Here is a 113,612-nt window from a genome sequence, read left to right as displayed (position 1 = left end):
GCGTACTGCGAGACGTACGGGCTCACGGCCCAGCAGCGGGACGCCGTTCTGCGGCGGGACTGGAACCGGATGATGGAGCTGGGCGGCTCCATCTTCTACGTCTTCAAGCTCGCCATGGTCGACCAGAAGTCCATGCAGTACCTCGGCGGGGTGTTCACCGGCATGACCACCGAGGAGTTCGCGCAGGCGCTGAAAGCGGGAGGGCGGAACTTTGGCTGAGGTGATATGGGGTCTGGCGACCTCGCACGTGCCGTCGATCGGTGCGGCCATGGACCACGGGAAGACGCAAGACCCGTACTGGAAGCCGCTGTTCGACGGATACACACCGGCGCGGGAGTGGATGGCCCGGCACACCCCTGACGTCGCGGTCGTCATCTACAACGACCACGCCAACGCCGTCGACATGAGCGTCACCCCGGCCTTCGCGCTCGGGACGGCCGAGTCGTACCGGGTGGCCGACGAAGGATGGGGCAGCCGCCCGGTGCCCACGGTCACGGGCGCCCCCGAGTTCTCCGACCACCTCGTCAAGAGCCTGATCGACGCCTCTTTCGACCTGACCGTCTACCAGGAACTCGACGTCGACCACGGCCTGACCGTTCCGCTGTCGGTGTACTGCCCCGACCCCGGCGAACGCTGGCCCTGCGCGGTGGTCCCCCTCCTGGTCAACGTCATCCAGTATCCGCAGCCGACCGCCGCGCGGTGCCTGGCCCTCGGCCGCGCGCTCGGCGAGGCCATCCGCTCCTTCCCCGAGGACCTCAAGGTCGCCGTCTTCGGCACCGGCGGCATGTCCCACCAGCTCGCCGGCGCCCGCGCGGGACTGATCAACCAGGACTTCGACCGGATGTTCCTCGACGCGATCGAGCACGACCCCGAGAAACTGGCCGCGCTGACGCGCGAGGAGTACATCCGCGAAGCCGGCTCCGAAGGCATCGAGCTCATCATGTGGCTGATCATGCGCGGCGCGCTGGGACCCCGGATCCGCCGTGTGTACGAGGCCTACCACGTACCGGCGTCCAACACGGCGGCCGGGATGGTGCTGTTCGAGAACCTGAGCCGGTGATACGCCGTCAGCCCAGCTGGGCCGGCGCGCGTGCCGCGGGGGCTACATGGCGCTCGATCCACTGGGCGGGAGCCCCGCCCGGCGGCGCGACGATGGCCTCGTCGATGCCCAGCTCGGCGTACTCGGGCCATGGCCTCGGCAAAGCCGTCGAGCGTACCGCTGGGGTCCATGTAGAGGACGGTCTTGCGGATGGCGGCGTTGGTAATGGTCGCCCGCGAAGGGGCCGTTGTCCTGCGGGTCCCACATCTGCCTGCAGATCCGCAGGGTCTCCGCCAGCCGCTCGAAGCGCTCGGCGACCGGCGGGAACGGCACGCCCAGACCCGTGTGCTCGCGCTCGTACCAGGCCGCGCCGATCCCGAGGAAGGCCGGCCGCCGGAGAGCACGTCGAGAGAGGTGACGATCTTGCCCAGCAGGCCAGGATGACGGTAGGTCACCCCGGTGACCAGCAGCCCCAGTCGTGTCGTCGACGTATGGGCAGCAAGGTGGCCGAGGGTGATGTAGCCCTCCAGCATGGGCTCCGTCGCGCTCAGCCCGTAAGCCTCCATCTGGAAGTAGTGGTCCATGACCGAGAGCCGACTGACGTCCGCCGCCTCCGCCGCCTCACCCGTCGCCGCCGGCTCGGGGCCGAGGGCGGCCGGGCCGTCCGGGTGGTTGAAGCGGGTGATGTGTACGCCCAGCCGCGTGCTCTTCTCCTGTTCGTCGTTCTCTGAGTCGGTGTGCACCGCCGCAGGCGTGCCGTCAGGCGAGGCCGAGCGCGGACGCCTTCCCCGCCCGGACGCATCAGCCGGAGCGGTAGCGGAGCCCGTCGAGCAGGAGGTCGAGCATGCGGCCCGCGCGGTCGCGCAGCCCCTTGTCACTCGTGATCAGCAGGACACCCCCGAGACTGAACCCGACATCGAGCGGGTCCACGTCCGAGCGCAGAACTCCCACTTCGGCCCCGGCGTGCAGCAGTGTGCTGATGGCCGTGCTGATCCGGTCGAGACTCTCGGCGAACGGATCCTCGTCGCCGGAGGCGATGACGGCCTTCAGTGCGTCCGCCATGCCCTGCTTGGTGGCCAGGTAGTCGATGAACAGGTCCATCCACCTCCGCATGGCCTGGTCGGGCGGGAGCTCTGCGAGCAGTTCCGTGACGCTGTCGCAGACCCGGGCGAGTTCATTGCGGTAGGCGGCCTCGAGCAGGGCCTCGCGGGTGGGGAAGTGCCGGTAGAGCGTGCCGATTCCCACGCCGGCGTCCTTGGCGATGGCCTCGAGGGACGCGTCGGTGCCGGTCTCGGAGAACGCGCGCCCCGCGGCTTCGAGCAGGCGTTCCCGGTTGCGTCGCGCGTCAGCACGCAGTCCGCGTGTGGTGGCGGTCACAGCTTTCCTTCCTTCTGGACAATCGGAGGACCCTCCGTTTAAAGTTTCAAGCAACCGGAGGCACCTCCGCTTCGAGCGTAGCAAACAGGGAGCATTGCGAGAATGGCCATGAGGACAGGCATCACCACTCCGTTCACCAGCCGGTCCACGGCTTCCGACGTCATCGCGGGCATCGACCTCACGGGCCGCCGCGCTGTCGTCACCGGGGCGGCGTCGGGCATCGGCGTGGAGACCGCCCGAGCACTGGCCGGCGCCGGCGCGGAGGTCACGCTGGCCGTGCGGGACACCGCCGCCGGCGATCGCACCGCGAAGGACATCCGGGCCACCACCGGCTCCGAAGGCGTACGGGTCGCCGCCCTGGACCTGACCGATCCGGCGTCCGTCCGCGCGTTCACCGCCGCCTGGCACGGCCCGCTGCACATCCTCGTCAACAACGCCGGGGTCATGGCGGCCCCGGAGAGCCGCACACCCCAGGGCTGGGAGTTGCAGTTCGCCACCAACCACCTGGGGCACTTCGCCCTGACCACCGGGCTGCACGAGGCACTCGCGGCGGCCGACGGTGCCCGGGTGGTGTCGGTGAGTTCCAGCGGGCACCTGTTCTCACCCGTCGTCTTCGACGACCTCCACTTCACCGAGCGGCCCTACGACCCGTGGCTGGCGTACGGCCAGTCCAAGACCGCAAACGTGCTGTTCGCGGTCGAGGCCGGCCGGCGATGGGCCGCAGACGGGATCACGGCCAACGCACTGATGCCCGGAGGGATCCAGACCAACCTGGGGCGCTACATGGACGAGGCCCGGATGGGCCTGTTCATGACCCACCTGCAAGCCGTCCTCGGCGAAGGAACGCCCCTGCCCGAGATGTCCTTCAAATCGGTCGAACAGGGCGCCGCGACCTCCGCCCTGCTGGCCACCTCACCCTTGCTCGACGGCATCAGCGGCCGGTACTTCGAGGACTGCAATGAGGCCCCACTGCACCAGCCGGGCACCAACACCGGGGTCGCGCCGCACGCCCTGGATCCGGAGGCGGCCGAGCGACTCTGGCAGGTCTCCGAGCAGCTCCTGGACCGACCCCATCCCGCTCGCCAGCCACGGCTGAGCCCGCGCACGGCCGCAGCAACCCCTTTCGCCCCAGGGCGACGCGCGACCAAGTACTTGAAACTTCAATTGAACCCGAAAACACATAGGAGACACCATGGCAGGCAGCATCCGCAGGCACTGGAAGCGCTGGCTCATCGCCGGTGTGGCCACCGTCGCCGTGCTGTGCACGGCGGGCCCCTACATCTACATCAACTACGTCCAGGACAAGCCACCGGCCGCCCTCTCGCTCGACGACCCGCCAGGCTCGAACTCCTCCGGCAGTTCCTCGGGTTCCGGGGAGGATGTCGAGGGTGCCTGGCGGGTGGGCAGCGGTTCGCAGGCCGGTTACCGGGTCGACGAAGTCCTCTTCGGCCAGAACGTCACGGCGGTGGGCCGTACCGAGAAGGTCACCGGCGAGCTGGAGATCGAAGGCAACCGGGCGGTCAGCGGATCCTTCACCGTCGACCTCGCCTCGGTGAAGAGCGACTCCGACCAGCGCGACGGCCAGTTCCGCGGCCGGGTCATGAACACCGAGCGCTACCCGGAGGCCACGTTCGAGCTCACCGAGCCCGTCGACTTCGGCTCTGCTCCGGCGGTGGGCGAGCAGGTCAGCGCCAAGGCCACAGGCGAGCTGACCGTCCACGGCGAGACCAACACGGTCTCCTTCGAGCTCGACGCCCAGCGCACCGCCGACGGCTTCCGGGTCAACGGCTCCATCCCGGTCACCTTCGCCGACTACGGCGTGGACGCACCCAACTTCGGCGGGATCACGGTGGAGGACGAGGGAAACATCGAGTTCCTCCTCACCTTCGACCGCGCCTGAGCCCACACGGGCAGCCTCGCCCTTTACGCCCGATCTCCCACCAGACACCCGCCGACGCGTTCACCGCCGTCCGCGCATCATTGGAGAACCCCCCATGTCGAACAGCACCAGCCGGCTGCCCCGTAGAGCCATAGCCACCCTCCTGGCTGCGGCGACCGTAGGAGCCGTGGCCGGCGTCGCACCTGCCGCCACGGCCACTGCCTCCGCCTCCACGCCGTCCCACAGCGGCCTGGGCCTCGGCCTCGACGCCTCGTACACGAGCCCCGCCACGCAGGAGCGCAACAAGCGCGTCGCCGTCCACGTCCTCACCCAGCTCTTCGAGGAGGGCAACCTCAAGGTCGCCGACCGGTACATCCGCGAGGACTACATCCAGCACAACGCCGCCGCCCCCAACGGCCGGGAAGCGATCAAGAACTTCATTCGCGACTGGACCGCCCGCTTCCCGGACCACCAGTACAACGTCAAGCGGGTCCTCGCCCAGGGCAACCTGGTCCTGGTGCACTCCAACCCCGTCTACGAGCCCGGCACCCGTGGCACGGCCGTGGTCGACATCTTCCGCTTCGACCCCAAGAGCGGCATGATCGCCGAGCACTGGGACACGGTCCAGGACGTGCCGGCGACCAGCGTCAACGGCAACGACATGTTCGGCACGGTCAGCAACCCGCACACGAACCAGCCCAGCGGTCCCCGCTGGCAGACACACCTCAGCGAGAAGATCGCCACCAGCTACTTCGACACCCTCCTCGTCGACAAGAACCCCGACGCCGTCAAGTACCTCGCGCCGGAGTACTACCAGCACAACCCGACCATCCCCAGCGGCTCGGCCGGCCTGCGTGAGCAGTTCACCAACTTCTTCCGCCAGTTCCCGAACCTGATCGTGGAACGCAAGCGCGTCATCGCCGACAAGGACTACGTCGCCATCCACGCGCACTACCGCCTCAGTCCCGAGGACCGTGGGCAGTCCGTCGTGGACATCTTCCGGGTCAAGAAGCAGAAGAATGGCGAGCTCAAGATCATCGAGCACTGGGACGTCCTACAGGACGTCCCGGCCACCTCCGCCAACGACAACACGATGTTCTGACCTCTCCGGATCCTCGCGATCCCTCGCGATCCCTCGCGGTTCCTCGCGGTTCCTCGCGGTTCCTCGGCTCGTCACCGGTCGGTGACGGGCCACGCATTTCCCGGGTGCGGACAGCAGTCCGATCGGCCCAACCCGAGCCTGGCTCCAACGCAGCCGCCCAAGGGCTTGATTTACGAGTCAACCATGCGCCAGTATGTGTCCGCTGTACGGACTCATGTCCGTACAGCGGTCGAGGCCGGAACGAATCGAGGAGGATTCCATGGCCTTCGCGACGGAGGACAACCTCAGCGACCTGGCGGTGAAGCGGTGGGCCACGGCGCACTCGCCCCGGCTCGCCGAGCTGATGACAGCGTTGGTGCGGCACCTCCACGCGTACGCCCGCGAGGTCGGGCTGACGGAGGAGGAGTGGGCGGCTGCCGTCGAATGGCTCACGGCGACCGGCCGGATCAGTGACGACAAGCGTCAGGAGTTCATCCTCGCCTCCGACGTCCTGGGTCTTAGCACGCTCGTCGTCCAGCTGAACCACCACTTCTCGACGGACGCCACTCCGGCGACGGTGCTCGGTCCGTTCCACATCGACGGCTCTCCGACGGGCCGGTTTCGGAGCCGACATGTTGGACGGCATCCCGGGCACGCCGCTGTTCATCACCGGCCGGGTCCTCGACCTCGACGGCACGCCTCTGCCCGACATCGTCCTGGACGTGTGGCAGGCCGACGCCGACGGCGCCTACGAGGCGCAGCTGCCGGAGATCGACGAGGCCCGGCTGCGCGCGCTGTACCGGACGCGGGCGGACGGCACGTACTGCGTGCGCAATCGCGCCACGCGGCTACGCGATCCCGATGGACGGTCCGGTCGGTGACCTGATCAGCAGGACGGACATCAGTCACTTCCGTCCCGCGCACATCCACCTTGTTTTCGGGCAGGGTGCCCGGTCCTTGAGGGCCGGGGTGAATGCCCGCTCCCGCGTAAGCGAGGCAGGGGAAGCCGAATCGCCGTCAGGGCGATTCGGCGTCGCCGTCCACGGTGCCGAGGAGAACCGCAAACAGGTCGGTGGTGAGGGGGAGTTGAGGGTCCTGCGGCTGGTGGCGGGCGGGTCGGCTGCCGGGAGCGGTCACTCACACAGGTGATGTTGATCGATGATCTGCCCGGTAGGGGAACGTGTGGGCTGGGTTCACGGCATGTCACGTTTCCGGATGTACCCGACGCCCGCGCAGGCAGAGCAGATGCTCACGCACTGCGCGCACGCCAGGTACGTGTGGAACCTCGCCGTCGAGCAGCACTCGCACTGGCGTCGTGGACGGAAAACCGCTCCCGGTTTCGCCGAGCAGTGCCGCCAGCTCACCGAGGCCCGACGCGAGAACGAGTGGCTCGGGGCCGGGAACGCCGATGTCCAGCAGCAGGCGCTGAAGGATTTCGCCAAGGCCAAGAACGCCCGCTTCGTCTCGGGGTTCGGCGAGCCGACTTGGCGCAGGAAGTTCCGGCACGAGGGCTTCCGGGTCATCGGTGCCGACCGCGTCCCCGAGTACAGCGAGGACGGCTCGCCGAAGCTGAACGCGAAGACCGGCAAGCAGGTCATGGGCCGCTCGGTCGTGGTGCAGAAGCTGAACCGGCGGTGGGCGCAGGTGAAGGTGCCCGGCTGCGGGTGGGTGCGTTTCCGGCTCAGCGCCAAGGGCAAGGGCGCCCAACTGCCCGCCGCGAAGACGTTCCGGGTCACCTTCCGCAACGGGCAGTGGCACCTCGCGTTCGCCGTCGTCCCCAGGCCGATCGACGCGCCCGGCACGGGTGAGGTCATCGGCATCGACCGGGGCGTGACCATTACCGCCGCCCTCTCGGACGGCCGGAAGCTGAACTGCCCGCAGCTCACGGTCAAGGAGCGGGCGCAGATCCGTAAGCATCAGCAGCGTGCCGCCCGCGCTCCGAAGGGCAGTGAGAGGAAGACCGCCGAGTACGCGAGGGCCGCCAAGCTCAAGGCCAGGGAGGCGAACCGGCGCAAGGACTGGTGCGAGAAGACCAGCACCATGCTCGCCCGCTCCTACGATGTGGTCCGTTTGGAGAAGCTGAACATCAAGAACATGACCCGCTCGGCGAAGGGAACCCTCGCCGAGCCGGGCAAGAACGTACGGCAGAAGGCCGGGCTCAACCGGGGCATCCTCGCGCAGGGCTGGGGCCTGCTGCGGCAGCGCACCGAGCACAAGGCTCCGGGCCGGGTCGAGGACGTTCCCGCGCCCTTTACGTCTCTGCGGTGCAGTGCCTGCGGGTGGATCGAGAAGAAGTCGCGCAAGAGCCAAGCCGACTTCGTCTGCGTGTCCTGCGGCTTCACCTGCAACGCGGATGAGAACGCAGCGAACAACGTCGCGGCAGGACAGGGCGGGATCCCCCGCCCCCGGCGTACAGCCGGTGCCGGAGGGGTGACAGCGGCCGCCAGCCGTTCGAGCGCCCGTGAACCTCAACCCACCTGGGTTGGAATCCCCCTCTTTTAAGAGGGGGAGGATGTCAATGAAAGGAGCGAGCCCCCTCAGTGGCCGGGCGCATAGAGGCGCGCCAGGCGCCGGAGCCGGACTCTCGGCCGCCTCGCCGCCCAATGCGTCGATCGGGGCGGAGCTCTCCTTCTGTCGCACCGGCTCCCCGTTGAGCCGCTCCAGGAGTCCGACGGCCTTCTGCCGGCCGGAGAGCTGCCTGATACGGGCGCGCAGTCCGTGGTTGAGGCAGGAGCAGGTCACCGATTCACCGTCGGCGACGGCCTTGGAAATCGCCACGCCCAAGTCCGACATTCGGTCAGCCGCTCGTCACTGGCCGCGACGGCCGCCTCGGCCGCGCGCCTTCGCCGACACAGCCGCTGCCGACTCGACAGCCTCCTGCTCGGCCACGTTCCCACTGGTCATCGATGCACCTTCCATGACCGGGAGTTACACCGAACGTCGCACAGTCCCGGCCCGCCCCACCACTGGCGTATCTCTGTCGCCTGTACCCGAACAAGGAAGCCCTGTTCGCGGCGGTGGTCGACCACGTGTCCGTCGTCATGACCGACACGCTGGTCGCTCTCTCGCCGGCGTCGGGTGGGGCCGGTCCGGCGCCCGAGGCGGCGTTGGATGCGGCGCGCGGCGCCTACGCCGCGCTCGTCGCGGACCGGAACATCCTGCGATTCCTCATGCACGCGAACTGTGCCGCCGACGAGCCGCTGGTGGGGCAGGCCGTGCGCCGGTGCTACGCCAAGCAGGTTGACACCGTTCGGCAGCCGCTGGGCGACGACGACGCCGTGCGGCGCTGGTCCGGCGCCGGAATGCTCGACAACGTGGTCACCGTGCTGGGTCTGGCCGACATCGATGAGCCGTGGGCGCACGTCCTCACCGCTCGATGACGGGCGGACGCGGCGCTTAGCGCGGCCTACGGCTCGGCCGACGAGCGCTGCATGGCCATCTCGGCCATCTCGGCCGTCGTCGCGGTCGGCGACGAGCTGGTCGACAAGATCCGCGAGCGCGCCGAGAAGATCAAGATCGGCCCCGGCAACGACCCGACCTCCGAGATGGGCCCGCTGGATCACCGCCGTGCACCGCGACAAGGTGGCCTCCTACGTGGAGGGCGCGGCGGCCGAGGGCGCCGAGGTCGTCCTGGACGGCACCGGTTACACCGTCGACGGCTTCGAGGATGGTCACTGGATCGGCATCTCGCTCCTCGACAAGGTGCCCACGTCCGCGAAGGCCTACCAGGACGAGATCTTCGGCCCGGTCCTGTGCGTGCTGCGCGTCGACACGTACGACGACGGCGTGGCCCTCATCAACAGCTCGCCCTTCGGCAACGGCACCGCGATCTTCACCCGGGACGGCGGCGCGGCCCGCCGCTTCCAGATGGAGATCGAGGCCGGCATGGTCGGCGTGAACGTCCCGATCCCTCCCCGTCGGCTACCACAGCTTCGGCGGCTGGAAGGACTCGCTCTTCGGCGACCACCACATCTACGGCAACGACGGCACGCACTTCTACACCCGCGGCAAGGTCGTCACCACCCGCTGGCCGGACCCGGCGGAGGCCCCGGCGGGCGTGGACCTGGGCTTCCCGCGCAACCACTGAGCCCTGTGGCGAGGGGGCGGCCGTGCACCGGCCGCCCCCTCGCCGTCGCGTCAGCGGGGGCGGCCGGAGGAGCCGACCGTGCCGCCGGCGGAGTCCGTGGTCACCAGTCTTGCCAGGGTTCACACGCCCAGGTCTGACACACCTTTGCCGGCTGGGCGAGCTTGTCCTGGCCGTTGGCGGCGGAGGCGATGCCGGCGCCTGTGGCGATCAGGGCGGCGGTGGCCACGGCTGTGGCCAGGGCCTTGGTGATGAGTCGTTGCATGGCTGCGTTGATTCCTTCGCGTAGTGGGGGATGCGACAGATCATCATCTTGAGGGATCACCGCCCCCAGTCAATGTGAAGTTTCAAGCAATTCTGCCGTGTCGCACGGGGTTTGGAGTCCGGACGCGGCTTGCTGACGCGTGGAGGGGGCGATCAACACCGTCGACGGCGGGGTCGCGATGGCGGAACGCTTCGGGCTCGACCCGGTCGTGGAAGTCGGCGAAGGCGACCGGGCCGTGCCCACCCCACGGCACCCGATCCGCTTCTCCGAGACCCCGGCCGCCTACCGGCAGCCCCCGCCCGAGCTGGACGAACACGGGGCCGAACTGCGCAAGTGGCTGCTGGACTTTCTGGAGGACGACGATGCCTGAGTACCCGACCGCGCTCGGCGCGTCCTCCCTTGACAAGATCACCCTGCTCGGCCAGGACTTCGCGGCCGATGTGATGGGCGAGGTGGGCTTCGGCGAGCTGGCGTTCTGGCTCGCCGCACAGCGCCGACCCACCCCCGGGGAGGCACGGGTGTTCGAGGCCGTGCTCGCCGCGCTGGCCGACCACGGCTTCACCCCGACCGCGATCACGACCAGGCTGACGTACCTGTCGGCGCCCGACTCGGTCCAGGGCGCCCTCGCCGCCGGGCTCCTGGGCGGCGGCTCACGCTTCCTCGGCGTGACCGAGGACTGCCGCAGGTTCCGCAACCCCGTCGCGAACGACATCTTCCTCTCGGTGGACCTCAACAACCGCGCCGTACCGCCGCACCCTGCCGCCGGAGGCGAAGTTTCGGCAAGCGGCTGATCAGGAAGGGACTGATGCCGTACGACGGTAGCGGCCGGGCGCGATGCCCTGTTCCCGGGAGAACGCCCGCGAGAAGGCGAACTCGGACTGGTATCCGACGGCTTGCGCGATGTCGCCGACCGGATTGTCGGTGTCGCGCAGCAGGCGGGCGGCCAGGTCGATCCGCACGCGAGAGAGGTAGGCCAGCGGGGTGAGGCCCACCACCTCCTTGAACTGGCGAGCGAAGGCCGGGCGGGACATCGTGACGGTGCGGGCCAGGCTCTCCACCGTCCAGTCGCGGTGCGGCTCTTCGTGCATCAGTGACAGGGCGGTTCCGATGCGCGGGTCGCGCAGGGCGGTCAGCCAGGACGGTCCCGTCTCGGTGGCGGTGTCGGCCCGTTCGATCCAGGCGCGGATCGCGAGCACGAAGAGCACCTCGGTCAGACGGGTGGCCACTGCCCGGGAGCCGGGCTGCCCGCCCGCCGTCTCGGTGGCGAGGATCCGGACGACATCCTGCAACTGGGGGTCGGCGCTCATGCCGGGCACATGGATGACCTCCGGCAGCGCCGACAGCATCGGATGCCCGTCGGTATTGCCGGCGTAGTGGAACTTGCCGCACACCACCCGCACGACGGGCCCGGCCCCGCCGAGGTCGACCACGCCCTCCGCGCCCGGCGGGTGAGCGGCCTCCAACTCCGCGTACGGGAGGGCCTCTTCGTCGGGGGCCCCGAGCAGCCGGTGCGGCGTGCCGCGCGGCAACAGCACCACGTCCCCGGACACCAGCTGCACCGGTGGCGCCTCGGCGGTCCGCAGCCAGCAGACGCCCTCGGCGATGAGATGGAACCCCGCGGTGCCCAGCCGGTCCACGGCACAGCCCCAGCCGGATCCGGACGACCGCAGCTGGGCGAGCAGTACGCCCCTGAAGCCGGTGGCAGCGAGTACGTCAGCGAGCACGTCCATGCCCCACACTCTAACGCCGGAATGATGCAGAGGATCGAAGGGTGAGACTCTGAGGCAAATTACTGAGCGTCTCCGTCATGGATGCTCTCGGTGCCGATGCCTAGGGTTGCCGACGAACGACGGCGCAGGACGGCGCAGGACAGCCCTGCGCGACCTACGGAAGAGCGCGCGCCGCCTGCTACCGAGGACGGAAGACATGAAACTAGGCATTGCCATGTTCCCCGCGGACTTCGCCGTCCGCCCCGACGAACTGGCGCGTGCGGTCGAGGACCGCGGCTTCGAGTCGCTGTTCCTTCCCGAGCACACCCACATGCCCGCCACCGAGCGCACGCGCGCCGAGGTGGGGGAGCTGCCCGCGCACTTCTCCCACACCCACGATCTGTTCGTCGCTCTCACCTATGCCGCGGCCGCCACCCGGTCCCTGCGGGTGGGCACCGGCATCTGTCTGGCGCCCCAGCGCGACCCGATCGTCACCGCCAAAGCGGTGGCCAGCCTGGACGCCCTGTCGGGCGGACGTGTGCTGTTCGGGGTGGGCGCCGGATGGATCAGCGAGGAGATCGCCCACCACGGCACCGATCCGGGGCGCCGCTGGAGTGTCATGGCCGAGCGGGTCAAGGCGATGCGCCGGATCTGGGAGGACGACGTCGCCGAGTTCCACGGCGAGCACGTGCGCTTCGGACCCCTGTGGTCCTGGCCCAAGCCCCACCGGCCGTCCGGCCCGCCGGTTCTGGTGGGCGGTTCCGGGCCCCTCGTGGCGAGCCGGGTGCTCGACTTCGGCGACGAGTGGATGCCGCACGCCGGCATGCCCGTGGCCGAACTGGCCGAGCGCGTCGCGAAGTTGCGTGCCGCGGGACGTGCGGCCGGACGCGCCGATGACGTGCCGGTGACCGTCTTCGGGGCCGAGCCGGAGCCCGCGCACCTGGCGGAGCTGCGGGACATCGGCGTGAACCGGGCGGTGCTCTACGCGCCCCCGGCCGACGCCGAGGCCGTACACCGCTTCCTGGACCAGGTGACTCCGCTGACCGCCGCGTTCTCCGACTGACCGAACACCACGAGACACTGAAACCGCAGAGGAAATACCCCATGAGCAAGGTCTGGTTCGTCACCGGCGCCTCCCGCGGCTTCGGCCGCCGCTTCGTCGAAGCCGCCTTGTCCCGCGGCGACAAAGTGGCCGCCACCGCACGCGACACCACCACGCTGACCGACCTCGCCACGGCCCACGGGGAGGCAATCCTGCTCCTGAAACTGGACGTGACCGACAAGGCCGCGGTCTTCGCGAGCGTCGAGCGGGCCCACGCACACTTCGGCCGCCTCGACGTGATCGTCAACAACGCGGGCTACGGCCTGTTCGGCGCCGTCGAGGAACTGCCCGAACGGCAACTGCGCGACCAACTGGAAACCAACCTCTTCGGCGCGGCTCCGGCCACGTCGTGCAGATCTCCTCCACCGGCGGTGTGGCGGCCTGGCCGCTGCTCGGCGGCTACCACGCCTCCAAGTGGGCCCTGGAGGGCCTGACCGAATCGCTCGCCCAGGAGGTCTCCGGCCTCGGCATCAAAGTGACACTGGTCGAGCCCGGCGCCTATGCCACCGACTGGGGCGGTCCTTCCGCCGTTCACGTCTCCGCCAACCCCGCCTACGACGGCGTTCGCGAACAACTCGACGCGTTCGTCCAGAGCCTCGACTTCGGCGACCCCACCGCCGCAAGCGAGGCGCTGCTGGAGATCGTCGACTCCGACAAACCCGCCGCTGCGCGTCTTCTTCGGCACCCAGGGCAACCAGATGCTCCCGCAGATCTACGCCGACCGGCTCAAGACCTGGGCCGACTGGGGCGACCTGTCGATCCGGGCGCAGGGCGGACAGGCCGCGTGACCGAGCCGGACCTCTCCGGCCCTCCTTCCCGCACACCAAAGGAATCGGATGTAGCTCCCGCTGAGGGAAGATCGCCGTTCAGGTCGTGAGGTCGTAGTTGTGCTGGTCGGGAGTTGATCACGAGCACGGTGCCGTGCTCGGCCTGCAGCTTCTCGAAGAGTTCCCGCAGCTGGGGTTCGCTGTTGGGCAGCCGCTTGTCGAAGGCTTTGTTTCCCGCCGGGGTGACGGCGGTGGCGTGGTGTTCGCCCTTGCCGACGTCCAGGCCGGGGAAGACGCCGATGTCACTGGTGTCGATCACGTGGGTACTCCGGTCGTGCGTCCCGGCCTCACCTGCGGCACCAGCTGCCGGCATCCACATGACGAAGAGCCTCCCCGGTCTCCCGAGGGAACCGGGGGGCCAGTCATGCCGGGCCCGGAGGCCGGGTATCCCGTTGCGGGGCCGATCAAGAAGGTAAGGGGGAAGCGGGGACCTGACACGAATGCGGTCAGCTCACTGGATCGACTCGGTGCATCAGGTGCCCGAACAGTCCGCCGTCGAGACCGCCTGCCGCTACCTGCCCTGCGGATCCCGGGCAGGCGTGGGCGGCGACTGGTACGACGTGATTCCGCTGTCCGGTGCCCGCGTCGCACTCGTGGTGGGTGACGTGGTCGGCCACGGCCTCCACGCCTCTGCCACCATGGGCCGCCTACGGACGGCCGTCCGTACTCTCGCGGACATCGACCTGATGCCCGACGAACTGCTCACCCACCTCGATGACGTGGTCATCCGGATGCAGCGTGAGCAGGAACGGGGTGCGGACGAGATAAGCGCCACCTGCCAGTACGCGGTCTACGACCCGGTCTCCCGCCTGTGCTCCCTGGCCAGCGCCGGACACGTTCACCGGCCGTCGTCAAGGATGCGCTGGAGCCGCTGCCGCAGGGTGTTGGGGTGGATGTGCAGCCGCGCCGCCGCGGCCGCGGTGTTGCCGAAGGCGTCGAGGTAGCACCGCAGCGTCTCCACCAGGTGCGATCCCTGCTGCTCGTCGACCCGCGCCAGGCGGCCGACCGGACCGTCGAGACGGCCGTGGTCCGCCGCGACCGACCGGGCGGCCTGCAGCAGTACGGCCTCGGCGTGCACCTGGGCGAGGGGTACGGCACGCACGTCACCGCCGGGACGACAGCGCAGGACGTGCGCGGCCAGGTCGGCGTCCTTCCTGGCCAGCGGCACCTCGTCGAGGCTGCGCGCCACCCGGCCCACTCCGGCGACGAGACCGGCCGCCGGGTCGATCCGCTGCAGGAAGTCGTGCGCGACCTCGGTCAGCCAGTGCTCCTCGTCGCCCTGAGCCGAACGGGGCACCGGCACGATCCCGTACACGGCACCGTCCAACACGGCCGTCCTCGCCCGGCCGTGCAGCGCCCCCAGATGCAGGGCGAAGGTGCCGCGTACCCGCTCCAGATCCATCGCGCGGGCCTGCGCGGCGTCCACCGGCAGCAGCACGACGACCGCCAGCCGGTGCCCGGCCTGCTGGGCGACAGCGGCCCCACCGGTGCCGTGCAGCAGGGCCCACACGTCCTCGGTGTACCCGGCGCGCAGTGCGGCCCGGTACTGCGCGATCCGCAGCAGTTGTACGGCGATGGCGTCCACGGCCGGCGCCAGCCGGCGCAGCTCGTCCTCTGTGGGCGGCGCCGCCCCGTGGACCCACAGCACGCCCAGGTACTGCCCGCCGGCGTGGATCGGCACGCCGAGCTTCGGGGCGTTGCCGTGCTCCGGGTAGGCGGGGATGTGCACGGGTTCCTTGCCGTGGCGCAATCGCTCCTCCCCACCCTCCCGTTTCAGGCCGTTGATGGTGCCGTCCGGCAGGCGACGGTGCACGAGCACCCAGCGGTTGGGCTCGTCGGCCTCCTCCTGGCGGCCGGAGAAGGCCACCAGCCGGTACTGCGGGTCGGTCAGGATGACGGGAGCGCCGAGCAGCAGGGCTACGGAGTCGATCACCTCGTCGATCAGAGGCCCGTCCTGCACGGCCAGCGCGTCGGGCACGGGTGAGGCCACCAGGGTGTGGCAGTCGGCCGCGGCGGACAGCCAGGTGATCCGGTCGTCCAGGGCCAGCACCGCGACGCCCGCCGCCACGGCGGCCTCGGTGACCTCCCGCCGTACGGCCGCTCCGCGGACCGCGTCGCCCCGTACGACGACGGCAGTTCCGCCCGCCGCCCCCAACGACCGGACCAGAGCGGGAACGTCGCCCGCGCCGGGGCACAGCAGCACCGCACCCTTCAGGAAGTCCGCCTCGGACTCCAGGACGCGCACCGTGTACACCGCGACGTTCCAGGAGGGGACCGTGACCGGTACCAACGTCTCGCGCCCCAGGAACTCGATCAGGGAGCGCAGGCTCATCGGCGCGGCTTCCGCGGGCCGGCTCCTGGCTGTCGCGGCTTCGTCACTACACATGTTTCATTCCTCAACGCTGACGATCGCCCCGGCCGACGCCGGTCGTGCCGGTCACACCGGCCAGGCTGGCGTCGGCCAGATCGTCCAAGTATTCCTCCGCCTGGGTGCGGTCCTGGCCTCGTGCTTTCGCGAGAGCCGTCCGACCGCGGCCGCCGCAGGCCGAACTTTCGCCGAAGCGGGACAGCGCAGCCTCTACGCAATCCCTGGACCGAGCGAGGAACCGAGAAGCCGACTTCTCCCGGGCTCACCACCTCAGCCGGATCAGCTCACCGTCTCAAACAATCGGAGCGGAAGTAACAACGTGACCGACCTGACCCTCGACGTCTACACCTGCGCCCTGCAGGAGGTGCCCAACGGCGGGGCGTTCTCCCCGACCACCTCGACGATCATCGCCGGACCGACCGAAGCCGTGCTGGTGGACACCCAGTACATGGAAAGCGACGTAGCCGAGCTCATCCGGCGGATCGAGGCTTCGGACGAACGCTGACAACGATCTACATCACCCATACACACGCTGACCACTACTTCGGCCTGGAGCGGCTGCTCGAGCGTTTCCCGCAGGCCCGCGCGGTCGCACTGCCGTCGGTGGCTGCGGCGATCAAGGCAGGCAACGAGGCTCAGCGCAACAGTGGCGGCAGTTCTTCGACGGCCAGGCACTGGACAACACTGTCGTCCCCGACCCCCTCGAGGGCGACACGATCCTGATCGACGGCCAGGAGTCATCGGCAAGACCATCGTCAAGATCGCCAGGGCGCGCCGCCCGCGCACCCGCTACCGGGTGGGTTTCGGGGCCGCCCCCACCATGTTCCTGCGCTGGCTGCCGCCGGACCGCGCCTTCGACTTCGTCATCCGCAGTGCCTTCGGCGTCTGATCCAATCTGGTTCCAGGAGAGATCGGTCCTCTGCGGCCCCGCGCCCCCACCGGTGCGGCAGGTGGTCACGACGGCCGGAGGAGGGCTGCTCTTCAGCGGGGTCTCCCGGCTGATCGACAGCATCCACCGCCATGAGCTACAGGACGATCTACTGACGGCCGTACACCAGCTTTGGTCCCCAGCCACGAAGTCGAAGGCCGACGCAATTGCCGAGCGTCTGCCGTACGGACCTGCCGCCGAAACAGCGCAATGCGGCTGCGGGCGCGCGGGTTCACCGCCAGAGGCGACCCAGAATCTGAGATCCTGCCCGCTTTCGCGTTCGATCTGTTGTGGCTGTCCGGGACGGACACGACCTCTTGGCCGTATCGGCGGCGCAGGGCCGCGCGGGAGTCCGTGTTCACCGCCCGTCGGCTGTCGGCGCCGCGGGTGTTGTGTCCGTCGACCACTGAGGTCGACGTCGTGCGCGAGTGGCTGACGTGGGCGTCGGTCGGGATGGAGGGGGTGGTCTTCAAGAGGCTGGACGACGCCTACCGCCCGTCGGTGAGGGGCTGGCAGAAATACAAGGTCCGCGAGACGAGCGAGGCGATCGTCGGCGCGATCACCGGCTCTCTGGACGTTCCCCGCACGCTGCTGCTCGGCAGGTACGACACCGAAGGCCGCTTTCAGTACGTCGGCCGCACCACCACCCTCGCCCAGGCGGCAGGTGCTGCGGTCGCCGGCCTGCTCGCTGCGGGGCGGCGCGGTCATCCGTGGACAGGCTGGTCGTTCTCCGCCGGGTGGGGCAGCCGGGAGACGCTGAACGTCACGCTGGTGGAACCCCGAACTGGTGGGGGAAGCCGGAGTCGACGTCGCCCGCGACGCCTCCGGCCGGTGGCGCCACCCCGCACGTCGGCACCGCCCACCCCGACCTCTCCCCCACCGACATCGCCCCCCCTGTAGCGCGCCGCTTCTCATCAGGCCGTCCGTGAAGGCGGGGGCCGAGGGCGAGCGCTGGCTGCTACTGGGGGGCGGCGTCCGGTGACGTCCCCGCCCAGGTCGTCGGGCAGGGCGATGCGAGCGGTGACGCGTCTACCGACCGGCTCCCGCTGAACCTCGCAACGAGGCAACGGCAGACCTTGCGAGACGGAACAGCCGCCGAGCTTGTGCGCTCACTGCCCGAACGCTCGGTCGTAGAGGCTCCGCAGCTTCGGGGTGGCCTCGGCATCGCCGTAGCACACCGGGACCTTGCCGTCCTTGGCGTAGACGAGGTAGGTCTGGCCGACAGCGAACTCCTGGCCGAATGACTCCAGTTGTCCTTCGTGGGTGTTGTCGAGCCGGACGGTGGAGGCGTCTTCGCCGCGGTACCAGTGGTCCACTCGGAGAGTGATCTGGTCGCCGTCGACGGAGGTCGCGGTGCCCTCGAAGGCGGTCGTGTACTGGCGCAGGGTGGTGACGTCGAGCTCGGCGCACGCTGTGGCCGGGCCGCCGCCTGTGTCCTGCTGGACGGTCAGGACCAGCGGGGCGGCCACGGCCGGAGGAGTGTCGCGGGTCGCCGTGACTCCCCAGGTGATGCCGGCTCCCACCGTGAGCACAGCGGCGGCCGCTGCGGCCAGCAGCAGGGGGCGGCGGGGGCGGTCCGATGTGCGGGGGGAGGTGCGGACTGTGGTGTCGGCGGTCATGGTGGCCTCCAGGAGACGGTTGATGTCGGGCTGGGGAGCATCAGAGGTCCGCGCCGGGTCGATGGCCCTCATCCGGGCCAGCAGTTCTTCGTCGTTCACCGGTTGCTCCTTCCTTCACCCATCTCATGTCCGGCCTTGTCGTCATTCTTTCGGTCAAGCAGAGCGGCGAGTTTCTTCTTTGCCCTGTGCAGGCGGATGCTGACGGCGTTGGGGGTCAGTCCGGTCACTTCCGCTATCTCGCGCGGGGTCAGCCCCTCCCATGCCCAGAGCAGCACCACCTCACGGTCCAGGGCGCCCAGTGTGCCGAGTGCGGCATGGAGTTCGGGGTGGTCGGCTTCCTCGGGCATTGGCGGCGGTGCGGTACGGGTCAGCCGCTCCACCAGCCGGAGTCGGCGCCCGTCCGCCCGGCGGGCGTTGGACAGGCAGCCGCGTGCGACGCCGTAACACCAGGGCAGCACGCCGTCGAGGTCGGTCACGGGGTCCTTCCCGAGCCCGGGCACGTCCTCGAGGCGGCGCCAGAGCACGAGCATCGTCTCCGCGAGGATGTCGTCTACCGCGTCGGCGTCCGCCCGGCGCAGCAGATACCGGTGCAGCGGCTCCGCCACCGCGCGCGCCAGCGATTCGAAGCGGGCTTCTCGGGCCCGGGCAAGTTCCTGCTCCAGCATGGATTCCACACCCCCACCTGTCCGGCCGGGGACTGTTCCTTTCATCGCCACGGGCACTGTACTTACCCGACCCAAGGGAGGTCCGTCGCGCCGGCCGAGGCGACGGCCGCTTCCCGACTGTCCCGGCCTGCGAGGTCCGGCACGGGTAGGTCGGCCACGACCCTTCGCGCGCGTCCTCCCAGAGTTCGAAGCCGCTGCGGCAGAGATCCTCTACAACGGCGCCCAGCGGGCGCGGGCCTGGCCAGGGGCTGGGTGAGAATAACCGTCGGCCTCATCGCGGCCGCACTCTCCGGCTTCGGGGGTGACGGGCGGCCGCCAGGGGCTGCACCGCGTCCCCGCCCGGACGAAGCCTCAGAAGACCGCCGCCCCGGTAGCGGAACCGTACTCACATGCCCGCCCGGCCCGTGGGCGGCGCTAGATCGCCCCGGTAGGGCGCTGTAAACCGATCGGTTTTCATTTTGTCCACATCGAGTTAACCTCGCGGTATGACCACCGCAGTGAAGTCAAGTACCAGAGAGCGGCTGCTGGAGGCGGCGGCCACGCTCACCTATCGAGACGGTGTCGGCATCGGCGTCGAGGCGCTGTGCAAGGCGGCGGGGGTGTCGAAGCGTTCCCTGTACCAGCTGTTCGAGAGCAAGGACGAACTGCTGGCGGCGAGCCTGGGGGAACGCGCCTCCGCCTTCGCGGCCGGGCTCCTGCCGGCGGCGAACGACGGCCGTTCACCCCGCGAGCGGATCCTGCACGTCTTCGACCAGCTGGAGGAGCAGGCGGGTGCGCCCGACTTCCAAGGCTGTCGGTACCTGGCTGCTCAGGTCGAGCTCAAAGACCAGAGCCACCCTGCGAGCCAGGTGGCCCACCGGGTCAAAGAGAATCTGACCGCCTTCTTCCGTGCCGAGGTCGAACGGGGCGGGGCGGGCGATCCCGATCTGCTGGCCCGGCAGCTCAGCCTGGTCTTCGACGGCGCCAGCGCCCGCGCGGGGATCGGAGCCGACAAGCTGACCGGGCTCGTCACGCCCACCGTGACCACCCTGCTCGATGCGGCAGGCATGCACTGACGCATCCCCTTTCGAGCAGGCGCCGTGACCGTGCCCTCCCCAGGCCGATGACTCCCGCCCCTGATTCCCCGCAATCAAGGGGAGCCCGGTGGCCGTATGGGTGTTGACGGGCGTGCCGCGCGCCAGGAAGGCCGTCGCCTCGTCGACATCAGCGCCCAACAGCAGGTACGCGGTTCCCCAGGGCCTCATCCAGCCGGCCCGGACCAGTTGGCCGCATCACCCTTGGCCTCGGCGGCTGGCCGGCGTAGCCCTACACCTGCATCTGGAGCATTTAGACGTGCCGTAGTAGCCCTTGAGTGCGAAATCGGCGACCGCCGTGCGGATGACACTCTCGCGCCTCCCCTGTGCACTGACCCTATTGCTGCGGATGGCAACCTCAGCCTTGCGCTCGGAAACCGATCGGTTTACGATGATGGAAACCGGTCGGTTTCTCAATGAATCCAAGGGCTGGTCCGGGGTCACGCCCCCTTCGGGCGGCCCTATCCGAATCACCGGTCTGCAGCAGTTCACACAAAGGGAAGCCAGCGAGATGCCCAGCCCAGAGCCACGTCCCACGATTCACATCCCGGGAACCACCAGCCACACCATCGCCCCGCGCGCGGGGCTCGACGGCCGCGAGGGAACCCTGCGTTACCTCAAGGCGGGCACCGGCGCTCCCGTGGTCCTGCTGCACACCGTGCGCACCCAGGCCGAGCACTTCCGCCACCTCATCCCCCTGATCGCGGACCACTACACCGTGTACGCCCTCGACCTGCCGGGGATGGGCTACTCCGAGATCGTGCCCGGCGCGTCGTACGACGAGCCGGGCATGCGCGCGGGCGTCAAGCGGCTCCTGACCGAACTCGACCTCCACGACGTGACCCTGGTCGGGGAGTCCATGGGGGCGGTGCTCGCCCTGACCACAGCGGCCGACCTGCCCGAGCGGGTACGGCGCGTCGTCGCGGTGAACGCATACGACTTCCGCGGCGGTATCGCCCGGTCCAGTCTTCTCGCCCGTGTGGTGGTCGGCGGTGTCCTCACTCCGGGGGTGGGCCCGATGGTCGCCGGGGTGGAGCCCAAGGCCGCCCTCCGCCGGATCCTGCAGGGCGGGCTGGTCGACAAGACCGCGCTGCGGGCGGATTACGTCGACGAGCTCCTCCAGGTGGGCAGCCGCCCCGGCTACCCGACCGTCGCCCGGGCCGTGTACCAAAACCTGCCCAGTCTCATCGCGGCCCGCTCGCGCTACTCCGAGGTCAAGGCACCCGTCCACCTCGTCTACGGGGAGAAGGACTGGTCGCGGCCATCGGACCGGCAAGCCGACAGGGAGCTGCTGCCGGCCGCCGATTTCACGCAGGTGCCGGGAGCAGGCCACTTCATCGCCTTGGAACGGCCCGACCTGCTGGCCGACCTGCTGAACGCGGTGGCGTGACCGCCCCGAGAGCGTCGTAGTCACCCCCGTTCGGGTGTAGTGCGGGACGGGGACCAGGTTCGACCATGTGCCTGACAGCGTCGGGGCATGCAAAGGAGCAGCGCGTGGCAGAGATTCAGATCGAGTTCGACGTTCCGGCGGAGATGCGTGACGGCACCGTGCTGCGCGCGGATGTCTACCGGCCCGGGGGTACGGGGCCGTGGCCGGTGCTGCTGAGCCGGCTGCCGTACGGCAAGCAGACGCCCATGATGGGCGTCATCCTCGATCCCCTGGCGGCGGCCAGGCGCGGCTTCATGGTCGTCCTACAGGACACCCGCGGCCGGTTCGCCTCCGAGGGAGACTGGGAGCCGCTCACGTACGAGGAGAGCGACGGTTACGACACCGTACGGTGGGCCGCTGCCCTTCCCGGAGCGAACGGCTCCGTCGGCATGATCGGCGCCAGCTACTTCGGCAACACGCAGTGGATGGCGGCGCTGTCGAAGCCGCCGGAGCTGAAGGCGATCGCGCCGATGGTCACGTGGTCTGATCCGGACGACGGCCTGTGGACGCGCGGCGGCGCGATCGAACTCGGCATCACCGCGCCCTGGTCCCTCATGATGGGCGCCGACGCGCTGATGCGCCGTCACAGCACCGACCCGGCCACGCTCGGCGGCAGCCTCGGCAGGCTCGTGCAGGATCTCGACGGCCTGGCCGACGGCGGCTACGGCGAACTGCCCGCCGGGCGGTTTCCCGCGTTCGCCCGGCACGACCTGCCCGAGCTGGGCTACGAGCGTTCCCGACGGGAGCCCGAGTGGGCGCGTTCGTCCCGTGTCGCGGGCCGGCACGACGAGGTCGACCTGCCCACCTTCCAGGTCGGCGGCTGGTACGACATCTTCGCCCAGGGCACGCTCGACAACTTCACCGCCATGCGCCGCGCCGGCCGGCCCGCCACGCTGATCATGGGGCCGTGGAGTCACGCCAACCAGCAGCACGTCATCGGCGACGTCAACTTCGGGTTCGGCGCGAACTCCGCCTTCATGGGCATGCGCGGACCCCTGCACGGCCTCCAGCTCGACTGGTTCCAGCGTACGATCGGCGACGGTGAGGCGCTGGAGCCGGACACGGGCAAGGTGTTGCTGTTCGTCATGGGCATCAACCAGTGGCGCGAGGAGACGGAATGGCCCCTGTCGCGGGCCGTGGACACGGACTTCCACCTGCGCGCCGACGGACGCCTGACGCAGGAGCCGCCGTCCACCGCCGAGCAGCCCGAGCAGTTCACCTACGACCCCATGGACCCGGTGCCCACGACCGGCGGCGCGCTCCTGATGTCCGACGAGTTCCGTCCCGGGCCACTCGACCAGACGGCCGTGGAGGGACGCGAGGACGTCCTGGTCTTCACCACCGAACCGCTCACCGAGGACGTCGAGGTGACCGGCCGCGTCCGGGCTGTGCTCTTCGCCGCCACGGACGGACCCTCGACCGACTGGGTGGCACGCCTGTGCGACGTGGACGAGAACGGTGTCTCCCGCAATGTGGCCGACGGCATCGTGCGGGTGCGTGCGGCGACACCGGGCGAGGCGGCCGAGCACGTCGTGGACCTGTGGTCGACCAGCATCGTCTTCCGGGCGGGTCACCGGATACGGGTCCAGGTCACCTCCAGCAACTTCCCCCGCTGGGACCGCAACCTCAACACGGGCGAACCCGAGGAGGATGCGACCACGGCCCGAGTGGCCCGGCAGCAGGTCTTCCATGACCCCGCCCGGCCGTCCCGCATCGTCCTGCCCGTGGTGCCTCCAGCCTGACCGGGAGCGATGGGAGAGCCCGCCGATCCGTTGCTCCGGTGGGCAAGGGCGCCGAAGGAGCCATGTCGGCTCGGTCGAAGGGCGGCAGGCATCCTGCGGCGGAGGCGATGACCTCCCACGGGCGCCTGCCCCTCGGCAAACGCCGCGGTGAAGATTCCTCGGTCAGCAGACCGACCAGGTTCCGCTCGACCGGCCTGCGATGACGCGACCGGACCCGGAGGCGGCGGCCATCCGGTCGAGTACGGCACCGAGGGCCTGGGCCAAGGGGGCATGAGCGGCCCGCCTGCTCGATCTGATGCCAGAGTTGGCCACCGAACTCCAGCTGCTGGTCAAGGCCCGCTACGCCGCCCACGATCCACTTCATCGACGCCCTGCCCAAGACCCCCAGCGGCAAGACCCAGCGCTACCTGCTGCGCAACCGCCGGCGCACCGAACTCGCCGCCCCGGAGCCGCGTTGACCGGCATGGAACCTCTGCTCGTCGAGCAACACGGCACCGTCCGGTGGCTGCTGCTCAACCGCCCCGAGCGGCGCAACGCCCTCGACATCACCCTCATCGAAGCCCTGGACAAACAGATCACCAGCGCTGAGGCCGACCCCGGCACCGCGGTCATCGCCGTGGCAGGCCGGGGACCGAGCTTCTGTGCTGGCGGGGACTTCCACCAGTTCCTGGAGTTGCACGAGCGGGGCGACAACCCGGTCGACTTCCTGGCCGACGTGTCGGCCCGCTTCAGCCGCATCGCGGCCAGCCCGAAACCATGGGTCGCCGTGGTGCATGGTCACGCTGTCGCCGGGGGGCCTCGAACTGGCACTGACCTGCGATGTCGTCGTCGCCGCCGACACCATCCTCATCGGCGACGGTCACCTCAACCGGCGACGGTCACCTCAACCGGCGGCTGGTACCGGCCGGCGGATCAAGCGTCCGGCTTCCCGGTGCGGTCGGACGCGGACTTCGGAGGCGATGATCCTGTGGCCGATGACCATGGTCATGACCCGCCGTCTCGGCCATCGCCGCAGACGAACCGGCCCGGGCCCGGCTCGTGTGCCCAACCCCGCGCGACGAGCCGCTTGAGTTTGCACCGCACGCCCTCGGTCTTCGCCGGAACCACCTCCACCCCCACCAAGGCAGTGATCCCACGGCAGTTCAGTGGCTGGCCGCCAGCAGCACGGCGTTCGGCCAGCCGGTCAGGGCTCGGTCTCCCGGCTCTCGCTCGCCCGGACCGCGGCATTGCTGATCGGCGAGGGCCACGCCGCGGAGGAACCCGAGGTCCGTCTGCCCCTCGACGGGCCGTACGAGGACGGTGTCTTCGTCAGCGGTGACGGCAGCCCGGTGAAACGGCTCCGGTTCCCCGTCGCCGTCGAGGAGAACCCGCTGTTCTGGGAGCGGCCGTTCGAAGCGGTGGGGTCGTCCGCGCCGAGGTGGTCCACCGAAGGCTGACCCCGACCCGGCTCGCCCCCGGCCGTCGCGGCGGTTCATGCGAGAGGCCCTGTTCTCGGTCGGGCTTGTGAGTCGTCGGTCAGTGTGGATACGTCGGCCCAGCCGTGCCACGTCTTGGGCCGCACGGCGTAGACGTGCAGCCGACCTGAACGGGGTCGGCGCCGAAGGAGACCCGGCGCGGCGGGTCCTCGGCGTCCACGAGCATCGGCAGCGCCGGTCCGACCGCGGCGGTACCGCCGATCGCGGCGCTGCCGAATGCGGCGGTGGCCGAGAACGGCCTCGCCGGGACAACCTGCACCAGGCACCACCGTGCAAGGTGCGCTCAACCCCGCGACGGGACCGGCAGGCGTTCGACATTGACATCCTCGTCTTCGTCAACCAGCTCGCCACGGCCTGGGCCGGCAACCGACCTCGTGGACGCGGCCGCCGACCAGGTCCGCGACCCCTCCCCGGCAGCCCGCCGCGCCGCCGTCGTCGCTGCCGTTCAGCGTCTCTTTCCTGCCACCGCAGGCGACGCCGGCGGCGGGGCTGAGAGCTGATCGATCGACATCGGCATCAGCCCGGCCGCATCCCTCGCCTGCGGTGATAGTCGAGGATCTCGGTGATCAGGACCGTCGTAGCCGCACGCCGGGCTCGCAGCAATGCGGCCGGCACGCGGTGGTGGTACTCGAGTTGACCGATTCCGCGAGCTGATGGGCGCAGGCGGGGACGTCCGGTGTGCCGGGTCAGGTCACGGTCGGCAACCATCTGCCAGTCGTCGGCGATCTGGTCGATCAGGGAGTCCAATTCCCGGCGGGGCACGCCGGTCAGGCCGGATCCGGCAGCCAGGCGGTGGCTCCGGGGCCGGGGCCGGGGCCGGGGCCGGGGCCGGGGCCGGGGCCGGGGCCGGGGCCGGGGCCGGGTGGAGCGTGTGGTTCCAGTCGCCGTGGAAGTTGTCGCGGGCCAGCGCAAGAACGGCGACCTGCAAGGGGGCCGGGTTCTGCCCGGTGAGGTAGCGGCGGGTGTCCGGCTCGTACTCGTACTCGCAGTCGACCTTGGTCGTGGCGCTGCCGGATCTCCAGCGGGGTGGGGTAGTCCCAGGTCGGGTGCTTCCGCAGCTGCCGGCGGTTGCAGCAGGTCTCGATGACTCCGTTGCCAATTCGGGGGATTTCCAATTGATCACCCTCCCGATGGTCATCCAGAGGGGCGATCCTGCTGGTCAGGGGCGGTCCGGATGGATCGAAGCGGCCCCTTTTCGAGCTGGGGGTGACGGCGATGTCGATGGGGGCGACTCGTGGCTGTCCCGTCGGGCGAACGCCCTACGGCATCGTGTGGTCGATCGGCGCCATCCGCTCGATCGACAGCCGGGTGAGCCGCATGGCCTCGATGAGTTCCTCGGTCCTCGCGGGGCTCAGCCGGTCGATGGGGATCGAGCAGCTGATCGCGTCGATCGGGGGCGTGGTGAACCGGAGTGAGAATCCGTAGCAGACGACGCCGACGAAGTTCTCCTCGTTGTCGATGGCGTATCCGCGCTCGGCGGTGGCCCGCAGGTCCTTGATCAGAGCGTCGTGGTTGGTGTGGGTGTTCGGTGTGAGGGGCTTCAGCGTGTCGGGGACATGGTCGGCCAGGTCGGTGTCCAGCCGCTCGGCGAGCAGCGCCTTGCCCAGTGCCGTGCTGAAGGCCGGGAGCCGGCGGCCGACCCGGCTGAAGGGGCGGAGGTACTGGCTGGATTCGTGCGTCGCCAGATAGACGATGTCCGTGCGGTCCAGTCGCCCGTAGTGGATGGTCTCGTCGAGCCTGGCGCTCAGGTCGTTGATCAGCGGCTGGACGATGCGCAGATAAGGGTCCGCGTCCAGGTAGGTCGTCCCCGCGAGGAGGGCGCGGATGCCGACGCTGTAGAGCGTGCCGGAGGGATCGGTGCGGACCCAGCCGTGCTCCGTCAGGGTCCGCAGCAGAGCGTAGACGCTGCTGCGCGGGGCGCCGAGGGCCTCGCTGAGTTCTCGCAGCCGGGCGGGCCGGTTCTGCCGCGCGGCCAGGAGCTCGAGCAACTCGACCGTACGGGCTGCCGACTTCACGCCCCGTACGCCACTGACCGCCTCAGGCTCACTCATCGCCAACCCCTTCCGAACGCACTCGAAGAATTCTTGCACCGATGCTTGACGGTTATCAGCCATGTAGCCATGCTCTCCATCACGAGACGACTGTCTACATACAGAGACAGGTGGCATGCATGGAGACGACTCGGGATATCGAGCGCGACCGCGAGACGGCGGATCGGCTGCGCAAAGGGATGGCGCAGGGTGTCCTGTCCTTCCCGCTGACATCCTTCGACGCCGAAGGCGGCCTCGACCTCGACGGCTTCCGCACCCACCTGGCTGCGCAGCTCGCCGCCGGTCCGGGTGCCGTCTTCGTCGCCTGCGGAACCGGTGAGTTCTTCTCGCTGTCCGCCGAGGAGTACCACGCCGTCGTACGCGCCGCCGTCGAGGTGGTGGCGGGACAGGTCCCTGTGGTGGCCGGCGTCGGGTACGGCTGGTCGCTCGGGCTGCAGTTCGCCCGGCTCGCAGAGGGGGCCGGCGCGGACGCCGGGCTGCTCATGCCGCACTACCTCATCTCCGCCCCGCAGCGCGGATATGTGGACCATGTCCGCGCGGTGGCGGGCGGCTCGCCCCTTCCCCTGATCGTCTACCAGCGCGGGCAGGTCAAGCTGAGCACCGCCGCGGCCAGGGAACTGGCCACGGTCGACGGCGTCGTCGGCCTCAAGGACGGGCACGGCGACCTCGACCAGATGCAGCGGCTGCGGCTGGTGGCGCCCGACGACTGGCTGTTCTTCAACGGCGTGGCCACCGCCGAGATGCAGGTACGGGCGTACGCGAGCATCGGCATCCCCGCCTACTCCTCGGCGGTCCACGCCTTCGCACCCGAGATCGCGGGCGCCTTCTACGCGGCGCACCGGGCCGGAGACCACCCAAGAATGGAACACCTGCTGAGGGAGTTCTACCTGCCTCTCGTCGAACTGCGCGACCAGGGCACGGGTTATGCGGTGTCCCTGGTCAAGGCGGCGGCCCGGCTCCGCGGAGCCCCGGTCGGCCCGGTCCGCGCGCCCCTTATGGATCCGGCCCCTGACCACCTGGGGCAACTCGAGGCCCTCCTGCACACCGGCCTGGCACTCGCAACGGACAGGTGAGGAAGTGAGGGACCGTCGTGCTCAGCAGCGCGCCTCGCATCGCCAAGGTGACCGTCACCCCCATCCTCATCAGTGACCCGCCGCTGTTCAACTTCCTTGGTGCGCATCAGCCGTACACACCCGGCAGCATCGTCGGGACAGAGACCTCCGACGGCGTCGTCGCATCGGTGAGACCTACGCCAGCCGCGACCACCCCGACGAGGAGATCGCGGACGTCCACGCCCTGGTGCCAGCCCGCCTGCACGACCAGCCCGCCTGCACGAACGGTTCAACCGGACGCCGCAGTGCCACGACTGCGACGACGTCGCGGCCATGCGGCGCGAGCACCCCGACTGGACGCAGCCACCGCTCCCGCGGTGGTGACCCCGGCCGGCCAGAACCCCACCCATGAAGGAGAACAATGATGTTCCAGGCCCGACTGCGCCAGGGCCGGCACCTCGCCGGCGCGGCTGTCTGCGCCGCCGCTCTTCTCACCCTCACCTCGTGCGGAGGGGTCCAGGGCGGCGGGGGCAGCGGCGAAGACGCCGAGAACTATCCCACCAAGACCGTGGAGTGGACCGCGCCTTCCGACCCGGGCGGCAGCACCGACCTGATATCGCGCGCCGCCGCCAAGGCGTTGGAGGACCCCCTGGGACAGTCCGTTGTGGTGGAGAACAAGCCCGGCGCCAACGGCGCCGTGGGCGGCAAGGAGATCCTGGGCCGCGAGCCCGACGGCTACAACCTGGTCATGCTCTTCCAGTCGCTCATGTCGATCGGCCCGCACACCGTCGTCGACGATGACCCGATCAAGATGTCCGACATGGACGTCATCTCCGGGCTGACCGTGGAGGACTACGTCCTCGTCGTCCCGGCGCAGTCGGACATCGAGACCCTCGACGACCTGCTCGCGAAGAAGTCGGTCAAGTACGGCACCACAGGCGCCGGCACCGGCAGTGAGCTGGCCCAGGCCCTCCTCTTCGGCGACGCCGGCGTCAAAGCCAGCGGCATCCCGTTCGACGGCGGCGCGCCCACAGTGACCGCGCTGCTGGGCAGCCAGGTGGACGTCGGCGCCGTCCACGTGGCCGAGGCCGCTCCCCATCTCACGTCCGAAAAGCTGCGTCCACTGGCGGTTTTCGCCAAGGAGCGCATCGACTTCCTGCCCGACGTGCCCACCGCTGTCGAGTCCGGCCACGACGTCGTCGTGGACCAGCGCCGCTGGGTCGCCGGCCCGGCAGGACTGCCGGACAACGTCGTCTCCGAGCTGCGAGCGGCGCTGAAGAAGGCCTTCAAGGACCCGGAGTACGGCAAGTTCCTGGAGAGCAACTACATCGGCCGTTGGGAGGCCTCGCCGGACGCCGTCGTCAAGCAGGTCGAGACCGCCAAGAAGCGCTACGGCGAGCTCATCGACAAGTTCGGTCTGGACCTGAAGAGCGAGGGCTGAGGCATGAGGACCCAGGCACGACTGGGGGCGCTGGTGCCGCTCGGCATCGGCGCCCTCGCCGCCCTGGCGGCCGTATCGATGGGACTGGGTTCGCCCGCCGACCCCGGCCCCGGGCTGTGGCCCCTGATCGTGAGCCTCACCATGGTGACGCTGTCCGCCTCGCTGCTCCTCAATCCCGGCGCGGACACCGAGCAGGAGCCGTTCAGCAGGCAAACCGCCGTGGTGGCCCTGGGCGCCCTGTCGCTGGTCGCGTACACCCTGCTCATCGAGCAGGTGGGCTTCGAGGTCATGACGGTGCTCCTGCTGGTGCTGTGGATGCGCGGCTTCGGCCGGGACAGCTGGCGGCTCAGCCTGGCCGTGGCGCTGGCCGCGTGTGCAGCGTCTTATTTGCTCTTCATCGTCGCGCTGGGCGTCTCGCTGCCTCATCTCGTCGCGTTCTGATCCCTCAACACCTGTGAGAACCCGATGGACTTCCTCGCTCCCGCTCTGGACGGCTTCGGCGTGGTCTTCGAGCCGCAGAACCTGCTGTACTGCCTGATCGGGGTGACCCTCGGCATGCTGGTCGGCGTGCTGCCCGGCCTCGGCCCGGCCGCCACCATCGCCATCCTGCTGCCAGTCACGTACACCCTCGAACCGGCCTCGGCGATCATCCTGCTCGCCGGCATCTTCTACGGCGCCCAGTACGGCGGCACAGTCACCTCGGTGCTGCTCCGCCTGCCCGGAGAGGCCTCGACGGTGGTGACCGCCATCGACGGCTACGAGATGGCCCGCACGGGCCGCGCCGGATCCGCGCTCGGCATCGCCGCGATCGCCTCCTTCATCGGCGGCACCGTAGGCATCGTCGCACTGACCGTGGCGGCCCCGTTGGTGGCGGGCTGGGCTCTCGCCTTCGGCCCGCCGGAGTACGCCGCGCTCGCGCTGCTCGGCATCCTGATGATCTCCACCCTGAGCACCGGATCCCTGCGCCGCAGCCTCCTTGCGGGCAGCATCGGGCTGCTGCTCGCCACCGTGGGCCGCGACCCGCTCCTGGGCAGCGCTCGCTACACCTTCGGCAGCGACCAACTCGCCGACGGGCTCGACTTCGTCATCCTCGCCATGGGCCTGTTCGGCATCGGCGAGATCCTGCACAGCCTCGAAGGCCTTCGCCAGGGCGCCCCGCCGAAGCCCCGCGTCGGCCGGGCCCGGCCCAGCCGGGCGGAGTTCGTGCAGTCCAGGTGGGCGATCGCCCGGGGGACGGTGGTGGGCTTCTTCCTCGGCATCCTTCCCGGCGGCGGCGCCACGATGGCCTCGATGGTCGCGTACACGGTCGAGAAGCGCTCCTCCAGGACGCCCGAGCGGTTCGGCAAGGGCGCGATCGAGGGGGTCGCGGGCCCGGAGGCGGCCAACAACACCGCCGCCACCTCCTCGTTCATCCCGCTGCTCACCCTCGGCATCCCGGCCAACGCGACCATGGCCGTCATGTTCGGCGCCCTGCTGCTGGCGGGCGTGACCCCGGGCCCGCAGATGATCGACGAACATCCCGAGGTGTTCTGGGGCGTCATCGACTCCATGTACATCGGGAACCTGTTCCTGATCATCCTCAGCATGCCGCTGATCGGGCTGTTCGTCCGCGTGCTGCGCGTCCGGGCCAGCATCCTGGCGCCGCTGACCGTGCTCATCACCATGATCGGCGTCTACACGATCCGCTCCAGCATGTTCGACATGCTCGCCGTGGTCGTGCTCGGCGTCGTCGGCTACCTGATGAAGAAGGTCGGTTTGCCGCCCGGCCCGCTCGTCCTCGCCTTCGTGCTCGGCAACCTGCTGGAGACAGACTTCCGGCGCTCGATGCGGATGTTCGACGGCGACGTGACCGGCTTCCTGGGCCGCCCCGTCTCCGCCACGCTGCTCGCCTTCGTCGTCGTCTTCACGGTCGCCGTACCCCTCCTCAGCCTCCGCAAGAAGCTCCGGCAGCCCGGACCTCCCGACACCCCCGCGACCGTCCCCCACCCCGACACCACGACCACCCCGGAGCGAACCCCGGACCACCCCGGTACGGCGGCCGAACCCGGCGGCCACAGCGAGGAGCCACAGCATCCGGGCTGAGCCCTGGACCGGGCCAGGCTGCTGTAGGGCACCGGGTGGCCGTGGGCAGCGAGCCGCCGGCACGCGACTACGAACACCAGCCCCGCACCTGACGAGTCGCGGGTGTACTGGGCGATGACCGCGGTGATACCGCGTCGGCTGACCGGAGCGACCGCGCCCTCCTGGCACACCGCATGAGGGGCGATCAGCTCACCCTCGGCGCGGTGCCAGCACGACTGGAGGAACGGGAGCGGGAGATCACCGCGCAGGCCGACGCGGCCAAGGAGCGGATCGCGGAGCTTTCCGCGCAGTTGGAGGAGTTCCACCGCACCGCCGAAGAGATCCGGATCACCCGCAAGACGCTGCTGGAGCTGCCCGAGCCGGCCTCGCCCGCGCCGCCACCCCCGAAGCTGCCGGACCATCCGGCCTACCAGCAGATCATGGCGGTGTTCGCCGCGACCGACGCCCCGCTGCGGGCACGGCAGGTGTGCGAGGCGATGGACCTGGAGATCGCGCCCAACAACATCAACAACACCCGCCTGAAACTCAAGCGACTGGCCGAGCGCGGCATCCTGGTCGAGACCGAGCAGGGCTTGTTCGCCCAGCCGCGGCCGTAAGCCGCCCTGCGTCGCCGCGACCAGCCCGCTCACCCTCGACGAAGCGGCACATCAGGCATCAACCCTTGTAGGGGCCGTCGGGAATCTATGTGTTGCTTCCCGGGACCTGGGCTCGTTGACGTGGTATGGGGCGTTTCGATGAGTGCTCGGACACGGTGGGATCGCCGCCGTCGCCTCGGCCGCCGGGGTGTCGAAGGGCTGTGTCAGCCGGGGCATGGCCGATCTTGAGCAGGGTGCCGAACCGGAGGGCCGGGTGCGCCGCGCCGGCGGGGGCCCGCCCGGCTGCGGCCGACAAGGACCCCGGACTGCGTACCGCGCTGCTGGACCTGGTCGACGACAGCACGCAGGGCGACCCGATAGGGCCGCTGACCTGGACCACGAAGTCGCTGCGGAACCTGGCGCGGGAGCTGGCCGCCCGGGGACACGACGTCGGACGGGACACGGTCGCCACTGCTGAAGGAGGCCGGGCCCAGCCTGCGCGGAAACGCCCGCGTCCTGGCGGGCAGCGCGCATCCCGACCGCGACGCCCAGTTCCGGCACCTCAACGCCCAGGTGAGCCGGTTTCTGGACGCGGGCGACCCGGTGATCAGCGTGGACACGAAGAAGAAGGAACAGATCGGACTGTTCGCACAGGCCGGACGGGCGTGGGTCCCGCCGGGCAGTCCGCTCAAGGTCCTCGACCACGACTTCCCCTCCCAGGCCACCGGCACCGCGATCCCCTACGGCATCTACGACGTGGGACGCAACGCCGGCTTCGTCGTGGTCGGCACCGACCACGACACCGCCGCGTTCGCCGTCGCCGCCCTGCGCCGCTGGTGGAACGAGGAAGGCCACGCCGCCTACCCCGACGTGAAGCGCCTGCTGATCACCGCCGACGGCGGCGGCTCCAACAGCTCCCGCGCCAAAGCCTGGAAGGCCAACCTCGCCGTTCTGGCCACCGAGACCGGCCTGGAGATCAGCGTGTGCCACCTGCCGCCGGGAACATCGAAGTGGAACCGGGTCGAGCACCGGCTGTTCTCCTTCATCTCCATGAACTGGCGTGCCCGCCCGCTGACCAGCCTCGACGTCGCGCTGAACCTGATCGCCTCCACCACCACCCGGACCGGACTGCGCGTGACCTCTCGGCTGGACGAGACCAAATACCCCATGGGAATCGAGATCGACGCACAACACGCCGCCGCCCTGAAGATCAACACCGATGGCTTCCACGGCGAGTGGAACTACACCATCCCGCCCCAGCCCGGCGTCCCACCGGTGCCGCTGCAGCCGCCCGGCCGCCGCGCTCACCCCCGCACGGCCCACCTTCGACACGGTCCTGACCACCCACCCCGCCCTCACCGGCATCACCCGCCAGGCCCTGGACCGCCTCGTCGCCGAGCTCCGCGACATGATCGACGCGATGCCGCCGGAACAACGGCACCGGCACCGGAAACCGGCTGTCGAGAACATCATCTGGGCCGCCGTCCTGGACCAGCGCGGCCTGCCCGCCTCGCTTCTCGCCCACCTCTTCCATATCGGCGAGAACCAGATGCGCACCCCCTCATCCAGCAGACCCGCCCCCTGCTCCAACGGCACGGCCACCACAGCGAGCCACTCCCAGTCCGGCTCATCGACCCCACCGAACTGGCCAGATACGTCATGAACGCGACGTCAGGCACGAGTTGACACGACACGCACTACCAATTCATCGACGGGCCCTGGCTGCGGCACCGGGCGATGAGCCCGATCGGATCGAGCCCGGCCCGGTGACGCCGCAGATCGGTCAACGGTCGGGACGCCTTCGCCACCCACGCTGCACGGCCCGACCCAACGAAGCCGCCTCGGCGCGCGTCCGTTGCCCGCCGAGTCGGTACACCGGTGCGCCGGGCATGTCAGGCCAGGGCTTGGCCTCTACCTGCCACGACCTCGGGGCGGAGCAGGTCGGCGAGCATCTCGGCCGGCAACAGGCGTCGTTCCAGGACGAGTTCGGCGACGCCGCGGCCGGTGACGAGGGCTTCCTTGGCGATGTCGGTGGCCGCCGTGTACCCGATGTGCGGGTTCAGGGCCGTGACCAGGCCGATGGAGTTCTCCACGCTCGCGCGCAGCGCCTCGGTGTTGGCGGTGATGCCGTCCACGCAGCGCTCGGCGAGCGTCACGCAGGCGGCCCGCAGATGCGTGATGGACTCCGACAGGGAGTGCAGGATGATCGGCTCGAAGGCGTTGAGCTGGAGCTGTCCGGCCTCGGCGGCCATGGTGATGGCGACGTCGTTGCCGATCACCTCGAAGGCGACCTGGTTGACGACCTCGGGGATCACCGGGTTGACCTTGCCCGGCATGATCGACGAACCGGCCTGCACCGGCGGCAGGTTGATCTCACCGAGGCCCGCACGCGGCCCCGACGACAGCAAGCGCAGGTCGTTGCAGCTCTTGCTCAGCTTCACGGCGATCCGCTTGAGCACGCCGGACATCTGCACGAACGCCCCGCAGTCCTGGGTCGCCTCGACCAGGTTGGCGGCGGTGACCAACGGCAGCCCGGTGATCTCGGCCAGGTGACGGCGAGCCGACTCGGCGTAGCCGGCAGGGGCGTTGAGGCCCGTGCCGATCGCCGTGGCGCCCAGGTTGATCTCATGGATCAACTCGACTGCCTCGGCAAGACGGGACCGGTCCTCGTCAATCATGACGGCGTACGCCGAGAACTCCTGACCGAGCGTCATCGGCACCGCGTCCTGCAACTGCGTACGGCCCATCTTCAGCACGTCCCGGAACTCGACGGCCTTGCGAGCGAAGGCGTCCTGGAGCACGGCCATCGCCTTGAGCAGCCCGCGCACGGCGAAGACGGTCGCGACCTTGACGGCCGTCGGGTAGACGTCGTTCGTCGACTGCCCGAGGTTGACGTCCTCGTTGGGGTGCAGGTGCCGGTACTCGCCCCTGGCATGGCCCAGCAGCTCCAACGCCCGGTTGGCGATAACCTCGTTGGCGTTCATGTTGGTCGACGTGCCCGCGCCGCCCTGGATGACGTCCACCACGAACTGCTCGTGCAGCTTCCCGGCACGGATCTCACGGCAGGCGGCGACGATCGCGGCGGCCTTCTTCGCGTCCAGCAGACCGAGCTCCTCGTTGGCCAGGGCGGCGGCCTCCTTGACTGCGGCGAGGGCGTCGATCAGGTGCGGGTAGGCGGAGATCGGCGTCCCGGTGATCGGGAAGTTCTCCGTGGCACGCAGGGTGTGGACGCCCCAGTACGCGTCGACGGGGACGTCACGGTCGCCGAGGAGGTCGTGCTCGCTGCGGGTGGCGGCGGTCATGGCTGTGCGGACCTTCTCTTGGAGCGGTTTCAGGCATGGCAAACGGGGCGCACCGCAGTCATCGGGGCGTTAGCCGCCACACGAACGTCTCAAGGGGGACGCGGTGTCCCGTAACGGCGGGGGGCTTCCCACGACCACTTCGCGGAAAGCCCCCGCAGTGTCACCGAGGTCGGCAGCGGCTCAGCGCAGGCGGTCCTTGGCCTTGTAGTAGGCGCCGCCGAACGGCAGGAACCAGGGGGTGCCGTTGTAGAAGGGGACGGGGACCTTGGGGAAGCCGAGTCCGCGCAGGGGGTTGGCCTCCGGCTTGCCGTCCATCATCTCGGCGACGGCACGGCCCATGTAGGTGGCCATCTGGACGCCGTGGCCGCAGTAGCCCATGGAGTAGTACAGGCCGTTGACCTCGCCCGCGTGCGGGAGGCGGTCCCAGGAGAAGCCGACCATGCCGCCCCACACGTAGTCGACGCGGACGCCCGCCAACTGCGGGAAGATCTCCGTCATCTCCTGCTTCAGGATGTCGCCGCTCTTGACGTCGGAGGCGGGGTTGGAAGGGGCGAAGCGGGCCCGGCCGCCGAAGGCGAGGCGGTTGTCGGGGGTGAGGCGGAGGTAGTGGCCGACGTTCTTGGAGTCGACCACCAGGCGGGCGTTGGGGATCAGTTCCTTGGCGCGCGCCTCGCCGAGCGGCTCGGTGACGATGATGAAGCTGCCGACGTTGATCAGCCGCTTGCGGAACCAGGGCAGGGCCTTGTCGGTGTAGGCGTCGGTGGCGGCCATGACCTGCTTGGCACGGATGGTGCCGTGCAGGGTCTCGACGAGGAAGCCACCGCCGGGGAGGCGGGTGAGGCCGGTGGCCGCGTTGCGTTCGTGGATCTCCGCGCCGGCGCGTTCGGCGGCCTCGGCCAGGCCGTGGACGTACTTGCCGACGTGCAGGGCGGCGCTGAGCGGGTCGAGCAGGGCACCGTGGTAGTAGTCCGAGCCCAGCTCGGCCTTCAGCTCGCTGCGGGTCAGGAGCTGGGTCTCGTGGTCGAAGTTGTCGGCCAGGTCGCGCTGGGTGGCCTTCATCGACTCGAAGTGCTGGGGCTTGAAGGCGACTCCGAGGCGTCCGGCGCGGTTGAAGTCGCAGTCGATCTTCTCGGTGTGGGTGAGTTCCTCGACCACGTCGACCGCCTCGCGGAACGCGTCGTAGAGCTCGCGGGCGCGCTCCTGGCCGTAGCGCTTGCGGGCCTCGCCGACACCGATGGTGATGCCCTGGGTGCACATGCTGCCGTTGCGCCCGGAGGCGCCCGAGCCGACCTTGTCCTTCTCGACGAGGACGGTCCGGGCGCCCTTGCGGGCGGTGTGGTAGGCGGTGGACAGGCCGGTGAGGCCGCCGCCGATGACCACCACGTCCGCCTCGTCGGGCAGGTCCTTTCCGGACCGGTCGGGCAGGGCGGGGGCGGTGTCGAGCCAGTAGGGGATCTGCTTCATGGCGTGCGTCCTCTGTGTTCTCTGTCCTGTGTCGCCGTGTAGCCGTGTCGTCAGCAGCCGAGCAGCTTCGGCAGACCCGTCATGTCGGTCAGCTCGTCGTAGGGCTGGTAGTCGGCGCTACCGGGGCGGCCGTAGCGGTTGATCCACACGCGGCGCTTCAGGCCGAGGTCACGGGTCGGGATGTGGTCGTACTCCCAGCCCTGGGCGGTGTGGATGACCTGGGACGGCTCGACGCCCATCGTCTTGAAGGCGTGCTCGAAGGTCTGCCGGTCCGGCTTGTACGCGCCGGCCTGCTCGGCTGTGATGACGTAGTCGAAGTCGACGCCGATGTTCTCGACGTTCCGTGCGATGAGGTTGTCGTCGCTGTTGGTGATGATGGCGATCTCGTACTTGGTCTTCAGCGCGCGCAGGGCGTCCGGGACCTCCGGGAAGGGGCCGAAGGTGGGGACGGCCTCGACGAGAGCGTCGCCGTCGGAGGTGCGGTACTCCAGACCGTGCAGGCGCATGGCCATCTGGAGGCTGGAGTGCAGGATCTCGTGGTAGGGGCGGTATGCCTCCAGGACGGCCTGGAAGCGCATGACGCGGAAGTCGTCGAGGAACTCGTCGACGTCCAGGTTGTCCAGGTCCAGCCGGTCGGAGAGGACCTTGAGGGTGGTGGGGCCGAGCTGGAAGTCGACCAGGGTGCCGTAGGCGTCGAAGGTGACGATCTCTCGCATGGTGTTCAACCTCGGTTTCAGGTTCTTACAGGGACGGGGGAGGGTCAGACGATCCGCTCGCCGGGGGTGACGATCGCGTCGAGTGCGGCCAGGTCGGCCGCGTCGGGGAGCCAGTCGGCCGCCGCCGCGTTGGCGGTGACCTGTTCGGGGGTCATGGCGCCGCAGATGACCGAGCCGACGGCGGGCAGGGCGGCGAGTCCGCCCACCGCGACCTGGAGGAGGGTCAGGTCGCGCTCGGTGGCATACGAGGTGAGCGCCTCGACCCGGTCGAGGGCCGCGTCGGTCAGCCAGCCCTGCCGCCAGGACAGGCGGCTGCCGGGCGGGGGCTGCTCGCCGCGCCGGTACTTGCCGCTGAGCAGGCCGTTGGCCAGCGGGTAGTACGGCAGCAGGCCGAGGCCGTGGCGCAGACAGGCCGGGATCAGGTCCTCCTCCACACTGCGGTCGAGCAGGTGGTAGCGGGCCTGGGTGCTGACGAACGCCTCGGACAGGTCCTCGGCCGGAAGGTTGGAGCAACCGATGTGGCCGATCTTGCCCTCGTCGACCAGTTCCCGCAGGGCGGTCACAGTCTCGTCGAGCGGGGTGACGCCGTCCGGCTCGTGGTACTGGTACAGGTCGATACGGTCGGTGCCCAGGCGGCGCAACGACGCCTCCACGGCGTGGCGGATGTAGCCGCGGGCGCCTCGCGGCCCGTACAGGTCGGCATCCCGGCCCATGTCCATGCCGAACTTGGTGGCGAGGACGACCTCGTCGCGGTGGCCCTTGAGGGCGGCCCCGAGGAGGCGTTCACCGTCCCCGCGCGAGCCGCCCTGGTCGCCGAACCCGCCGTACATGTCGGCCGTGTCGAACAGGGTGATGCCCGCGTCGAGGGCAGCGTGCACGACGGCCTTCGTGCCGTCCTCGTCGAGACGGGAGCCGAAGTTGTTGCCGCCGACGCCCACCACCGAGACGGCCGGCCCGCGTTCACCGAGCGTGCGGTACCTCATGTCCGGCTCCCGAATCCGATGCAGACGTTCTTGGTCTGCGTGTAGCTGGCCAGGGCTTCGAGGCCCTTCTCCCGGCCCCAGCCGCTGTGCTTGTAGCCGCCGAAGGGCAGTTCGACGCCGGTGCCGACGCCGGTGGCGTTGACGTAGACCTGGCCGGTCCGGACGCCCTCGGCGAGGCGCATCGCCTTGTCGATGTCGCGGGTCCAGATGTACGAGGCCAGGCCGTAGGGGCTGTCGTTGGCGATCTCCAGAGCCTGGTCCGCGTGGTCGAAGTCGATCACGGTGATGACGGGGCCGAAGATTTCCTCGCGGGCGACACGGGCGTCGTTCGTCAAACCGGTCAGGACGGTCGGCTCCACGTAGTACCCATCCGCCAGCTCCGGGTCGGAGGGTGCGCCACCGCCCACGCGGACCGTCGCGCCTTCCTGCCGTGCCAGATCCAGGTAGCCCAGGACCCGGTCGCGTTGCCGGGCGGCGACCAGCGGGCCGACGTCCGGATCCGTCAGGCCGGGGCCGACGCGCAGAGTGGCGATCTTCTCGACCAGCCGGTCCAGGAACTCCTCGGCGCCGCGCTGGAGGAGCAGCCTCGTCCCAGCCGAGCACATCTGTCCGGCGTTGCTGAACGACGCCCCGAGGATCGCGGTCAGCGCCAGGTCGAAGTCGGCGTCGGCGAAGACGACGATCGGCGACTTGCCGCCCAGCTCGGTGGCCGAGGGCACCACGTTGGCGGCGGCCGCCTGGGCGACCTTGATGCCGGTGGGCACAGAACCGGTGAAGGTGACCTGGTCGATGTCCGGGTGCCCGGCGAGGGCCGCCCCGGTCTCGCCGTCGCCGGGGACGACGTTCAAGACGCCCGGCGGGAGGCCGCATTCCAGGGCGATCCTGCCGATCTCCAGCGGGGTGATCGGTGCCTCGGGAGAGGGCTTGAGCACCACCGTGCAGCCCGCGGCCAGTGCGGGGGCGGAGCCTCGCGCGGTGTTCTGCAGCGGGTAGTTGAAGGGGATGATCTGCCCGGAGACGCCGATCGGCTCGCGGACGGTGTAGTCGATCAGACCGGGGCCGAGGGGAATCGTCGTGCCGCCGAGCTTGTCGGCGACGCCCGCGTAGAACTCGAAGTAGCGGGCGGCGGCCTCGACGTCGGCCTTCGCCTGGCTGAGCGGCTTGCCGACGTCCTGGCTCTCCAGGCGGGCCAGGCGTTCGCCCTGGTAGCGGATGGCCTCGGCGATCCGGTACAGGATCCTGCCCCGGTCGGCGGCGCGCATCCGGGCCCACTCGGGGGAGACGAAGGCCGCGTGTGCCGCCGCCACCGCCTGGTCCACGTCCGCCGCTCCGGCCAGCGCCACCTGGGCGAAGGCCGTGCCGTCCGACGGGTCGAGGACGGTGAAGGTACGGCCGTCGGCGGCGGGAATCTGTTTGCCGTCGACGAGAAGCAACCGCGTGTCGCCGCTCATGGCTGGATTTCTCCCTGCACCTCGCCGAAGATGACGACCTCGTCGCCGGGGCGGACGGTACGGATCCGGCGGACCCAGAGCACGATGCCGTCCTGCGGGGCGCGGACCTCCTCCAGCGTGTTGCCGTAGTGGTCGACGATGTGGGCGATCAGGTCGCCTTCCTTGCACGTCTCCCCCGGCTCGGCGTGTCCCAGGAAGAAGCCGCCGGCGGCGGAACGGGCGAAGGTGCCGGAGGTCGTCGTGTACTTCTCCCGCAGCTCCGTCTCGCCGTCGATCATCTTCAGCTGCCGCATGATGTTGCGGATCGAGCCGATGTGCAGCTCGACGTTGGCCTCGCGGTAGGTGCCGCCACCCGCCTCGATGGTGATGGCGGGCTTGCCCGCCGCAAGAGTGGGGTGGCGGACCGTGCCGCCCCACTTGCCGCCCTTCCAGACCAGCTCGTGCCCGGCCGCGAGGGCGAGGTCGGTGGCCAGTTCCTCGTAGCCGCCCTGAAGGATGACGAGCGGGGCGATCTCACCGAAGGTGCCGCCGGTGTGCAGGTCCACCAGGGCGTCGATGGCCGGGACGACCTGCTCGACGAAGGTGGCCGCCAGACGGAGGGAGTACGAGCCGTCGGCGTCGCCCGGGAAGATGCGGTTGAGGTTCAGGTAGTCGAGGCCGCTGGTGCGGGCCGCCGCCTCGAAGGCCGGGGTGTTCATGCAGGGGATGCCGACGAGCGTGCCGCGCAAGGTGGCCGGGTCGATGTCGGCGAGGACGCGGCGGATGGCCTCCTGGCCGTCGTACTCGTCACCGTGCACGCCCGCGTCCACGCAGAGCACCGGGCCGTCGTGGGCACCGTTGACGACTATCAGCGGTATGCCGAGCTCCACGCCGTAGCTGCTGGTGCCGACCGGGATGAGGCCCTGGGCGCGCTCGCCGGGGGCGACGGACAGCGGACCGATGGAGTACATGAGGGTGGTTCCTTTCGAATGCGGGGCGGGTGCGGGTGTCACAGGCGGGCGGACGCCTCGGCGAGGGTCTCCGCGAGGATGTCGGCGATACGGTCGAGGAGGTGCCGGTCGCTGATCAGCGGGGGCGCGATCTGCACCAGCGGGGCGGAGCGGTTGTAGACGCGGGCCAGGAGGCCGGCCTCGCGAAGTCGGCGTGGGATGAGGTCGACGATCAGATCGGCGCGGGCCTTGTCGCTGAAGCCGCCGCCGTCGAGGTCGCCGACGAGTTCGCAGGCGTAGAAGAAGCCGGCGCCCCGGACGTCACCGACGATTCTCAGGTCTCCGAGGGAAGCCATACGCGTCGCGAGATGGTCCTGCAGACCGCGGACGTTCTCCAGGATCCGGTCCCGCTCCATGATCTCCAGGCTGCGCAGGGCGATGGCCGCGCTCAGCGGGTGCCCGGCGAAGGTGTAGCCGTGGTTGAGGACCGCGCCCGGTTGATTGATGACCTCGACGACGCCGTTGCTCACCAGAGTTGCTCCCATAGGGGCGTATCCGGCGGTGATGCCCTTGGCGACGGTGACGATGTCGGGGCGAGCGCCGTAGCGGTCGCCGCCGAACCACTCCCCCAGCCGCCCGAAGGCGGTGATCACCTCGTCGGCGACGAGGAGGAAGCCGTACCGGTCGGCGAGCGCCCTGAGGCCCGGCCAGTAGCCGTGGGGCGGGGTGATGCAGCCGCCGCGGTTCTGCACCGGCTCGGCGATCAGCATCGCGATGCTCTCCGGGCCCTCGGCCAGGATCGCGGCCTCCAGCTCGGCGAGCAGACGGGAGGTGTACACGTCGTCGTCGACGTACTCGGGGGCGAGGCCGAAGCGGTTGGTGTTGGACACGAACCGGGTCTCGATCGCGCCCGGCCCGTAGGGTTCGCGCAGCCCGGGGTCGTCGGTCAGGGAGAGAGCCCCGATGGTCAGCCCGTGGTAGGCGCCGCGACGGGAGATCGCCTTCACCCGGCCCGGTTCCCCGCGCAGGGCGTGGTAGCGGCGGGCGATCTTCCAGGCGGTCTCCACCGCTTCCGCCCCGCCGCCGGAGAAGAACGTGTGCTCGACATCGACGGGCGCGATCCGCGAGAGCCGCTCGGCGAGTTCGATGGCGGTGGGGTGCGCGGAGGAGGACCACAGCGGGCTGAAGCACAGCTCTCGCAGCTGCTTGTCCGCCGCCTCGGCGAACTCGGGGGCGTAGGAGTAGCCGAGCTGGCAGCAGTACAGGCCGGAGAGACCGTCGATGTAGCGCCTGCCGTCGGCGTCGTCGACGTACGGGCCCTCGCCACGCTGGACGACGAAGAGGTTCTCGCCGTCCTGGCCGAGCGAGCCGTTGGGGGTCATGTTGAGCAGGAGGTGTCTGGCCGCGGTGGCGGACAGTTCACCGGTGGGTGTGCGGGTGCTGGTGGTCATGATGCGGTCTCACTTCCGGCGGGGAGGCCCAGTCCGGGTTCTGTGGGCAGCAGGCCGTCCTGTTTGCCGGAGCCGCTGAGCTTGCGGACCACGCCGACCAGGGCGAGGGCCACGACGGCGACGGCGATGAGGATCGCGCTGACGGCGGTCACCGACGGGTCGACGTTGTACTGGAGGACGTTGAACACCTGCACGGGCAGGGTCACGGTGTCCACGGAGGACAGGAACTGCGAGATGAAGAACTCGTCGAAGCTGGTGATGAAGGAGAAGATGCCGGCGGCGACCATGCCGGGCATGGCCAGCGGGAGGGTGATCCGCCGCCAGACGGTCAGCCGGTTCGCGCCCATGCTGGCGGCCGCGTCCTCCAGCCGTTCGTCGATGCCCTTCAGGGTGGCCATGAGGATCATCACGGCGATCGGTGAGGCCAGCACGGTGTGGCCGAGAGCGATGGCGATCGGGCTGCCGAGCATCGCGGCCGGCTCGAAGAGCAGGAACAGACCGAGGGCGATGACGACCTGGGGGATCACCAGCGGGGCGAGTACCAGGCCGTAGACCGCCGACCGCAGCGGAAGTTCGCTGCGGACGAGGGCGGTGGCCGCGGTCATCCCCAGGATCAGGGAAAAGACCGTGGTCATGGCCGCCACCAGGGCGCTGAGCGACAGCGCGGCGGGCCACTTGCTGCCGTCGGCGAACAGCTGCGTGTACCAGTCGAGGGTCCACGCCTCCGGCGGGAAGGAGCCGAAGGCGTCCTTGCCGAAGGAGGTGACGACGATGACGATGATCGGCAGGGCCAGGAACAAAAGGATCAGCGTGGACAGGACGGCCAGGGTGATGCGTCCGGCCAGCGTGGAACGGAGCTCGATCATGACGCCGTACCCCGGTTCCGAAGGGCCTCGCCCGCCGACTTCAGCAGCCTGAGCAGCAGCAGTCCGGCGAAGGTGAGGAGCAGCAGGATGATGCCGAGCGCCGAGGCGCCGTTCCACTGGTTCTGCTTCATGACCTGCTCGTCGATGAGCGAGGCGACCATGGTCTGCTTCTCGCCGCCCATCAGGGCGGGCGTGAGGTAGTAGCCGAGGCAGAGGATGAAGCACAGCACGCCGGCGTTGACCAGGCCGGGGGCCACCAGGGGCAGGTAGACCCGGCGGAAGATGGTGATCCGGCCCGCGCCCATGCTCGCCGCGGCGGCCATCAGGCGCCGGTCGATGCCCTTCATCACCGCGAACAGCAGCAGCACGGTGTACGGCAGCATCACGGCGGTGGTGCCGATGACGACGCCGATCTCGTTGTAGAGCAACTGGACGGGCGCGCCGGGGACGTGCATGTCCGTCAGGGCGTTGTTCACCACGCCGTTGTCACCGAGCAGGATGATCCAGCCGTAGGTGCGCACCAGCGCGCTGATGAAGTGCGGGACGACCACCACGAGCATCGCCAGGCCGGCCCACAGCGGCTTGAGCCGCGAGATGGCCGAGGCCAGGACGAACCCGACGACCAGCGCGAGCAGGGAGGTCTCGGCGGAGATCCGCAGGGTCGTGAGCAGGATCTCCAGGTTCGCGCCCTGGAAGGCGTCGGCGTACCAGTGGAGGGTGAAGCCGCCCTCCTCGCCCTTCAGGCTCAGCATCAGGGTGCTGAAGATCGGATAGACGAAGAGGATCAGGAGGTAGACGACGACGGGGGTGGCGTTGAGCAGTCCGAAGCGGGTGCGCCGTTCGGACAGCGCGCGGCCCAGGCCGCGCTTGCCCGGGGCGGGTGTGGGTGCGGCGGGCGCCGGGGTGGGCGCCAGTGCGGTTCCGGCCATCGTCATCCCCCGTGTTCCGCGTCCGGGAAGACGCTGACGTTCGCGGGGTCCGCGGTGAGGCCGATGCGCTCGCCGAGGTCGGGGGCTCGGCCGGCGGGCAGTTCCAGCCGTACGAGTTCGGTGGCCGCCTCGCCGAGAGGGCGGACGGTGACGCGTACGAGCGTGCCGACGTAGGTGACGGTCCCGACCGTCCCGGTACAGAATCCGTCGTCGGGGGGACACAGGGCGAGCCGGCCGGGCTGGACCGCGGCACGGACCCGGGCTCCTTCGGGCCCCGCCTGCGGGCGGGCCTTCAGTACACCGCCGGTGTCCAGACGTACCAGGGTGTGGCCGGACGTCTGCTGCTCCACTTGGCCCGGGAGGAAGTTGGCGGCACCGAGGAAATCGGCGACGAACGGAGTGCGCGGACGCTCGAAGAGCTCCTGCGGGGTGTCGAACTGGTCGATCCGGCCGTCCCGCATCACCGCGATGCGGTCGGAGAGGACGAGGGCCTCTTCCTGGTCGTGCGTCACGTAGATGACGGTCAGGCCGAGTTCCTGCTGGATGCGCTTGATCTCGGTCTGGAGCTGGTCGCGCAGCTTCTTGTCGAGGGCGCCGAGCGGCTCGTCCATGAGGATGACCGGCGGCCGGTAGACCAGGGCCCGGCACAGCGCGACGCGCTGCTGCTGGCCGCCGGACAGCTCGCGGGGGCGGCGGCGGGCCATGGCGGACAGCCCGGCCATCTCCAGGGTCTCGCCGACCCGGCGGCGCTGTTCCGCCTTGGACACGCCCCGCAGTTGCAGGGGGAAGGCGACGTTCTCCCAGACGGTCATGTGCGGGAAGAGCAGGTACTGCTGGAAGACGAAGCCCAGGCCGCGCTTCTGCGGGGCGAGGCGGGTCACGTCACGGCCGCCGACGACGATGCTGCCGGAGTCGGGCTCGCAGAACCCGGCGATCATCATCAGGGTGGTGGTCTTGCCGGAGCCGGAGGAGCCGAGGAAGGTGACGAACTCGCCGGCCGCGATCTCCATGGAGACCTCGTCGACGGCCGTCACTCCCCCGTAGGTTTTCCGAAGCCGTGTCACGGACAGGGGCTTGCCGGAACCGGTCAGGTCGGCCGCTGAGGCCAGGGACAGCTCGGGCATCACGTCGATCTCAGGCATGCGTCCACTCCTGCCAGCGCTTGGACACGGCGTCCTGGTTCTTGATCCACCACTCGACGTCCAGGTCGAAGCCGGACTCCAGGTGCTCGGGCGAGCTGGCCAGGTTCGCGGCGGTGGCGGGCTTGAGCTTCTTGTAGGCGGCCGGCACCGACGGGGCCATCGGGTAGATCTCGGCGTAGGCCGCCTGCACCTCGGGCCGCAGGGCGAAGTCGATGAGCTGGTAGGCGGCGTCGAGGTTGGCGGCGCCCTTGGGGATGCCGAGGGCGTTGCTCTGCCGGCGGGCGCCGTTCCACTGGTAGGCGAGCGGGGAGCCGCCCTTGATCAGGGCGTCCAGGCGGCCATGCCACACGCTGGAGGCGTCAACCTCCTTGCGGCCCAGGAGCACGCCGGGCAGAGCGCCGGTGTCCCAGAACTTGCGGACGTGGGGCTTGATCTCGCTGAGGACCTTGAAGGCGCGGTCCACGTCGAGCGGGTAGAGCTTGTCCAGCGCCACGCCGTCGGCGAGGAGGGCGAACTCCAGCTCGGGCAGGTCGGCGTCCAGGGCCTGCAGCGCGCGGTTGCCGGAGAAGGTCTTGGTGTCCCAGAAGTCCGCCCAGGAGGAAGGTTTCTTCCCCCCAAAGGCGTCCGTACGGTACGCCATCACGCTGGCCCAGTAGTTCTTGCCGACCGCGTTGGAGGTCACCAGGGTCTTGGCGATGCCCGCGTTCTTGAAGTTCTTCAGCCGGTCGTAGTCGAGGTCCTCGGTGGCGTCCTGCTGCTTGAAGAGCACGAAGTCGGCCATGGAGTCGTCGATGACGTCGAACTGGGGGCGCCCCTGCTTGATCTGGGCGAGCATCTGGGCGTACTCGACGTTCACCACCTTGACCTGGATGCCGGTCTCCTTGGTGAACGGCTCGTAGATCGCCTGCTGGTTGGCGTCGCCGTACGAGCCGCCGCTGTTGCGGACCACGAGGGTCTTGGAGCTCTTGCCGCCGCTGTCGACGGACCGGCTGGTGCCGGTGCCGCAGGCGCTGAGCGATGTGGCGGCGGCGATGCCTGCGGCCACGCCGCCGACTCCGCGCAGAAACCCTCTGCGGTCTATCCGGACATCTCTCACCGGGTGCCTCCTGGTGGTGCGGTACGTGAGGAAGGGGAGCGTGGGGGTGCGTGCTGGTGGGATCTCGTTCTGGTGGTGCGGGGAGGGGACTTGCTGGGGGGGGTGGGGTCAGTGGCCGCCGGAGTCCTGGGGAGCCGGGGCGGCGATGGCGGCGAGTTCGGCGCCGGGGGCGACGGTCAGTCCGTGCATGCCGTAGAAGATCCGGCCGGTGGCCGGGGTGTGGACCTTGTGCTCCTGGCCGTCGGCCGGGTCGATGACATGGCCGATGACCTGGCCCTCCGTCACGTCGTCGCCGGCGGTGAACTCCGGATACCAGAGGCCGGTTGCCTCGGCGGTGATGCCGGCGGCCCAGACCCATGCGCGGACGGCCGTGTCGTCCTGGGGCTTGGTGTCCAGGACGCCGAGCCGGCCCAGTACCCCATGCAAACCCTCGACGAGACGACGGGCGGTGTCCGCGTCGCGTTCGCCGAGCTGGCCGGTCTCCACGAGGATCGCCGGGATGCCCTGGCGGGCGGCGGCCGCGTGACTGTTGCCGCCGTCCGCGTTCATTCCGAAGATGACGTCCTCGATGCCGAGCGCGCCGGCCATGTCCGCTGTCCGCGCGTCCAGTTCGGGGTCACCAGTGAGGCGGTAACCGACGAAATCCGTCAGGACCTCGTCGATGCCGCCGGAGTGCAGGTCGACGTAGGCGTCGGCACCGTCCACGAGGTTGGTGAACAGCCACGCCGCGAGACGTTCGGTGGGGCTGCCGTCGGGGTCGCCGGGAAAGACGCGGTTGATGTTCACGCCGTCGAGCGGGGAGGCGCCGAGGCGACCCTGGTAGACGGCCGGGGGGTTGGCGACCGGGCAGACGATCACCTGACCGTGCACCTCGCCGGGCTCCAGCAGAGCGGCCAATCGGGTGGCCGCGTCGACCCCCGTGAACTCGCCGCCGTGCACGCCCGCCGTGATCAGAACGCGGGGGCCGGGGTGGGCGCCGTTGACCAGGGTCAGCGGAATGTCCAGGGTGAGGGTGCCGAGGTCGGCGGGGACGGTGCCGCGGGTCTTGGTCCCGGGCTCGGCGCGCAGGACGCCGACGGACAGGGGGGCGGTCATGGTCGTCACGCCTCCGCTCGGTCGAGGGTGGAGATGAAGTCGATGGGCCGGGGCGAGGTGCCGTCCAGCGCGAGGTCGGCGGCGATGTCGCCGAAGGCGGGCGAGAGCTTGAAGCCGTGTCCGGAGAACCCGGCGAGCAGGACGACGTTCTCCGCGCCCGGCAGCGGCCCGACCAGGGGACGGCTGCTCTCGGTGTAGCCCTCCATGTAGACGGAGAGCCGGGTCGGATCGGGGTTCAGGTCCGGCATGTGACGCCTGATCAGTTCCGTGAAGATCTCCAGCTCCTCCGGGGCCACCTCTCGGTCGAGCCGGTTCGGGTCACCGGCCGGGCGGTGCAGGGCGCGGGAGAGACCGAGCTTGACGGAGACGCCGTCCGGGGAGGGCAGGCCGTAGCAGTGGGTGGGCGCCGTGCGGATGAAGGCGGGGCGCTCCTCGCCGAACCAGGCGTCGGTGGTGGGCACGTACCAGGCGCTGATGAGGCGGCGGATGTCCACCTCCCAGGGCAGTTCGGGGAGCAGGTCGTTGACCCAGGGGCCGACCGTGACGACGGCGGTGTCGAAGTGCTCGCTGCCGGCGTCGGTGCGGATCTCGACGCCGCCTGCGACGGGGACGATCTCGCGGACCGTGGTGTAGCGGTGGATGCGGGCGCCGAGCTCCTCGGCGCGGCGGGCGGCGGTCTGGATCGTCAGCTCGGGGCGGATGAAGCCGGCGCGGCGGTCGAGCACGGCCGCGTCGCCGTCCTCGATCCGGAACTGCGGGAAGCGCTTGGCGAGCAGCTCGGCGTCGAGGACCTCGTGGTCGAGGCCGTGCTCGGCGATCGACTCGAGGACCGTGGCCATCTGGTGGTGATCGGTCGGCCCCATGAGCAGGCAGCCGGTCAGGCGGCGCAGCTCACGGCCGGTCTCCTGCTGAAGCTGCTCCCAGAGGGCGTCGGCGTGCTGGAGCAGCGGCACGTACCGGGAGTCCTCGAAGTGGGCGCTGCGGAAGATCCGGGTCTCGCCGCCGGCCGCGCTGCGGTCGTGGCCCGGGGCGAAGCGGTCGTAGCCGACCACCTCGGCTCCACGGGCGGCCAGGCGCCAGGCGGCCTGGCTGCCCATCGTTCCGACGCCGACGACGGCGACGCGCTTCCTGGCAGCTGACACAGGGCTTTCCTTTCGTTTCGCCGCGGCGCATGCTGGGCCCCCGGCGTGAGGCTGATCGATTCGAGGCGGTTTGGACGGGGCCGGGCCCTTCGGCGGGACCACAGCTCGCAATCGTCCGTATCTCGTAGCTCCGGCTCACTTGCGCGGGATCCCTCCCGAAGCCGTGCCACATTGTGGAATGCTGTGCTAGAATCTGGCACGAGAATGACAGCGGTAGAAAGGGGAGTCAAGAGGTGTCCGCAAAGAATTCTGAGGATTAACGGGGGGAAACCGGATGGAAATGAAGAGCGTCACCAGATCGCTGCGGATCTTGGAGGCGGTCGCCCAGCATCAGCCAGTGACCGTGGGCGAGCTGACCAAGATCTTCGGCCTGCCGAAGTCGACCGTGCAGCGCACCCTGGTCACGCTGGCGGAGGCCGGCTGGCTACGGGCCAGCCGGAAGGACACCACGCGCTGGGAGGTCGGCGCCCGGGTGCTGGCCGTACGCCCCGCCGCCCTACAGGGGTCCAGCCTGTTCGCCGCCGCCCGCGAACCCATGGTGCACCTGCGGGACAAGGCCAACGAGACCATCCACCTGTCGGTGCCGGACGCACTCCAGTGCATGGTCGTGGTGGACCGCGTGGACTGCGACCACGCCGTACGAACCTTCCACGCCATCGGCGACACCTCACCCCTGCACGCCACCGCCACCGGGCGCGCGGTCCTCGCCCACCTGCCGAAGCAGGACATCGAGGAGCTCATCACGCAGGGCCTGGAGCGCTACAGCGAGTCGACGCCCGCAGACCCCGAGGACCTGCGCGCCGAGCTGCGGCGGATCCGCACCGACGGTTACGCGGTCAACCGCAACCAATACCGGCCTGGCGTCTGCGCCATCGCCGCGCCCATCCTCGACGAGGACGGCACGCCGCTGGCCACCGTGGCCATCTCCATGCCCGATTCGCGGTACGACGCCGACAAGCTGCCCGAGTGGGGCCGCCTGGTCGCCGACACGGCCGCGGAGATCACGGGGCGCCGTCTCGGCGCCTGAGCACGTCGCGGCGGCCCGACTTCGGCCCCGCATCGCCATGGGCCGGTTCCCACGTACGGGAGCCGGCCCATGGCCCGTTTCACGGCACGCCCTGCGCCCGGCCGGGGGAGAGTGCCGGGCACAGGGCGGCCGCCTCACACGGCGGCGCGGTACGGCGCGTTCAGGGCGCGACCAGCGTCAGACGCCGCGGAGCATCAGAACAGCACGGTCCTTGACGTCGGTCCGACCGCCGGAGACATCAAGATGCGTGCCGCATTGTGGAACGCCATGCTAAAATACGGCATGATCATGCCTGTGGCTCCGGAAGCGAGTCAAGAGGACAGCACGACGAATCCGCAGAACTGAGGGGCCAGGATGGAAATGAAGAGCCTGACCAGGTCGCTGCGCGTCCTGGAGGCCGTGGCGCAGCATCAGCCGGTGACCGTGGGAGAGCTGACGAAGATCTTCGGACTGCCCAAGTCGACCGTGCAGCGCACCCTGGTGACGCTCGACGAGGCGGGCTGGCTGCGGGCGAATCGCAGGGACACCACGCGCTGGGAGGTCGGCGCCCGGGTTCTGGCCGTACGCCCCGCCGCCCTACAGGGGTCCAGCCTGTTCGCCGCCGCCCGCGAGCCCATGTTCCGGCTCCGCGACACACTGAACGAGACCATCCACCTGACGGTGCCGGACGCCCTGCACGGCATCGTCGTGGTGGACCGCGTCGACTGCGACCACGCCGTACGAACCTTCCACGCCATCGGCGACATCTCCCCACTGCACGCCACAGCCACCGGACACGCAGTCCTCGCCCATCTGCCGAAGTCCGAGGTCGACGAGGTCACGGCGGGCGCACTCGAGGGTTACGGCCAGGAGACCATCACCGACCCGGCGGAGCTGCGTGCCGAGCTCCGCCGCGTCAGAGACCGCGGATACGCCGTCAACCACAACCAGTACCGCCCGGGTGTCTGCGCCATCGCGGCACCCGTCCTGGATGAGGACGGCACGCCGCTGGCCAGCGTGGCCGTCTCCATGCCCGACTCACGCTTCGACCCCGGCCGGCTCGCCGAGCTGGGGCGGCTGGTGACCGACACCGCGGCGGAAATCACCGCCCGCCACCTGGGCTGAGAGCAGCGGGCGGCCAGAACGACAGCGCAGCGCTCTCTCCGCCCAGGGAGCGGAGCCGTGGCGGGCAGCGCCGGCCTCCTCGCGGCGTACGGCGCCCTGGGCGCATGGGGCGAGCCTTCCAGTAACCGCCCCTCCGCTCCTCACGGGCGGGCGACGAACCGTTCGGGCAAACGCCCGCCCCCACCGGGCGGAGCAGAGGGCCGCACGTCGTGGCTTACTTGTCAGCCGCGTCCGCCGCCCAGGCCATGCAGCGGCCCACCGGACCAGCGGCCGACCCTTGCGCCATGCGACGCATGCGCAGCCTGCCTGCGCACAGTGAGAGACCCGCGCCCGCCGCCAGGTGGCGGAAAAGCCGCTGCCCCGTGCCCGGTGGCGTGGAAACCGGGCACGGGGCAGCCCGTCGCGGTGCGCGATGCGGGGTAGTCAGGGCATGACCACCGTCATCGCACGGGCACCGCGAGGTACTGGTACTCCAGGAACTCGTCGATCCCCACCCGGCCGCCTTCACGGCCGAGCCCGGACTGCTTCACCCCTCCAAAGGGGGCGGCCGGGTTGGAGACGAGACCGGTGTTGAGGCCGACCATGCCCACTTCGAGGCGTTCGCTGACGCGCAGGGCGCGGTCGAGGCCCTCGGTGAAGACATAGCCGACCAGGCCCCAGGGCGTGTCGTTGGCACGGCCGACGACCTCGTCCTCGTCGTCGAAGGTGAGGATCGCGGCGACGGGGCCGAAGATCTCCGTGTCCATCAGGCGGCTGCCGGGGTCGACGTCGGTGAGCACGGTGGGCGGGTAGAAGCAGCCCGGACCCTCGGGCGTGCGGCCGCCGACGAGCACCCGGGCGCCGCGCTCCACCGCGTCGTCGACCAGCTCCGCCACCTTGGCCCGCCCGGCCGCGTCGATCAACGGGCCGACATCGACCCCGTCCCGGGTGCCGGGCCCCACGACGAGCGCGCCCATGCGCTCGGCCAGGCGCCGTCCGAACTCCTCGACCACCGACCGGTGGACGAAGAAGCGGTTGGCGGCTGTGCACGCCTCGCCCATGTTGCGCATCTTGGCGAGCATCGCGCCGTCCACGGCCGTATCCAGGTCGGCGTCGTCGAAGACGATGAACGGCGCGTTGCCCCCGAGCTCCATCGAGGTCCGTACGACGGCGTCGGCGCACTGGGCGAGCAGCAGGCGCCCGACGTTGGTGGAGCCGGTGAAGGAGAGCTTGCGAATCCGCCCGCCGCGCAGGAGCGGTTCGCACACCTCCCCCGCACGGGAGGTGGTGACGACGTTCAGCACGCCGTCCGGCAGCCCGGCCTCCTTGAGGATCGCGGCGAGGGCCAGGCTGGAGAGAGGAGTCTGGGGGGCGGGCTTGAGGATCATCGTGCAGCCGGCGGCGATGGCGGGGCCGATCTTGCGGGTGCCCATGGCCAGCGGGAAGTTCCATGGAGTGATCAGCAGACACGGGCCGACCGGGCGGCGGGAGAGCAGCATGCGGTTGCGGCCGTCGGGCAGGACTCCGCCGCCGCCGTCGATGCGCACGGCCTCCTCGGAGAACCAGCGGAAGAACTCCGCCGCGTACGCCACCTCTCCCTTTGCCTCGGCGAGCGGCTTGCCCATCTCGGACGTCATCAGGTGGGCCAGCTCGTCGGTGCGCTCAAGGATCAGCTCGTAGGCCCGGCGCAGGATCTCGCTGCGTGCACGGGGTGCCGTACGGGCCCACGCCTCCTGCGCGGCAACGGCCGCCTCCTCCGCGAGCCGCGCGTCCTTCGGGCCCGCGTCGGCGACATGGCAGAGGATCTCGCCGGTCGCCGGGTCGTCGACGGGCAGGGTGGCGCCGTCCGCGGCGTCCACCCAGGCGCCGCCGATGAACAACTGCGTGGGTGTGTCGGTCATGAGGTCTCTCCTGGTTGATCGGCGGCGCGGTCGAGCAGTTCCGCGAGATGCAGGGCGCGGATGCCTCGGTCTCCGGCGAGGTGGTCGATCTGGGTGGCACAGCTGAAACCGTCGGCCACGACGACGCTCGGAGTGTCCTGGTCGATGCCGTCGAGGCGTGGCTTCAGGGCCAGGTCGGCGACGGCCATCGAGGTGTCGTAGTGCTGCTCCTCGAAGCCGAAGTTCCCGGCGAGTCCGCAGCAGCCCTCGGCCTCGTCGACCTTGCCCACACCCAGCCGGCGCAGCAGGTCGGCGGGATGACGGCCCTTGAAGGTGGCGTACTCGTGGCAGTGGGTCTGCAGGACGACGTTGTCCGGCAACGCGGGCCGGCTCCAGTTCGGGGCAGCCAGGTCGGTCAGGGCACCCGTGAAGGTGTGGACGCGGTCCGCGACCCGACGGGCGGCGTCAGTTCCGAGGAGTTCGGGCACGTCGCGCTTGAGGGCCGCGGCGCAGCTGGGCTCGGCCACGATGATGGGCCGCTCGTCGCCGGTGTCGAGGTGGGCGACGGTACGGGCCATGATCCTGCGGGCCACGGACAGCTGACCGGTGCTGACCCAGGTCAGACCGCAGCACAGGCCGTCCTCCGCCGTGCAGGGGATTCCCGCGTCGGCGAGGACACGGCTCGCGGCACCGGCCACCTCGGGACGGAAGGCGCGGGTGAAGCTGTCGACGAAGAGCAGGGCTTTCGCCGGTTCGCCGGTCCTCGCATCGCGCAGGACCCTGCGCAGGGCGTGCCGGGAGGCGAAGGCCGGGATCGTGCGCTTCGTGGTCACGCCTCCGAGGCGGGCGAGGAGTCGGCCGAGCGATCCGCGGAGCAGCGCGTTGAGCGGGCGGGCGGCGTATCCGGCGAGGGCGGAGGTCAGGGGCAGCCAGCCCAGCGAGTAGTGCGAGCGGGGCCGGAGCCTGCCCTTGTAGTGCTGGTGCAAAAACTCCGCCTTGTAGGTGGCCATGTCTACACCAACCGGGCAGTCGCTGGAGCACGCCTTGCAGGACAGGCACAGATCGAGCGCGTCGCGGACCTCCGTCGAGCGCCAGCCGTCCTGGACGGTCTCCCCGCGCACCATCTCCTGGAGCAGTCGGGCCCGGCCCCGGGTGGAGTCGTTCTCCTCCCCCGTGGCCCGGTAACTCGGGCACATCACACCGCCCGCGTCGCTGCGGCACCGGCCGACGCCGACGCAGCGGCGGGCCGCGCCCGCGAAGCCGTCCTCGTCGTGCGGGAAGGTGAACTCCGTGGCCAAGGGTTGGATCTGGTGCAGCGCGAGATCGGCGTCGAGGGGGGCCGGGGCCACGATGACGCCGGGGTTGAGCAGCCCTTCGGGGTCGAAGATCTCCTTGAAGTCGGCGAACGCCCGGATCAGCCGGTGGCTGTACATGACCTCCAGCAGCTCACCGCGCGCCCGCCCGTCACCGTGCTCGCCGGACAGGGTCCCGCCATGCGCGACGACCAGCGCGGCCGCCTCGTGCAGGAAGCGACGGGCGGCGGCCCGGCCGGTGTCCGTGGCGAGGTCGAAGTCGATGCGCACGTGGACGCACCCCGCGCCGAAGTGCCCGTACATCACGCCCGTCAGCCCGTGGTCGGCCAGGAGCTTGCGGAAGTCCCGCAGGTAGCCGGCAAGGTTCTCGGGCGCGACCGCCGAGTCCTCCCAGCCGGGCCACGACTCCCCGCCGTCCACCAGGCGTGCGGCAAGACCGGCCCCGTCCTCGCGGACCCGCCACAGGGAGCGGCGCTCGGCCGCGCTCTCCACGACCCGCCCGCCGGTCATCCGGCCCTGCGCCTTGAGCACATCGAGGAGCTCAGCCGCACGGGCGTTCACAGCGGCCTCGTCGTCGCCGTCCAGCTCGACGTACAGCCAGGCCCGCCCCTCGGGCAGTCCGGTGACGGAGTCGGGGCCCCGCCGGGCACGCATGGTGGCGACGATCGCCTCGTCCATGCCCTCCACAGCGGTGGGATTCCAGCGCAGGATCTCCGGCACGTCCTCGGCCGCGTCGACGACGTCGTCGTAGCCGAGAGTGAGCAGCGCCGAAGCCTGTGCAGTCGCCACCAGGCGGACCGTCGCTGCGGTGACGACCGCACAGGAGCCCTCGGTGCCGACCAGAGCGCGGGCCATGTCAAAGCCGCGCTCGGGCAGCAGATGGTGCAACTGATAGCCGGAGACCTGGCGCGGAATGCGGCCCAGCTCGGTCCGGATCGGCGCCAGGTTGTCGCCGATCAGACGTCGTACGTCCGCTTCGAGACGGGCGACGAGCTCCGCCTCCGCAGGGTCCACCGGGTGCAACCCCACGTGGTCGGCGACGGCCCGCACTCCGTCGGCCGTCACGATCTCCAGCGCCTCGATGTGGCTGCTGGTCCGCCCGTGCCGCACCGACCGGTTCCCGCACGCGTCGTTGCCGATCATGCCGCCGAGGGTGCAGCGGCTGTGCGAGGACGGGTCAGGGCCGAAGGAAAGCCCGTGCAGGGCGGTCGCGCTCTGCAACGCGTCGAGGACGACTCCGGCCTCGACACGCGCGGTCCCGGCGGCCGGGTCGATGTCCAGGATGCGGTTCATGTACCGGGAGAAGTCCAGGACGACGCCCGGCCCGACCGCGTTGCCCGCCATGCTGGTGCCACCGCCGCGAGCGGTGACCGCGACGCCCGTCTCCTTGCAGGCCCGCAGCACCGCGACCACATCGTCCGTGGAGCGGGGGAAGGCCACAGCCTGCGGGGGGACGCGGTAGTTGGAGGCGTCGTAGGCGTACTGGCCGAGGGTGCCCAGGCCGGATTCCACCCGCAGGCCAGGAGCCGTCTCGGCGAGCCGGGCGGCCAGCCGCGCCACGCTGTCGCTCATCGTGCCGACGCTCCTGAGGTACCGGCCTCCACGGCGGTCGCCCATGCCCGGAGTCCCTCGTCCACCGCCGTCTCGTCGATCACCAGCGCCGGGATCATCCGCACCACCTGGTTCCAGGCCCCGCACAGCAGCAGGAGCAGACCCTCGTCCACGGCGGCGCGCTGCACGCGAGCGGCGGTCTCGGGGTCGGGGCTGCCGTCCTCGGTGACGAACTCGGTGGCCAGCATCAGCCCCAGCCCCCGCACATCACCGATGCCCGGCGTCCGGTGGGCGACCGCCTCCAGGCCGTGCCGCAGCCGGGCGCCCATGGCCTCCGCGTTCTCGACGAGCTTCTCGTCGCGTACGACGTCGAGGGTGGCGCAGGCCGCGGCGCAGGCGACGGCGTTGGCGCCGTACGTTCCGCCCTGCGAGCCCGGCCACGCCTTGGCCATCAGCGCCTCGGAGGCGGCGATGCCGGACAGCGGGAAGCCGCTGGCCAGGCCCTTGGCGGTGACGAGGATGTCCGGGGTGACGCCGAAGTGGTCGTGGCCCCAGAAGCGGCCGGTGCGGCCGACGCCCGTCTGCACCTCGTCCAGGATGAGCAGGAAGCCGTGGCGGTCCGCACGCTCCCGCAGTCCTTCCATGAACGCGCGGGTGGCGGGCACGTAGCCGCCCTCGCCGAGCACCGGCTCGACGATGATCGCGGCCGTGTCGGCGGGTGAGGAGATGGTCTGGAGGGTGTAGTCGAGCTCCTGGAGAGCGAAGCGGGTCGCGGTCTCCTCGTCCCAGCCGTAGCGATAGGCCGACGGGAACGGGGTGACGACCACACCGCTCATCAGCGGGGAGAAGCCGGACCGGAAGCGGGTGCCGGACGTCGTCATGGAGGCGGCGGCCACCGTACGGCCGTGGAAGCCGCCGTGGCAGACGATGACGTTGGGGCGGCCGGTGGCCTGGCGGGCCAGCCGCAGCGCGGCTTCGACGGCCTCGCTGCCGGAGTTGGTGAAGAACAGGCTGTCCAGCCCGGTCGGCAGCACCTCGCCGAGCTTGTCGACCAGCTGCCGCAGCGGCTGGTGCATGACCGTCGTGTACTGCCCGTGGACCAGCGTGCCCACCTGCTCCTGCGCCGCCGCCACCACCTTCGGGTGACAGTGCCCGGTGCTGGTGACGCCGATGCCGGCGGTGAAGTCGAGGTAGCGGCGGCCGTCCTCGCCGAAGAGGTGGACGCCCTCGCCCCGGACCGCCACCACGGGTGTGGCCTGGCGAAGGTGCGGCGACAGTGCGGTCATGTTCGTCTCCCGGCTTCGGTGTTCGGTCTGCTGCGGTATCCCGAGCATCTCCGTGAACCAGGGGTGCGCCAACGTGCGATCTGTCCGGTCGGGCCGCGACATCCGGACGTTGTGTCAGCCTCATCGGGGACATGCCGGGCTCCGACCGCTCACGGACCGCTCTTGCGCAGGTCAGCCACGCTTGTCACAGTGGCCGGACACTCCCGGGCGCTCAGCCGTGCTCGATCAGGGGACCCCATGGAGACACCGTGAACGACAACCACCCGGCCGGCCATGGGCCCACCCGCGCACTCACCGTCGCCGACGTCCTGGCCCTTCCTGTCCTGGCCGCCGGACAGCCCCAGGTCGTCACCGGTGTGGCCCACCTGGAGCGGCCGGTCGGGTGGGTCCACATCACCGAACTGACCGACCCCGCGTCCTTCCTCAAGGGCGGCGAACTCGTCCTGACCACCGGAATGCCGCTCCCTGAAGACGTGTCGGGCGTACGCAGGTACGTCGACGAACTCGCCGACGTCGGGGCCGCGGCGCTGGTCATCGAACTCGTACGTCGCTATCACCGCCCGCCGGACGCACTCGTGGACGCCTGCCGCCTGCGTGGCCTTCCCCTCGTCACCCTCGCCAAGGACGTCAACTTCCTGGAGGTCACCCAGGTCGTGCACGCCCTCCTGCTCGGCAACCAGGCGGACGCGATGCGCCGCACCCAGCGCATCCACGAGGCGTTCACCGCCCTGACCCTGCGCGGTGCCGGCCCGGAGGACGTGGTGCGCGCGGCGGCGGAGATGAGCGGCCGCACGGTCGTCCTGGAGAACCTGGTGCACCAGGCACTGATCTGCGAACCCTCCGGAGGCACGCTGGAGGAGGCGCTCACCGGTTGGGAACAGCGCTCCAGAGCCACCGGGGCCGACGACCACACGGCGACATGCGGCCCGGCGGGCTGGCTCACCGCACCCGTCGAGTACCAGGGCGAGCGCTGGGGCCGTGTGGTCATGCTCCCGGCCCGCGCCGACGGCCCCGCCTTCGGGCCGGAGGAGATCACCGTGCTGGAGAGGACCGCGATGGCACTGACCGTCGCCCGCCTCATCCATTCCACCCCCTGGGAACGCACCGCCCACCGAAACGCCCTGCGCGACCTGGTCGACCAGCGCCACCGCTCCGCCGAGGACGCCCACGCCCGCTGCGCCGCACTGGGTCTGCCGACCGACCGAAGCCGGTTCGTCGCGACCCTGGTGGACCTCCGCGCAGGCAGAGGGGGGACCGACACCGAGACCCGCCTGCTCCAGGAGCTCCGGACGGCAGGCGTCTCGGCCCTCGTCGGCGAGCTGGCACCCGGCCGCCTCGGCATCCTGTTGGCTCTGCGTCCCTCCCAACCCTGGCGCCCCATCGTCGAACGACTGTGCAGCACCGCACTCAGCCTGGCCCCACAAGCAGTGGTGAGCGTCGGCTCGGAGATCACGGAACTCTCCGACACCGCCCGCTCGTTCCGCGAGGCGGCCCGCGTCGCCGAGGCCACCCCACCCGGCCAGCCCCTCCCCCAAGACCGGTCCTTCCACGAGCTGTCCGACATCGGCCTGGCACGCCTGCTGTACGCCCTCCGCGAGGACACCCGGATCCAGGAGTACGCCGAACAGCAGCTCGGCCGGCTCATCGATCACGACACCCAGCACGGCACCGACCTGCTGACGACCCTGCGCCACTACCTCGACGCGGCCGGCAACAAGACCACCGCCGCACGCCGGGGCGGCCTCTCCCGCGAAACCATGTACCAACGCCTGCGCACCATCGAGCGTCTCCTCGACCGCGACTTGGAGTCCGGCGAACAGCGCACCGAACTCCACGCGGCTCTCATGACACTCGACGTGCTGCGAGCCCACTGACGAGCTGCGGCCTCGCCAGCGCTGCTCCCACCACCGGCCTGGTCACACCCAGGCTACGAGAGGCACGACCGCACGGGCTTGCGTCGGCCTTACCGAGGACGCGCATCAAGTGGTCACGGTCGCTGAACGCTGTCCTGTGTCAGGAGTGAGGCCCGGACCCGGGACAGCATCCACCCATTCTCCCGCCCGTCACAGTCCCTCCCCCAGAAACACAGAGCATGCTCAGTGCCAGCACCCGGAGCACCCTGGATCAGACCCGGCCGATCATTCCGCGGCACAGAGACCGACATCTTGGTTCAGGTTGCTTCACCACCAGTGCGGCGCCTCTCGACGGCAGTAGGACAGGGCACCAACGAGCTGGCGTTCGGGTGGCCGCGCGGCGGCTCTCGTTGTGGGCCCTCAAGGAGGCGTTCGCAGACGCCGCAGCAGGATCGAGGAGCGGACGCTCGCTGCTCAGGAAGGCTGAGGCCCCCGCCCTCATCTGCCCGGCAGGGGCCTCGGTGGCGGGCCAGACGGGCCGCAAGTGTCGCCCGTTACATAATCGCCGCAGCTCACGGGCTCGCGCGCGCCGTACCACCAGCAGACGAAGAATCTGCCGGCAATCCAGTGCCAGGTCGACGCCGCCAAGACTCGTCGCGCTAAGGGCCGCCAGCAGATGAGTTCCGTTTGGGACTTGAGGCTGCGGGATGTGTGTCGACCCAGGACAATCCTCCTAGGTCGAGTCGGCGGCGTGCACGTGTGACGGCGACGTATGCGAGTCGGGCGTCAGTCTCGTTGACGGGTTCCGGGATGGGACGGCCCTCGGCGTCGTGTTGGCCGGTGTCCTTGGGAGGTGGGAAGTCGTCGCCGATCCGGACGGTTGGCCATTCACGCCCCTTGGCTTTGTGAGCTGTGGACACGGTCACGTCGGCATGGTCCTCGTCGGTGAGCTCGTCGACTGCGGCCAGGATGGCGTCGGGTTCGCCGAAGCGCTGACGGCTGTCGAGGAGTACTTGGAGATGCCGTACCGCATACGGCGCCGCCCCGAATCCTCGTCCGCCGTACGACAACAACTCACCGACGAGGTCAGCAGTCTGCTGGCACGAATGCCCTTCCACCAGGCATGGCTCCAGATCGAGGCCACAACCGTCGCGGGCCCTTACGCGATCCTCGTGGCCACGGCGCGAGCGGAGGCCGGCGCGCAGATGAGCCTCACCTGGCAGCAGCCACCGATCGGCAGACAGCGGCATGAACCTTGGAGTCCCGTACCCCCGGGACCGATCGAACGCGGCCCGAGCTGGATGCATCGAAGTGATGCGCCGTCACCTCTGAGAAATGGCGGTGATATTGATGCCAACTATCCCTCTTTTGTCACTAACGCCGCACCCTCGGCATCCCCAGACCGATCCACGAGATGATCTCCCGCTGGATCTCGTTGTTGCCGCCGCCGAAGGTGAAGATGACGGCCGAGCGGTAGCCGCGCTCCAGCTCGCCGTGGAGCACCGCCCCCGCCGAGCCCTCCTTGAGCGTGCCCGGTGCGGCGACGATCTCCATCAGCCAGGCGTATGCGTCGCGGCGCGCCTCGGAGCCGTAGACCTTGACGGCGGAGGCGTCCTGCGGGGTGAGCGTGCCCTCCTGCACGGCGCTGACCATCTGCCAGTTGAGGAGTTTGAGGGCGTCGAGCTTGGTGTGGGTCTGGGCGAGGCGGCGGCGCACCCAAGGGAGGTCGATCACTCGGCGGCCGTCGGCGAGCTTGGTCTCCATGGCCCAGCGCTGCACGTCGTGCAGGGCGCGGATGGCCATGGTGCCGTGGGCGGCGAGGGTGACGCGCTCGTGGTTGAGCTGGTTGGTGATCAGGCGCCAGCCCTGGTTCTCGGCGCCCACGCGGTGGGAGACGGGGACGCGGATGTTCTCGTAGTAGCTGGCCGTGGTGTCGTGCGAGGCGAGGGTGTTGATGAGGGTGCAGGAGTAGCCGGGGTCGGTGGTCGGGACGAGGAGCATGGTGATGCCCTTGTGCGGCGGGGCGTCCGGGTCGGTGCGGACGGCCAGCCAGACCCAGTCGGCCGTATCGCCGTTGGTCGTCCAGATCTTCTGGCCGTTGACGATGTACTCGTCGCCCTCCCGTACCGCGCGCGTCCTGAGCGAGGCCAGGTCCGTGCCCGCGTCGGGCTCGCTGTAGCCGATCGCGAAGTCGATCTCGCCGGAGAGGATCTTCGGCAGGAAGTACGCCTTCTGCTCGTCCGTGCCGTACTGCATGATCGTCGGGCCGACGGTGTTCAGGGCCATCAGGGGCAGCGGTACGCCGGCCTGGGCCGCCTCGTCGAAGAAGATGAACTGTTCCATCGCGGTCAGGCCGCGTCCGCCGTACTCCTTGGGCCAGCCCACGCCGAGCCAGCCGTCCGTGCCGAGCCGCCGGATGGTCTTGCGGTAGTAGCGCTTCTGGGCCGCCGGGTCGGTGAATCGGGTCTGTGCGGGGTCCGGGACCAGCTCGGTGAAGTAGTCGCGCAGTTCGCTGCGCAGCCGCTGCTGCTCGGGCGTGTATTCGAGGTGCACGGCGCCTCCAGGCTCCCCAAGGCCGGTCCTGACGGCGCACACCGTAGAACGTGTTCCAGAAATTGGGAATGGCGAGGAGCGGGCGGATCCGCTACCGGAGCCGCCGCCGACCCGGCGCGCACCGCTCAGTCGAGCGTGGCCAGGAAGTCCATGCAGGCCTGTGCGCACTCCCGGCACGCCTTCGCGGTGTCCTCGGCGCCCGGGTACCGGTCGAAGAGGTGCGCGCACTCCAGGCACACCGTCCGCGTCCATTCCAGCTGGACGCGGAGGGCGGCCTCGGCGCCCTCGTCCGCATGCTCCTCGGAGAGGACACGGCAGGTCGCGTCGCACACCTCGGCGCACAGGATGCCCTTGCGGCGCAGAAGGTCCTGATCCTCGGTCCCGTCCGGGTCCACCAGGCTCGCGCGCAGCGCACAGGCTCGAGCGCACTCGGTGCAGGCCTGCGCGGCGGCGAAACGGTCCTCCAGGAACTGGACGAGCTGCTGCTGGGACGTTGTCTGTGTCACACCGGTCGGGTAGCCGGAGCGGGTGTGCCCAAACCCGGCGCGCGCCAGGCTTCCGGCCGGGTCAGCGGGCGTCGCGGTCGGGTGAGCCCGCCACCGGGCACGCCAGGTGATCGGGTTCACGCGGGGCGCCGGGGGTACTCGCGGCCCCATGGACATCGCATGGACGACCATCGCCGCGGAAGGTGCGCTCGGCATCGGACTGGTCGTCGCCGGTCTGGTCGTCGTGGCGCTGCTCATCGGCGCCTTCGTGCTGGGCGCCCGGATCAGGCGTCGGGAACCGCCTCCGCCACGCCCCGAGGAGCAGCCCCATCTGCCCGCGGAGGGCCCGGTCCACGAGGTCCGGGAGCACCGGGAGCCGGACGAGGTACCCAGAAGCGACCGCCGGCTGACCCCGCACGAGCTGCCCGCCCACGGCAACGTCCCCTCGCGCACCAGCCCCTCGCAGAAGCGGCGCCGCTGGACCGAAGGCGGCAGCGGGTCGTTCGGCAGCGGCGGTCCGGGCACCACCTGACGCCTGACCGGCCGGGGCAGACCAACGAGTGATCGTACGTGACTGTCCGTTTCCGAGAGCGGTGCCGCGGGCACTCGTGATCCGTGCTGTGGAGGAGGAGCAGGGCCCGTGCCGACGCGCGAGCCCGTCATGCCGCTCAGCGCACCGCCGACTACGTCGACGCGCGACTGCCGCTCTCCGAGGGCGGCGGTCTGCTGCGCAAGGCCTTTCCCGACCACTGGTCCTTCCTGCTGGGTGAGATCGCCCTCTACAGCTTCGTCGTCCTGCTGCTGACCGGCGTGTGGCTGACGCTGTTCTTCCACCCGTCGATGACGGAAGTCGTCTACCACGGCTCGTACCAGCCCCTCAACGGGATGCGCATGTCCTCGGCGTACAAGTCGACGCTGGACATCAGCTTCGACGTGCGCGGCGGTCTGCTGGTCCGTCAGGTGCACCACTGGGCGGCCCTGGTGTTCCTCGCCGCGATCGGGCTGCATCTGCTGCGGATCTTCTTCACGGGCGCGTTCCGCCGGCCCCGCGAGGTCAACTGGCTGATCGGCGTGACCCTGTTCATGCTGGCGCTGGCCGAGGGCTTCGCCGGCTACTCGCTGCCGGACGACCTGCTGTCGGGAACGGGCCTGCGGATCGCCCAGGGCATCATGCTGTCGATCCCGGTGGTGGGGACGTATGTGAGCATGTTCGCGTTCGGCGGCGAGTTCCCGGGCGAGGAACTGATCCCGCGGCTGTACGCCCTGCACATCCTGCTGCTCCCCGGACTGCTGCTCGCGCTCGTCTCGGTGCACCTGATCCTGGTCTTCTACCTGAAGCACACGCACTGGGCGGGCCGCGGCCGCACCAGCCGCAACGCGGTCGGCAAACCCATGTTCCCGCAGTTCACAGCGACGTCGGGTGGCCTGTTCCTCATGGTGTTCGGGGTGCTGACGCTGCTCTCGGGGGTCGGGCAGATCAACCCGATCTGGGCGTTCGGCCCCTATCGCGCGGACGTCGTGTCGACGGGTTCGCAGCCGGACTGGTACGTCGGCTTCCTGGAGGGCTCCCTGCGACTGGTGCCGCCGTGGGAGACGGTGGTGGCCGGGCACACGGTGATGTGGAACGTGCTGTTGCCCGCGGTCGTGCTGCCGGGCCTCCTGTTCGCGGTGCTGTACGCGTACCCGTTCGCCGAGCGGTGGGTGACCGGTGACCGCGAGGAGCACCATCTGTGCGACCGGCCCCGCGACAGGCCCGTGCGCACGGGGCTCGGTGTCGCGGCGCTCAGCTGCTACGCCGTCCTGCTGGCGGCGGGCGGCAACGACGTCATCGCGCACGCCTTCAGGATCTCCGTGAACGCGCTGACCTGGGTGTTCCGGATCGCCTTCGTGCTGCTGCCGCCGCTCGCGTTCATGGTGACCAGGCGCGTCTGTGTGGCGCTGCAGGAGGCGGACCGGGAGCGGCTGACGGAGGGCGAGGAGACCGGCGAGGTGCGGCAGACCATCGCGGGCGGCTACGAGGAGAGCCGCGAGCCGCTCGACGAGGAGCAGCGGTATGTGCTGAGGAGCTATGGCTACCGCGTCGAGGAGGAACGGGAATCGTCGGCGGAGGAGCTGGAACGCTGAGCGTCCCGGCCCACGTACTGGAACACCATGCCGAATACCCCGTGCCCGAGCACGCCGACGCCCAGCAGGAACAGCCACAGGCCGTAGACGACGCCGAGCGCCGCCAGGACGGATCCCAGTGCGGTCGTGATGGGCCAGGGGCTGTGCGGCGCGAAGAAGTGGAGCGGGCCCGCGGTGTCGGCGACTTCGGCGTCCGGGCGGTCCTGTGCCCTCAGGCCCCGCCTGCGGTACTGCATGTGCAGGAAGAACGCGACGAGGGCGGCCATCAGGAAGGCGATGGTCAGGACGGCGGTACCGGCGGGTTCCTTGGAACGCCAGCCGTAGCCGACCGCGGTGACGAGGAAGAACCCCGCCACGCCGATGAACAGACGGGCCTCGGTCTTCACTGCTGATGCCTTTGGTCGAGGCGGGCGAGGTCGGGGTGGTTCAGGTCGAACGCCGGGGACTCGGAGCGGATCCGGGGCATCGCCGTGAAGTTGTGGCGCGGGGGCGGGCAGGAGGTGGCCCATTCGAGGGAGCGGCCGTATCCCCAGGGGTCGTTCCGGTCCACGGGCGTCGCGTAGTGGGCGGTGTGCCAGACGTTGTAGAGGAACGGCAGCGTGGACAGGCCGAGGAGGAACGCGCCGATCGAGCTGATCGTGTTGAGCAGCGTGAAGCCGTCCGCGGTCAGGTAGTCCGCGTAGCGGCGGGGCATGCCCTGTTCGCCGAGCCAGTGCTGGACCAGGAACGTGGTCTGGAAGCCGACGAAGAGGGTCCAGAAGTGGATCTTGCCGAGGCGTTCGTCGAGCATCTTGCCGGTGAACTTCGGCCACCAGAAGTAGAAGCCGCCGAACATCGCGAAGACGACCGTGCCGAACAGCACGTAGTGCAGATGGGCGACGATGAAGTACGAGTCGGTGAGGTGGAAGTCGAGCGGCGGGGAGGCGATGATGACGCCGCTCATGCCGCCGAGCAGGAACGTCACCAGGAAGCCGCAGGCCCACAGCATGGGTGTCTCGAAGGACAGGGAGCCGTGCCGCATGGTGCCGATCCAGTTGAAGAACTTCACCCCGGTCGGCACCGCGATGAGGAAGGACATCAGGGAGAAGAACGGCAGCAGTACGGCCCCGGTGGCGAACATGTGGTGGGCCCACACCACCGCGGACAACATGGTGATGGCGATGGTGGCGCCGATGAGGCCGACGTAGCCGAAGAGCGGCTTGCGGCTGAACACCGGGATGATCTCGGAGATGATGCCGAAGAACGGCAGCGCGACGATGTACACCTCGGGGTGGCCGAAGAACCAGAACAGGTGCTGCCACAGCAGCGAGCCGCCGTTCGCCGCGTCGTAGATGTGCGCCCCGAACTTGCGGTCCGCCTCCAGGGCGAACAGGGCGGCCGTGAGGACGGGGAAGGCGGGCAGGACCAGGATCGAGGTGAACAGCACGTTCCAGGTGAACAGCGGCATCCGGAACATGGTCATGCCGGGGGCGCGCAGGCACAGGATCGTGGTGATGAAGTTGACCGCGCCGAGGGTGGTGGACACACCGGTCACCACCAGGCCCATGGTCCACAGGTCACCGCCCGAGCCGGGGCTGCGCACCGCGCTGTTGAGGGGTGCGTAGGCGAACCAGCCGAAGCTCGCCGCTCCCCCGGGCACGACGAAACCGGCCACGACCATCAGGCCGCCGCCCAGGTACAGCCAGTACGACAGGGCGTTCAGCCGCGGGAACGCCACGTCCGGGGAGCCGATCTGCAGCGGCATGATCGCGTTGGCGAATCCGGCGAACAGCGGGGTCGCGAAGAGCAGCATCATGACTGTGCCGTGCACGGTGAACAGCTGGTTGTACTGGTCGTTGCTGAACAACTGGAGCCCGGGGCGGGCGAGTTCGGCCCGCATGAGCAGCGCGAGGACGCCGCCGAGGAGGAAGAAGCCGAAGGCGGTCGTCATGTAGAGGTTGCCGATCACCTTGTGGTCGGTCGTCGTCGCCCACCGCAGCAACGCCCGGCCGAGTCTCCCGCGCCGCCGGGGCGGCGTCGTGCGCGCCGGCTCGGTCCTGCTGTCCACCGCCATGCGCCGCTGGGTACCCGGGCAGCGGTGGTGTCAGTCCTCCGCACCAGGGCATTCACCCATGCGCCTCACCTCGGCCGGACAGGTGACGTTCTCCGGCCACGACGACGTCATGGCGTACGGATCGACACCGTGCATGAGCCCATCCTGCCCGCTCGCCGCCGGCCCGGGCGAAGCGCGCGGTTCCGCGTCCGGGGTGCGCGGCTCCTCATCGGTCAGTACGGTGCTGTTCTGGTGTTCGGGCAGGCGGCGGGAGGCGGCATGGCCGGCAACAAGGCGGGGAAGCTGCCGCGCAAGACGTACGAGAAGGAACTGCTGTGCCTTCAGACGGAGTTGGCAAAACTGCAGGAGTGGGTGCGTACCGAGGGCGCCCGTCTGGTCGTCGTCTTCGAGGGGCGGGACGCGGCGGGCAAGGGCGGCACCATCAAGCGGGTCACCGAGCACCTGAACCCACGCGTGGCGCGCATCGCGGCCCTGCCCAAGCCGACCGAGCGCGAGCGCACCCAGTGGTACTTCCAGCGGTACATCGGGCATCTGCCCGCGGCCGGGGAGATCGTGCTGTTCGACCGCAGTTGGTACAACCGGGCCGGGGTCGAGCATGTCATGGGCTTCTGCAGCAAGGAGGAGTACCAGCTCTTCCTGCGCCAGTGCCCCCTCTTCGAGCGGATGCTGGTGGAGGACGGGATCCTGCTGCGCAAGTACTGGTTCTCGGTGAGCGACGAGGAGCAGCAGGACCGCTTCCGGCGCCGTCTGGAGGATCCGCTGCGGCGCTGGAAGCTGTCCCCGATGGACATGGAGTCGATCACCCGCTGGGAGGAGTACTCCCGGGCCAAGGACGAGATGATGGTGCACACCGACATCACCGAGGCGCCCTGGTATGTCGTCGAGAGCGACGACAAGCGCCGGGCCCGGCTGAACATGATCGCCCATCTGCTGGGCTCCGTGCCGTACCAGGACGTGCTCCTGCCGGTCCCGGACCTGCCGGAGCGGCCGGAGTCGACCGGCTACCAGCGGCCGCCGCGCGATCTGCAGAACTACGTCCCGGACCACGCGGCCGGCCTCTGAGCCGGACGCGCCGACCGCTCGCCCCCGTCACCCCTCACCGGACCGCACGACGGCGACCGGGCAGTGCGCGTGCTGGAGCACGGCCTGGCTGACCGAGCCAAGGAGCAGCCCGGCGAACCCGCCGCGTCCGCGTGCCCCGACCACGACGAACCCGGCCTCGGCGCTCGCCTCGATGAGGGTGTGGCGGATCCGGCCGCGCACCAGCCTGCGGTCCACGGCGACGTCGGGGTACGTGTCGCGCAGCCCGCCCAGCGCCTCGGCGAGCACGCGCTCCTCCTCGTCGCGCAGCCGGTCCTCGTCGTACGTCACGAAGGGCGGGTCGGCGGGAGCGTCGTAGGCGCGCTCGGTCCGGGTGCTCCAGGCGTGCAGCGCCACCAGGTCCGTGCCGTGCAGGGAGGCCAGGGCGAAGGCGAACTCGACGGCTCCCCGGCCCGCGGGCGAGCCGTCGACGGCGAGGAGGACGGGCCCCTCGGCGTTCGGCCTGCCGCGCACCACCAGCACCGGGCAGGCGGCGTGGGCGGCCAGATGACCCGCGGTGGAGCCGAGCAGCAGGGCACGGAAGCGGCTGTGGCCCCGGCTCCCGACCACGGCCAGGGACGCGGTGCGCGACTCGATCTCCAGCACCGTCACCGGTTCGCCGACGACGACTTCCCGCACGATGTCGACGCCGGGCGCCGTCTCGTGAGCGCGCCGCTCGGCCTTGGTGAGCGTGCCGTCGATCAGCTCGCGCAGCCCGGCGCCGCTCGGCTCCCACGGCCGCCCGCCGGCCGGTATGTGCGCGCCCGGCCAGCCGAAGGCGTGCACCAGCCGCAGCCCCACGCCCCGCAGCCCGGCCTCGCGCGCCGCGACCTCCACGGCCGCCATGCTCGACGGCGAGCCGTCCACCCCTACGAAAACCGGGCCGTACATCGCGCTCCCCTTTCCGTGCAGGAACCGCGGGTTCCGCGCAGGATCCGCTGTCCTTCCAGCCTCTCCCCGTCGGCCGCGTCCCGCACAGGGCCGCGTCACTCCGGAAGGACCAGTCGTCCCGTCTCCCCCGGCGGCAGGGTGACCTCGCGGCCCGGCAGCCGTACGTCGATCGGTGAGACGTCGTGCGACGGCACCGCGATCTCCAGCAGGCCGCGTTCCAGGTGCAGCCGTACGCCCCAGTTGCCCTGGTAGCGCAGGGCGAAGCCGTACGAGGACAGCTCGGGCAGCGGCACGGGGTCGAGCCACAGGGCGCCGCCCCGGGTCTCCAGGCCGGTCAGCCCGCGCTGGACGAGGTCGAGGGTGCCGGCCATCGCACCGAGGTGGATGCCCTCGCCGGTGGTGCCGCCCTGGACGTCGGCGATGTCGCCCAGGAGAGCCTCCTGGCAGAACTTCCACGCCTCGGTGCGTCGGCACCGGGCCAGCACCCAGCCGTGGACCAGGCCGCTGAGGGTGGAGCCGTGGCTGGTCCGGTGGATGTAGTAGTCGAGGGTGCGCCGCCAAATGTCCTCGTCCAGAGGCACCCCCAACCGGCGGAACAGGCCCTGCAGTTCGGCCGGTGCGAAGAGGTAGCCGAGCATCAGGACGTCGGCCTGTTTGGAGGCCTTGTAGCGGTTGACGGTGTCGCCCTCCGCCTCCAGGATCCGGTCCAGCCGCCGGATGTCGCCGTACTTGCCGCGGTAGCCGTGCCAGTCGAGCTCGGCGAGGTCGCCGTAGCCCGCGAACTGGCTGATGACGTCGTCGTGGAAGGGGACGTGGAGGGTGTGCGAGACGTCCTCCCACAGTTCGAGCTCCCCCCGGTCCAGGCCGGTGCGTTCGACGAGTTCGCGCCGGCGGGGCTCGGGCAGGGTGTCCAGCAGTTCCATGGTGCGGGTGAGCACCCAGGCGGCCATGACGTTGGTGTACGCGTTGTCGTCGAGGCCGGGCACGTCGGCACCCGGGTAGGACTCGTGGTATTCGTCGGGGCCGACGACGCCCTTGATGCGGTGGCGGCCCAGGCTGTCGTCGTAGACCGCCATGTCCGCCCAGAAGCGGGCGATCTGCAACAGCATCTCGGCGCCTTTGGTGTGCAGGAACTCCATGTCGCCACTCGCCTCGCAGTACTGCCACACGTTGTACGCGATCGCCGAGCCGACATGGTGCTGGAGCCGCGAGTGGTCGGGCAGCCAGCGTCCGGAGCGCGGGTTGAGATGCAGCTGCTGGGTCTCCTCACGTCCGTCGCTGCCGCTCTGCCAGGGGTACATCGCACCCCGGTGACCGGCTTGCACGGCACTGGTGCAGGCCTGTTCGAGGCGGCGGTGGCGGTAGCGGAGCAGGGCGCGGGAGACCTCGGGGAAGTGCAGGTTGAGGAAGGGCAGGACGAACAGCTCGTCCCAGAAGACGTGGCCGCGGTAGGCCTCGCCGTGCAGTCCCCGGGCGGGCACGCCGACGTCGAGGTCGGCGGTGTGCGGGGAGAGGGTCTGCAGGACGTGGAAGAGGTGCAGCCGCAGGATGCGGCCCGACTCGCCGGGGACGTCGAGTTCGGCGCGGCGCCAGAGCTGACCCCAGGCGGTGCGGTGCGACTGGGCCAGGGAGTCGAAGCCGGGGGCGCGTCCCACGCGGTCGACGGCGGCGTGCAGCGGGTCGCTGATGGCGGGGTCGTGGGAGGTGTGCAGGGCGACCGTCTTGTCGACGGTGACGGTGTGGCCGGGGGCCATGTGGAGCGTCAATCGCTGGAGGGCGTACGGCCGTTCGTGACGGTTCGTGACGGGCGCGTCGGCGGTCAGGCGGGCCGCGATGCCGATCCGGATGTCGGAGGTGCGGGTACGGCAGCGCAGCCAGACCGTGTCCGGGGCGGCGGTGCCGGTGTGGATGTGGGTCAGGTGACGGCCGTCGAGGTCCCGGTAGCGCGGCACACCGGAGTTGGTGACCGAACCGTCCAGGGCAGCCTCCACCTCCAGCGGGCCGGAGAATCCCTCGGCCGTGAACTCGGTGCGCAGAGCGGCCAGATGGGGGTCGGCCATATGGACGATACGCTGCTGACGCACCGTCAGCACCCGGTCGTCGCCGAGGTCGTACCGCGTCCGGCGCTCCAGCACCCCCACGGACAGGTGGAGCAGTTGCCGGTGGTCGAGCACGGTCGCGGTGTCGGGGACGATCCAGTGCCCGCCGGGGAGCCGGAAGCGCAGGGGCAGCCAGTTGGGGACGTTGACCATGTCCTCGTTCCCCACACGGCGTCCCGCAACATTGGAAGTGAGCCGGTTGTAGATGCCGGCCACATATGTTCCCGGATAGTGGACCTCGTCGGCGGCGCACTCGGGAAGCGCGCCCCGCGTGGCGAAGTAGCCGTTGCCGAGCGTGCACAGCGACTCCCGAAGGCGTTCGTCGGCCGGCTTGTAGCCTTCGTACTCCCAGCTCCAGCCCGCTGCCTCGGCCCCCGAGCTCCAGTCGGTCACTTCGGCGCTCCTCCCGCGCAGAGTTCTCCGAGGTCGTGGACGACGATGTCGGCGCCGTGCCGCAGCAGCCGGGCCCCGGTGTCCGCACCGGCGGCCCGGTCCACGCCCACCACCAGGGCGAATCCACCGCGCCGGCCCGCTTCCACGCCCGCCAGCGCGTCCTCGACGACGGCGGCCCGGTCGGCGGGGACGCCGAGCCGGCGGACCGCCTCCAGGAACAGGTCGGGCTCCGGCTTGCCCGCCAGGCCCAGCCGGGCCGCCTCGCCGCCGTCCACGAGGACGTCGAACAGATCGAGCACCCCTGCCCGGCTCAGCAACTCGCCGGCGTGCCGGGACGCGGAGGCCGCGGCACAGGGCACTGCCGCCGCACGCAGCGCCTTCACCAGCCGTACGGTCCCCGGGTAGGCCTCCACGCCCTGCTCGCGCAGCCTCTGTGTGAAGAGGCGCTCCTTGTCCGCGGCGACGGACCGCACCGTCTGGGCCGACGCCTCGATGCCGCGCGCGGCGAGGAAGGCCTCGGCTCCGTCGAGGCGGGACCTGCCGTCGACGTGCCGCAGGTAGTCGTCCTGCTCGTCGAAGGGGCGTCGCCGGTCGGGGTCCTCGGGCGGGTGGGCGCGCAGGAAACCGTCGAAGGCCGCCTTCCAGGCCGCGGCGTGCACCTTGGCCGAGTCGGTGATCACCCCGTCGGTGTCGAAGACGACGGCGCGTACGTCACGCAGGACATCCCGGGGATGCCCGTGTGGGCCGGTGTCAGGGAACGCGAACCGCACGGCCTGCTCACCTCCATTCGACTCCACTCCACTCGACTCCACTCCACTCGTCTCCACTGGACGGCCCTCCCGCGCCCGGTGTGATCCGCTCATGGGTACCCGCCAGACCCGACCTGTCACCCCCGGATCCGGCTCCTCGGGTACCCGGAGCGGCGGCCCTGGCGCATTCGCCGCGCGCATGGTGTGCTGGAGGTGACGGGAAGGACCCGGAACGACGCGGGGAAGCGGATGACGGCCGCGCACCGCGTAATCAGGATCCGCGAGAAGTGGATAGGGCCCTTCCCGCCCTGCTGTCCCCGTACGCCGAGGGCCGTCGAGGGTGTCAGTCGCCCCGGTACAGCGCCGTGACCAGCTCGATCACCGCCTGCGCGGCGGGGGGCTGGTCGTCGCGCCACCAGGCCAGCCGTACGGCGATCGGTTCGGCGTCCCGTACCGGCCGGTAGACGATGCCGGGGCGCGGGTACTGGTGGGCGGTGGCCTCGGCGGTCACGCCGATGCGGCGGCCGGTGGAGATCACCGTGAGCCAGTCGTCGACGTCATGCGTCTCCTCGGTCGCCGGACGGGCGTCGGGCGGCCACAGGTCGGTGGTCGTGGTGCCGGTGCGGCGGTCGACGAGGAGGGTACGACCGCTGAGGTCGGCCAGCCGGACCGCGCGACGCCGGGCCAGCGGGTCGTCGGCGGCCAGGGCGCACAGCCGCCGCTCCAGCCCGACGATCGCGGAGTCGAACCGCCGGTCGTCCACCGGTCGGCGTACGACGGACAGATCGCAGGCGCCCTCCGCGAGACCGGCGGTGGCGGAGTTGACGCGCACGAGGTGCAGATCGGTCCCGGGGTGCGCGGCGGCCCAGCGGCGCTGGAAGGCCGGGGTGTGCCGGCCGAGCGCCGCCCAGGCGTAGCCCATCCGCAGCCGGTCGTGCCCGGAGCCGGCCTCCCGGACCAGGTCGTCCACCTCGCCGAGCACCCGCCGGGCGTGCGCCAGGACACGCAGCCCGGTCCCCGTGGGGCTCACCTCACGCGAGGTCCGCCTCAACAGCCTTACCCCCAGGGCCCGTTCGAGCGAGGCCAGCGAGCGGGAGACGGCTGCCTGGGAGACGCCGAGGGCGAGGGCGGCGTCGGTGAAGCTACCCTCGTCGACGATCGCGACGAGACAGCGCAGCTGCCTCAGCTCCACATCCTTGACTCGAGCATCCATGACTCAAGCGTATAGATGCCGACGATGACGCATTTTGCGCAAAGACCGGACGGCCGGACGATCGGCTCATGCGCACCCGACCCGCACCCGCACCCGCGCCGGTCCAGGCGATCCCGGCCACCCAGGTGGCCCCGGCAGCCCCGGTGGCCCCGGCAGCCCCGGTGGCTCCGGTGGCCCCGGCAGCCCCGGTGGCTCCGGTGGCCCCGGCAGCCCCGGTGGCTCCGCTCGACGGGACCCCCGAGCACACCGGCGGCCGTCTCGCAGGCGTGGCCACGATGATCGGCAGCGGTCTGTCCAACCAGACCGGCGCCGCGATCGGTTCCCTCGCCTTCCCCGTCCTCGGTGCCGTCGGCGTCGTCGCCGTACGCCAGTACGTCGCCGCCCTGGTGCTGCTGGCCGTCGGCAGGCCGAGGCTGCGTTCGTTCACCCGGCGCCAGTGGTGGCCGGTGATCCTGCTGGCCCTGGTGTTCGGCACCATGAACCTCTCGCTGTACTCCGCGATCGACCGCGTCGGCCTGGGTCTGGCGGTGACCTTGGAGTTCCTCGGCCCGCTCACCCTCGCCCTGGCCGCCTCGCGCCGCCGTACGGACGTCTGCTGCGGGGTGATCGCCGCGGCCGGCGTCGTCATCCTGATGCGCCCGCAGCCCTCGACCGACTACCTCGGGATGGCCCTGGGCCTGCTGGCCGCCGGCTGCTGGGCGTCGTACATCCTGCTCAACCGCACAGTGGGCCGACGCGTCCCCGGAGCCCAGGGCGCCGCCGCAGCGGCCGGCCTGTCCGCCGTGATGTTCCTGCCGATCGGCATCATCGTCGCCGTACGGAATCCGCCGACCGCCGGAGCCGTCGCCTGCGCGGTCGCGGCCGGTGTCCTCTCCTCGGCCGTGCCCTACCTCGCGGACCTGTTCACCCTGCGCCACGTGCCGCCGCGGGCCTTCGGCCTGTTCATGAGCGTCAACCCGGTCCTCGCGGCCGTGGTCGGCTGGGTCGGTCTGGGCCAGGGTCTGGGCGGGCCGGAGTGGGCGGGCATCGGCGCCATCGTCGCCGCCAACTCGTTGAGCATCCTGACGTCGCGGAACTGACACGCGGTCAGTGAGCCAGGGCGGCCGGCAGGAAAAAGGCTTGCCGACACGCAGATCCCCGGCCTACGGTGCTGCGCATGGGTTCTCTGTGACAGTCCCCGCGCGACCGCGTTGAGCTCCGCTCCGCCGTCGCGCGTTCTCATCCGTGCTTGCGCTCCTCCCGTGCTGCCGCCCGTCCGGCGTGCAGCGGAGTGATGCGGTGTGCACGGATGCGTCCATCCGCCCGTTCCTATCGGTTCGGCCGAGAACTGGGGACTCTTCCATGTTCACCGCACAGCTATCTCTTCAGAACGTCACCCGCCGCTACGACGACCACGTCGTGCTGGACGACGTGACCTTCACCGTCAGGCCGGGCGAGAAGGCCGGCGTCATCGGCGACAACGGAGCGGGGAAGTCCACCCTGCTACGGCTGATCGCCGGTCAGGACCGGCCCGACAACGGCGAACTGACCGTGATCGCGCCCGGCGGCGTCGGCCATCTCGCCCAGTCGCTCGCCCTTCCACCCGAGGCGAGCGTCCAGGACGCGGTGGACGTGGCCCTTGCCGATCTACGCGATCTGGAGGTGCGGATGCGCCGCGCCGAGGCCGCGCTCGAGGGCCTGGCGGAAGCGGCGCTCACCACCGCCCTTGACGCCTACGCCCAGCTGGTCGCCCAGTACGAGGCACGCGCCGGTTACGAGGCCGACGCCCGGGTGGACATCGCCCTGCACGGGCTCGGGCTGCCCGGCCTGGCACGGGACAGAACCCTGGGCACCTTGTCGGGCGGTGAGCGGTCGCGGCTGGCGCTGGCCGCGACCCTGGCCTCCCAGCCGGAGCTGTTGCTGCTGGACGAGCCGACCAACGATCTGGACGATCAGGCGGTGGGCTGGCTGGAGGCCCACCTGCGGGCACATCGCGGCACCGTGCTCGCGGTCACCCACGACCGGGTGTTCCTGGAACGGGTCACCACCACGATCCTGGAGGTCGGCGAGGGCAAGGTGGCCCGGTACGGCGACGGCTACGACGGCTACCTCGCCGCCAAGGCCGCCGAGCGGCGGCGCCGTCTGCGGGAGTACGAGGACTGGTGCGCGGAGCTGGCCCGCAACCAGAAGCTGGCCGCCACGAACGCGGCACGGCTGGCGGCGATCCCGCGCAAGCTGTCGCTCGCCGGGTTCGGCCACGGCGGCTTCCGTGCCCGCAGCCGCGGCCACGGGGCGATGGGCCGCATCCGCAACGCGAAGGAGCGTGTCGAACGGCTGACGGACCATCCCGTCGCGCCTCCGCCCGAACCTCTGGTGTTCGCCGCCCGTATGACGACAGCCGACGGCCGGACGTCGCAGACCGCGGCGGAGCTCACCGGCGTCCGTGTCGGAGACCGGCTGCACGTGCCGTCACTGCGGATCGGCGGCGAGGAGCGGCTGTTGATCACCGGGCCCAACGGGGCGGGCAAGACGACGCTGGTGCGGGTGCTGGCGGGTGAGCTGCGGCCCGACGAGGGGACGGTACGCACGCGGGGCCGAGTGGGGCACCTGAGGCAGGAGGAAACTCCGTGGCCGCCGCGCCTCACCGTCCCGCAGGCGTTCGCATACGGCCGTGGAGGCGACCTGGACGAGCACACCGACCACCTCCTCTCGCTCGGCCTGTTCAGCCCCTCCGACCTGCGCCTGAAAGTGGACGAACTGTCCTACGGGCAGCGGCGCCGGATCGAGCTGGCCCGCCTGGTGAGCGAACCCGTCGACCTGCTGCTGCTCGACGAGCCCACCAACCATCTCTCCCCGGCCCTGGTCGAGGAACTGGAAGGAGCCCTGGCCGGCTACCGGGGCGCGGTGGTCGTCGTCACCCACGACCGCCGCATGCGCACCCGCTTCACCGGCACGCATCTGGAACTGAACGCCGGCCAGGTGGCACAGGTTCAGGAGGCCGCAGCGAGCTGAGCCCCGCAGGGCCCGACGCCAGGCGGGACAGCGCACTCAGGCTGTCCCGCCGACGGCGCGGTAGCGACGGCCGTTGCAGCCGCTACGGCTTACGCGCCACACCGCCGAAGTCGTCGACCTCGGCGGGGGCTTGCTCACCGACCTCGCTGGGGCGCCACCGGGAGACGGAGACCACGCCGGGCTCCAGCAGCTCCAGGCCCTCGAAGAACCGGGCGAGTTCCTCCGGGCTGCGGTTGACGCGGGGGTTGTCGCTCGCCTCGTTCCACTGCTCGATCATCTCGCTCATCTGCCGCGGGTTGATCACCTCGGTGTCGTCGCAGAGCACGAGGTGGCTGCCGGAGGGCAGAGCGTCCATGAGGCGGCCGACGATGTCGTAGCCGGTGTCGTCGGTGATGTGGGCGGTGATGCCCAGCAGGATCAGCGCGACCGGCTGCGCGAAGTCCAGCGTCTTGGCGGCCTGTTCCAGGATGGCCTCGGGGTCGCGCAGGTCGGCGTCGATGTAGTCCGTGGCCCCTTCGGGCGTGCTGGTGAGCAGGGCCTCGGCGTGGGCCAGGACGACCGGGTCGTGATCGACGTAGACGATCCGGGTTTCGGGGACCAGTCTCTGGGCGACCTCGTGCGTGTTGTTCGCGGTGGGCAGGCCGGTACCCACGTCGAGGAACTGACGTATGCCTGCCTCACGGACGAGGTACTCCACCGTCCTGACGAGGAACGCCCGCTGTGCCAGGGCGATGTCGAGGATCGCCGGGTTGGCGCCGGCTATCTGGTCGCCGACCTGCCGGTCGATCTCGTAGCAGTCCTTGCCGCCGAGCCAGTAGTTCCAGATCCGGGCGGAGTGCGGCACGCCGCTGTCGATGAGCGGACGTTCAATTGACATGGGGGCTCCCCGAGTTGAGCGGACGTCACTGCATAACCTAGACGGGGGAGGGTGCTCGTCGGGGAGTCGGAGGGCTCTGGTGCGTGCGTATCGGCGGGTGCCGGAGCGTACTGGATCTCGTTCCGCGGGTCAGCGGCGCGCCGCCGGTCGCACCGGCCGGGTCCGGGCGGACGGCTCGTGTTCTTGACCGACTGCGACGTGCAGAACCAGCCGGCGTTCTTGATGAGGTTCCGGCTGCCCGTGGCGCTGTCGTCGACCCACGCGACGAGCCGCCCGCTCGGCAGTTGCGCCGACTTCGAGCAGACCCCGTGGTTGCCCCGCTCGGCAGTGCGCCGACTGCGGGTAGACCGCGCGGTTGCCCCGCCGGCCGGACCGCGACCTTGCCGATGGCCCGGCGCCGGCTCGTGCAGCCGGCTCAGCGGGCCGGAGTACCGGTTGGGTCTTTCCCATGGCAGACAACACGGTCTGCCTGTTCGAGACAGGGCGGAGTGCCGATCGACTCAAGCCGAGCGTCGTCTCCGCCGCAGCGTTCCACTTGGCACGTCGACAGGCCCGCCGTCGGCATCTTCAACCTCCCAGCGCTTCGCGCTCGGATCGGAATCAACGTCACGCGGCTTCGACAGGACCGTTTCCTCGACGAGGCACGAGAGACCGCTGCCCGGTCCCACCCAGGCGCGAGCCTTACTGACGCCGCTGGCCAAGGACACAGAACTCGTTACCTTCGGGGTCTGCCAACACAACCCACGATTGATCACCCTGGCCAATATCAACACGCTGTGCGCCATGAGCCACCAGACGGGCCACCTCGGCGTCCTGGTCATCTGGCCTGAAGTCGAGATGCAGCCGGCTCTTGGCCTTCTTGCCCTCGTCGAGCCGGACGAAGTCCAACCCCGGCAGGCGATCCGGCGCCGGGCGGATCTCGAACTCCTCGTCAGAGGAATGGACCACAACCCAACCAAGGGCCTCGGCCCACCACTGCCCCAAGGCCACCGGATCGACTGAGTGAACGATTACCTGTTCCCATTCCAAGGTCATCCGCCGAGCTTAGACCTGCCAGACCTTCGAACAACAGGCGCACCGAACCGGTGCGGTGGCGGGCGCCCGCTTGGGTGCCAGTACGGGCAGACACAGGCTGAGGCCGGCCGGCCGGGTTGGTCCGCCGCGCGCACCCGTGCGCCGTCTGCTCCTCCAGGCGGACCGGGAGGAAGTCGGCGGCCAGATGGCAGCCACCTCTGAGGCGGTCAGTGGATCCGGCGGCCGGGCATTTCACGAACCGGCAGGGGCCACGGCGACGAAGCCGTGCCGCGCAGCACGCCGACCGACGCCGACCCGCTGCGTGCCCAGTTGGAGCGTCCGCGCGCCGACGGCCACGCGGTGGGACGCCGTCGGCGACGGCGCCGTCTCCATGCCGGACGGCGGAGCCGCCCCGGCCCGTAGCGACGGTCCGGCTTTCGGACCGGAACACGTCACCGTCCTGGAGCGGACGGCGATGGCCCTGACCTCGCGCGGCTCATCCATTCCACACCTTGGGAGCACGCAGCCCACCGAAGTGTCCCGCGCGACCTGGCCGAACAGCACCACCACTCCCCCGAGGACGCCCGCGCCCGCTTCTGCGCGCTGGCTCTGCCCACCGAGGGCTGCCGGTTCCTCGCGATCCTCCTGGACCTCCGCACGGCGGACGAGGGGCCGGTGCTGGAGGACCGCCTGTCCCATGAACTCCGCGGGACAGGGGCGCAGGCACTCGTCGGCGAGCTGACCCCCGGCCGGCTCGGCATCCTGCTGGCCCTGCGCGCGTCCCGGCCCTGGCGACTGATCGTCGAGCAACTGAGCGTCTTGGCACGGGACTTGGCCCCGCAGGCGGTCGTCAGCGTCGGTCCCGAGGTCACCGATCTCTCCGACACGCCCGTTCCTTCGGCGAGGCGGCCCGGGTCGCCACCGCCACCCCACCCGGCCAGCCTCTCCCCCCGGACCGTTCCTTCCACGAGCTGCACGACATCGGCCTGCGCCGCCTGCGGTACGCGCCGCGAGGACACCCGCATCCAGGACTACACGGAACGACGGCTCGTCCGGCTCATCGACCACGACACACGGCACGCCACCGACCTGCTGACGGCCCTGCGCCACTACCTCGACGCGGCCGGCCGTGAAGACGCGTGGACGTACACGCGAAGTGCTGCGCGAGATCCTGCTCCGCGTCGCGGCGGAGCGCCACAATGCGATGCCGCATACGACCTGATGCTGTGACCGGAAACGATCACCGGGTTGTGCTGGTCGGGCCTGTGCCGGTTGGAGGTGGCGACACGTCCGATCGAGGCGGGGAGGTGGGATGGCACAGCCAGTTCGGGTGCACGGGCTCACCGAGCAGGAGGGGCGGAAGCTGCAGCGGATCGTGCGCCGGGGCAGCACGAGCACGGTGCGCTACCGGCGGGCTGCACTGCTGCTGTGCCGGCCCGCCGTGGAGTCACCTTCCAGCACACCAAGACCTGGACTGGCGCATGCGCCGCCGGGCCGCGCACAACAAGGCCGCGGTCGACGGCCACGCGGACGCCGCTTTGTTTCACGCCGAGAATGCGTCCTGGGCGAACCCGGTCGAGGCGCATTTCGGGCCGCTGCGGCAGTTCACCCTCGCCGACTCAAATCATCCCAACCATGCAGTACAGACACGGGAGTTGCACCGCTGCCTGCGCTGGCGCAACCACAACGCCCGTCACCCCGACGTCCTGGCCGCTCAACGCCAGGAACGCGCACTGGTCCGCAGCGAGAAGGGCATCCGCTGGGCCGGACGACCCCTCGCCGCCTCAGTGTGATCACTCAGCCGGGTGATCCCGGGCACCTGATCAGCGGTAAAGAGGCCAGTGCACGGTGTGGCCGTGACGAAGTACCGTGAAGTGCCCGTAGTTTGCGTGCGTGGTCGGTACCTCGCTTCCTCCGCAGGCGTTTGCCCGCCCTGCAGCATCCGGCAATCCTCAGGCGTCAAGTGCGCGCTCCTGGTGGGCCGGTGGGCTCTGTGTGGCGGCCCTCTCGCTGGCTGCCTATACGGGGTTTCGGCTGCCGTCGCTCTGGTCCGCAACGCTTCAGACGACGTCGCTGGCCGACGGGTTCCACCGCCGCTTCCTCGTCGCCACCGTGCTCTATCCGCTCGCCGAGTGGGCAGGGAATGCCTACTGGTTCTATGCGGCGCTCTCGTTCGGCATCCTGGCGCTGCTGCTCGCCGTCATCGTCACCACTGTGGTGCGGGCCACGACGCCGGTCCGGCGATGGCTGCCGGTGGCGTTCCTCCTTCACCCGGCGGGTGGCTACCTGTTCCATGAGGTCGGCTACCTCGACCAGGTCCTGTTCCTTCTGCTGTTCGTCGCTCTGTGGCTCGGCTGCCGCGGCTGGTGGCGGACGGCGACGCTGGTGATGATGCTGGCGCCGATGGCCCATGAGATCAGTGCGCTGACCGTGATCCCGGTGTGGCTGCTGGCCGTATGGCGCTCGTCGCTGCCGACGCGCACCGCGTTCGCAGCAAGCATCCTGCCGGTGGCGGTGAACGCACTGCTGTTCGCCGTGCCGCCTGCGGTTCCAGGAGCGCGAGAACATCTGATCACGCGGATCGGTGAGGGTGGATGGAACTGGCGCGAAGACGCGCTCGCGCTCTTCTTCCGTACGCAGGCCCAGAGCTGGAGTGCTTACGACCCGTGGAACATCGCGCTGTATCTGGCTCCGCTCGTCCTTGCCGTCATCGTGGTGACGGCCGTCGTCGTCGGGCCCGGCCACGACGCGCGCGGCTGGGTGACACGCTCCCTGGCCGTGGGCGCGAGTGGCGCGCCGTTCCTGCTGTCTTTCGGCGGGTGGGATCAGCACCGGTGGGCGTTCTTGCTCTGCGTGAACCTCACCATCGTGGCGTGGGTGTGGTGCGACGGTCACGAGAACATGAAGCGTGCGGTGGTCGCACTCGGGCTGGGACTCATGCTGATCGCACATGCGCCACTGCACTATTTTGACGGGTTCACGTCCGTGCCGCTGACCGGTACCGCGGTCATGTCCTACGAGGAGGGGGCACACCCAGGCCCCCACGGTGGTCCGTTTGATGTGCCGCTTCGCTGGTAGCAAGGCATGGGGAGCTCGGCACATGGGCGGCGATGTCAATCGCCTCGAACGGCGGCCGGCCGTGAGCGGTCTTGGGTCCTGGGTCCACCGGTCGGCTACGCCGCCACGGGTGCGTAGGTGCGGACCCGGGCCGGACGCACGACACAGCAGCGACTAGCACGGGTCATCCCCCCTCAAGATGCAGATTCTTACCGGGAGATGAGCAACAGAGCCCCCCTTGCTATGGTGCGCCGATGTCATCGATCAAGCAGTTCCAAGTCACCTTCGACTGCGCAGAACCTGAGCGCGTCGCGCGCTTTTGGTGCGAGGTGTTGGGGTACGTCGTATCGCCACCGCGGGGGTTTGCCACTTGGGACCATTTCGATCGCTCGCGGCCGCCTGAGGATCGGGGTTCGTGGTTCGCATGCGGTGATCCCTCAGGTGCGGGCCCGCGACTGTTCTTTCAGCGCGTTCCCGAAGGCAAGGTCGTCAAGAATCGGGTGCATCTTGACGTGCGGGTCGGCACCGGGCTCGTGGGTGAAGAGCGCCTGGCCACGCTTGAGGCCGAATGCGCACGACTGGTCGCGCTCGGCGCGGTACGCGTGCGACTACTGGCTGACGACAACGATTCGTGCATCGTGATGCAGGACATCGAGGGCAACGAGTTCTGTCTCGACTGAACGTCCTCCGAGACGGCGAGGTGGGGAGCCGTCTCCCTTGGGCTCTCACAAGGTGGTCCCCTATAGAGCGGGAGTATCCAGTGAGGGCGAGGTGGTCGAGTCGGGCGATGCCAAGCATCGCGTGTGCTCCTCCTTCCAGCGGGACCAGCTGCCGGAAAGTGAGGTTCTCCGCCAGTACGCGGCGACCAGTAGGACCCGATCCTCTGGCGGCAGGCTCCACGGCTGACCCTTGCGGATCGGATCGGCGCCGTCAGGGGCTCCACTCCGCACGAGTTCACACACTGCTTTCAGCGCAGACCGAGCAGCATCACGTCATGGAGGTCCGCGCCCTCGCCCCACGGCCGCGCCTCGCCGATCTTGCGGTAGCCCCACACCCGGTAAGCGGTCGACGCCGCCTTGCTCGCCGGGTGGACGTTCAGTAGCACCCGCTCGGCCCCGACGGCGTCGAGCAGCGTCTTGTGCAGGCGCCGCGCAACACCCTGTCCGCGCCACGGTCCGCGCACGGCGAGTTCCATGAGCCCGAAGGTGCGGTGCCCGTCCTCGCGCCGCATGTCGTCGGGCACGGGCTCGGTCAATTCGTCCCACCACACCGTGTCGGGCCCGAGCAGGTAGCCGCACGCCATGCCGATCGGCTCGCCGTCCTCGGTACGGGCCAAGGCAGCGCGAAAGGTGGGGTTGCGAGCCTGCACGGGGAAGCGGTGGAAGGCGGCGGCGACATCGTCCTCGGTCTCGTTGTAAGGAGGCTCGGCGAACGCTTCGGCGTAGATCAGCTTGAACGCGTTCTCGGCCTGCACAGCGGCCGATCCATCCATGCGCTCTATCGCGATGGTCCCTTGCTGCGTCATGTGGTGCCCCCTCGAACAGTCACGCAAATGCGCTCGCCGCGCGCCAGCGTCCACTGAAGCTCCCGGATCTTACCCACCGAGGGCAGGGAGAGGGCGCTGGGCAACGGCTGATCGTGGGCAGGACGCAGCCGGCGCCGGGAGGCCTCCCCCTCCCAGGCAAGTACTTCGTCAGACGCTTCATTGAGGCCGCCAAACGGTGCGACCAGCGGTCCCGCCCAAGCACCGGGCACGCCAGGAGCATCCGTGCACGTGACCTTCGCTTGCGCAAGGTCGATACTGCCGACAGCAGCGTTCCCGCCGACCCGACTCCGACCGCCCAAGGAATCCGACACCACGAACCGCCAAGATCGACTATCGAGCCGACTTGCTCTGACCTGCAAAAAGAGCAGGTCGTGAGCCCATCTACCAGCCTCACCAGGAGGTACCTATGAAGATGCTGATCAACGTCGCGGAGACCGTCGTCGCGGACGCGCTGCGCGGCATGGCGGCTGCCCATCCGGAGTTGGTCGTCGATGCGGAGAAGCGGGTGATCGTACGGCGGGACGCACCCGTCGAGGGGAAGGTCGCCCTCATCTCCGGTGGCGGGTCGGGGCACGAGCCGCTGCATGGTGGGTTCGTGGGTCCGGGGATGTTGTCGGCGGCCTGTCCGGGTGAGGTGTTCACCTCGCCGGTGCCCGACCAGATGGTGCGGGCCGCGGCCGCCGTGGACAGCGGGGCGGGTGTGCTGTTCATCGTGAAGAACTACACGGGTGACGTCCTCAACTTCGACATGGCCGCGGAACTCGCCGAGGACGAGGGCATCCAGGTGGCGAAGGTGCTGGTCAACGACGACGTGGCGGTCACCGACAGCCTCTACACGGCCGGGCGGCGCGGCACGGGCGCGACGCTGTTCGTGGAGAAGATCGCCGGTGCCGCGGCGGAAGAGGGGCAGCCGCTGGAGCGGGTGCAGGCCATCGGACGGCAGGTCAACGAGAACTCCCGCAGTTTCGGTGTCGCCCTCAGCGCCTGTACCACCCCTGCCAAGGGCAGCCCCACCTTCGATCTGCCGCTCGGCGAGCTGGAGTTGGGCATCGGCATCCACGGCGAGCCCGGCCGGGAGCGGCGGGCGATGATGACGTCGGGTGAGATCGCCGACTTCGCCGTGGGCGCCATCCTGGAGGACATGACCCCGCGCAACCCCGTCCTCGTCCTGGTCAACGGCATGGGCGGCACGCCGCTGTTGGAGCTGTACGGCTTCAACGCCGAGGTCCAGCGGGTGCTCGCCGAGCGCGGTGTCGCCGTCGCCCACACCCTCGTCGGGAACTACGTCACCTCGCTCGACATGGCCGGTGCCTCCGTCACCCTGTGCCAGGTCGACGAGGAGCTGCTGCGGCTGTGGAACGCGCCGGTGAAGACGCCGGGGCTGCGGTGGGGAATGTGATCCGGAGCCGGACGCCCGCAACACACCTGTCACGCAAGGAGATCCAGTGCTCGACGCCGATTTCTTCCGCCGTTGGATGACGGCGACCGCCGCCTCCGTCGACCGTGAGGCGGAGCGGCTCACCGCTCTCGACTCGCCCATCGGGGACGCCGACCACGGCAGCAATCTGCAGCGCGGGTTCACCGCCGTCACGGCGGCGGTGGAGAAGGAGGCCCCACAGACGCCGGGCGCGGTCCTGATGCTCGCCGGGCGGCAGCTCATCTCCACCGTCGGCGGGGCGTCGGGGCCGCTCTACGGGACGCTGCTGCGCCGGACCGGCAAGGCCCTCGGGGACGCCGGCGAGGTGAGCGAGGATCAGTTGGCCCAGGCGCTGCGGGCCGGGGTGGACGCGGTCATGACACTCGGTGGGGCTGCGCCGGGCGACAAGACCATGATCGATGCGCTGGTGCCGGCCGTGGACGCGCTCGGCGACGGCTTCGCCGCGGCACGGGCCGCCGCCGAGGAGGGAGCCCTGGCTACGACGCCGTTGCAGGCCCGCAAGGGGCGGGCGAGTTATCTCGGGGAGCGCAGCATCGGACACCAGGATCCCGGGGCCACGTCCTCGGCGCTGCTGATCGCCGGCCTGGCGGAGGCGAACGGTGAGTGACGAGACGGTGAGTGGCGAGACGGCGGGTGGCGAGACGGCGGGTGGCGAGACGGTGAGTGACGACAAAAGCGGACGGCTCGTCGGCATCGTGCTGGTCTCGCACAGCGCACAGGTGGCCGCGTCGGTGGCCGAGCTGGCGCAGGGGCTCGCGGGCGGCGGGACGGGCGTGCCGGTCGCCGCGGCGGGCGGCACCGAGGCCGGCGGGCTCGGCACCAGCGCCGAGCTGATCGCGGCGGCGGCCGCCTCCGTGGACCGCGGCGCCGGGGTCGCCGTCCTCACCGACCTGGGCAGTGCCGTCCTCACCGTCAAGGCGCTGCTCGCGGAGGGCGACGAACTCCCGGACAACACACGCCTGGTGGACGCCCCGTTCGTCGAGGGCACGGTGGCCGCGGTCGTCACGGCGGCCACGGGCGCCGACCTCGCGGCGGTGGAGGCGGCGGCCGCGGAGGCGTACACCTACCGGAAGGTGTGAGGACGACCTACGGCATCCGCCACGCCACGGACTTGAAGCGAGGCGGCCCGCGGCAGCCATGGCACCGCGGGCCCCTCGGCCGCGATCGAGCAGGCGGGCGGCGGGGCGGTCGCCGTCGTCGGCGACCCTGAGCGAGCAGGCCGTCGTCGACCAGGTCGTCGAGACCGCCGTCGAGCGCTTCGGCGGCGTGGACGTGCTGGTGAACAACGCCGGGATCATGGACCGGATGTCGGCCCTGGCGGACGTCACCGACGCCGAGTGGGAGCGGGTCATACGGGTCAACCTCACCGCCCCCTTCCTGCTCACCCGGGCGGTCCTGCCGCACATGTTCCAGGCGGGCAGAGGTGCCATCGTCAACACGGCGTCCGAGGCTGGCCTGCGCGGCAGCACCGCGGGCGCCGCGTACACGGCGTCCAAGCACGGCGTGGTGGGGCTGACCAAGTCCCCTGCCGTGATGTACCGCAAGCAGGGAATCCGCGCGAACGCCATCGCTCCGGGCGGCACTCGGACCGGCATCGTCGCGGACGCCGCGCCGGACGCGCACGGACCGGCGGCTCTCGGCCCGCACTTCGTCAACCTCGGCAGGGTGGCCCAGCCCGAGGAGCAGGCCGCGGCCATCGTGTTCCTCGCCTCGGACGCGGCGAGCAACATCAACGGCGTGGTCCCGCCGGTCGACGACGGCTGGTCGGCAGTCTGACGCCTCCTCACTCACCGCGCACGAATCAAACGCCGTTCACGAGCAGTTGCCGTACCCGCGTCAGTTGCCGGGTACGAACGCCTTCCCGTGCACGAACTCCCTGGCCAGCCGCTCCCCGGCCGTCACGGCGGCCGCATGGTCCTCGATGGGCGTCACCCGCGTGTCCGTGAAGACGATGTAGGTGACCCCGGATGCCGTGCCGCCGCCGTGCGGGTCGGGCGAGATGCCCAGGGCCTCGGCGGCGGCGTACGACGCCTCGCCGATCATGTCGTTCGGGCCGACGTCGCCGACGACCGCGTACCGCACCCGGCCCTGGTACACGACCGCGGCGACCGAACCGCCGCGGATGCCGTGGTCAAGTGGGCTCCAGATACGGCTCGGAGCGGGCACGACGATGTACGGGAGCCGTTCGGCGCTCAAGTGGCGTCCGTCGGACTGCTGATAGGCCGTCGCGGCGGAGAAGTACGGATCGGTACGGCCGTTGCAGTGGCGCGTGCGCTGACCGTCGCAGTCGATATCCATATCAGCCTTCCAGAACACCGCGTCCCGCCCCTCGCAGACCCGGATCGTCGCGGGCGCACCACTGTCGCTGCGGTAGCGCCCACGGGAGACGGCGGCGCACTCACGCACCTTTGACAGCAGGTCAGCGGCGCTGACACCGGCCTCACGGTGCGCCATTGCCCCTTCCTGAGTGGGGGGCGGGGTCGGCGGCGGCATCGTCGGGGCGAGCAGGGCGGCGCCCGCCGCGGCCAGCGTCAGCGAGTGGAGACGCACGATAGGGGACCCTCTCGTCGAGGAAACTGACGGATACTCAGCCCATCCGATGCTGTGTCGATCATGCTGCCACCAGCAGGGCCCCGCGGCGCGCACCCCGACGACACGACGACACGACGATCGTCCCCGAACTTCCGGCAGGGGCCGGGGGCCTGAGTCTGCGAAACGGACCCCGGGCCCTCCGGCCACCCGCGTCCGGCGCGGGATCAGCGACGACAGCGGCCCGCGCCGGCGGCGTGAACTCTCCATCCCACGTGGAGAGTTCAGCCATGAGCAGCTTCAGCATACGTAACGCTCCTGGCGGTTCACCAACGACCGCCCTCTTGAGGTGATCGCGTCAGCGGCGACATAGTGGACCCCTATTGGTCCGCACCATTACCGCCAGTTGGCTCCGGGAGGCAGAGTCGTGCGACGTGTTCCCGTCCTCGCGCCCGTGCTCTGCGCAGTGCTCGTCCTGCTCTCGTCCTGCGCGTGGAACGGTGCGGAAGAGGAGAGCGGCCGACTGCCCGCGGCGCCCACCGGTGTCACGGCCGCCGTGGGCAGCGCGACCAGCGTGCACGTCATGTGGAACGCGGTCTCCGGACCTTCGGCGGGCAGTGAAATCCGTGTCTACGAGGTGTATCGGGGACCTATGAAGGTCAAGGAAGTGCCGGGCTCTGCACACATGGTGGATGTCACCATGCTCAAGCCGTCCACCGCATACGCCTTCACCGTGCGGGCCCGTGACACCGACGGGCGGCTCGGGCCGCCAAGCAAGGAGGTCCGGGCGACGACTCCGGCAGCCGTGGCCACCGACCACTCCGCCCCGACGCGTCCGGGGCGGGCCGAGGGCCGGGCGGTGGGCAGCCGTGCGGTTCAGCTGTCATGGTCGAAGGCGACGGACGATCGGGACGTGGTGTCGTACGACATCTATCAGGGCCACACAAAGATCCACAGTGTGGGCGGAAACCAGACGGCGACCGTGGTCACCGGGCTTCGGCCCGGCACCCGCTACTCGTTCACCGTCCGAGCCCGGGACGCGGCCGACAACCTCTCGCCCGCCACGGCAGCGGTCGGCGTCACCACGCCCGGCACCGACGACGGGCGAGGCACCGCGCCGACCGCCTTCCGGGCGACGACCCATCACGCGGACGGGGCGTACCACCTCGACCTGAGCTGGGTGCCGCCGCGCACGGACGGCGTGGTCACGGAGTACCAGGTCGAGCTCGACGGCCGTACGGCCACGTCGCTGGTGTACGGCGGAAGCGCGCCGCGCGAGCGGGCCACGTACAGCTTCTATCTGGGCCGGGAGGCCGGAGTCGGTCACCGGGTGCGGATCCGGGGCAGGCTACCGGACGGCACCTGGGGCGGCTTCTCGGCGGAGCGGACGGTGACGACCGGCGGGCGGGAATGACGTCCGGTCCGGCGTCCCCCGGATGCAGCAGTCCGTCACCTGTCCGGCGGAGGTCCGCATGCGGGCCGGAGTCGGGAGGCGTTGGCTGACCCTGAGGCAGCACGGGCGTTCCCGACCCTCGGCGGCGCAACGGACGTACCGCCAACCGTGCCGCCGGAGGGCATCACATGCGCAACTCATCGCTCTTCCTCCGCTCGGGCCTGACCGTGGCAGCCGCCTCCGCTCTTCCGTTCGCCCTGGCCGCCGGTCCGGCCGCCGCGGTCTCGGGGATCTCCGTGAGCACCACCGGGTCCACGGTCTCCGTCACGACCAGCGCGTGCACCAACGTCAACGGCAGCTGGGGCACCGCCTCACTGCTCAACAGCAGACAGGCGAACTTCGCCCAGGGACGGCAGGTCTCCCTCTCGGGGACGGCCTCGCTCCAGTCGGCGGCCTGGGCGGGCGTGAACCCGGGCACGTACACCGTCATCGTCGTGTGCTCCAACGGCTCGACGGCGGGTACCCAGTCGGTCATCGTCACGGCCCCCAGGGTCTCCGCCACGGCCTCGCCGTCGCGCGGCGTCATGGGCGGCATGGGCGGGGGCAGCAAGGACTACGGCACGCTGACGCTGGTGGCGGGCGGCGCCCTGGTGGGCACGGGCGTCCTGGCCACGGCGGCCTGGGCCCTGCGCCGCCGTGCGAAGCCGTACCGGCTCTGAATGCCGTACCTGTCGCGAAAGCCGTACCCACTCCGAACGCCGTACCGGTTCCGAAGGGCCCTCGGCTCACGCCGTCTCGTGGTCCGGCAGCTCCGCGAACTCCTCCAGGGCGCGTGTGAGCCACTGCGCCCAGAAGGTCTCCAGATCGATGCCGGCGCGCAGCACCAGGTGCCGCAACCGGTCCTGCGAACTGTCCTTGCCGGGCGGGAAGTCGCGCTTCTCGATCTCCTCGTACTCGGCCAACTGCCGTCGGTGCAGATCGAGATGGCGCCTCAGATCGGCCTCGATGCCCTCGGTCCCCACGACGGCCGCGGCACGCATCCGCAGCAGCAGCGTGTCGCGGTGGGGCCTCGGGTCCTGGGACGCGGCGGTCCAGCGGGCCAGTTCGGCGCGGCCCGCGGGCAGGACCTCGTAGCTCTTCTTCTGCCCGCGGGCCGGCTGTTCGCTCGGCAGGGTGCGGATGAAACCCTCGGCCTCCAGTTTTCCCAGCTCGCGATAGATCTGCTGATGCGTCGCCGACCAGAAGTAGCCGATCGACCTGTCGAACCGGCGGGTCAGGTCCAGTCCGGATGACGGCTTTTCGACCAGGGCGGTGAGGATCGCGTGCGGGAGTGACATGGGCTCATCCTAGGGACGCGCTCGGGCGCCCCTACAAGCTCGCCGCCAGCTCCGTGCCCTGCTTGATGGCGCGCTTGGCGTCCAGTTCGGCGGCCACGTCGGCACCGCCGATGAGGTGCGCGCTACGGCCCGCGGCGAGCAGTTCCTCGTACAGGCCGCGGCGCGGCTCCTGTCCGGTACACAGGACGATGGTGTCCACCTCCAGCACCGTGCTCTCCTCACCGACGGTGACGTGCAGTCCGGCGTCGTCGATACGGTCGTAGCGCACGCCCGGGACCATGGCGACGCCCCGGTGCTTGAGCTCGGTGCGGTGGATCCAGCCGGTGGTCTTGCCGAGACCCGCGCCGACCTTGGTGGTCTTGCGCTGGAGGAGGTGGACGGTACGCGGCGGGGCGGGGCGTTCGGGGGCGGCGAGGCCGCCGGGGCCCGTGTAGTCCATGTCGACGCCCCACTGGCGGAAGTACGTCGCCGGGTCCTCGCTCGCCTTGTCGCCGCCGTCGGTGAGGAACTCGGCGACGTCGAAGCCGATGCCGCCGGCGCCGAGGACGGCGACGCGGTCACCGACGGGGGCGCCGTCGCGCAGGACGTCGAGGTAGCCGACGACGCTCGGGTGGTCGATGCCGGGGATGTCCGGGGTGCGCGGGGTGACGCCGGTGGCGACCACCACCTCGTCGTAGCCGGCGAGGTCCTCGGCCGCCACCCAGGTGTTCAGCCGTACATCCACGCCCTGCCAGTCCAGCTGGTGGCGGAAGTAGCGCAGCGTCTCGTCGAACTCCTGCTTGCCCGGCACCTTGCGGGCGACGTTCAGCTGGCCGCCGATCTCGCTCGCGGCGTCGAACAGCGTGACCTCGTGGCCGCGTTCGGCCGCGCTCACGGCGCAGGCCAGCCCGGCGGGTCCCGCGCCGACGACCGCGACGCGCAAGCGCCGCCGGGTCGGGGACAGGGTCAGCTCGGTCTCGTGGCAGGCACGGGGGTTGACCAGGCAGGAGGTGATCCTGCCGCTGAAGGTGTGGTCGAGGCAGGCCTGGTTGCAGCCGATGCAGGTGTTGATCGCCTCCGGCTTCCCGGCGGCGGCCTTGGCGACGAAGTCGGGGTCGGCGAGCATCGGGCGGGCCATCGACACCATGTCCGCGCAGCCGTCCGCCAGCAACTCCTCGGCGAGTTCGGGGGTGTTGATGCGGTTGGTGGTGACGAGCGGGACGGACACCTCGCCCATCAGCCGCTTCGTGACCCAGGTGTAGGCGCCGCGCGGCACGGACGTGGCGATGGTCGGGATGCGCGCCTCGTGCCAGCCGATGCCGGTGTTGATGATCGTCGCCCCGGCGGCCTCGACGGCCTTGGCGAGCGTGATCACCTCGTCGAGCGTGGAGCCGCCGGGGACGAGGTCCAGCATGGACAGCCGGTAGACGATGATGAAGTCCTCGCCGACGGCCTCGCGCACTCGCCGGACGATCTCGACCGGGAAGCGCATGCGGTTCTCGTACGATCCGCCCCAGCGGTCGGTGCGCCGGTTGGTCTGCGTGGCGATGAACTCGTTGATGAGGTAGCCCTCGGAGCCCATGATCTCCACGCCGTCGTAGCCGGCCTGCCGGGCGAGGCGGGCGGCGCGGGCGTAGTCGTCGATGGTCCGCTCGACGTCGGCGTCGGTGAGCTCGCGCGGCGGGAAGGGGCTGATCGGCGCCTGGAGCGGGCTCGGGGCGACCAGGTCCTGGTGGTAGGCGTACCGGCCGAAGTGCAGGATCTGCATCGCGATCCGGCCGCCCTCTCGGTGCACGGCCTCGGTGATGACCCGGTGCTGCTCGGCCTCCGCCTCGGTGGTGAGCTTGGCGCCGCCCTCGTACGGCCGGCCCTCGTCGTTCGGGGCGATGCCGCCGGTGACGATCAGGCCCACTCCCCCGCGCGCCCGCTCGGCGTAGAAGGCCGCCATGCGCTCGAAGCCGCGCTCGGCCTCCTCCAGGCCCACGTGCATGGAGCCCATGAGGACGCGGTTGGGCAGCGTGGTGAAGCCCAGGTCGAGCGGGCTCAGCAGGCGGGGGTAACGGCTCATCGGGGCCTCCATGCGCGGTTTCATGCCTCTGTAGTTGTAGAGGACCGCGAGATGTTTATGCAACTAGTTGCACAACCAGGGAGGGGTGACACGGACCACGCCGGGGCACAGTGGGCCCATGACCGCACCCGCCGACATGATCGACCTCGCCCAACGGCTGATCCGCTGCCCCAGCCGCGCCGGGATCGACGACTACGGGCCCGTCCTCGGCATCCTGGAGGACTGGCTCGCCAAGCGTGAACTGCCGTATCGCCGCCTCTACGGCGACACGGGCGGCGCCGTCGGTCTGCTGGTCGAGGTCGCGGGCGGCCGGCCCGGCCGCTGGTGGGCGCTGGACGCCTGCGTCGACACCGCGCCCTACGGCGACGAGGCCGCCTGGTCGTTCGCCCCGGACTCCGGCGAGGTCGTCGACGGCCGGCTGCGCGGCAGGGGCGCCGCGGACTCCAAGCTCGCGGCGGCGATGTTCTGCGGCATCGCCGCCGAGCTGCACGGCGCGGCCGACGGCCTGCACGGCGGGCTCGCGGTGCTCCTCGACGCCGACGAGCACACGGGCGGTTTCGGCGGCGCCCGCGCCTACCTGGCCGACCCGGAGGCGGTGCTTCCGGCCGGGGTGCTGATCGGCTACCCGGGGCTCGACGAGGTCGTGGTCGGCGGGCGGGGTCTGTGGCGGGCCACGATCGCCGTGCACGCGGCCTCGGGCCACTCGGGGTCCCGCCGCACGGCACCGGGTGCCGTCTCCCGCGCGGCACATCTCGTACGACTCCTGGAGGAAGCCGAACTCGCGGGCGGGGACGGGGATTTCGCCCTGCACCCGAAGCCGACGGGGCCAGACGGGGACTTCCCCCTGCCGCCGAAGCTGACGGTGACCTCCTGCCACGGCGGTCAGGGCTTCTCGGTGGTGCCCGACCTGTGCGAGCTGGGCGTCGACATCCGCACCACTGCGGCCTTCGATGCCGACGCCGCCGAGCAGCTGGTGCGTGCGGCGGTGGGCGAGCTGGACGTGCGGGTGCCCGCGCCGCGGCCGACCACGATCACCCCGGTGGCCGCCTGGCCGCCGTATCGACTGGTGAAGGACCAGCAGCCTGCCGCGGCGCTGCTGGATGCCGCCGCCCGGGAGGGCCTGGCCGTTCGGCCGAAGATCGCAGGTCCGTCGAACATCGGCAATCTGCTGGCGGGTGAGGGCATCCCGGCGACCGCCGGCTTCGGCGTGCGGTACGAGGGGCTGCACGGGGTGGACGAGCAGGCCTTTCTGGAGGACCTGCCCGCCGTCCACGCCGTCTACCGGCGTGCCGTGCTCAGCCTGCTGGGGTCGCCCTGACCGAGCCCCTCATGGCCGGGCTCGTCATGAGCCGCGGCTCTCCAGCACCACGTGCAGCTCCCTCTCCTGGTCGCCCGAGGCCGAGGACAGGTCGTGCACCGCGAACAGGGAGTCCAGCGTCGTGCGGAGCCGTTCGATGGCCCAGTAGCCGCCCTGCGCGTCGGCCTCGACGGACGACGAGAGCCGGGCGGGAGGCGGGCACTCGTGCGTGTCCGTCACCTCGAACGTGCCGAGCCACACCATGGGCCGCGTCTCATGGAGCTGCTGCGGCACGTCCTCCGGGCCCCGGTCGGACTCGAAGCACGCGCACAGCGTGTCGAAGACGATCCGGGCGTCCTCCTTGCTGCATCCGCTGATCTCGACGGAGACGGGCTCCTCGTGCAGTCGTTCACGGTCCATCGTGATCGCTCCTCTCGTGGCCGCGCCGCGGTACCACGGGTTGCCCGCGGAAGCGGACCCCAACCCCAAGAAAAGCACCACGGGCCGCGGAGCACTACCGGCGGCGCAGCAGCGTCCGCGGCCCGCGGGCGCCCTCAGCCGCGCGTGAACCGGTACGTCATGCTGTCCGTCAGCACGCAGAAGCCCGGCGAGATGACGATCACGCGCAGGGTTCCGGTGCGGCGGTCGTAGTCGATGCCCTCCGTCTCGAACTCACCCGAGCAGGAGCTGCGCAGCGGGAGCCGGCGCAGGGCCGTGACGTGGCCGGTGACGTCGGAGGTGCCGGGCTCGGCGGAGAGGTCGATCCGGAGCAGCGGCTTGGTCATGCCGAAGAGGGTGCCCGCCGGGTCGTCGGAGGAGCACAGGAGGGTCGTGGCGTCGAGGAAGTCGCAGCCCTGAACGTCCCGTACGGCGTGGTCGAGCCGGATGCTGGACGTCCAGGGGAGGTTCGCCGACGGTGAGGTGGCGGGGTTGACGCCGGGTGTCGGGTGGACCAGCAGGCGGGTCATGGTGCCCCACTCGCCGGAGACCATCCACTGGCCGCCGGGCGAGACGGCGACGAAGGAGTTGTTCAGCGCCTCCCCGGAGCCGAGCGTGTGCACGTACTCCGACCAGGTCCCGTCCGGCGCCTGCACCCGGAACATCTTCGCGCTGCCCGAGTCCGCCTGGTACGGCTCGATGTAGTAACCGCTGTAGGAGGCGTCGGGGTCACCCACGTGGTTCCAGCCGCGGCTGCTGACCGAGGTGGGGATCGTGCCGATTCCCGTGTAGCGGTTGGGGCTGTTCGCCGGGACCTCCACGGAGGTCAGGCCCTGGCTCTCGGTCAGCGGGTCGACGCGGTCCGAGCCCACCTCCGTCCAGGTGTCGGCGGCCTGCGCGGGCGTCGCCGTGGACAGTACGGCGGCGCAGGTGAGGGCGACGAGGCCGGTGAGGGCGGCGTGACAACGTTGCCGGGCACGCAGGGCCATGGGAGCGACTCCTTGGGGGGCGGGGGCGTGTCGGCGGACAGTTTCGCGGGCTTGCGTGGTCATGTACAGACCAAGCAAGCGAACGTGTGCTGTCTGATCGGCCACAGTCCCGTGCCCTCGGGATGTCTTCGGCGGACGTTCGCGGTCATGTTGAGGGATGGTGGAGGTGGACGACCATAGGGGGCCCGGAGACGGTTGAACGCGGTAGAACAAGGGGAGTCGGCACGGGGGAACGGCGTGCCGCGTGAAATGGGCGAAGGCGGTGCGTGGGATGTCTGCAGCCGAACGTCCCGTGACCGAGGGCGACGAGCCGGTGCGCGGGCCGGTGGGGCCGAGCGGGCTGCTCGACGTGCTGGGCGTGGCCTCGGTGGTGCTGGACACCGAGGGGCGCATCGTGCTGTGGAGCCCGCAGGCCGAGGAGCTGTTCGGCTATCCGGCGCAGGAAGCGCTGGGCGAGTTCGCCGCCCGGATCATGGTCCACGAGCAGCACCTGGATCTGGTCGTGAAGCTGTTCGCCGACGTCATGGAGACCGGCAAGGGCTGGGCCGGGGCCTTCCCGATCCGGCGCAAGGACGGCAGCACCCGTCTGGTGGAGTTCCGCAACATGCGGCTCCTGGACGACCGGGGGGACGTCTACGCGCTGGGCCTGTGCGCCGACCAGTCGACGGTCCGCCAGGTGGAGCGGGACGTCGCCTTGTCGACCCGGACCATCGCACAGGCTCCGATCGGCCTGGCCGTCCTCGACACCGAACTGCGGTACGTCTCGGCCAACGAGGCGCTGGCCCGGCTCAACGGCATCCCCGCCGAGGACCACATCGGCCACACGCCGCGCGAGCTGCTGCCGGACATCGACGCCGACGCCATCGAGGGGGCGCTGCGTGAGGTACTGCGGACCGGTGAACCGCTCATCAACCAGCGCATCACGGGCCGGACCCCCGCCGACCCGGACCAGGAGCACTTCTGGTCCATCTCGCTCTACCGGCTGGAGGACACGGCGGGGACCGTGCTCGGCGTCGCCGGGATGGCCGTGGACATCACCGAGCAGCATCAGGCCGCCGTCGAGGCCGAGACGGCACGGCGGCGCCTGGCGCTCATCGCCGACGCCTCCGCGCGGATCGGCACCACCCTGGACCTGGACCGCACCGCGCGCGAGCTGGCCGACGTCGCCGTGCCGGAACTCGCCGACGTGGCCGCCGTGGACCTGCTGGAAGCCGTGGTCGAGGGCAGACCCAGCAGCCTCGGGCCCGCGGAATCCGCGGTGATCCGCGCCCTGGCCGTCAAGGCGGAGGACGGCAGGGAAGCTCTCGACGCCGCCGACCAGCCGGGCCAGGTCGCCCGCTACGGACCCGACCGCCTGGTCACCGAGTGCGTGCGCACCGCGAGTCCGGTCATGTTGGCGCACGTCGAGGAGAAGGACCTGCCACGCATCGCCCGCTCCCCCGAGGCCGCCGACCAGCTGGGCCGCGCGGGCGTGCACTCCTATCTGGCGGTTCCGCTGATCGCGCGCGGCGAGGTGCTCGGCGCCCTGGACCTCAAGCGCACCCGCAATCCGCTGCCGTTCAGCGAGGACGACCTGCTGCTCGCCCGTGAACTGGCGTCCCGCGCGGCCGTGCAGATCGACAACGCCCGCTGGTACCAGAACGCCCGCGACACCGCCCTCACCCTGCAGCGCAGCCTGCTGCCCAGCCATCCGCCGGTGACCGGCGGGCTGGAGGTCGCCTCCCGCTACCAGCCCGCGGGCGCCAGCGCCGAGGTCGGCGGCGACTGGTTCGACGTGATCCCGCTGGACGGCGGCAAGACCGCGCTCGTCGTGGGCGACGTGATGGGCAGCGGCATCGACGCCGCCACGACCATGGGCCGGCTGCGCACCGCGACGCACACGCTGGCCTCCCTCGACCTGGAGCCGACCCTGCTCCTGGAACACCTCGACAAGATCACCGAGGGCCTCGACCACTCCATCGCCACCTGCGTCTACGCCGTCCACGACCCGCAGCTGCGGCAGTGCCGGATCGCCAACGCCGGGCATCTGCCGCCCGTCCGCGTACGCCACGGCCACCCCCCGGAACTCCTCGAACTGCCCACCGGGGCACCGCTGGGCGTCGGCGGCGTCGCCTTCTCGACGACGACCGTCGCCCTCGAACCCGGCGACCAGCTGGTGTTCTACACCGACGGCCTCGTCGAGACCCGGCAACACCCGCTCGACGAACGCCTCGACGCGCTCCTCGAACTCCTCGACGACCCCGACCGCCCCCTGGAGGAGTGCTGCGACCTCCTCCTGCGCACCCTGCACCGGCCCGACAACTCCGACGACGTGGCGCTGCTCATCGCGCGCGTGCTGCCGCCGAGTTGACGGCCGCGACACCGACGCCGAGGAGAGGGGCGGGGCGCGGGGCGGGGCGGGCGCCGACGCAACGTACGGCCTCCTATGTGAGCGAGGACGGCGCCTCGTGGACGTGGACCGTCGGCTTGGACACCACCGTCCTTGACGGCGCGGACAAGAGCTCCGGCGGCACCGACCTCAAGAAGGGCGGGGACGTTTTCCTCGTCGGCACGCGGGCCGGCGACGGCACCAGGACGGCCTCCCGTGTGCCGGCGGGCAACTGGGCGGAACGCGAGTGGGCGGAACGGAAAGAGGAGAAGGGCGAGGAGCGGGCGCCGGGCGAGTGGCGGGGCAAGTTGCCCGGGCCCCGCCACTGGCACCGGCATGGTTCCTGCCCCTCGGAAAGCCCTTCGAAGAGCGGGGCGACGACCTGGTCCGGCCCAGCAGGGCGGCTAGTTGAGGCCGACCACGACCGTCGCGTACAGCTCCTCGGAGGCGACCAGACGCGCCGACAACCCACTACGGGTGAAGGTCTCCAGGGCCGTCGGCGCCTGGCGTTCACTCGTCTCGACCAGTACACAGCCGCCGGGTGCCAGCCACCGGGTCGCCTCGGCCGCGACGCGGCGCAGGACGTCCAGCCCGTCCGGACCGCCGTCCAGCGCGACCCGCGGCTCATGGTCACGCGCCTCTGCCGGCAGGAGGCCGACCTCGCCGGTGGGTACGTACGGCACGTTCGCCGCGAGGATGCCGACACGGCCGCGCAGGCTGTCGGGCAGCGCCTCGAAGAGGTCGCCCGCGTGCCCCTGACCGTCGAAGGCGGCCACGTTGCGGCGGGCGCAGCGCACCGCCGCCGGGTCGATGTCGGCGGCGTGCAGCTCGACCTCGCCGAGCGCGACGGCCAGTGCCGCGCCGACCGCGCCCGAGCCGCAGCACAGGTCCACCACGACGGACGCGTCGGGGGCGTGGGCGAGGGCCTGTTCGACCAGGAACTCGGTCCGGCGGCGGGGTACGAAGACGCCGGGCTCGACGGCGATGCGCAGGCCGCGGAACTCGGCCCAGCCGACGACGAGTTCGAGGGGCAGGCCGGTCACGCGCCGGTCCACCATGGCGGCCAGCTCGTGCGGGGTGCGGGCGGCGGCCAGGATCAACCGGGCCTCGTCCTCGGCGAAGACACAGCCGGCGGCACGCAGCGCGGTCACGACGGCGTCGCGTGAGAGCGGCGAGGGGGACGAGGGCGAGGAAGAGGAGAGAGGGGGCATGGAAGCCGAGAGCCTTTCGGAAGCCGAAGGGTGCTCTCGCGGGCGCCTACTGGCGGTGATCCGCGCCGATCCGAGGTGGGAGCACCCGACCTGATACAGCGGAAATGGGTCTCACCTCCTGGGCTCCGCAGGGCCGGGACTGTCCCGACCGAACGGCAACCCTACCCCAACGATCACCGACGCTCCCGCGCATCGACGAAGGTGGACCAGGGCACGTACGGTTGAATGACAAACGTACTGATCACGCTCGACCCACGGGCCGTCGCCCACGGCGGCGACCTGGAGGCACCACCCGTATGAACGTCACGAGAGGCTTCACCGGGCGCCCACGCGTCCCGAACGCCGCACTGCCGCCCGGCCAGTACGACGCGGGCGACGACTGGCCCGTCCTGTCCGCAGAGGTCACCCCCGAGCTGACGCCCGCCGACTGGTCCTTCCGCGTCGACGGCCTGGTCGAGGAACCGCGCAGCTGGAGCTGGGAGCAGGCACATGAACTGCCGGCGTCGGCGTACGAGGGCGACATCCACTGCGTGACGAGCTGGTCGAAGTTCGGGGTCCGGTTCGGTGGGGTCGCGCTGGACGCCTTCCTCGATGTGGTCCGGCTCCATGTGTCCGCCACCCATGCCGTCGCCTATTCGCACACCGGGTACACCACCAACCTGCCGCTCGCCGACCTGACCGGTGGGCGGGCGTGGATCGCCTGGGAGTTCGACGGGGAGCCGCTCGCCCCGGAGCACGGGGGCCCGGCACGGCTGCTGGTGCCGCACCTGTACTTCTGGAAGAGCGCCAAGTGGATCGCGGGCCTGCGGATCCTCGACCACGACGAGCCGGGCTTCTGGGAGCAGAACGGCTACCACGCCCGCGGCAACCCCTGGGAGGAGCAGAGGTACTCCGGTGACTGAGGTGACTGTGACCGAGACGTTCACTCCCCCGACCCGTTTCGCCGTGCCCGGGCGGATCGCCGTCAGCAAACGGGCCGCCGCGGTGTGGCAGACCGCCACGATCACCGAGATCCACCGCGAGACGCCGCACGCCGCCACCTTCCGTCTCGCGGTGCCCGCCTGGGCGGGCCACCTTCCCGGCCAGCACCTGATGCTGCGGCTGACCGCCGAGGACGGCTATGTGGCCCAGCGCCACTACTCGATCGCGTCAGCGCCGGACGACGCCGGGCACATCGAGCTGACTCTGGACCATGTCGAGGGCGGTGAGGTGTCCGGCTGGTTCCACACGGTCGCAAAGCCCGGTGACACGGTGGAGGTGCGCGGCCCGCTCAGCGGCTTCTTCGCCTGGCCCGGGGACCGGCCCGCGCTGTTGGTCGGCGCCGGCTCCGGCGTCGTACCGCTGATGTCGATGGTGCGGCACCACAAGGCGCGGGGCCTGGACGTGCCGCTGCGGCTGCTGGTGTCCGCGCGCAGCCCCGAGGAGCTGATCTACGCGCGGGAGTACGGCGCGGAGACGACGCCCGTGTTCACACGGAGCGCGCCGGAGGGTGTGCGAGTGGGACGTATGGCCGCCGCACATGTGGCGCCACTCCTGGCCGAGCAGCCTCCCGGTGGGTGGGAGGCCTATGTGTGCGGCTCCAACGGATTCGCGGAGCACGCCTCGCGGCTGCTCGTCGCGGCAGGTCAGCCCGTGCACCGCATCCGGATCGAGCGGTTCGGCTGATCGGCGGTCCGGCACCGGCCGCGGGTCGGTCCGGGATCGTCAGGAACGATGTCCGGTGTACGGGGTACCTGGACGCCATGCGATACCCGGTGCGTGGCCGGCGCCTGCGGCACAGTCCGCTGCGACGCCGGTCGGATGTCGTCGAGGCGTGGACGTTACTGGCCGTGGCGGTCCTGCTGCTCGTCGTCGCTCCCCTGGTCGGCGTACTCACGGCCTGGTGGGCCCATGACGACGCCCGGGCCACCGCCCGGGAGCAGCGTTCGGAACGCCGTCACATCCGGGCCGAGGTCGTCGGCAGGACCGCCGACGCGCTCCCCGTGACACAGGACGGACGGCGGCCGTCCGCGAGGACGACGGTCCGCTGGACGGAGCCGGACGGCGGTCCGCGTACGGCCACGGCGCGCGTCCCGGCGGGCACACGCAACGGCGACACGGTCGACGTGTGGCTGGACTCCCGGGGCCGGAGCGTGGCCCCGCCCGCGGACAGCACGGCGGTCTGGCAGCACACCATCATCATCGGCGTCTGTGCGACGGGCGGCGCGGTCGCCGTGATCCTCTCCGGCCACGCGGTCGTACGCCATGCCGCGATGCGTCGTCGCCTGGCCGAATGGGATCAGGAGTGGGCCCGGACGGAGCCGGAGTGGACGGGCCGCCGGGCATGACCGGCACCGACGGTGCTACTCACCCTGCTGCACGCTACTCACCCTGCTGCATACGGCGTGCGATCCGGTCGTGCGCGCGCAGGGCGTCCGCCAGCCCGGTCAAGCGGGGCTCGCCGCGGTCGACCAGGATCCGGCCGGCGACCACCGTGGTCCACGCCCGGGCCGGCCCGCAGCGCAGCCAGGCCTCCACGGGGTCGCTGACCGCGCCGGCGAGCGAGACCGCGTGCAGATCCCAGACGACCAGGTCGGCGCAGGCCCCGGGCCGCAGATGGCCCAGTTCGTCGTCCCGGCCCAGACAGCGTGCCGAGCCGCGGGTGGCGATGTCGAGGGCGTCGCGGGCGGTCATCGCGCCGGGGCCGCCGCGGTAGCGGCCCAGCAGCAGGGCAGCCCTGGTCTCCATCCAGAGGGAGGCGTGGTCCGTGGAGGCGGATCCGTCACAGCCGATGCCGACGGGCAGGCCCAGTTCGCGCATCTCCTTCACGCGCGCGGTGCCGCCGCCGATGAGCATGTTGGAGCTGGGGCAGTGCGCCACGCCGACGCCCGCGTCCGCGAGACGGCGCAGTTCGGCGTCGTCCGGGTAGATGCAGTGCGCGACCCAGCTGCGGTCGCTCATCCACCCCGTCTCCTCGAAGTACTCGACGGGACGGCAGCCGTACGTGTCAAGGCAGTACGTGTCCTCGTCGTGGTCCTCGGCGAGGTGCGTGTGCAGCCGTACGTCGTAGCGCTCGGCGAGTTCGGCGGTCGCGGTCATCAGCGGCTTGGTCACCGAGAACGGCGAGCAGGGCGCGAGCGCGACCCGGACCAGCGCGCCCGGTTCGGGGTCGTGGTATGTCCTGATGAGGCGCTCGCTGTCGGCCAGGACCTCGTCCTCGGTCTGGGTGACGCTCCGCGGAGGCAGTCCACCGTCCTCGACGGAGCGGGTCATCGAGCCGCGGGTGGCGTGGAAGCGGAAGCCGATGTCGCGGGCGGCGCGGATCTCGGCGTCGACGAGGCGCGGGCGGGGATGGACGTAGAGGTGGTCGGACGACGTGGTGCAGCCGCCCATCAGCAGTTCGGCCATGCCGACGTACGCGGACACGTACGCGGCCTCCTCGTCGAGGCCCGCCCAGAGCGGGTAGAGGGTGGTCAGCCAGTCGAACAGCGAGCCGTTCACGGCGGGCGCGTAGGAGCGGGTCAGGTTCTGGTAGATGTGATGGTGCGTGTTGACCAGGCCCGGGGTGACGAGCCGTCCGGCCGCCGAGACGGTCGTGCGGGCCTCGGGTTCGCTCCCGGCGGTACCGACGCCGGTGACCCGACCACCACTGACGGCCAGCCAGCCGCCCTGGATCTCCCGCTCCCCGTCCACGACCAGCAGTTCGGCGTCCCTGACCAGCAGGTCCGCGGCCTGCACCGGAGTATCGACGGCAGACGTCATGGCGCCATCGTAGGCGCTGGGCACGTGAAGATCTGGCGAGTCCTCCGATCATCCACGTACGGTGTGATCATCCGTACTCACTCTTAGCAAAGGCGGTCCTTCATGGCCCTGTTCGACCTTCCGCTCGACGAACTGCGCGAGTACCGCAGCAAGTCCGTCGAACCCGAGGACTTCGACGCGTTCTGGACCAAGACCCTCGATGAGGCCCGTGAGCACCCGCTGGACGCGCGCTTCGAGCCGGTCGACACGGGCCTTTCCACGGTGCAGGTGTACGACGTGACGTTCGCCGGGTTCGGCGGTCACCCGGTGAAGGGCTGGCTGCGGCTGCCCGCCGGGGCCGGCGAACCGCTGCCGCTGGTCGTGGAGTTCATCGGCTACGGCGGGGGGCGCGGCCTGCCGCACGAGAACCTGCTGTGGGCGTCCACGGGTCGGGCGCACTTCATGATGGACACGCGCGGTCAGGGCAGCGCGTGGGGCGCCGGTGGCGGGACGCCGGACCCGGTGGGAGCCGCGCCGGCCTACCCGGGTTTCATGACCCGTGGCATAGACGCGCCCGAGAACTACTACTACCGCCGGGTGTTCACGGACGCGGTCCGTGCCGTGGAGGCCGCCCGCTCACATCCGCTGACCGACGCCTCGCGCACGGTCGCGATCGGTTCGAGCCAGGGCGGCGGCATCACGATCGCGGTCGGCGGCCTGGTGCCGGATCTGACGGCGATCGCGCCGGACGTGCCGTTCCTGTGCGACTACCCGCGCGCGGTGACCACCACGGACCGCCACCCGTACCGCGAGATCGGCCTCTACCTCAAGACGCACCGGGGCCGCACCGAGGACGTCCTGCGCACCCTGTCCTACTTCGACGGCGTCCACTTCGCGGCCCGCGGCCGGTCGCCCGCCCTCTTCTCGGCGGCCCTGGAGGACCAGACCTGCCCGCCCTCCACCGTGTACGCGGCCTTCAACGCCTGGGCCCACGACGAGAAGGCCATCGAGGTGTACGACTTCAACGACCACGAGGGCGGCGGCCCGTTCCACGAGGCAGCCAAGCTGGACTGGCTGCGCTCGCACGCCTGAGAGGCCACGCATGAAGACGCGTGAGGCCGCGGAGCGGTTCGTCCGGGTCTGGCAGCGGGCCTGGGCCGGGCATGACGTGGACGCGCTGCTTGAGCTGTACGCCGAGGACTGCGTCCACCGCTCGATGCCGTTCCGCGCACCGCACCGGGGGCGCGCCGAACTGGCCGCCTATCTGCGCTGGTCGTTCGCCGGCGAGCGGGTGACCGACGTGCGCTTCTCCGCGCCGGTCGTCGCCGCGGACGGTGTGGCCGTGGCCGAGTTCCGGGTCCTCGCCGAGGAGGACGGCGCGCCGGCCACGCTCGCCGGCTGCGTCTTCGTGCGTTTCGACGCCGCAGGGCGGGCCGTCGAGACCCGTGACTACTGGCACACGGTCGAGGGACATCAGGAGCCGGAGGGGGCGCTGTTCTTCGGGTGAGTTCGGCGTGTTCCGCGCCTTCCGCCCTGTCCGACCAGTCGGTACGTTCGGCGACGCCCGGGTCGCGCTGTCGCGGCCCGGGTTTCCGGCGGACGACGAGGGGTGGGCCATGGCGGAGCACGAGGCACAGGTGCACGGGTACTGCGATCCGCGGTTCGCGGCGGTGCGGACGGCGTTCGAGGCGAATTTCCGGGAGCGCGGGGAGCTGGGCGCCGCGGTCGCCGTCACCGTGGCCGGCGAGACCGTCGTGGACCTGTGGGGTGGCTGGGCCGACGCGGCGCACAGCCGCCCCTGGGAGCGCGAGACGCTGGTCAACGTATGGTCCACGTCCAAGGGACCGACGGCGTTGTGTGCGCACATCCTCGCCGACCGGGGACTGATCGACCTCGACGCGCCGGTGGCCGCGTACTGGCCGGAGTTCGCCGCCGCGGGCAAGGAGCAGATCCTCGTACGGCATCTGCTGTCGCACCGGGCCGGTCTGTCCGGGGTGCGGGAGCCGCATTCGCTTCAGCAGCTGTGCGACTGGGAGTTGACGACACAGCGGCTCGCGGCGATGGAGCCGTGGTGGGCGCCGGGGACGCGGTCCGGGTATCACGCGTTCACGTACGGCTTCCTGGTCGGGGAGGTCGTGCGGCGCGTGTCGGGGCTGCTGCCCGGGGCGTTCCTGGAGCGGGAGGTGACCGGGCCGCTCGGGATCGACTTCGCGATCGGGTTGCCGGAGAAGGACTCCGGGCGGGCGGCCGAGCTGGTGCAGCCGCCGGTCGCGACGAGCACTGAACAGGCCGCGATCTTCAGCCAGTTGAGCCCCGCCGCCCTGGCCGCGGTGGCCAACCCCGCCGTGGGGGCGGCTCAGGCGAACTCGCCCGAGTGGCGGGCCGCCGAGATCCCCGCGGCGAACGGGCACGGCACCGCACGGGCGGTCGCCGCGCTGTACGGCATCTTCGCGGGCCGTGGGTCGTACGACGGCCACCGCGTCCTGTCCCCCGAGGCGGCCGAGCGGGTGCGCGAGGGGCAGGGCCGCTGCCGTGATCTGGTGCTCGGAGCCGGGCTCGGGAGGGAGACGGAGGTCGGCCTCGGCCTCTGGCTGAGCGGGCCGAACGGCTCGTACGGGCCCAACCCCCGGGCTTTCGGACATGACGGCTTCGGCGGCTCCTGCGGTCTGGCCGATCCGGAGGCCGGGGTGTCGCTGGGCTATGTGATGAACCGGATGGGGCCTCATATCGCCGACGACCCCCGGAAGATGGCGCTGCTCGACGCCCTCTACAGCGTCCTATGACGACCGGTCCGCACGGGCCGTTTCGGCCGAAGTGACAGACCGCCCTTCCCTGATGGTTTAGACCAATGATTGGATTTGGTGGCGCAACGAACCCGCACGGCTACGACACGTCACCAACAGGAGGCGCGGCATGGCCCGCACCACCCCGCACGACCGCCCGCTCACCGAAGCGCAGCCGCTGTACCGGAGGATCGCCACCCAGCTGGTCGGCGAGCTGCGCGACGGAACCATCCCGCCCGGCGAACGGCTGCTGGGGGAACGGCAGTTGGCGGAGCACTTCGAGGTCAGCAGGGAGACCGTACGGCAGGCGCTGGAGGTGCTGCGCCGCGGCGGACTGGTCGCCACCGACCGGCGGGGCAGCCATGCCACCCTGCCCGGTCCGCCGGTCGAGACCCCGGCGTCCCTCACCTTCCCGGTCGGCGCACTGACCACGAGCCCAGGCGCGGTGGACCGGGCCACGGTCGCCTGGGAGGCTCCCCCGCCGGAGCACGCCGAGGCCCTGGGGCTCGCCCCGCACCGCCCCACCCTGGTGCACCGCTACGAGTCCGCGGGCGCCGACGGACGCGGCCGGCGTACGGCCGTGACGTCCTTCTCCGCGGTGGCACTCGCCGAGGTGGCCGAGCTCGCCCGCTATCGCGACCGCGCCGACGGCACCGGATCGGCCCAACTGCGCCGCGCCTACGACTGGATGCGCAAGGCGGGCCTGAAACCCTGCACCACCGGGACGCCATCACTCGGCCCCCGGGCGCCCCTTCGGTGCGGGTCACCCGGCGCGTGCACGACCAGTACGCCCGCCCTCTGGAGATCACGGACCTCGTCGTGGACGCCCAACAGGACGCCCTGGTCTACGAGTTCACGGTGCCGTCGGCGGGCTGAGCGGGCGTCGAGCCACGACCATCCGCACCCGCGGGCTGCCGTCCCGCCGCCGCCCGAACTCGGACAGAGCCCGCAGTTCCACCTGGAAACCGGCACGGGCGAGCCCGCTCCGCACCTCCCCGAGCCGGAAGGCCCGGTAGTACATGACGAAGGGCGGGCGCCACACGGCGTTGCGCACCCGCATCACCGCGTCGAAGACCACCAGCATCCAGAAGGCGGGGGACGTGGGACGGGCCGGGGCCACGACCGGGAACGCGAAGATCCCGCCGGGCCGCAGCACGGAGTGCACCTGGGCGAACAGGCCCGGCAGCTCACGGGGCAAGAAGTGGCCGAACGCCCCGAAGCTCACCACGAGGTCGAAGGCGGGGGCGAACGGCAGGGCACGGGCGTCCGCGCGGACCCAGGCGACGCGCGTGTCCTCCGCCTTCACCTGCCGCCGGGCGACGTCGAGCATGCCGGCGCTGAAGTCGACGCCGGTGACGCTGCGCCGGCACACCTCGGCCAGCACCTCGACACCCGCGCCCGTCCCGCAGCACAGGTCGAGGCCGTCGTCGTACGGGCCGGTCCGCGCGAGGGCCGACGTGACGGCGGAGAGCACCGAGTCCGGCGTACGGAACGGGGTGTGGTCGAACTTCGGGGCGAGCAGGTCGTATCCGCGCTGGACGGACGACAGCGCCTGGACGGTGAGTTCGCGCAGGGAGGGGCCTTCGGGGCTGAACATCCGCGTCACCTCGCCGCGACGCGCTGCTTCAGAACGGCCAGAACGCGCTCGCACCAGCGCAGGTTCTCCTCCTCGAAGGAGATTCCGCGCAGCAGCGTCAGATACGGCCCGATGTGGTCGGAGTCGCGCAAGTGCTCCTCCTCGCTCCGCCCGTCGAGGAGGCGGCCTCGGACGCGTTCGTAGCGGTCGAGTTTGCCGCGCGCCCACGTCATGCGTTCCTCGATCAGGGCGCGGGCGGCCTCGGGGTCCTCCATGGCCTGGAACTTGATCAGGAGTTCGTCGCGGATGACGGTGGGCCGTCGGGGCGGCTCGGCGGCGAAGGCGCGCAGGTCCTCCCGGCCGGCCGCGGTGAGCGTGAACATCCGCTTGTTCGGCCGCCGTTCCTGCCGCACGAACCGGGCCTCGACCAGGCCGTCCCGCTCCAGGCGTTCCAGCTCCCGGTAGAGCTGCTGCGGGGTCGCCGGCCAGAAGTTGGCGAAGGACACGTCGAAGACCTTGGACAGCTCGTAGCCCGAGGCCTCGCCATCGAGGAGGGCGGCGAGGACGGCGTACTTGAGGGACATGTGGACAGGCTAACAGCAGGTGATTATTGCCATCGGCACTTACACAACCAATTGACTATGAGGGGATCCGATGCGCGCGTTCCGTGAGGCGGTCGAGGCAGGCGACTTCGATGCCGTGGATGCCCTGCTGGCGGAGGACGTCGCCTTCACCAGTCCGGTGTGTTCAAGCCGTACCCGGGCAAGGCGATCACCGCGGCGATCCCGCGCGGTGTGGTGCGGGTCTTCGAGGACTTCCGCCATGTGCGGGAGATCAACGACCCGGGCGGCCGTGATCACGCGCTGGTCTTCACCGCGCGGGTGGGCGACCGGGAGATCACCGGTTGCGACTTCCTCCGGGTGAACGAGGACGGCCTGATCGATGAGTTCATGGTCATGGTCCGTCCGCTGTCGGGCGCGCAGGCGCTGGGCGAGGCGATGGGGGCGCAGTTCGAGCGGATCGCGAAGGAGGCGGAGGCGCGGTCGGTTTGAGGCCCGCGCGAAGGCGCCCAGTGTTGACACGCGGCGGCGGCCCCGCTGCTCGGCGATCCGGCCGCCGAGCAGCGGGCCGCCGAAGCTCGGCGGACAGGCGCTCGCGGCGGATGCGAGCGGCCATCGCGGCCTCCGGTGCCGTACGGGCGCTTACACCCCACCGACGAACGAGGCCGGCCCGCCTCGACACCCCGGTGCCTCATGTCCGGAATTCCTGCCGTCGGACGCGGCCGTTCGCGGTTGGATGTCCTCATGACCACCGACGAGCACGCGCGGATGATGTCGGCGAACCAGGCGAACTGGGACGCCCGCACTCCCGTCCATCTCGCCAGCCGGTTCTACGGCCTCGACCAGGATCTCGATCCCGCCCGCTGGTTCGCCTCCTTCGAGTGGGACGACCTCGGTGAGCTGGCCGGCCGCGATGTGCTCCATCTGCAGTGCCACCTGGGCACCGAGACGATCGCCTTCGCGCAGCGCGGGGCGCGGGCCGTCGGCCTGGACTTCTCCGCGGCGTCGGTGGCCGCCGCGAAGGGCATCGCCGAGAAGGCGGGGCTCGACGTCACGTACGTACGGGCGAATGTGTACGACGTCGTGGAGGCGCTGGGCCGACGGCAGTTCGACGTGGTGTACACGGGCAAGGGCGCCCTGTGCTATCTGCCCGACCTCGACCGCTGGGCGGGCGTCCTGGCCCAACTCCTGCGTCCCGGCGGGCGGTTGTACATCGTCGAGTTCCACCCGCTGCTCAACTCCCTCGGCCCGAAGCCCGGTCCGGGCGAAGGACCCGAGCTGCTGCTGCGCCACGACTACCTGGGCGGCGACCGTGCCGTGCACCGGGACGCGACGCGCACCTACACGGACGGCCCGGCCGTGGAGGGTGCCACCGACAGCTATGAGTGGACGCACGGAATAGGAGAGGTCGTCGGCGCGTTGACCGGAGCGGGACTGACCGTCCGGCGGCTGCGCGAGAGCGAGGAGTTGCCCTGGCAGCGCTGGCCGCAGATGGTGCGCACACCCTCCGGCTGGTGGCGGCTTCCCGAGCCGCGCATTCCCCTGCTCTACGGTTTGCTCGCCACACGCTGAACCACCGTGGTACCGTCCCCTTAGTACCTCTGTACGTCCCGTCGTGGACGCTGGTACTGGTTCTTCTTCAGTTCGCCGGTCGTCGTACCGGCTTCACCTCACCACCTCGTGACCAGTGGTTCTGCCGTATCCGAGGTGCTGTTTCCCGCCGCCCGAAGGCGCTCTGTCCGCCTTCCCGATGTCCGCGGCTCATTCCTTCCCTCCGCATGTCTCCTGCCTTCCGTCCGTGAAAGGACCGACCCTCATGACCACCACACTCGAACACCCCCCAGTCCAGCAGCAGCTCCCGGCCCGGGCCGTCACCGGCGTGCTCGACATCGACGCGAACGGGAAGGGACACCTGCGCGCCGAGGACCTGCTGCCCGCGCCCTCCGACCTTCAGGTCTCCCCCGCTGTGATCCGCCGGTACGGCCTGCGCAAGGGCGACCTCGTCGACGGCGTACACGGCGCCCAGCGCGCATTCACCGAAGTCGCCCGCGTCAACGGGCGGACGCCCGCCAGGAACCGCCGCAGCTTCGGCGAACTGACGCCGCTCCACCCGCGGGAGCGGATCCGTCTCGAACACCCGGCATCCGGGCTGACCGGGCGGGTCGCCGATCTGATCGCGCCCGTGGGCAAGGGTCAGCGCGGGCTGATCGTGGCCCCGCCCAAGACCGGCAAGACCGTGCTGCTCCAGCAGATCGCGGCGGCCGTCGCCGGCAACCACCCCGAGTGCCGGCTGATGGTGGTGCTCCTCGACGAGCGCCCCGAGGAAGTCACCGACATGCGACGTTCGGTGCGGGGCGAGGTGTACGCCTCGACCTTCGACCGGGCGCCCAAGCAGCACATCGCGATGGCCGAACTCGTCATCGAGCGGGCCAAGCGGCTCGTCGAGGCCGGCGAGGACGTCGTCATCCTGTTGGACTCCCTGACCCGGCTGTGCCGGGCGCACAACAACGCGGCCGCGTCCGGCGGCCGCACCCTGAGCGGCGGCGTCGACGCGGCCGCGCTGCAGGGGCCGAAGCGGTTCTTCGGCGCCGCCCGCCTGGCCGAGGAGGGCGGTTCGCTGACCATCCTCGCCACGGCCCTGGTGGAGACCGGCTCCCGGGCCGACGACTTCTACTTCGAGGAGCTCAAGAGCACCGGCAACATGGAGCTGCGCCTCAGCCGCGACCTCGCCTCCCGTCGTGTCTTCCCCGCCGTCGACATCAACCCGTCCGGGACCCGCCGCGAGGAACTCCTCCTGCCCCCGGCCGAGTTGACCACCGTGCGCGGCCTGCGCCGGGCGCTGCAGACCCGGGACGGCCAGGCGAACCTGGAGACCCTCCTGGAGCGCATGCGCGAGACGCCCGACAACGCCACGTTCCTGCGGCGGATCCAGCCGACGCTGCCGGGCGAGTGACGCGTCGCGCAGGCATCGCCCGTCCGGGTGCCGGCGCGCCCCTCCCGGCCCGGGCAGCGCGGTGTACGACGACTGCCTTCCTACGTTGACGGTATGACGATCGGATTTCCCACCCGGGTGCTTGTGTCCACCTGCGCACTGTGCGCGGCCGGCCTGCTGGCGCTCGCGCCCGCCACCGCGGTCGCCCGTACCGGGCACGACCCCGATCCGCCGGGTGGGCCGAGTGCGGCGAAGCCGCGGCCCGCGCTGCTGTACCGGTCCGGCACCCATGTGCGGCCGGATTCCGCGGTGCCCCGCCTTCCGCGCGTCTCCGCGCTGTCGTGGCTGGTCGCCGACGCCGACACCGGCGAGGTGCTCGCCGCGCACAACGCCCACCGGAAGTTGCCGCCCGCCAGCACCCTCAAGGCGCTGTTCGCCCTCACCGTGCTGCCGACCCTGCCGGCCGGCGTCCCGCACACGGTGAGCGAGAAGGAACTGGCGGGGATCGGGCCCGGCAGCAGTCTCGTGGGGCTCGCCGAGGGACGTACGTACCGCGTCGCCGATCTGTGGCGCGGGGTGTTCCTCAGCTCCGGCAACGACGCCGTGCGAGTGCTGGCCGCGCTGAACGGCGGCTGGCGCGCGACGGCCGCCCAGATGCAGGCCAAGGCGATCGCGCTGGGCGCCCTCGACACGCGCGTGCTGTCGCCCGACGGCTACGACACCCCCGGCCAGGTGTCGTCGGCGTACGACCTGGCGGTGTTCGGCCGGGCCGGGCTCCGCAACGCGGAGTTCGCGCGGTACTGCGGCACGGCCGAGGCGCGGTTCCCCGGAGGGGGCGGCTGGTCGTACGAGATCCGCAACACCAATCGCCTGTTGACCGGGGCGGACGGGGTGGACCCCTATCCGGGGCTGATCGGCGTCAAGAACGGCTACACCAGCAAGGCGGGCAACACGCTCATCGCCGCCGCCCGCCGGGGGGATCGCACCCTCGTCGTCACGGTGATGAACCCCCGGGCGGGCGGCTTCGCCGTCTACGAGGAGGCCGGCGAGCTGCTCGACTGGGGGTTCGACGCGTCCGGGCGGGTCGAACCGGTCGGGTCGCTGGACGCCTTGCGGGCCAAGCCGAGGCCGGGGCCCGCGACAGTGCCCGTGGTGGCGGACGTGGTACCGGAGGGCGGGCTCGCCGGGGCAGGCTGGGCGGAGGCGTGGGCGATCGCGGGCGCCGCCGGGATGGGGGCCGGTGCCACGTCGCTGGTGCTCCGCGGCAAGGCTTTCGAGCCCGCGGCACCGGAGTGACCGAGCGGCAGCCACAGCAGCAGGCCGAGGGTGATCCACGTGTAGGTGTTGCTGCCGAGGAAGCCGTCGACGCCGGAAGCGTCGTCGAACCACAGCCACACCACGCTGGTGCACAGCAGCGCGTACAGGGCGCCCGCGATCCGCAGATGCCCGGCGCGGATGAGGACGGCGAAGGAGGGCAGCAGCCACACCAGGTGGTGGACCCAGGTGATCGGGCTGACCAGGCAGGCGGTCAGCCCGGTGAGCGCGAACGCCGCCGTCCAGTCCCCCGCCGCGACCGCCCGACGGGTCCGCGCCACCCAGACACCCAGTACCAGCAGGACCACCACCGCCCAGACCGCGCGCTCCGACACGCCCAGGCGGGCCAGGATCCCTTGCAGCGACTGGTTGGAGACGTAGTCGAGGCGGCCCACCCGGGTGGTGTCCCACATGGCGTGGGTCCAGTAGAAGCGGGACGCGTCGGGGGCCACCCAGGCCGCGAGCGCCGTCGCCGCTGCGGCAACGGCCGTCGCCACGGCGGCGGTTCGCGGGCGCCGGGCCACCAGCAGCATGCCGATGAACGCGGCCGGCGTCAGCTTGATCGCGGCCGCGAGGCCGATGCCCACACCCGCCCAGCGGCCCCGCCCCGTGGCCAGCAACCAGCAGTCGAGCAGCACCAGCGCCAGCAGCAGGACGTTCACCTGGCCGAAGCTGAAGGTGTCCCGGAGTGGCTCGAACAGGGCCAGCGCGCAGGCGGCCAGCGCACAGCCGTACCAGCCGTGGCGCCGCCAGGCCCGGCCGGCCAACACGCGCAGAACAAAGACCAGCGCGGCCAGGTTGAGCAGCAGCGCCACCGCGATCGCCGCGTGCAGGTCGAGCAGCGCCATGGGCAGCATGGCCACGGCGGCGAACGGCGGGTACGTGAAGCCGTACGTGGTGCCGGGCACCCGGTAGTCGTAGATACGGCCGCCGTGGTGGATCCAGCTGTCCACGGTGCCGTAGTAGACGCGCAGGTCGAACCAGTCGCGCAGCAACGGCACGGTCGCCGTGAAGACGGTCACCGCGGCGGCGAGCAGGAGCACCAGGACGGCCCGGCCGCGATCGGTGCGCGGAAGCCTCATGCGGTGCGCTCCAGCGCCGGGGCCTGCGCCGCCAGATGCGCCTGCCACAGGACGACCACGGCGAGCGCGCCCCCGGAGACGGCCAGCACCAACTGGCCGACGTCCGCGGCGGCGCCGCTGGGCAGGACGGCGAACGCGAGCACTCCCGTCAGGGCCGCCACCCGATGCCGTACCGAAGTGCTGGGCGCGGCGGCGGCGATGAGGAACAGGCCCCACAGGGCGTACCAGGGGCGGATCGCCGGCCCGAAGGCGGCCACGGCCGCAAGGCTCAGCCCGAGCGCGTAGACCGGGCGGGGCCGCCAGCGCCACCATATGAGGGCCACGAGGACCGCCGTGAGCACCAGCCCGAAGACGTGCCACACCGGTACGGCCAGCGGCGCCAGATCGCTGCCGGCCTCTTCCAGCAGCGAGGCGGTGGCACGGCCGAGCAGGCTGGTGAGGGCCCAGTTCTGCGGGGAGACCGGGGTGTCCAGGGCGCCTATCCAGCCGTATCCCGTGCCCGCGACGGCCGTGGCGGCGACCGTGGTGGCGGCGGACGCGAGCGCCGTGGCGCAGACGGCCTTCGCCGGGTGGTGACCGGCTCGCACCTGGAGCAGCACGACCGCGGCGAGGCCGAGTGCGGCCGGCGCCTTGACCAGGGCGGCGAGCGTGACGAGTACGGCGCCCACGGCCGGCCACCGGCCGAGGGCCGCGACCAGACCCGCGCCGAGCAGGCCGAGCATGATGGCGTCGTTGTGGGCGCCCGCGACCAGGTGCAGCAGCACGAGCGGGTTCAGGGCGCCCAGCCACAGGGCGGCGGACGGGTCGGCCCCGCTGTGCCGGGCGAGGCGCGGCAGCGCGGCCGCCATCAGCGCGACGCCGAGCAGCGCTATGAGCCTCATGCCGAGGAGACCGGCGGGGAGTTCGCCTCGGGTCAGGCCGGACAGCGCGGAGGCGACGCCCATGAACACCGGGCCGTAAGGGGCCGCCGTGTGCCGCCACAGCGGGGCCACCTCGTCGGCGAGCGGGCCGCCGAGGTGGGCGGGGCCGTACGCGTACACGTCGATGTGTGCGTCGACCATGGCGCCTTGGGCCAGGTAGCTGTACACGTCGCGGCTGAACAGGGGCGGCGCGATCAGCAGCGGGGTCGCCCACACGGCCAGGACCAGCAGCAGGGCGCGCGGGGTCGGCGGGTCGGCGCTGCGTACGAGCCGGCCGAGCAGCAGCCAGGCCGCTATCAGCAGGACGACGCCGAAGTAGACGCCGACCAGGCCGAGGGCCGCGTGCGCGGAGCTCGGGGCCAGGAGTTCCCGGACCGGCAGCGCGCCGGCCGTCTCACCGCCCAGGGCGAGGGAGGCGGTGCCGGCCAGACCGAGTATCTGGCAGCGGCGGAGATCGACGGGGAAAGCCATGGCCAACACTCGGTCAGCGTGGCAACGTGGGGTGGCCGCGAGTTGACGGGGTTCCCTCCGGGGGGAGGCCGCGATGTGTCCGGCGCGTGATCGACTGCGGGTTGTTGGGTTCGCCGCGCCCCTTAGGGGCATGCCGGCACCCGGCGTTGAGCAGCCCCCTCAGCTCAGAAGACCGACAGGCCCGTCAGCGTCGTGAACCTGTCGAGGGCCGCCACTCCTGCCACCGAATTGCCGTGTTCGTCCAGCCCGGGGCTCCACACGCACAGCGTGCAGCGGCCCGGTACCACCGCGATGATTCCGCCGCCCACTCCGCTCTTGCCAGGGAGGCCCACGCGGTACGCGAAGTCGCCTGCCGCGTCGTATGTCCCGCAGGTCAGCATCACCGCGTTGACCTGTTTGGCCTGGCTGCGGGTGAGGAGGCGGGTGCCGTCGGCGCGGACGCCGTGGCGGGCCAGGAAGGTGGTGGCGAGGGCGAGGTCCGCGCAGGACGCCTTGATCGAGCACTGGCGGAAGTACTGGTCGAGCAGGGCCGGGACGGGGTTGTCGATGTTGCCGTACGACGCCATGAAATGGGCGAGGGCGGCATTGCGGTCGCCGTGTGTGGACTCGGAGGCGGCGACGTCCTTGTCGAAGTCCAGGGTCGGGTTGCCGCTCTCGGCGCGGAGGAAGGCGCGGAGTTCGCCCGCCGCGTCTCCGGTACGGGTCTGGAGGCGGTCGGTGACGACGAGGGCGCCCGCGTTGATGAACGGGTTGCGCGGGATGCCGTTCTCGTGCTCCAGCTGGACGAGCGAGTTGAAGGGGTTGCCTGAGGGCTCGCGGCCCACGTACTCCCAGAGTTCGTCGCCCTCGCGGGCGAGGTCTAGCGCGAGGGTGAAGACCTTGGTGATGGACTGCGTGGAGAACGGCTCGCGCCAGTCCCCCACGCCGTACACCGAGCCGTCGAGTTCCGCGACGGCCATGCCGAAGCGGCGTGGGTCGCAGGCCGCGAGTGCCGGGATGTAGTCGGCGGGCCGGCCGCGGCCGGGGGTCCGCTCGATCTCCTCCGCGATGCGCTCCAGGATCGGCTGGAAGGTCAGTGACGACGTCGACGCTGCCATGATCACCATTGTGCCTCCCTGCCGGTCCCGGTGCGCATCCGCGGCTTCCGGCCTGATCAGGCCAGGGCCTGGCCGCTGCCCGCGACGACCTCAGGCCGCAGCAGGTCGGCGAGGGCCTCGGCGGGCAACAGGCCCTTTTCCAGGACGAGTTCGGCGACGCCGCGGCCGGTGACGAGGGCTTCCTTGGCGATGTCGGTGGCCGCCGTGTACCCGATGTGCGGGTTCAGGGCCGTGACCAGGCCGATGGAGTTCTCCACGCTCGCGCGCAGCGCCTCGGTGTTGGCGGTGATGCCGTCCACGCAGCGCTCGGCGAGCGTCACGCAGGCGGCCCGCAGATGGGTGATGGACTCCGACAGGGAGTGCAGGATGATCGGCTCGAAGGCGTTGAGCTGGAGCTGTCCGGCCTCGGCGGCCATGGTGATGGCGACGTCGTTGCCGATCACCTCGAAGGCGACCTGGTTGACGACCTCGGGGATCACCGGGTTGACCTTGCCCGGCATGATCGACGAACCGGCCTGCACCGGCGGCAGGTTGATCTCACCGAGGCCCGCACGCGGCCCCGA

General features: G+C 70.7%; 94 protein-coding genes and 21 pseudogenes (2 of these 115 cut by a window edge). 61 read left to right on the top strand and 54 right to left on the bottom strand.

Annotated elements, in window-relative coordinates; genetic code table 11:
• Both ligA and QQM39_RS44005 read left to right on the top strand, forming a co-directional pair.
• Positions 1–219: the 3' portion of a protocatechuate 4,5-dioxygenase subunit alpha gene (ligA, locus tag QQM39_RS44010; protein ID WP_302003165.1), read on the top strand. The gene continues 138 nt to the left of window position 1, outside the view; only the last 219 of its 357 coding nucleotides appear in the window; its start codon lies off the left edge, out of view; it ends in the stop codon at positions 217–219.
• Between the two features lies 1 nt (position 220).
• Positions 221–1,060 (top strand): class III extradiol dioxygenase subunit beta, encoded by an 840-nt coding sequence (locus QQM39_RS44005; protein ID WP_302003930.1) that lies wholly within the window; start codon positions 221–223, stop codon positions 1,058–1,060.
• Positions 1,061–1,067: 7 nt separating this feature from the next.
• On the opposite strand, the gene QQM39_RS44000 is transcribed toward QQM39_RS44005, so the two are convergent.
• The 4 genes and pseudogenes from QQM39_RS44000 to QQM39_RS43985 all read right to left on the bottom strand — a co-directional run bounded on the left by QQM39_RS44000 (position 1,068) and on the right by QQM39_RS43985 (position 2,416).
• On the bottom strand, positions 1,068–1,202 hold the full coding sequence (locus tag QQM39_RS44000; protein WP_302003963.1) for a hypothetical protein: 135 nt from the start codon (positions 1,200–1,202) through the stop codon (positions 1,068–1,070).
• Between the two features lie 44 nt (positions 1,203–1,246).
• Positions 1,247–1,372, bottom strand: a pseudogene (locus tag QQM39_RS43995) (LLM class F420-dependent oxidoreductase); the annotation flags it as partial.
• A 113-nt stretch (positions 1,373–1,485) separates the two neighbouring features.
• Positions 1,486–1,623 (bottom strand): annotated as a pseudogene (locus QQM39_RS43990) (LLM class F420-dependent oxidoreductase); the annotation flags it as partial.
• 217 nt (positions 1,624–1,840) lie between these two features.
• Positions 1,841–2,416, bottom strand: coding sequence for a TetR/AcrR family transcriptional regulator (locus tag QQM39_RS43985; protein WP_302003164.1), 576 nt, complete (start codon positions 2,414–2,416; stop codon positions 1,841–1,843).
• Positions 2,417–2,518: 102 nt separating this feature from the next.
• On the opposite strand from QQM39_RS43985, the pseudogene QQM39_RS43980 reads away from it, so the two are divergent.
• From QQM39_RS43980 to QQM39_RS43945, 8 genes and pseudogenes are all read left to right on the top strand, one after another.
• A pseudogene (locus QQM39_RS43980) lies at positions 2,519–3,478 on the top strand (SDR family NAD(P)-dependent oxidoreductase); the annotation flags it as partial.
• 130 nt (positions 3,479–3,608) lie between these two features.
• Positions 3,609–4,316, top strand: coding sequence for a YceI family protein (locus tag QQM39_RS43975; protein WP_302003162.1), 708 nt, complete (start codon positions 3,609–3,611; stop codon positions 4,314–4,316).
• 94 nt (positions 4,317–4,410) lie between these two features.
• A complete protein-coding gene (locus tag QQM39_RS43970; protein ID WP_302003161.1) occupies positions 4,411–5,397 on the top strand; it encodes a nuclear transport factor 2 family protein in 987 nt (328 codons plus the stop codon).
• A 193-nt stretch (positions 5,398–5,590) separates the two neighbouring features.
• A pseudogene (locus QQM39_RS46420) lies at positions 5,591–5,878 on the top strand (dioxygenase); the annotation flags it as partial.
• Positions 5,879–6,008: 130 nt separating this feature from the next.
• Complete coding sequence (locus QQM39_RS43960) at positions 6,009–6,257, top strand: hypothetical protein (protein WP_302003160.1); 249 nt, start codon at positions 6,009–6,011, stop codon at positions 6,255–6,257.
• A 319-nt stretch (positions 6,258–6,576) separates the two neighbouring features.
• Positions 6,577–7,878, top strand: coding sequence for a transposase (locus tag QQM39_RS43955; RefSeq protein WP_302003159.1), 1,302 nt, complete (start codon positions 6,577–6,579; stop codon positions 7,876–7,878).
• Positions 7,879–8,417: 539 nt separating this feature from the next.
• Positions 8,418–8,756, top strand: a complete 339-nt coding sequence (locus QQM39_RS43950) for a hypothetical protein (RefSeq protein WP_302003158.1) — start codon at positions 8,418–8,420, stop codon at positions 8,754–8,756.
• Between the two features lie 3 nt (positions 8,757–8,759).
• Positions 8,760–9,463, top strand: a pseudogene (locus tag QQM39_RS43945) (aldehyde dehydrogenase family protein); the annotation flags it as partial.
• A 100-nt stretch (positions 9,464–9,563) separates the two neighbouring features.
• Here the strand turns inward: QQM39_RS43945 and QQM39_RS43940 are convergent.
• Entirely contained in the window at positions 9,564–9,725 is a 162-nt protein-coding gene (locus tag QQM39_RS43940) for a hypothetical protein (protein ID WP_302003157.1), read from the bottom strand.
• Positions 9,726–9,873: 148 nt separating this feature from the next.
• Here QQM39_RS43940 and QQM39_RS43935 point away from each other — a divergent pair.
• A pseudogene (locus tag QQM39_RS43935) lies at positions 9,874–10,095 on the top strand (CoA transferase); the annotation flags it as partial.
• Positions 10,088–10,402: pseudogene (locus tag QQM39_RS43930) on the top strand (citryl-CoA lyase); the annotation flags it as partial. The pseudogenes QQM39_RS43935 and QQM39_RS43930, both read left to right, overlap by 8 nt.
• Before the next feature lie 114 nt (positions 10,403–10,516).
• Here QQM39_RS43930 and QQM39_RS43925 read toward each other — a convergent pair.
• Positions 10,517–11,455, bottom strand: a complete 939-nt coding sequence (locus tag QQM39_RS43925; RefSeq protein WP_302003155.1) for an AraC family transcriptional regulator — start codon at positions 11,453–11,455, stop codon at positions 10,517–10,519.
• A 196-nt stretch (positions 11,456–11,651) separates the two neighbouring features.
• On the opposite strand from QQM39_RS43925, the gene QQM39_RS43920 reads away from it, so the two are divergent.
• On the top strand, positions 11,652–12,497 hold the full coding sequence (locus QQM39_RS43920) for an LLM class F420-dependent oxidoreductase (protein WP_302003154.1): 846 nt from the start codon (positions 11,652–11,654) through the stop codon (positions 12,495–12,497).
• Between the two features lie 41 nt (positions 12,498–12,538).
• Positions 12,539–12,990, top strand: a pseudogene (locus tag QQM39_RS46415) (SDR family NAD(P)-dependent oxidoreductase); the annotation flags it as partial.
• 428 nt (positions 12,991–13,418) lie between these two features.
• On the opposite strand, the pseudogene QQM39_RS43910 reads toward QQM39_RS46415, so the two are convergent.
• Positions 13,419–13,622, bottom strand: a pseudogene (locus QQM39_RS43910) (transposase); the annotation flags it as partial.
• Positions 13,623–13,845: 223 nt separating this feature from the next.
• Between QQM39_RS43910 and QQM39_RS43905 the strand changes: the two are divergent.
• Positions 13,846–14,202, top strand: a pseudogene (locus QQM39_RS43905) (PP2C family protein-serine/threonine phosphatase); the annotation flags it as partial.
• Here the strand turns inward: QQM39_RS43905 and QQM39_RS43900 are convergent.
• The gene (locus tag QQM39_RS43900; RefSeq protein ID WP_302003153.1) at positions 14,202–15,749 is read right to left on the bottom strand and encodes a CdaR family transcriptional regulator; all 1,548 of its coding nucleotides are present in this window, start codon (positions 15,747–15,749) and stop codon (positions 14,202–14,204) included. The pseudogene QQM39_RS43905 and the gene QQM39_RS43900 sit on opposite strands and share 1 nt — an antisense overlap.
• Before the next feature lie 301 nt (positions 15,750–16,050).
• Between QQM39_RS43900 and QQM39_RS43895 the strand changes: the two genes are divergently transcribed.
• The 3 genes from QQM39_RS43895 (at position 16,051) to QQM39_RS43890 (ending at position 17,559) form a co-directional block, all read left to right on the top strand.
• Positions 16,051–16,236 (top strand): hypothetical protein, encoded by a 186-nt coding sequence (locus tag QQM39_RS43895; RefSeq protein WP_302003152.1) that lies wholly within the window; start codon positions 16,051–16,053, stop codon positions 16,234–16,236.
• Positions 16,233–16,454, top strand: coding sequence for a hypothetical protein (locus tag QQM39_RS46410; protein ID WP_367669712.1), 222 nt, complete (start codon positions 16,233–16,235; stop codon positions 16,452–16,454). The genes QQM39_RS43895 and QQM39_RS46410 overlap by 4 nt, the downstream gene beginning before the upstream one ends.
• A 415-nt stretch (positions 16,455–16,869) precedes the next feature.
• A complete protein-coding gene (locus QQM39_RS43890; protein WP_302003151.1) occupies positions 16,870–17,559 on the top strand; it encodes a hypothetical protein in 690 nt (229 codons plus the stop codon).
• A gap of 209 nt (positions 17,560–17,768) precedes the next feature.
• Here QQM39_RS43890 and QQM39_RS43885 read toward each other — a convergent pair whose 3' ends face one another.
• Together QQM39_RS43885 and QQM39_RS43880 are read right to left on the bottom strand one after the other, a co-directional pair.
• Entirely contained in the window at positions 17,769–18,377 is a 609-nt protein-coding gene (locus QQM39_RS43885; protein WP_302003150.1) for a hypothetical protein, read from the bottom strand.
• On the bottom strand, positions 18,374–18,943 hold the full coding sequence (locus QQM39_RS43880) for an RNA polymerase sigma factor (RefSeq protein WP_302003149.1): 570 nt from the start codon (positions 18,941–18,943) through the stop codon (positions 18,374–18,376). Before QQM39_RS43880 ends, QQM39_RS43885 begins: the two co-directional genes overlap by 4 nt.
• A gap of 485 nt (positions 18,944–19,428) precedes the next feature.
• On the opposite strand from QQM39_RS43880, the gene QQM39_RS43875 reads away from it, so the two are divergent.
• From QQM39_RS43875 to QQM39_RS43855, 5 genes and pseudogenes are all read left to right on the top strand, one after another.
• On the top strand, positions 19,429–19,998 hold the full coding sequence (locus tag QQM39_RS43875) for a TetR/AcrR family transcriptional regulator (RefSeq protein WP_302003148.1): 570 nt from the start codon (positions 19,429–19,431) through the stop codon (positions 19,996–19,998).
• 529 nt (positions 19,999–20,527) lie between these two features.
• A complete protein-coding gene (locus QQM39_RS43870) occupies positions 20,528–21,406 on the top strand; it encodes an alpha/beta fold hydrolase (protein ID WP_302003147.1) in 879 nt (292 codons plus the stop codon).
• A gap of 104 nt (positions 21,407–21,510) precedes the next feature.
• The gene (locus QQM39_RS43865) at positions 21,511–23,187 is read left to right on the top strand and encodes a CocE/NonD family hydrolase (RefSeq protein ID WP_302003146.1); all 1,677 of its coding nucleotides are present in this window, start codon (positions 21,511–21,513) and stop codon (positions 23,185–23,187) included.
• A 295-nt stretch (positions 23,188–23,482) separates the two neighbouring features.
• Positions 23,483–23,923 (top strand): annotated as a pseudogene (locus QQM39_RS46405) (enoyl-CoA hydratase/isomerase family protein); the annotation flags it as partial.
• 409 nt (positions 23,924–24,332) lie between these two features.
• Entirely contained in the window at positions 24,333–24,623 is a 291-nt protein-coding gene (locus QQM39_RS43855; protein ID WP_151475304.1) for a hypothetical protein, read from the top strand.
• A 555-nt stretch (positions 24,624–25,178) separates the two neighbouring features.
• Here QQM39_RS43855 and QQM39_RS43850 read toward each other — a convergent pair.
• Both QQM39_RS43850 and QQM39_RS43845 read right to left on the bottom strand, forming a co-directional pair.
• On the bottom strand, positions 25,179–25,424 hold the full coding sequence (locus QQM39_RS43850; protein ID WP_302003144.1) for a hypothetical protein: 246 nt from the start codon (positions 25,422–25,424) through the stop codon (positions 25,179–25,181).
• A gap of 497 nt (positions 25,425–25,921) precedes the next feature.
• The gene (locus tag QQM39_RS43845) at positions 25,922–26,713 is read right to left on the bottom strand and encodes an IclR family transcriptional regulator (RefSeq protein ID WP_302003143.1); all 792 of its coding nucleotides are present in this window, start codon (positions 26,711–26,713) and stop codon (positions 25,922–25,924) included.
• A 119-nt stretch (positions 26,714–26,832) separates the two neighbouring features.
• On the opposite strand from QQM39_RS43845, the gene QQM39_RS43840 reads away from it, so the two are divergent.
• The 7 genes and pseudogenes from QQM39_RS43840 to QQM39_RS43810 all read left to right on the top strand — a co-directional run.
• Entirely contained in the window at positions 26,833–27,786 is a 954-nt protein-coding gene (locus QQM39_RS43840; protein WP_302003142.1) for a 5-dehydro-4-deoxyglucarate dehydratase, read from the top strand.
• A gap of 38 nt (positions 27,787–27,824) precedes the next feature.
• A pseudogene (locus QQM39_RS43835) lies at positions 27,825–27,964 on the top strand (glucarate dehydratase); the annotation flags it as partial.
• A gap of 222 nt (positions 27,965–28,186) precedes the next feature.
• A complete protein-coding gene (locus tag QQM39_RS43830; RefSeq protein ID WP_302003141.1) occupies positions 28,187–29,206 on the top strand; it encodes a tripartite tricarboxylate transporter substrate binding protein in 1,020 nt (339 codons plus the stop codon).
• A 3-nt stretch (positions 29,207–29,209) separates the two neighbouring features.
• Complete coding sequence (locus QQM39_RS43825; RefSeq protein WP_302003140.1) at positions 29,210–29,647, top strand: tripartite tricarboxylate transporter TctB family protein; 438 nt, start codon at positions 29,210–29,212, stop codon at positions 29,645–29,647.
• A 24-nt stretch (positions 29,648–29,671) separates the two neighbouring features.
• Positions 29,672–31,288: a tripartite tricarboxylate transporter permease gene (locus QQM39_RS43820; RefSeq protein WP_302003139.1), complete on the top strand. Its 1,617-nt coding sequence runs from the start codon at positions 29,672–29,674 to the stop codon at positions 31,286–31,288.
• A gap of 203 nt (positions 31,289–31,491) precedes the next feature.
• Positions 31,492–31,884, top strand: coding sequence for a hypothetical protein (locus QQM39_RS43815; protein ID WP_302003138.1), 393 nt, complete (start codon positions 31,492–31,494; stop codon positions 31,882–31,884).
• Between the two features lie 142 nt (positions 31,885–32,026).
• Positions 32,027–33,129, top strand: a pseudogene (locus QQM39_RS43810) (ISAzo13 family transposase); the annotation flags it as partial.
• Positions 33,130–33,755: 626 nt separating this feature from the next.
• Here the strand turns inward: QQM39_RS43810 and aspA (QQM39_RS43805) are convergent.
• From aspA (QQM39_RS43805) to solA, 13 genes are all read right to left on the bottom strand, one after another.
• Positions 33,756–35,165 (bottom strand): aspartate ammonia-lyase, encoded by a 1,410-nt coding sequence (aspA, locus tag QQM39_RS43805; RefSeq protein WP_302003137.1) that lies wholly within the window; start codon positions 35,163–35,165, stop codon positions 33,756–33,758.
• A gap of 180 nt (positions 35,166–35,345) precedes the next feature.
• Positions 35,346–36,629 carry an FAD-binding oxidoreductase gene (locus QQM39_RS43800; RefSeq protein WP_302003136.1) on the bottom strand — a complete coding sequence of 428 codons (1,284 nt, stop codon included), beginning with the start codon at positions 36,627–36,629 and terminating at the stop codon, positions 35,346–35,348.
• Between the two features lie 50 nt (positions 36,630–36,679).
• Positions 36,680–37,345 (bottom strand): haloacid dehalogenase type II, encoded by a 666-nt coding sequence (locus QQM39_RS43795; protein ID WP_302003135.1) that lies wholly within the window; start codon positions 37,343–37,345, stop codon positions 36,680–36,682.
• 44 nt (positions 37,346–37,389) lie between these two features.
• A complete protein-coding gene (locus tag QQM39_RS43790) occupies positions 37,390–38,328 on the bottom strand; it encodes an aldo/keto reductase (RefSeq protein WP_302003134.1) in 939 nt (312 codons plus the stop codon).
• Positions 38,325–39,779 carry an aldehyde dehydrogenase gene (locus QQM39_RS43785; protein ID WP_302003133.1) on the bottom strand — a complete coding sequence of 485 codons (1,455 nt, stop codon included), beginning with the start codon at positions 39,777–39,779 and terminating at the stop codon, positions 38,325–38,327. The genes QQM39_RS43790 and QQM39_RS43785 overlap by 4 nt, the downstream gene beginning before the upstream one ends.
• The gene (locus QQM39_RS43780) at positions 39,776–40,729 is read right to left on the bottom strand and encodes a succinylglutamate desuccinylase/aspartoacylase family protein (RefSeq protein WP_302003132.1); all 954 of its coding nucleotides are present in this window, start codon (positions 40,727–40,729) and stop codon (positions 39,776–39,778) included. The genes QQM39_RS43785 and QQM39_RS43780 overlap by 4 nt, the downstream gene beginning before the upstream one ends.
• A 38-nt stretch (positions 40,730–40,767) precedes the next feature.
• Complete coding sequence (locus QQM39_RS43775) at positions 40,768–42,159, bottom strand: aminotransferase class III-fold pyridoxal phosphate-dependent enzyme (RefSeq protein WP_302003131.1); 1,392 nt, start codon at positions 42,157–42,159, stop codon at positions 40,768–40,770.
• On the bottom strand, positions 42,156–43,025 hold the full coding sequence (locus QQM39_RS43770) for an ABC transporter permease (protein WP_302003130.1): 870 nt from the start codon (positions 43,023–43,025) through the stop codon (positions 42,156–42,158). Before QQM39_RS43770 ends, QQM39_RS43775 begins: the two co-directional genes overlap by 4 nt.
• Complete coding sequence (locus tag QQM39_RS43765) at positions 43,022–43,954, bottom strand: ABC transporter permease (RefSeq protein WP_302003129.1); 933 nt, start codon at positions 43,952–43,954, stop codon at positions 43,022–43,024. The genes QQM39_RS43770 and QQM39_RS43765 overlap by 4 nt, the downstream gene beginning before the upstream one ends.
• 2 nt (positions 43,955–43,956) lie before the next feature.
• Entirely contained in the window at positions 43,957–45,096 is a 1,140-nt protein-coding gene (locus QQM39_RS43760; RefSeq protein WP_302003128.1) for an ABC transporter ATP-binding protein, read from the bottom strand.
• Positions 45,089–46,192: an ABC transporter substrate-binding protein gene (locus QQM39_RS43755; RefSeq protein ID WP_302003127.1), complete on the bottom strand. Its 1,104-nt coding sequence runs from the start codon at positions 46,190–46,192 to the stop codon at positions 45,089–45,091. The genes QQM39_RS43760 and QQM39_RS43755 overlap by 8 nt, the downstream gene beginning before the upstream one ends.
• Positions 46,193–46,300: 108 nt before the next feature.
• Complete coding sequence (locus QQM39_RS43750) at positions 46,301–47,287, bottom strand: succinylglutamate desuccinylase/aspartoacylase family protein (RefSeq protein ID WP_302003126.1); 987 nt, start codon at positions 47,285–47,287, stop codon at positions 46,301–46,303.
• A gap of 5 nt (positions 47,288–47,292) precedes the next feature.
• Positions 47,293–48,429 (bottom strand): N-methyl-L-tryptophan oxidase, encoded by a 1,137-nt coding sequence (gene solA, locus QQM39_RS43745; protein WP_302003125.1) that lies wholly within the window; start codon positions 48,427–48,429, stop codon positions 47,293–47,295.
• A 280-nt stretch (positions 48,430–48,709) separates the two neighbouring features.
• On the opposite strand from solA, the gene QQM39_RS43740 reads away from it, so the two are divergent.
• Complete coding sequence (locus QQM39_RS43740) at positions 48,710–49,456, top strand: IclR family transcriptional regulator (RefSeq protein ID WP_302003929.1); 747 nt, start codon at positions 48,710–48,712, stop codon at positions 49,454–49,456.
• Positions 49,457–49,816: 360 nt separating this feature from the next.
• Positions 49,817–50,560, top strand: a complete 744-nt coding sequence (locus tag QQM39_RS43735; RefSeq protein WP_302003124.1) for an IclR family transcriptional regulator — start codon at positions 49,817–49,819, stop codon at positions 50,558–50,560.
• 440 nt (positions 50,561–51,000) lie between these two features.
• Here the strand turns inward: QQM39_RS43735 and QQM39_RS43730 are convergent, their stop codons facing one another.
• From QQM39_RS43730 to QQM39_RS43720, 3 genes are read right to left on the bottom strand one after another with little or no spacing between them, the layout of a single operon-like run.
• Positions 51,001–52,440: an NAD-dependent succinate-semialdehyde dehydrogenase gene (locus QQM39_RS43730; protein ID WP_302003123.1), complete on the bottom strand. Its 1,440-nt coding sequence runs from the start codon at positions 52,438–52,440 to the stop codon at positions 51,001–51,003.
• Positions 52,437–55,304, bottom strand: coding sequence for an FAD-binding and (Fe-S)-binding domain-containing protein (locus tag QQM39_RS43725; protein ID WP_302003122.1), 2,868 nt, complete (start codon positions 55,302–55,304; stop codon positions 52,437–52,439). The genes QQM39_RS43730 and QQM39_RS43725 overlap by 4 nt, the downstream gene beginning before the upstream one ends.
• On the bottom strand, positions 55,301–56,569 hold the full coding sequence (locus QQM39_RS43720) for an aspartate aminotransferase family protein (RefSeq protein WP_302003121.1): 1,269 nt from the start codon (positions 56,567–56,569) through the stop codon (positions 55,301–55,303). Before QQM39_RS43720 ends, QQM39_RS43725 begins: the two co-directional genes overlap by 4 nt.
• A gap of 248 nt (positions 56,570–56,817) precedes the next feature.
• Here QQM39_RS43720 and QQM39_RS43715 point away from each other — a divergent pair, with 248 nt between their 5' ends.
• A complete protein-coding gene (locus QQM39_RS43715; protein ID WP_302003120.1) occupies positions 56,818–58,443 on the top strand; it encodes a PucR family transcriptional regulator in 1,626 nt (541 codons plus the stop codon).
• Between the two features lie 638 nt (positions 58,444–59,081).
• Here QQM39_RS43715 and QQM39_RS43710 read toward each other — a convergent pair.
• The 3 genes and pseudogenes from QQM39_RS43710 to QQM39_RS43700 form a co-directional block, all read right to left on the bottom strand.
• Positions 59,082–59,402 (bottom strand): annotated as a pseudogene (locus QQM39_RS43710) (3'-5' exonuclease); the annotation flags it as partial.
• A gap of 394 nt (positions 59,403–59,796) precedes the next feature.
• Complete coding sequence (locus QQM39_RS43705; RefSeq protein ID WP_302003119.1) at positions 59,797–60,975, bottom strand: acyl-CoA dehydrogenase family protein; 1,179 nt, start codon at positions 60,973–60,975, stop codon at positions 59,797–59,799.
• A 125-nt stretch (positions 60,976–61,100) separates the two neighbouring features.
• Positions 61,101–61,481 (bottom strand): ferredoxin, encoded by a 381-nt coding sequence (locus QQM39_RS43700; protein ID WP_302003118.1) that lies wholly within the window; start codon positions 61,479–61,481, stop codon positions 61,101–61,103.
• A 148-nt stretch (positions 61,482–61,629) separates the two neighbouring features.
• On the opposite strand from QQM39_RS43700, the gene QQM39_RS43695 reads away from it, so the two are divergent.
• Entirely contained in the window at positions 61,630–61,992 is a 363-nt protein-coding gene (locus QQM39_RS43695) for a DUF6479 family protein (protein ID WP_302003117.1), read from the top strand.
• An 83-nt stretch (positions 61,993–62,075) separates the two neighbouring features.
• Positions 62,076–63,584 (top strand): ubiquinol-cytochrome c reductase cytochrome b subunit, encoded by a 1,509-nt coding sequence (locus tag QQM39_RS43690; protein WP_302003116.1) that lies wholly within the window; start codon positions 62,076–62,078, stop codon positions 63,582–63,584.
• Here the strand turns inward: QQM39_RS43690 and QQM39_RS43685 are convergent.
• Both QQM39_RS43685 and ctaD read right to left on the bottom strand, forming a co-directional pair.
• Positions 63,533–63,970, bottom strand: a complete 438-nt coding sequence (locus QQM39_RS43685; RefSeq protein ID WP_302003115.1) for a cytochrome c oxidase subunit 4 — start codon at positions 63,968–63,970, stop codon at positions 63,533–63,535. The genes QQM39_RS43690 and QQM39_RS43685 overlap by 52 nt on opposite strands.
• Positions 63,967–65,637, bottom strand: a complete 1,671-nt coding sequence (ctaD, locus tag QQM39_RS43680; protein ID WP_302003114.1) for a cytochrome c oxidase subunit I — start codon at positions 65,635–65,637, stop codon at positions 63,967–63,969. The genes QQM39_RS43685 and ctaD overlap by 4 nt, the downstream gene beginning before the upstream one ends.
• Before the next feature lie 258 nt (positions 65,638–65,895).
• On the opposite strand from ctaD, the gene ppk2 reads away from it, so the two are divergent.
• Entirely contained in the window at positions 65,896–66,699 is an 804-nt protein-coding gene (gene ppk2, locus QQM39_RS43675; protein ID WP_302003113.1) for a polyphosphate kinase 2, read from the top strand.
• A gap of 27 nt (positions 66,700–66,726) precedes the next feature.
• On the opposite strand, the gene QQM39_RS43670 is transcribed toward ppk2, so the two are convergent.
• The 4 genes from QQM39_RS43670 to QQM39_RS43655 all read right to left on the bottom strand — a co-directional run bounded on the left by QQM39_RS43670 (position 66,727) and on the right by QQM39_RS43655 (position 72,062).
• Positions 66,727–67,608 (bottom strand): universal stress protein, encoded by an 882-nt coding sequence (locus QQM39_RS43670; protein ID WP_302003112.1) that lies wholly within the window; start codon positions 67,606–67,608, stop codon positions 66,727–66,729.
• 95 nt (positions 67,609–67,703) lie between these two features.
• Entirely contained in the window at positions 67,704–70,100 is a 2,397-nt protein-coding gene (locus QQM39_RS43665) for a glycoside hydrolase family 65 protein (protein ID WP_302003111.1), read from the bottom strand.
• Entirely contained in the window at positions 70,097–70,819 is a 723-nt protein-coding gene (locus QQM39_RS43660) for an HAD family phosphatase (RefSeq protein ID WP_302003928.1), read from the bottom strand. Before QQM39_RS43660 ends, QQM39_RS43665 begins: the two co-directional genes overlap by 4 nt.
• Positions 70,820–71,192: 373 nt before the next feature.
• On the bottom strand, positions 71,193–72,062 hold the full coding sequence (locus QQM39_RS43655) for a LysR family transcriptional regulator (RefSeq protein ID WP_302003110.1): 870 nt from the start codon (positions 72,060–72,062) through the stop codon (positions 71,193–71,195).
• 68 nt (positions 72,063–72,130) lie between these two features.
• Here QQM39_RS43655 and QQM39_RS43650 point away from each other — a divergent pair, with 68 nt between their 5' ends.
• Complete coding sequence (locus tag QQM39_RS43650; RefSeq protein WP_302003109.1) at positions 72,131–73,141, top strand: DMT family transporter; 1,011 nt, start codon at positions 72,131–72,133, stop codon at positions 73,139–73,141.
• Between the two features lie 262 nt (positions 73,142–73,403).
• Positions 73,404–75,053, top strand: a complete 1,650-nt coding sequence (locus QQM39_RS43645) for a TlrC/CarA/OleB/SrmB family ABC-F type ribosomal protection protein (RefSeq protein ID WP_302003108.1) — start codon at positions 73,404–73,406, stop codon at positions 75,051–75,053.
• Positions 75,054–75,135: 82 nt separating this feature from the next.
• Here QQM39_RS43645 and QQM39_RS43640 read toward each other — a convergent pair whose 3' ends face one another.
• Together QQM39_RS43640 and QQM39_RS43635 are read right to left on the bottom strand one after the other, a co-directional pair.
• On the bottom strand, positions 75,136–75,930 hold the full coding sequence (locus QQM39_RS43640) for an SAM-dependent methyltransferase (RefSeq protein WP_302003107.1): 795 nt from the start codon (positions 75,928–75,930) through the stop codon (positions 75,136–75,138).
• Positions 75,931–76,611: 681 nt separating this feature from the next.
• On the bottom strand, positions 76,612–76,965 hold the full coding sequence (locus QQM39_RS43635; RefSeq protein ID WP_302003106.1) for a VOC family protein: 354 nt from the start codon (positions 76,963–76,965) through the stop codon (positions 76,612–76,614).
• A 406-nt stretch (positions 76,966–77,371) separates the two neighbouring features.
• Here QQM39_RS43635 and QQM39_RS43630 point away from each other — a divergent pair.
• From QQM39_RS43630 to QQM39_RS43615, 4 genes and pseudogenes are all read left to right on the top strand, one after another.
• Positions 77,372–78,078: pseudogene (locus QQM39_RS43630) on the top strand (PucR family transcriptional regulator); the annotation flags it as partial.
• Between the two features lie 314 nt (positions 78,079–78,392).
• A pseudogene (locus QQM39_RS43625) lies at positions 78,393–78,737 on the top strand (IS630 family transposase); the annotation flags it as partial.
• A 202-nt stretch (positions 78,738–78,939) separates the two neighbouring features.
• Positions 78,940–80,022 carry a hypothetical protein gene (locus tag QQM39_RS43620; protein WP_302003105.1) on the top strand — a complete coding sequence of 361 codons (1,083 nt, stop codon included), beginning with the start codon at positions 78,940–78,942 and terminating at the stop codon, positions 80,020–80,022.
• 233 nt (positions 80,023–80,255) lie between these two features.
• Positions 80,256–80,681, top strand: coding sequence for a VOC family protein (locus tag QQM39_RS43615; RefSeq protein ID WP_302003104.1), 426 nt, complete (start codon positions 80,256–80,258; stop codon positions 80,679–80,681).
• Between the two features lie 130 nt (positions 80,682–80,811).
• Here QQM39_RS43615 and QQM39_RS43610 read toward each other — a convergent pair.
• Positions 80,812–80,930, bottom strand: a pseudogene (locus QQM39_RS43610) (transposase family protein); the annotation flags it as partial.
• A 38-nt stretch (positions 80,931–80,968) separates the two neighbouring features.
• A complete protein-coding gene (locus QQM39_RS43605) occupies positions 80,969–81,526 on the bottom strand; it encodes a GNAT family N-acetyltransferase (protein ID WP_302003103.1) in 558 nt (185 codons plus the stop codon).
• 427 nt (positions 81,527–81,953) lie between these two features.
• On the opposite strand from QQM39_RS43605, the gene dhaK reads away from it, so the two are divergent.
• From dhaK to QQM39_RS43585, 4 genes and pseudogenes are all read left to right on the top strand, one after another.
• Positions 81,954–82,946, top strand: coding sequence for a dihydroxyacetone kinase subunit DhaK (dhaK, locus tag QQM39_RS43600; protein WP_302003102.1), 993 nt, complete (start codon positions 81,954–81,956; stop codon positions 82,944–82,946).
• A gap of 46 nt (positions 82,947–82,992) precedes the next feature.
• A complete protein-coding gene (gene dhaL / locus QQM39_RS43595; RefSeq protein WP_302003101.1) occupies positions 82,993–83,592 on the top strand; it encodes a dihydroxyacetone kinase subunit DhaL in 600 nt (199 codons plus the stop codon).
• Positions 83,593–83,644: 52 nt separating this feature from the next.
• On the top strand, positions 83,645–84,064 hold the full coding sequence (locus tag QQM39_RS43590) for a PTS-dependent dihydroxyacetone kinase phosphotransferase subunit DhaM (protein ID WP_302003927.1): 420 nt from the start codon (positions 83,645–83,647) through the stop codon (positions 84,062–84,064).
• A gap of 78 nt (positions 84,065–84,142) precedes the next feature.
• Positions 84,143–84,761 (top strand): annotated as a pseudogene (locus tag QQM39_RS43585) (SDR family oxidoreductase); the annotation flags it as partial.
• Positions 84,762–84,821: 60 nt separating this feature from the next.
• Here QQM39_RS43585 and QQM39_RS43580 read toward each other — a convergent pair.
• On the bottom strand, positions 84,822–85,535 hold the full coding sequence (locus QQM39_RS43580; protein ID WP_302003100.1) for a glycoside hydrolase family 75 protein: 714 nt from the start codon (positions 85,533–85,535) through the stop codon (positions 84,822–84,824).
• 406 nt (positions 85,536–85,941) lie between these two features.
• On the opposite strand from QQM39_RS43580, the gene QQM39_RS43575 reads away from it, so the two are divergent.
• The gene (locus QQM39_RS43575) at positions 85,942–86,928 is read left to right on the top strand and encodes a fibronectin type III domain-containing protein (protein WP_302003099.1); all 987 of its coding nucleotides are present in this window, start codon (positions 85,942–85,944) and stop codon (positions 86,926–86,928) included.
• 167 nt (positions 86,929–87,095) lie between these two features.
• A complete protein-coding gene (locus QQM39_RS43570; RefSeq protein ID WP_302003098.1) occupies positions 87,096–87,626 on the top strand; it encodes a hypothetical protein in 531 nt (176 codons plus the stop codon).
• Positions 87,627–87,692: 66 nt separating this feature from the next.
• On the opposite strand, the gene QQM39_RS43565 is transcribed toward QQM39_RS43570, so the two are convergent.
• A complete protein-coding gene (locus QQM39_RS43565) occupies positions 87,693–88,244 on the bottom strand; it encodes a PadR family transcriptional regulator (RefSeq protein ID WP_302003097.1) in 552 nt (183 codons plus the stop codon).
• A 31-nt stretch (positions 88,245–88,275) separates the two neighbouring features.
• Positions 88,276–90,291, bottom strand: coding sequence for an NADPH-dependent 2,4-dienoyl-CoA reductase (locus tag QQM39_RS43560; protein ID WP_302003096.1), 2,016 nt, complete (start codon positions 90,289–90,291; stop codon positions 88,276–88,278).
• 118 nt (positions 90,292–90,409) lie between these two features.
• On the opposite strand from QQM39_RS43560, the gene QQM39_RS43555 reads away from it, so the two are divergent.
• Entirely contained in the window at positions 90,410–91,609 is a 1,200-nt protein-coding gene (locus QQM39_RS43555) for a M20 family metallopeptidase (protein WP_302003095.1), read from the top strand.
• A 24-nt stretch (positions 91,610–91,633) separates the two neighbouring features.
• Here QQM39_RS43555 and QQM39_RS43550 read toward each other — a convergent pair whose 3' ends face one another.
• Both QQM39_RS43550 and QQM39_RS43545 read right to left on the bottom strand, forming a co-directional pair.
• Positions 91,634–92,008, bottom strand: coding sequence for a hypothetical protein (locus tag QQM39_RS43550; RefSeq protein WP_302003094.1), 375 nt, complete (start codon positions 92,006–92,008; stop codon positions 91,634–91,636).
• Positions 92,009–92,142: 134 nt separating this feature from the next.
• Positions 92,143–93,015, bottom strand: a complete 873-nt coding sequence (locus QQM39_RS43545) for a hypothetical protein (RefSeq protein ID WP_302003093.1) — start codon at positions 93,013–93,015, stop codon at positions 92,143–92,145.
• A gap of 271 nt (positions 93,016–93,286) precedes the next feature.
• Here QQM39_RS43545 and QQM39_RS43540 point away from each other — a divergent pair, with 271 nt between their 5' ends.
• Positions 93,287–95,365, top strand: a complete 2,079-nt coding sequence (locus QQM39_RS43540) for a SpoIIE family protein phosphatase (protein WP_302003092.1) — start codon at positions 93,287–93,289, stop codon at positions 95,363–95,365.
• A 422-nt stretch (positions 95,366–95,787) separates the two neighbouring features.
• Here the strand turns inward: QQM39_RS43540 and QQM39_RS43535 are convergent, their stop codons facing one another.
• Complete coding sequence (locus tag QQM39_RS43535; RefSeq protein ID WP_302003091.1) at positions 95,788–96,594, bottom strand: putative protein N(5)-glutamine methyltransferase; 807 nt, start codon at positions 96,592–96,594, stop codon at positions 95,788–95,790.
• Between the two features lie 296 nt (positions 96,595–96,890).
• On the opposite strand from QQM39_RS43535, the gene QQM39_RS43530 reads away from it, so the two are divergent.
• From QQM39_RS43530 to QQM39_RS43520, 3 genes are all read left to right on the top strand, one after another.
• Complete coding sequence (locus tag QQM39_RS43530; RefSeq protein WP_302003090.1) at positions 96,891–97,496, top strand: sulfite oxidase-like oxidoreductase; 606 nt, start codon at positions 96,891–96,893, stop codon at positions 97,494–97,496.
• A gap of 7 nt (positions 97,497–97,503) precedes the next feature.
• Positions 97,504–98,259, top strand: a complete 756-nt coding sequence (locus QQM39_RS43525; RefSeq protein WP_302003926.1) for a ferredoxin reductase — start codon at positions 97,504–97,506, stop codon at positions 98,257–98,259.
• A 77-nt stretch (positions 98,260–98,336) separates the two neighbouring features.
• Positions 98,337–98,921, top strand: a complete 585-nt coding sequence (locus QQM39_RS43520) for a hypothetical protein (RefSeq protein WP_302003089.1) — start codon at positions 98,337–98,339, stop codon at positions 98,919–98,921.
• 34 nt (positions 98,922–98,955) lie between these two features.
• Here the strand turns inward: QQM39_RS43520 and QQM39_RS43515 are convergent, their stop codons facing one another.
• A complete protein-coding gene (locus QQM39_RS43515; RefSeq protein ID WP_302003088.1) occupies positions 98,956–100,335 on the bottom strand; it encodes an 8-oxoguanine deaminase in 1,380 nt (459 codons plus the stop codon).
• A gap of 102 nt (positions 100,336–100,437) precedes the next feature.
• On the opposite strand from QQM39_RS43515, the gene QQM39_RS43510 reads away from it, so the two are divergent.
• The 4 genes and pseudogenes from QQM39_RS43510 (at position 100,438) to QQM39_RS43495 (ending at position 103,973) form a co-directional block, all read left to right on the top strand.
• Entirely contained in the window at positions 100,438–101,406 is a 969-nt protein-coding gene (locus QQM39_RS43510; protein WP_302003087.1) for an acetylxylan esterase, read from the top strand.
• Positions 101,407–101,416: 10 nt separating this feature from the next.
• Positions 101,417–101,821, top strand: coding sequence for a nuclear transport factor 2 family protein (locus QQM39_RS43505; protein WP_302003086.1), 405 nt, complete (start codon positions 101,417–101,419; stop codon positions 101,819–101,821).
• Between the two features lie 109 nt (positions 101,822–101,930).
• Positions 101,931–103,097, top strand: coding sequence for a serine hydrolase (locus QQM39_RS43500; RefSeq protein ID WP_302003085.1), 1,167 nt, complete (start codon positions 101,931–101,933; stop codon positions 103,095–103,097).
• A 130-nt stretch (positions 103,098–103,227) separates the two neighbouring features.
• A pseudogene (locus QQM39_RS43495) lies at positions 103,228–103,973 on the top strand (GntR family transcriptional regulator).
• Here QQM39_RS43495 and QQM39_RS43490 read toward each other — a convergent pair.
• Entirely contained in the window at positions 103,951–104,694 is a 744-nt protein-coding gene (locus QQM39_RS43490) for a class I SAM-dependent methyltransferase (RefSeq protein ID WP_302003084.1), read from the bottom strand. The pseudogene QQM39_RS43495 and the gene QQM39_RS43490 sit on opposite strands and share 23 nt — an antisense overlap.
• Positions 104,695–104,699: 5 nt before the next feature.
• Entirely contained in the window at positions 104,700–105,257 is a 558-nt protein-coding gene (locus tag QQM39_RS43485; protein WP_302003083.1) for a PadR family transcriptional regulator, read from the bottom strand.
• Between the two features lie 70 nt (positions 105,258–105,327).
• On the opposite strand from QQM39_RS43485, the pseudogene QQM39_RS43480 reads away from it, so the two are divergent.
• The 4 genes and pseudogenes from QQM39_RS43480 to QQM39_RS43465 form a co-directional block, all read left to right on the top strand.
• A pseudogene (locus tag QQM39_RS43480) lies at positions 105,328–105,725 on the top strand (nuclear transport factor 2 family protein).
• Positions 105,726–105,977: 252 nt separating this feature from the next.
• Entirely contained in the window at positions 105,978–106,805 is an 828-nt protein-coding gene (locus tag QQM39_RS43475; RefSeq protein ID WP_302003082.1) for a class I SAM-dependent methyltransferase, read from the top strand.
• Between the two features lie 244 nt (positions 106,806–107,049).
• Complete coding sequence (rho, locus tag QQM39_RS43470; RefSeq protein WP_302003081.1) at positions 107,050–108,186, top strand: transcription termination factor Rho; 1,137 nt, start codon at positions 107,050–107,052, stop codon at positions 108,184–108,186.
• Positions 108,187–108,279: 93 nt separating this feature from the next.
• A pseudogene (locus QQM39_RS43465) lies at positions 108,280–109,164 on the top strand (D-alanyl-D-alanine carboxypeptidase family protein); the annotation flags it as partial.
• Positions 109,165–109,196: 32 nt separating this feature from the next.
• Here QQM39_RS43465 and QQM39_RS43460 read toward each other — a convergent pair.
• The 4 genes in view from QQM39_RS43460 to aspA (QQM39_RS43445) are tightly spaced (at most 47 nt apart) and all read right to left on the bottom strand, a layout consistent with a single transcriptional unit that may run on beyond the window.
• Positions 109,197–110,561 carry a glycosyltransferase 87 family protein gene (locus QQM39_RS43460; RefSeq protein ID WP_302003080.1) on the bottom strand — a complete coding sequence of 455 codons (1,365 nt, stop codon included), beginning with the start codon at positions 110,559–110,561 and terminating at the stop codon, positions 109,197–109,199.
• Positions 110,558–112,084 carry a polyprenol phosphomannose-dependent alpha 1,6 mannosyltransferase MptB gene (mptB, locus tag QQM39_RS43455; RefSeq protein WP_302003079.1) on the bottom strand — a complete coding sequence of 509 codons (1,527 nt, stop codon included), beginning with the start codon at positions 112,082–112,084 and terminating at the stop codon, positions 110,558–110,560. Before mptB ends, QQM39_RS43460 begins: the two co-directional genes overlap by 4 nt.
• A gap of 32 nt (positions 112,085–112,116) precedes the next feature.
• Positions 112,117–113,058 (bottom strand): glutaminase, encoded by a 942-nt coding sequence (locus QQM39_RS43450; protein WP_302003078.1) that lies wholly within the window; start codon positions 113,056–113,058, stop codon positions 112,117–112,119.
• 47 nt (positions 113,059–113,105) lie between these two features.
• Positions 113,106–113,612, bottom strand: partial view of an aspartate ammonia-lyase gene (aspA, locus tag QQM39_RS43445; RefSeq protein WP_302003077.1) — the end only. The gene runs 903 nt beyond the window's last position; the window shows 507 of its 1,410 coding nt (coding positions 904–1,410); its start codon lies beyond the right edge, outside the window; its stop codon occupies positions 113,106–113,108.

This window comes from Streptomyces sp. DT2A-34, assembly GCF_030499515.1.
GTDB lineage: Bacteria > Actinomycetota > Actinomycetes > Streptomycetales > Streptomycetaceae > Streptomyces.
Note: the sequence above shows the minus strand (reverse complement) of the source record. Positions and strands in the feature narration are given on the sequence as shown.

Coding starts and splice junctions, on each gene's coding strand:
- QQM39_RS43750 (WP_302003126.1), bottom strand. CDS start 47,287: ATGACCGCCCCCCTGTCCGTCGGCGTCCTGCGCGCCGAGCCCGGGACC.
- QQM39_RS43960 (WP_302003160.1), top strand. CDS start 6,009: ATGTTGGACGGCATCCCGGGCACGCCGCTGTTCATCACCGGCCGGGTC.
- QQM39_RS43670 (WP_302003112.1), bottom strand. CDS start 67,608: ATGTACGGCCCGGTTTTCGTAGGGGTGGACGGCTCGCCGTCGAGCATG.
- QQM39_RS43800 (WP_302003136.1), bottom strand. CDS start 36,629: ATGAAGCAGATCCCCTACTGGCTCGACACCGCCCCCGCCCTGCCCGAC.
- mptB (WP_302003079.1), bottom strand. CDS start 112,084: ATGCCCCTAAGGGGCGCGGCGAACCCAACAACCCGCAGTCGATCACGC.
- QQM39_RS43560 (WP_302003096.1), bottom strand. CDS start 90,291: ATGAGCCGTTACCCCCGCCTGCTGAGCCCGCTCGACCTGGGCTTCACC.
- QQM39_RS43490 (WP_302003084.1), bottom strand. CDS start 104,694: ATGTTCAGCCCCGAAGGCCCCTCCCTGCGCGAACTCACCGTCCAGGCG.
- QQM39_RS43550 (WP_302003094.1), bottom strand. CDS start 92,008: ATGGACCGTGAACGACTGCACGAGGAGCCCGTCTCCGTCGAGATCAGC.
- QQM39_RS43515 (WP_302003088.1), bottom strand. CDS start 100,335: ATGACGTCTGCCGTCGATACTCCGGTGCAGGCCGCGGACCTGCTGGTC.
- QQM39_RS43605 (WP_302003103.1), bottom strand. CDS start 81,526: ATGACGCAGCAAGGGACCATCGCGATAGAGCGCATGGATGGATCGGCC.
- QQM39_RS43570 (WP_302003098.1), top strand. CDS start 87,096: ATGCGCAACTCATCGCTCTTCCTCCGCTCGGGCCTGACCGTGGCAGCC.
- QQM39_RS43510 (WP_302003087.1), top strand. CDS start 100,438: ATGGCCCTGTTCGACCTTCCGCTCGACGAACTGCGCGAGTACCGCAGC.
- QQM39_RS43795 (WP_302003135.1), bottom strand. CDS start 37,345: ATGCGAGAGATCGTCACCTTCGACGCCTACGGCACCCTGGTCGACTTC.
- QQM39_RS43765 (WP_302003129.1), bottom strand. CDS start 43,954: ATGGCCGGAACCGCACTGGCGCCCACCCCGGCGCCCGCCGCACCCACA.
- QQM39_RS43785 (WP_302003133.1), bottom strand. CDS start 39,779: ATGAGCGGCGACACGCGGTTGCTTCTCGTCGACGGCAAACAGATTCCC.
- QQM39_RS43970 (WP_302003161.1), top strand. CDS start 4,411: ATGTCGAACAGCACCAGCCGGCTGCCCCGTAGAGCCATAGCCACCCTC.
- QQM39_RS43870 (WP_302003147.1), top strand. CDS start 20,528: ATGCCCAGCCCAGAGCCACGTCCCACGATTCACATCCCGGGAACCACC.
- QQM39_RS43540 (WP_302003092.1), top strand. CDS start 93,287: ATGTCTGCAGCCGAACGTCCCGTGACCGAGGGCGACGAGCCGGTGCGC.
- QQM39_RS43720 (WP_302003121.1), bottom strand. CDS start 56,569: ATGACCGCACTGTCGCCGCACCTTCGCCAGGCCACACCCGTGGTGGCG.
- QQM39_RS43640 (WP_302003107.1), bottom strand. CDS start 75,930: ATGTCAATTGAACGTCCGCTCATCGACAGCGGCGTGCCGCACTCCGCC.
- QQM39_RS43845 (WP_302003143.1), bottom strand. CDS start 26,713: ATGAGTGAGCCTGAGGCGGTCAGTGGCGTACGGGGCGTGAAGTCGGCA.
- QQM39_RS43825 (WP_302003140.1), top strand. CDS start 29,210: ATGAGGACCCAGGCACGACTGGGGGCGCTGGTGCCGCTCGGCATCGGC.
- QQM39_RS43730 (WP_302003123.1), bottom strand. CDS start 52,440: ATGACCGACACACCCACGCAGTTGTTCATCGGCGGCGCCTGGGTGGAC.
- aspA (WP_302003137.1), bottom strand. CDS start 35,165: ATGACCGCCGCCACCCGCAGCGAGCACGACCTCCTCGGCGACCGTGAC.
- QQM39_RS43950 (WP_302003158.1), top strand. CDS start 8,418: ATGACCGACACGCTGGTCGCTCTCTCGCCGGCGTCGGGTGGGGCCGGT.
- QQM39_RS43790 (WP_302003134.1), bottom strand. CDS start 38,328: ATGAGGTACCGCACGCTCGGTGAACGCGGGCCGGCCGTCTCGGTGGTG.
- QQM39_RS43900 (WP_302003153.1), bottom strand. CDS start 15,749: ATGTGTAGTGACGAAGCCGCGACAGCCAGGAGCCGGCCCGCGGAAGCC.
- QQM39_RS43820 (WP_302003139.1), top strand. CDS start 29,672: ATGGACTTCCTCGCTCCCGCTCTGGACGGCTTCGGCGTGGTCTTCGAG.
- QQM39_RS43485 (WP_302003083.1), bottom strand. CDS start 105,257: ATGTCCCTCAAGTACGCCGTCCTCGCCGCCCTCCTCGATGGCGAGGCC.
- QQM39_RS43565 (WP_302003097.1), bottom strand. CDS start 88,244: ATGTCACTCCCGCACGCGATCCTCACCGCCCTGGTCGAAAAGCCGTCA.
- QQM39_RS43875 (WP_302003148.1), top strand. CDS start 19,429: ATGACCACCGCAGTGAAGTCAAGTACCAGAGAGCGGCTGCTGGAGGCG.
- QQM39_RS43735 (WP_302003124.1), top strand. CDS start 49,817: ATGAAGAGCCTGACCAGGTCGCTGCGCGTCCTGGAGGCCGTGGCGCAG.
- QQM39_RS43635 (WP_302003106.1), bottom strand. CDS start 76,965: ATGACCTTGGAATGGGAACAGGTAATCGTTCACTCAGTCGATCCGGTG.
- ctaD (WP_302003114.1), bottom strand. CDS start 65,637: ATGGCGGTGGACAGCAGGACCGAGCCGGCGCGCACGACGCCGCCCCGG.
- QQM39_RS43520 (WP_302003089.1), top strand. CDS start 98,337: ATGCGATACCCGGTGCGTGGCCGGCGCCTGCGGCACAGTCCGCTGCGA.
- QQM39_RS43505 (WP_302003086.1), top strand. CDS start 101,417: ATGAAGACGCGTGAGGCCGCGGAGCGGTTCGTCCGGGTCTGGCAGCGG.
- QQM39_RS43760 (WP_302003128.1), bottom strand. CDS start 45,096: ATGCCTGAGATCGACGTGATGCCCGAGCTGTCCCTGGCCTCAGCGGCC.
- QQM39_RS43925 (WP_302003155.1), bottom strand. CDS start 11,455: ATGGACGTGCTCGCTGACGTACTCGCTGCCACCGGCTTCAGGGGCGTA.
- QQM39_RS43840 (WP_302003142.1), top strand. CDS start 26,833: ATGGAGACGACTCGGGATATCGAGCGCGACCGCGAGACGGCGGATCGG.
- QQM39_RS43830 (WP_302003141.1), top strand. CDS start 28,187: ATGATGTTCCAGGCCCGACTGCGCCAGGGCCGGCACCTCGCCGGCGCG.
- QQM39_RS43740 (WP_302003929.1), top strand. CDS start 48,710: ATGAAGAGCGTCACCAGATCGCTGCGGATCTTGGAGGCGGTCGCCCAG.
- QQM39_RS43650 (WP_302003109.1), top strand. CDS start 72,131: ATGCGCACCCGACCCGCACCCGCACCCGCGCCGGTCCAGGCGATCCCG.
- QQM39_RS43545 (WP_302003093.1), bottom strand. CDS start 93,015: ATGGCCCTGCGTGCCCGGCAACGTTGTCACGCCGCCCTCACCGGCCTC.
- QQM39_RS43535 (WP_302003091.1), bottom strand. CDS start 96,594: ATGCCCCCTCTCTCCTCTTCCTCGCCCTCGTCCCCCTCGCCGCTCTCA.
- QQM39_RS43770 (WP_302003130.1), bottom strand. CDS start 43,025: ATGATCGAGCTCCGTTCCACGCTGGCCGGACGCATCACCCTGGCCGTC.
- QQM39_RS43555 (WP_302003095.1), top strand. CDS start 90,410: ATGACCGCACCCGCCGACATGATCGACCTCGCCCAACGGCTGATCCGC.
- QQM39_RS43460 (WP_302003080.1), bottom strand. CDS start 110,561: ATGAGGCTTCCGCGCACCGATCGCGGCCGGGCCGTCCTGGTGCTCCTG.
- QQM39_RS43880 (WP_302003149.1), bottom strand. CDS start 18,943: ATGCTGGAGCAGGAACTTGCCCGGGCCCGAGAAGCCCGCTTCGAATCG.
- QQM39_RS43695 (WP_302003117.1), top strand. CDS start 61,630: ATGGACATCGCATGGACGACCATCGCCGCGGAAGGTGCGCTCGGCATC.
- QQM39_RS43500 (WP_302003085.1), top strand. CDS start 101,931: ATGGCGGAGCACGAGGCACAGGTGCACGGGTACTGCGATCCGCGGTTC.
- QQM39_RS43955 (WP_302003159.1), top strand. CDS start 6,577: ATGTCACGTTTCCGGATGTACCCGACGCCCGCGCAGGCAGAGCAGATG.
- QQM39_RS43890 (WP_302003151.1), top strand. CDS start 16,870: ATGCGGCTGCGGGCGCGCGGGTTCACCGCCAGAGGCGACCCAGAATCT.
- QQM39_RS43645 (WP_302003108.1), top strand. CDS start 73,404: ATGTTCACCGCACAGCTATCTCTTCAGAACGTCACCCGCCGCTACGAC.
- QQM39_RS43940 (WP_302003157.1), bottom strand. CDS start 9,725: ATGCAACGACTCATCACCAAGGCCCTGGCCACAGCCGTGGCCACCGCC.
- QQM39_RS43975 (WP_302003162.1), top strand. CDS start 3,609: ATGGCAGGCAGCATCCGCAGGCACTGGAAGCGCTGGCTCATCGCCGGT.
- QQM39_RS43615 (WP_302003104.1), top strand. CDS start 80,256: ATGTCATCGATCAAGCAGTTCCAAGTCACCTTCGACTGCGCAGAACCT.
- QQM39_RS43920 (WP_302003154.1), top strand. CDS start 11,652: ATGAAACTAGGCATTGCCATGTTCCCCGCGGACTTCGCCGTCCGCCCC.
- QQM39_RS43530 (WP_302003090.1), top strand. CDS start 96,891: ATGAACGTCACGAGAGGCTTCACCGGGCGCCCACGCGTCCCGAACGCC.
- QQM39_RS43725 (WP_302003122.1), bottom strand. CDS start 55,304: ATGAGCGACAGCGTGGCGCGGCTGGCCGCCCGGCTCGCCGAGACGGCT.
- QQM39_RS43780 (WP_302003132.1), bottom strand. CDS start 40,729: ATGTACTCCATCGGTCCGCTGTCCGTCGCCCCCGGCGAGCGCGCCCAG.
- QQM39_RS43775 (WP_302003131.1), bottom strand. CDS start 42,159: ATGACCACCAGCACCCGCACACCCACCGGTGAACTGTCCGCCACCGCG.
- ppk2 (WP_302003113.1), top strand. CDS start 65,896: ATGGCCGGCAACAAGGCGGGGAAGCTGCCGCGCAAGACGTACGAGAAG.
- rho (WP_302003081.1), top strand. CDS start 107,050: ATGACCACCACACTCGAACACCCCCCAGTCCAGCAGCAGCTCCCGGCC.
- QQM39_RS43450 (WP_302003078.1), bottom strand. CDS start 113,058: ATGGTGATCATGGCAGCGTCGACGTCGTCACTGACCTTCCAGCCGATC.
- QQM39_RS43655 (WP_302003110.1), bottom strand. CDS start 72,062: ATGGATGCTCGAGTCAAGGATGTGGAGCTGAGGCAGCTGCGCTGTCTC.
- dhaK (WP_302003102.1), top strand. CDS start 81,954: ATGAAGATGCTGATCAACGTCGCGGAGACCGTCGTCGCGGACGCGCTG.
- QQM39_RS43475 (WP_302003082.1), top strand. CDS start 105,978: ATGACCACCGACGAGCACGCGCGGATGATGTCGGCGAACCAGGCGAAC.